The 115343-nt window shown below is 39.6% G+C and carries 109 protein-coding genes, 3 tRNA genes, 1 other RNA gene and 1 riboswitch (2 of these 114 running past the window's edge); of the genes, 95 read left to right on the top strand and 18 right to left on the bottom strand.

Features of this window, described 5'->3' with window-relative positions:
* The 14 genes from prmA to Q5O24_10790 all read left to right on the top strand — a co-directional run.
* Positions 1 to 92 carry the final stretch of a 50S ribosomal protein L11 methyltransferase gene (prmA, locus tag Q5O24_10855; protein ID WKY46851.1) on the top strand. Its footprint begins 847 nt before the window's first position, so the window shows 92 of its 939 coding nt (coding positions 848–939); its start codon lies beyond the left edge, outside the window; it ends in the stop codon at positions 90 to 92.
* Positions 93 to 94: 2 nt separating this feature from the next.
* Positions 95 to 838 (top strand): 16S rRNA (uracil(1498)-N(3))-methyltransferase, encoded by a 744-nt coding sequence (locus Q5O24_10850; GenBank protein WKY46850.1) that lies wholly within the window; start codon positions 95 to 97, stop codon positions 836 to 838.
* A gap of 34 nt (positions 839 to 872) precedes the next feature.
* Complete coding sequence (mtaB, locus tag Q5O24_10845) at positions 873 to 2153, top strand: tRNA (N(6)-L-threonylcarbamoyladenosine(37)-C(2))-methylthiotransferase MtaB (GenBank protein ID WKY49249.1); 1281 nt, start codon at positions 873 to 875, stop codon at positions 2151 to 2153.
* Positions 2154 to 2164: 11 nt separating this feature from the next.
* On the top strand, positions 2165 to 2509 hold the full coding sequence (locus Q5O24_10840) for a histidine triad nucleotide-binding protein (protein ID WKY46849.1): 345 nt from the start codon (positions 2165 to 2167) through the stop codon (positions 2507 to 2509).
* Positions 2510 to 2614: 105 nt separating this feature from the next.
* Positions 2615 to 2797: a 30S ribosomal protein S21 gene (rpsU, locus tag Q5O24_10835; GenBank protein WKY46848.1), complete on the top strand. Its 183-nt coding sequence runs from the start codon at positions 2615 to 2617 to the stop codon at positions 2795 to 2797.
* Positions 2798 to 2808: 11 nt separating this feature from the next.
* Complete coding sequence (locus tag Q5O24_10830) at positions 2809 to 3252, top strand: GatB/YqeY domain-containing protein (GenBank protein ID WKY46847.1); 444 nt, start codon at positions 2809 to 2811, stop codon at positions 3250 to 3252.
* A 203-nt stretch (positions 3253 to 3455) separates the two neighbouring features.
* Positions 3456 to 5834, top strand: coding sequence for an HAD-IC family P-type ATPase (locus Q5O24_10825; GenBank protein WKY46846.1), 2379 nt, complete (start codon positions 3456 to 3458; stop codon positions 5832 to 5834).
* A 155-nt stretch (positions 5835 to 5989) separates the two neighbouring features.
* Positions 5990 to 6066, top strand: a tRNA-Pro gene (locus tag Q5O24_10820).
* A gap of 21 nt (positions 6067 to 6087) precedes the next feature.
* Positions 6088 to 6164 (top strand) — tRNA-Ile (locus Q5O24_10815).
* Between the two features lie 6 nt (positions 6165 to 6170).
* Positions 6171 to 6246 (top strand) — tRNA-Phe (locus Q5O24_10810).
* Positions 6247 to 6358: 112 nt separating this feature from the next.
* A complete protein-coding gene (locus Q5O24_10805) occupies positions 6359 to 6796 on the top strand; it encodes a hypothetical protein (GenBank protein WKY46845.1) in 438 nt (145 codons plus the stop codon).
* A gap of 75 nt (positions 6797 to 6871) precedes the next feature.
* Positions 6872 to 8206, top strand: coding sequence for an amidase domain-containing protein (locus Q5O24_10800; protein WKY46844.1), 1335 nt, complete (start codon positions 6872 to 6874; stop codon positions 8204 to 8206).
* Positions 8207 to 8289: 83 nt separating this feature from the next.
* Complete coding sequence (locus Q5O24_10795) at positions 8290 to 8838, top strand: hypothetical protein (GenBank protein WKY46843.1); 549 nt, start codon at positions 8290 to 8292, stop codon at positions 8836 to 8838.
* 33 nt (positions 8839 to 8871) lie between these two features.
* Positions 8872 to 9504 carry a RecX family transcriptional regulator gene (locus Q5O24_10790; protein ID WKY46842.1) on the top strand — a complete coding sequence of 211 codons (633 nt, stop codon included), beginning with the start codon at positions 8872 to 8874 and terminating at the stop codon, positions 9502 to 9504.
* 161 nt (positions 9505 to 9665) lie between these two features.
* Here Q5O24_10790 and Q5O24_10785 read toward each other — a convergent pair whose 3' ends face one another.
* Positions 9666 to 10517 (bottom strand): pyridoxamine kinase, encoded by an 852-nt coding sequence (locus Q5O24_10785; protein WKY46841.1) that lies wholly within the window; start codon positions 10515 to 10517, stop codon positions 9666 to 9668.
* 125 nt (positions 10518 to 10642) lie between these two features.
* Here Q5O24_10785 and Q5O24_10780 point away from each other — a divergent pair, with 125 nt between their 5' ends.
* The 19 genes from Q5O24_10780 (at position 10643) to scfB (ending at position 31749) form a co-directional block, all read left to right on the top strand.
* A complete protein-coding gene (locus Q5O24_10780; GenBank protein ID WKY46840.1) occupies positions 10643 to 12037 on the top strand; it encodes a PLP-dependent aminotransferase family protein in 1395 nt (464 codons plus the stop codon).
* A gap of 58 nt (positions 12038 to 12095) precedes the next feature.
* Positions 12096 to 14531 (top strand): DUF3656 domain-containing protein, encoded by a 2436-nt coding sequence (locus tag Q5O24_10775; GenBank protein ID WKY46839.1) that lies wholly within the window; start codon positions 12096 to 12098, stop codon positions 14529 to 14531.
* A 1-nt stretch (position 14532) separates the two neighbouring features.
* Positions 14533 to 16902 (top strand): endonuclease MutS2, encoded by a 2370-nt coding sequence (locus tag Q5O24_10770; protein WKY46838.1) that lies wholly within the window; start codon positions 14533 to 14535, stop codon positions 16900 to 16902.
* A 54-nt stretch (positions 16903 to 16956) separates the two neighbouring features.
* Positions 16957 to 17499 carry a dCTP deaminase gene (gene dcd, locus Q5O24_10765; protein WKY46837.1) on the top strand — a complete coding sequence of 181 codons (543 nt, stop codon included), beginning with the start codon at positions 16957 to 16959 and terminating at the stop codon, positions 17497 to 17499.
* Positions 17496 to 18671, top strand: a complete 1176-nt coding sequence (locus Q5O24_10760; protein ID WKY46836.1) for a cysteine desulfurase family protein — start codon at positions 17496 to 17498, stop codon at positions 18669 to 18671. Before dcd ends, Q5O24_10760 begins: the two co-directional genes overlap by 4 nt.
* Positions 18672 to 18686: 15 nt before the next feature.
* Positions 18687 to 19847, top strand: coding sequence for a tRNA uracil 4-sulfurtransferase ThiI (gene thiI, locus Q5O24_10755; GenBank protein WKY46835.1), 1161 nt, complete (start codon positions 18687 to 18689; stop codon positions 19845 to 19847).
* Positions 19844 to 21634 (top strand): GTPase HflX, encoded by a 1791-nt coding sequence (gene hflX, locus Q5O24_10750; GenBank protein WKY46834.1) that lies wholly within the window; start codon positions 19844 to 19846, stop codon positions 21632 to 21634. Before thiI ends, hflX begins: the two co-directional genes overlap by 4 nt.
* A 3-nt stretch (positions 21635 to 21637) precedes the next feature.
* Positions 21638 to 22276 (top strand): YigZ family protein, encoded by a 639-nt coding sequence (locus Q5O24_10745; GenBank protein ID WKY46833.1) that lies wholly within the window; start codon positions 21638 to 21640, stop codon positions 22274 to 22276.
* 222 nt (positions 22277 to 22498) lie between these two features.
* On the top strand, positions 22499 to 23548 hold the full coding sequence (locus tag Q5O24_10740; protein ID WKY46832.1) for a PTS sugar transporter subunit IIC: 1050 nt from the start codon (positions 22499 to 22501) through the stop codon (positions 23546 to 23548).
* Between the two features lie 104 nt (positions 23549 to 23652).
* The gene (locus Q5O24_10735) at positions 23653 to 24141 is read left to right on the top strand and encodes a VanZ family protein (GenBank protein ID WKY46831.1); all 489 of its coding nucleotides are present in this window, start codon (positions 23653 to 23655) and stop codon (positions 24139 to 24141) included.
* A gap of 9 nt (positions 24142 to 24150) precedes the next feature.
* The gene (gene radA / locus Q5O24_10730) at positions 24151 to 25512 is read left to right on the top strand and encodes a DNA repair protein RadA (GenBank protein ID WKY46830.1); all 1362 of its coding nucleotides are present in this window, start codon (positions 24151 to 24153) and stop codon (positions 25510 to 25512) included.
* Between the two features lie 62 nt (positions 25513 to 25574).
* Positions 25575 to 25756: non-coding RNA, 6S RNA (gene ssrS, locus Q5O24_10725), on the top strand.
* 159 nt (positions 25757 to 25915) lie between these two features.
* The gene (gene ruvA / locus Q5O24_10720; GenBank protein WKY46829.1) at positions 25916 to 26518 is read left to right on the top strand and encodes a Holliday junction branch migration protein RuvA; all 603 of its coding nucleotides are present in this window, start codon (positions 25916 to 25918) and stop codon (positions 26516 to 26518) included.
* Positions 26519 to 26521: 3 nt separating this feature from the next.
* Positions 26522 to 27580 carry a Holliday junction branch migration DNA helicase RuvB gene (gene ruvB / locus Q5O24_10715; GenBank protein ID WKY46828.1) on the top strand — a complete coding sequence of 353 codons (1059 nt, stop codon included), beginning with the start codon at positions 26522 to 26524 and terminating at the stop codon, positions 27578 to 27580.
* On the top strand, positions 27573 to 28649 hold the full coding sequence (queA, locus tag Q5O24_10710) for a tRNA preQ1(34) S-adenosylmethionine ribosyltransferase-isomerase QueA (GenBank protein ID WKY46827.1): 1077 nt from the start codon (positions 27573 to 27575) through the stop codon (positions 28647 to 28649). The genes ruvB and queA overlap by 8 nt, the downstream gene beginning before the upstream one ends.
* A 7-nt stretch (positions 28650 to 28656) precedes the next feature.
* Positions 28657 to 29778, top strand: coding sequence for a tRNA guanosine(34) transglycosylase Tgt (gene tgt, locus Q5O24_10705; protein WKY46826.1), 1122 nt, complete (start codon positions 28657 to 28659; stop codon positions 29776 to 29778).
* A gap of 19 nt (positions 29779 to 29797) precedes the next feature.
* Entirely contained in the window at positions 29798 to 30175 is a 378-nt protein-coding gene (gene yajC, locus Q5O24_10700) for a preprotein translocase subunit YajC (GenBank protein ID WKY46825.1), read from the top strand.
* A 10-nt stretch (positions 30176 to 30185) separates the two neighbouring features.
* The gene (gene scfA / locus Q5O24_10695; protein WKY46824.1) at positions 30186 to 30326 is read left to right on the top strand and encodes a six-cysteine ranthipeptide SCIFF; all 141 of its coding nucleotides are present in this window, start codon (positions 30186 to 30188) and stop codon (positions 30324 to 30326) included.
* Between the two features lie 73 nt (positions 30327 to 30399).
* Positions 30400 to 31749, top strand: a complete 1350-nt coding sequence (gene scfB, locus Q5O24_10690) for a thioether cross-link-forming SCIFF peptide maturase (GenBank protein ID WKY46823.1) — start codon at positions 30400 to 30402, stop codon at positions 31747 to 31749.
* 141 nt (positions 31750 to 31890) lie between these two features.
* Here the strand turns inward: scfB and Q5O24_10685 are convergent, their stop codons facing one another.
* On the bottom strand, positions 31891 to 32094 hold the full coding sequence (locus tag Q5O24_10685; protein WKY46822.1) for a hypothetical protein: 204 nt from the start codon (positions 32092 to 32094) through the stop codon (positions 31891 to 31893).
* Between the two features lie 207 nt (positions 32095 to 32301).
* Between Q5O24_10685 and Q5O24_10680 the strand changes: the two genes are divergently transcribed.
* Positions 32302 to 33753, top strand: coding sequence for a transposase (locus Q5O24_10680; protein WKY49248.1), 1452 nt, complete (start codon positions 32302 to 32304; stop codon positions 33751 to 33753).
* Positions 33754 to 34003: 250 nt separating this feature from the next.
* Here the strand turns inward: Q5O24_10680 and Q5O24_10675 are convergent, their stop codons facing one another.
* Positions 34004 to 36517: a cation-translocating P-type ATPase gene (locus Q5O24_10675; protein ID WKY46821.1), complete on the bottom strand. Its 2514-nt coding sequence runs from the start codon at positions 36515 to 36517 to the stop codon at positions 34004 to 34006.
* Between the two features lie 53 nt (positions 36518 to 36570).
* Positions 36571 to 36668, bottom strand: a riboswitch (NiCo riboswitch).
* A gap of 217 nt (positions 36669 to 36885) precedes the next feature.
* Here Q5O24_10675 and rho point away from each other — a divergent pair.
* The 18 genes from rho to Q5O24_10585 all read left to right on the top strand — a co-directional run bounded on the left by rho (position 36886) and on the right by Q5O24_10585 (position 52077).
* Positions 36886 to 38541 (top strand): transcription termination factor Rho, encoded by a 1656-nt coding sequence (rho, locus tag Q5O24_10670; GenBank protein WKY46820.1) that lies wholly within the window; start codon positions 36886 to 36888, stop codon positions 38539 to 38541.
* 87 nt (positions 38542 to 38628) lie between these two features.
* On the top strand, positions 38629 to 38844 hold the full coding sequence (gene rpmE, locus Q5O24_10665; protein ID WKY46819.1) for a 50S ribosomal protein L31: 216 nt from the start codon (positions 38629 to 38631) through the stop codon (positions 38842 to 38844).
* 62 nt (positions 38845 to 38906) lie between these two features.
* Positions 38907 to 39767, top strand: a complete 861-nt coding sequence (gene prmC / locus Q5O24_10660) for a peptide chain release factor N(5)-glutamine methyltransferase (GenBank protein ID WKY46818.1) — start codon at positions 38907 to 38909, stop codon at positions 39765 to 39767.
* A gap of 90 nt (positions 39768 to 39857) precedes the next feature.
* Positions 39858 to 40415 carry an elongation factor P gene (gene efp, locus Q5O24_10655; protein ID WKY46817.1) on the top strand — a complete coding sequence of 186 codons (558 nt, stop codon included), beginning with the start codon at positions 39858 to 39860 and terminating at the stop codon, positions 40413 to 40415.
* A 1-nt stretch (position 40416) separates the two neighbouring features.
* Positions 40417 to 40851: a transcriptional regulator gene (locus Q5O24_10650; protein WKY46816.1), complete on the top strand. Its 435-nt coding sequence runs from the start codon at positions 40417 to 40419 to the stop codon at positions 40849 to 40851.
* A gap of 15 nt (positions 40852 to 40866) precedes the next feature.
* Entirely contained in the window at positions 40867 to 41199 is a 333-nt protein-coding gene (locus Q5O24_10645) for an Asp23/Gls24 family envelope stress response protein (protein WKY46815.1), read from the top strand.
* Positions 41200 to 41250: 51 nt separating this feature from the next.
* Complete coding sequence (nusB, locus tag Q5O24_10640) at positions 41251 to 41679, top strand: transcription antitermination factor NusB (GenBank protein ID WKY46814.1); 429 nt, start codon at positions 41251 to 41253, stop codon at positions 41677 to 41679.
* On the top strand, positions 41654 to 42613 hold the full coding sequence (locus tag Q5O24_10635) for a peptidase M22 (GenBank protein WKY46813.1): 960 nt from the start codon (positions 41654 to 41656) through the stop codon (positions 42611 to 42613). The genes nusB and Q5O24_10635 overlap by 26 nt, the downstream gene beginning before the upstream one ends.
* A gap of 13 nt (positions 42614 to 42626) precedes the next feature.
* Positions 42627 to 43850 (top strand): exodeoxyribonuclease VII large subunit, encoded by a 1224-nt coding sequence (gene xseA, locus Q5O24_10630; GenBank protein ID WKY46812.1) that lies wholly within the window; start codon positions 42627 to 42629, stop codon positions 43848 to 43850.
* Positions 43831 to 44052: an exodeoxyribonuclease VII small subunit gene (xseB, locus tag Q5O24_10625; GenBank protein ID WKY46811.1), complete on the top strand. Its 222-nt coding sequence runs from the start codon at positions 43831 to 43833 to the stop codon at positions 44050 to 44052. Before xseA ends, xseB begins: the two co-directional genes overlap by 20 nt.
* Positions 44042 to 44935, top strand: coding sequence for a polyprenyl synthetase family protein (locus Q5O24_10620; protein ID WKY46810.1), 894 nt, complete (start codon positions 44042 to 44044; stop codon positions 44933 to 44935). The genes xseB and Q5O24_10620 overlap by 11 nt, the downstream gene beginning before the upstream one ends.
* A 64-nt stretch (positions 44936 to 44999) precedes the next feature.
* Positions 45000 to 45818: a TlyA family RNA methyltransferase gene (locus tag Q5O24_10615; protein ID WKY46809.1), complete on the top strand. Its 819-nt coding sequence runs from the start codon at positions 45000 to 45002 to the stop codon at positions 45816 to 45818.
* 14 nt (positions 45819 to 45832) lie between these two features.
* Positions 45833 to 46696 (top strand): NAD(+)/NADH kinase, encoded by an 864-nt coding sequence (locus Q5O24_10610; GenBank protein WKY46808.1) that lies wholly within the window; start codon positions 45833 to 45835, stop codon positions 46694 to 46696.
* A 21-nt stretch (positions 46697 to 46717) separates the two neighbouring features.
* On the top strand, positions 46718 to 47167 hold the full coding sequence (locus tag Q5O24_10605) for an arginine repressor (protein WKY46807.1): 450 nt from the start codon (positions 46718 to 46720) through the stop codon (positions 47165 to 47167).
* A gap of 9 nt (positions 47168 to 47176) precedes the next feature.
* Positions 47177 to 48901 carry a DNA repair protein RecN gene (gene recN / locus Q5O24_10600; GenBank protein WKY46806.1) on the top strand — a complete coding sequence of 575 codons (1725 nt, stop codon included), beginning with the start codon at positions 47177 to 47179 and terminating at the stop codon, positions 48899 to 48901.
* A 68-nt stretch (positions 48902 to 48969) separates the two neighbouring features.
* Complete coding sequence (locus Q5O24_10595; protein ID WKY46805.1) at positions 48970 to 49539, top strand: phosphate propanoyltransferase; 570 nt, start codon at positions 48970 to 48972, stop codon at positions 49537 to 49539.
* A 2-nt stretch (positions 49540 to 49541) separates the two neighbouring features.
* On the top strand, positions 49542 to 50306 hold the full coding sequence (gene lgt, locus Q5O24_10590; protein WKY49247.1) for a prolipoprotein diacylglyceryl transferase: 765 nt from the start codon (positions 49542 to 49544) through the stop codon (positions 50304 to 50306).
* Between the two features lie 343 nt (positions 50307 to 50649).
* A complete protein-coding gene (locus Q5O24_10585) occupies positions 50650 to 52077 on the top strand; it encodes an MATE family efflux transporter (protein WKY46804.1) in 1428 nt (475 codons plus the stop codon).
* A gap of 495 nt (positions 52078 to 52572) precedes the next feature.
* On the opposite strand, the gene Q5O24_10580 is transcribed toward Q5O24_10585, so the two are convergent.
* From Q5O24_10580 to Q5O24_10565, 4 genes are all read right to left on the bottom strand, one after another.
* Positions 52573 to 53376: a methyltetrahydrofolate cobalamin methyltransferase gene (locus Q5O24_10580; protein WKY46803.1), complete on the bottom strand. Its 804-nt coding sequence runs from the start codon at positions 53374 to 53376 to the stop codon at positions 52573 to 52575.
* Positions 53377 to 53386: 10 nt separating this feature from the next.
* The gene (locus tag Q5O24_10575; protein WKY46802.1) at positions 53387 to 54016 is read right to left on the bottom strand and encodes a cobalamin-dependent protein; all 630 of its coding nucleotides are present in this window, start codon (positions 54014 to 54016) and stop codon (positions 53387 to 53389) included.
* Between the two features lie 66 nt (positions 54017 to 54082).
* The gene (locus Q5O24_10570) at positions 54083 to 54235 is read right to left on the bottom strand and encodes a hypothetical protein (protein ID WKY46801.1); all 153 of its coding nucleotides are present in this window, start codon (positions 54233 to 54235) and stop codon (positions 54083 to 54085) included.
* Between the two features lie 11 nt (positions 54236 to 54246).
* Positions 54247 to 55437, bottom strand: a complete 1191-nt coding sequence (locus Q5O24_10565) for a uroporphyrinogen decarboxylase family protein (protein ID WKY46800.1) — start codon at positions 55435 to 55437, stop codon at positions 54247 to 54249.
* Positions 55438 to 55697: 260 nt separating this feature from the next.
* Here Q5O24_10565 and Q5O24_10560 point away from each other — a divergent pair, with 260 nt between their 5' ends.
* Entirely contained in the window at positions 55698 to 56129 is a 432-nt protein-coding gene (locus Q5O24_10560; GenBank protein WKY46799.1) for a MarR family transcriptional regulator, read from the top strand.
* A gap of 67 nt (positions 56130 to 56196) precedes the next feature.
* Here Q5O24_10560 and Q5O24_10555 read toward each other — a convergent pair whose 3' ends face one another.
* The 3 genes from Q5O24_10555 to Q5O24_10545 are packed head-to-tail and all read right to left on the bottom strand — an operon-like array spanning position 56197 to position 58085.
* Positions 56197 to 56760 carry a hypothetical protein gene (locus tag Q5O24_10555; GenBank protein WKY46798.1) on the bottom strand — a complete coding sequence of 188 codons (564 nt, stop codon included), beginning with the start codon at positions 56758 to 56760 and terminating at the stop codon, positions 56197 to 56199.
* Between the two features lie 26 nt (positions 56761 to 56786).
* Positions 56787 to 56909 carry a hypothetical protein gene (locus tag Q5O24_10550; protein ID WKY46797.1) on the bottom strand — a complete coding sequence of 41 codons (123 nt, stop codon included), beginning with the start codon at positions 56907 to 56909 and terminating at the stop codon, positions 56787 to 56789.
* Positions 56910 to 56921: 12 nt separating this feature from the next.
* Entirely contained in the window at positions 56922 to 58085 is a 1164-nt protein-coding gene (locus tag Q5O24_10545; protein ID WKY46796.1) for a uroporphyrinogen decarboxylase family protein, read from the bottom strand.
* Positions 58086 to 58286: 201 nt separating this feature from the next.
* Between Q5O24_10545 and Q5O24_10540 the strand changes: the two genes are divergently transcribed.
* A complete protein-coding gene (locus tag Q5O24_10540) occupies positions 58287 to 58922 on the top strand; it encodes a TetR/AcrR family transcriptional regulator (protein ID WKY46795.1) in 636 nt (211 codons plus the stop codon).
* A 38-nt stretch (positions 58923 to 58960) separates the two neighbouring features.
* Here the strand turns inward: Q5O24_10540 and Q5O24_10535 are convergent, their stop codons facing one another.
* Positions 58961 to 60004: an amidohydrolase family protein gene (locus tag Q5O24_10535; protein WKY46794.1), complete on the bottom strand. Its 1044-nt coding sequence runs from the start codon at positions 60002 to 60004 to the stop codon at positions 58961 to 58963.
* A 320-nt stretch (positions 60005 to 60324) separates the two neighbouring features.
* On the opposite strand from Q5O24_10535, the gene Q5O24_10530 reads away from it, so the two are divergent.
* The 4 genes from Q5O24_10530 to Q5O24_10515 all read left to right on the top strand — a co-directional run bounded on the left by Q5O24_10530 (position 60325) and on the right by Q5O24_10515 (position 64316).
* A complete protein-coding gene (locus tag Q5O24_10530; GenBank protein WKY46793.1) occupies positions 60325 to 60567 on the top strand; it encodes a TIGR04076 family protein in 243 nt (80 codons plus the stop codon).
* A 335-nt stretch (positions 60568 to 60902) separates the two neighbouring features.
* A complete protein-coding gene (locus Q5O24_10525) occupies positions 60903 to 62162 on the top strand; it encodes a Glu/Leu/Phe/Val dehydrogenase (GenBank protein ID WKY46792.1) in 1260 nt (419 codons plus the stop codon).
* Between the two features lie 278 nt (positions 62163 to 62440).
* A complete protein-coding gene (locus tag Q5O24_10520; protein ID WKY46791.1) occupies positions 62441 to 62905 on the top strand; it encodes a MarR family transcriptional regulator in 465 nt (154 codons plus the stop codon).
* Positions 62892 to 64316 (top strand): MATE family efflux transporter, encoded by a 1425-nt coding sequence (locus tag Q5O24_10515; GenBank protein ID WKY46790.1) that lies wholly within the window; start codon positions 62892 to 62894, stop codon positions 64314 to 64316. The genes Q5O24_10520 and Q5O24_10515 overlap by 14 nt, the downstream gene beginning before the upstream one ends.
* Before the next feature lie 167 nt (positions 64317 to 64483).
* Here Q5O24_10515 and Q5O24_10510 read toward each other — a convergent pair whose 3' ends face one another.
* Positions 64484 to 65980: a helix-turn-helix domain-containing protein gene (locus Q5O24_10510; protein ID WKY46789.1), complete on the bottom strand. Its 1497-nt coding sequence runs from the start codon at positions 65978 to 65980 to the stop codon at positions 64484 to 64486.
* Between the two features lie 219 nt (positions 65981 to 66199).
* Here Q5O24_10510 and Q5O24_10505 point away from each other — a divergent pair, with 219 nt between their 5' ends.
* Positions 66200 to 67210, top strand: a complete 1011-nt coding sequence (locus tag Q5O24_10505) for a uroporphyrinogen decarboxylase family protein (protein ID WKY46788.1) — start codon at positions 66200 to 66202, stop codon at positions 67208 to 67210.
* 6 nt (positions 67211 to 67216) lie between these two features.
* On the opposite strand, the gene Q5O24_10500 is transcribed toward Q5O24_10505, so the two are convergent.
* Positions 67217 to 67888: a TetR family transcriptional regulator gene (locus tag Q5O24_10500; protein ID WKY46787.1), complete on the bottom strand. Its 672-nt coding sequence runs from the start codon at positions 67886 to 67888 to the stop codon at positions 67217 to 67219.
* A gap of 297 nt (positions 67889 to 68185) precedes the next feature.
* Between Q5O24_10500 and Q5O24_10495 the strand changes: the two genes are divergently transcribed.
* From Q5O24_10495 to Q5O24_10435, 13 genes are all read left to right on the top strand, one after another.
* Positions 68186 to 69166, top strand: coding sequence for a uroporphyrinogen decarboxylase family protein (locus Q5O24_10495; GenBank protein ID WKY46786.1), 981 nt, complete (start codon positions 68186 to 68188; stop codon positions 69164 to 69166).
* Positions 69167 to 69205: 39 nt separating this feature from the next.
* Entirely contained in the window at positions 69206 to 70003 is a 798-nt protein-coding gene (locus tag Q5O24_10490) for a methyltetrahydrofolate cobalamin methyltransferase (protein ID WKY46785.1), read from the top strand.
* A gap of 71 nt (positions 70004 to 70074) precedes the next feature.
* Entirely contained in the window at positions 70075 to 70698 is a 624-nt protein-coding gene (locus Q5O24_10485) for a corrinoid protein (protein WKY46784.1), read from the top strand.
* 124 nt (positions 70699 to 70822) lie between these two features.
* A complete protein-coding gene (locus tag Q5O24_10480) occupies positions 70823 to 72199 on the top strand; it encodes an MFS transporter (protein WKY46783.1) in 1377 nt (458 codons plus the stop codon).
* Between the two features lie 141 nt (positions 72200 to 72340).
* The gene (locus Q5O24_10475; protein ID WKY46782.1) at positions 72341 to 74614 is read left to right on the top strand and encodes a methyl-accepting chemotaxis protein; all 2274 of its coding nucleotides are present in this window, start codon (positions 72341 to 72343) and stop codon (positions 74612 to 74614) included.
* A 43-nt stretch (positions 74615 to 74657) separates the two neighbouring features.
* Positions 74658 to 76043, top strand: coding sequence for an SLC13 family permease (locus Q5O24_10470; GenBank protein ID WKY46781.1), 1386 nt, complete (start codon positions 74658 to 74660; stop codon positions 76041 to 76043).
* Positions 76044 to 76471: 428 nt separating this feature from the next.
* On the top strand, positions 76472 to 78223 hold the full coding sequence (locus tag Q5O24_10465) for an ABC transporter ATP-binding protein (GenBank protein WKY46780.1): 1752 nt from the start codon (positions 76472 to 76474) through the stop codon (positions 78221 to 78223).
* Complete coding sequence (locus Q5O24_10460; GenBank protein WKY46779.1) at positions 78208 to 79968, top strand: ABC transporter ATP-binding protein; 1761 nt, start codon at positions 78208 to 78210, stop codon at positions 79966 to 79968. Before Q5O24_10465 ends, Q5O24_10460 begins: the two co-directional genes overlap by 16 nt.
* Before the next feature lie 216 nt (positions 79969 to 80184).
* The gene (locus tag Q5O24_10455; protein ID WKY46778.1) at positions 80185 to 80982 is read left to right on the top strand and encodes a DeoR/GlpR family DNA-binding transcription regulator; all 798 of its coding nucleotides are present in this window, start codon (positions 80185 to 80187) and stop codon (positions 80980 to 80982) included.
* 328 nt (positions 80983 to 81310) lie between these two features.
* Positions 81311 to 82462 (top strand): uroporphyrinogen decarboxylase family protein, encoded by a 1152-nt coding sequence (locus tag Q5O24_10450; GenBank protein ID WKY46777.1) that lies wholly within the window; start codon positions 81311 to 81313, stop codon positions 82460 to 82462.
* Between the two features lie 21 nt (positions 82463 to 82483).
* On the top strand, positions 82484 to 83119 hold the full coding sequence (locus Q5O24_10445; protein WKY46776.1) for a corrinoid protein: 636 nt from the start codon (positions 82484 to 82486) through the stop codon (positions 83117 to 83119).
* 84 nt (positions 83120 to 83203) lie between these two features.
* Positions 83204 to 84010 carry a methyltetrahydrofolate cobalamin methyltransferase gene (locus tag Q5O24_10440; protein WKY46775.1) on the top strand — a complete coding sequence of 269 codons (807 nt, stop codon included), beginning with the start codon at positions 83204 to 83206 and terminating at the stop codon, positions 84008 to 84010.
* A 237-nt stretch (positions 84011 to 84247) separates the two neighbouring features.
* A complete protein-coding gene (locus Q5O24_10435) occupies positions 84248 to 85735 on the top strand; it encodes a glycerol kinase (GenBank protein ID WKY46774.1) in 1488 nt (495 codons plus the stop codon).
* Positions 85736 to 85931: 196 nt separating this feature from the next.
* Here the strand turns inward: Q5O24_10435 and Q5O24_10430 are convergent, their stop codons facing one another.
* A complete protein-coding gene (locus tag Q5O24_10430) occupies positions 85932 to 87461 on the bottom strand; it encodes a YifB family Mg chelatase-like AAA ATPase (protein WKY46773.1) in 1530 nt (509 codons plus the stop codon).
* A 90-nt stretch (positions 87462 to 87551) separates the two neighbouring features.
* Between Q5O24_10430 and Q5O24_10425 the strand changes: the two genes are divergently transcribed.
* Positions 87552 to 88400: an EamA family transporter gene (locus Q5O24_10425; GenBank protein ID WKY46772.1), complete on the top strand. Its 849-nt coding sequence runs from the start codon at positions 87552 to 87554 to the stop codon at positions 88398 to 88400.
* A 49-nt stretch (positions 88401 to 88449) separates the two neighbouring features.
* On the opposite strand, the gene Q5O24_10420 is transcribed toward Q5O24_10425, so the two are convergent.
* From Q5O24_10420 to Q5O24_10410, 3 genes are all read right to left on the bottom strand, one after another.
* Positions 88450 to 89112, bottom strand: coding sequence for a TetR family transcriptional regulator (locus Q5O24_10420; protein ID WKY46771.1), 663 nt, complete (start codon positions 89110 to 89112; stop codon positions 88450 to 88452).
* A 191-nt stretch (positions 89113 to 89303) separates the two neighbouring features.
* Positions 89304 to 90695: an argininosuccinate lyase gene (gene argH, locus Q5O24_10415; protein ID WKY46770.1), complete on the bottom strand. Its 1392-nt coding sequence runs from the start codon at positions 90693 to 90695 to the stop codon at positions 89304 to 89306.
* Positions 90696 to 90698: 3 nt separating this feature from the next.
* On the bottom strand, positions 90699 to 91916 hold the full coding sequence (locus Q5O24_10410) for an argininosuccinate synthase (protein ID WKY46769.1): 1218 nt from the start codon (positions 91914 to 91916) through the stop codon (positions 90699 to 90701).
* A 366-nt stretch (positions 91917 to 92282) separates the two neighbouring features.
* On the opposite strand from Q5O24_10410, the gene argC reads away from it, so the two are divergent.
* The 21 genes from argC (at position 92283) to ppdK (ending at position 113777) form a co-directional block, all read left to right on the top strand.
* Entirely contained in the window at positions 92283 to 93323 is a 1041-nt protein-coding gene (gene argC / locus Q5O24_10405) for an N-acetyl-gamma-glutamyl-phosphate reductase (GenBank protein WKY46768.1), read from the top strand.
* A 15-nt stretch (positions 93324 to 93338) separates the two neighbouring features.
* On the top strand, positions 93339 to 94553 hold the full coding sequence (gene argJ, locus Q5O24_10400) for a bifunctional glutamate N-acetyltransferase/amino-acid acetyltransferase ArgJ (GenBank protein WKY46767.1): 1215 nt from the start codon (positions 93339 to 93341) through the stop codon (positions 94551 to 94553).
* A gap of 41 nt (positions 94554 to 94594) precedes the next feature.
* Positions 94595 to 95464: an acetylglutamate kinase gene (gene argB, locus Q5O24_10395; protein WKY46766.1), complete on the top strand. Its 870-nt coding sequence runs from the start codon at positions 94595 to 94597 to the stop codon at positions 95462 to 95464.
* Positions 95465 to 95473: 9 nt separating this feature from the next.
* Entirely contained in the window at positions 95474 to 96640 is a 1167-nt protein-coding gene (locus Q5O24_10390; protein WKY46765.1) for an acetylornithine transaminase, read from the top strand.
* Between the two features lie 88 nt (positions 96641 to 96728).
* The gene (locus Q5O24_10385) at positions 96729 to 97397 is read left to right on the top strand and encodes a response regulator transcription factor (protein WKY46764.1); all 669 of its coding nucleotides are present in this window, start codon (positions 96729 to 96731) and stop codon (positions 97395 to 97397) included.
* A gap of 14 nt (positions 97398 to 97411) precedes the next feature.
* On the top strand, positions 97412 to 98725 hold the full coding sequence (locus tag Q5O24_10380) for an ATP-binding protein (GenBank protein WKY46763.1): 1314 nt from the start codon (positions 97412 to 97414) through the stop codon (positions 98723 to 98725).
* Between the two features lie 122 nt (positions 98726 to 98847).
* The gene (locus tag Q5O24_10375) at positions 98848 to 99312 is read left to right on the top strand and encodes a tRNA (cytidine(34)-2'-O)-methyltransferase (protein ID WKY46762.1); all 465 of its coding nucleotides are present in this window, start codon (positions 98848 to 98850) and stop codon (positions 99310 to 99312) included.
* Positions 99313 to 99429: 117 nt separating this feature from the next.
* Positions 99430 to 100272 carry a fumarate hydratase gene (locus Q5O24_10370; protein WKY46761.1) on the top strand — a complete coding sequence of 281 codons (843 nt, stop codon included), beginning with the start codon at positions 99430 to 99432 and terminating at the stop codon, positions 100270 to 100272.
* On the top strand, positions 100272 to 100823 hold the full coding sequence (locus Q5O24_10365) for a Fe-S-containing hydro-lyase (GenBank protein WKY46760.1): 552 nt from the start codon (positions 100272 to 100274) through the stop codon (positions 100821 to 100823). The genes Q5O24_10370 and Q5O24_10365 overlap by 1 nt, the downstream gene beginning before the upstream one ends.
* A 27-nt stretch (positions 100824 to 100850) precedes the next feature.
* On the top strand, positions 100851 to 102116 hold the full coding sequence (locus Q5O24_10360) for an aminotransferase class I/II-fold pyridoxal phosphate-dependent enzyme (GenBank protein WKY46759.1): 1266 nt from the start codon (positions 100851 to 100853) through the stop codon (positions 102114 to 102116).
* 34 nt (positions 102117 to 102150) lie between these two features.
* Positions 102151 to 103158 (top strand): LacI family DNA-binding transcriptional regulator, encoded by a 1008-nt coding sequence (locus Q5O24_10355; GenBank protein WKY46758.1) that lies wholly within the window; start codon positions 102151 to 102153, stop codon positions 103156 to 103158.
* Between the two features lie 9 nt (positions 103159 to 103167).
* A complete protein-coding gene (locus Q5O24_10350) occupies positions 103168 to 104154 on the top strand; it encodes a lipoate--protein ligase (GenBank protein WKY46757.1) in 987 nt (328 codons plus the stop codon).
* Positions 104155 to 104172: 18 nt separating this feature from the next.
* Positions 104173 to 105348, top strand: coding sequence for a TraB/GumN family protein (locus Q5O24_10345; protein WKY46756.1), 1176 nt, complete (start codon positions 104173 to 104175; stop codon positions 105346 to 105348).
* A 130-nt stretch (positions 105349 to 105478) separates the two neighbouring features.
* Positions 105479 to 106318 (top strand): ABC transporter substrate-binding protein, encoded by an 840-nt coding sequence (locus Q5O24_10340; protein ID WKY46755.1) that lies wholly within the window; start codon positions 105479 to 105481, stop codon positions 106316 to 106318.
* Positions 106319 to 106397: 79 nt separating this feature from the next.
* Positions 106398 to 107063: an amino acid ABC transporter permease gene (locus Q5O24_10335; GenBank protein WKY46754.1), complete on the top strand. Its 666-nt coding sequence runs from the start codon at positions 106398 to 106400 to the stop codon at positions 107061 to 107063.
* A gap of 9 nt (positions 107064 to 107072) precedes the next feature.
* Positions 107073 to 107831: an amino acid ABC transporter ATP-binding protein gene (locus tag Q5O24_10330; GenBank protein WKY46753.1), complete on the top strand. Its 759-nt coding sequence runs from the start codon at positions 107073 to 107075 to the stop codon at positions 107829 to 107831.
* Positions 107832 to 108156: 325 nt separating this feature from the next.
* Positions 108157 to 109008 carry a histidinol-phosphatase HisJ gene (gene hisJ, locus Q5O24_10325; protein WKY46752.1) on the top strand — a complete coding sequence of 284 codons (852 nt, stop codon included), beginning with the start codon at positions 108157 to 108159 and terminating at the stop codon, positions 109006 to 109008.
* A gap of 1 nt (position 109009) precedes the next feature.
* Entirely contained in the window at positions 109010 to 109573 is a 564-nt protein-coding gene (locus Q5O24_10320; GenBank protein ID WKY46751.1) for a helix-hairpin-helix domain-containing protein, read from the top strand.
* Between the two features lie 123 nt (positions 109574 to 109696).
* Positions 109697 to 110335 (top strand): helix-turn-helix transcriptional regulator, encoded by a 639-nt coding sequence (locus Q5O24_10315; GenBank protein ID WKY46750.1) that lies wholly within the window; start codon positions 109697 to 109699, stop codon positions 110333 to 110335.
* 12 nt (positions 110336 to 110347) lie between these two features.
* The gene (locus tag Q5O24_10310; GenBank protein ID WKY46749.1) at positions 110348 to 111163 is read left to right on the top strand and encodes a pyruvate, water dikinase regulatory protein; all 816 of its coding nucleotides are present in this window, start codon (positions 110348 to 110350) and stop codon (positions 111161 to 111163) included.
* Complete coding sequence (ppdK, locus tag Q5O24_10305) at positions 111156 to 113777, top strand: pyruvate, phosphate dikinase (GenBank protein WKY46748.1); 2622 nt, start codon at positions 111156 to 111158, stop codon at positions 113775 to 113777. Before Q5O24_10310 ends, ppdK begins: the two co-directional genes overlap by 8 nt.
* 81 nt (positions 113778 to 113858) lie before the next feature.
* On the opposite strand, the gene Q5O24_10300 is transcribed toward ppdK, so the two are convergent.
* Positions 113859 to 114116 carry a hypothetical protein gene (locus Q5O24_10300; GenBank protein ID WKY46747.1) on the bottom strand — a complete coding sequence of 86 codons (258 nt, stop codon included), beginning with the start codon at positions 114114 to 114116 and terminating at the stop codon, positions 113859 to 113861.
* 180 nt (positions 114117 to 114296) lie between these two features.
* Here Q5O24_10300 and dnaG point away from each other — a divergent pair, with 180 nt between their 5' ends.
* Positions 114297 to 115343: the 5' portion of a DNA primase gene (gene dnaG / locus Q5O24_10295; GenBank protein ID WKY46746.1), read on the top strand. 702 nt of this gene lie beyond the right edge of the window; the window shows 1047 of its 1749 coding nt (coding positions 1–1047); the start codon lies at positions 114297 to 114299; its stop codon lies off the right edge, out of view.

Below are 115343 nucleotides of genomic sequence, written 5' to 3'. Positions count from 1 at the left end.
TTTTAAATGCGCTGGAATCCGAAAATTTTAAAATCTTATATATTCAGCAGATGGGCGAATGGGTTGGTGTGGTAGCCCAGAAAATTGGGTAATTATGCATCGGTTTTTTGTGGCAAAAGAGCAGATTGAACATGATACAGTAAGTATTGATGGTGAAGATTTTAAACATCTGACAAGAGTTCTGCGAATAAAAATAGATGATGAGATCGAAGTTTGTGATGGTCAGGGTTTTGATTACCGAGTTAGGGTTGATTCAATTACTGAAAAAGAACTGAGCGGAAAAATTCTTGATCGATATATTTCACTGGGAGAAAATAAAGATTTTACAATCACGCTTTTTCAGGGGATCCCCAAAGGAACTAAAATGGAAACCATTGTTCAAAAGACAGTGGAGCTTGGAGTTTCTGCAATTGTTCCATTTGCTTCCAAACGTGCAGTCGCCGAGATTTCCAAAAAAGAAGGAAAAAAACTTGAGCGCTGGCAGCGAATTGCCTATGAGGCAGCTAAACAGTCAAAGCGGGGCATAGTCCCGGAGCTTCGACCAATGCTAACGGTTAAAGGCTTATGTGAATGCCTGACAGATTTTAATCTGATTCTATTGGCTTATGAAGCGGAGCAGGAAAACAGTTTAAAAAAAGTGCTGTCAGGAATTGAAGGAATAACAGAGGATAAAATGAAAATCGCCGTGATTGTTGGACCGGAAGGCGGCTTTGACCCGGAAGAAGTTAATCTTCTGACAGCTGCAGGAGCGATTAGTGTTTCGCTTGGTAAGCGGATTTTACGGACAGAAACAGCTGGGATGCTGGTGATTGGACAAGTGAATTTTTGGAAGGAATAAGAATAATTTTGTGAACAGAAAAAAAGTTGGATTTATGACGCTGGGATGCAAAGTGAACAGCTATGACAGTGAAGCCTTAATGGAAATTTTTGAAAAGGACAATTATGAGATAGTTGATTTTTCTCAAGTTGCTGATGTTTATGTGGTCAATACCTGCACCGTTACACATTTGGGAGATCGAAAATCTCGAAATGCCCTGAGAAAAGCCAGACGTTTAAATAATGATGCAGTGATATGTGCAGTTGGCTGCTATGTTCAGGTAGCGCCCGAAGAGGTCAGCAAGATTGAAGAAGTGGATCTGATGATTGGTACAAAAAATCGTTCTCAGATCATCGAATATATTAAAGCTTATCAACTGAATAGAAGTCAACGGGACTTTGTTACTGATATTATGAGCGAGAAAGTGTTTGAACCCCTTAAAATATCCGAAACCAAAGGTAAAACTCGGGCTTTTATAAAAATTCAGGAAGGGTGTAACCGCTTTTGCACCTATTGCATTATTCCCTATGCCAGAGGGCCCGTTCGCAGCAGAGAACTTTCTGCTGTAATTGATGAGGTGAAACGGGTTGTCTTGTCGGGACATCAGGAAGTGGTGTTGACGGGAATTCATATAGCTTCTTACGGGATTGAGAAAAAGGATGTGGATCTGCTAGACCTGTTAGAAGCGGTTGATCAAATTGAGGGGCTTGAAAGAATTCGTTTGGGATCTCTGGAACCGGCATTTTTAACCGAAGATCGAATCAAACGTTTAAGAGAACTTAAACACTTTTGTCCTCATTTTCACCTTTCATTGCAAAGTGGATCGGATGGAGTACTTAAAAGGATGAAGCGGCGTTACGATACAAAAGCTTTTCAAGAAACTGTAGAATTGATTAGAAGTACTTTTCCAGATGCTGCTTTAACGACAGATGTAATGGTGGGCTTTCCAGGGGAAACCAAACAGGAATTTGACGAAACCCTCTTATTTGTGAAAAAAATTGGCTTTTATCAGATGCATATTTTCAAGTATTCCAAACGCCAGGGAACACCAGCTGCCGATTATCCCGGTCAGGTTAATGAGAATGTGAAAAATGAGCGAGCCATGGCATTAAGCGAATGCGGAACTGCTATGGAACAGGCTTTTTTAAAGAAAAATGATCGAAGAAAACTGAATGTACTTGTGGAACAAAGTCAAAATCAAGACGAATATGAAGGTCATACTGATAATTATATTCCCGTTAAGATTCAATCAAATCAAAAAATTAATGGTAAAATCATTGAAGTTACGGTATTATATGATGAGCATTTGAATTATTTGACCGGTACCATTTTTTAAGGAGGACTTTTATGTCGCAGGATTGTATATTTTGTAAAATAGTAAAAGATGAACTGCCGTCGGAAAAGGTGTACGAAGATGATCTGGTGTTGGCCTTTAATGATATTGCGCCGCAAGCACCTGTTCATGTTGTGATAATACCAAAAACGCATTACGAATCGATTCTGTCAGTTTCAGCTGGAGATGAGATTATTGGACATATTCACAGTGTAGCGAACCGGATTGCATTAAAATTAGGGATTGCCGAGACTGGTTTTAGACTGGTAAATAATTGTGGCCAGGATGGTAACCAGACGGTCCCGCATTTGCATTATCATTTATTGGGAGGTCGACCCATGTTATGGCCGCCAGGCTGATTTATTGTTTGACAGTGCTGCAAAAATTCGATATAATATAGTTTGACTCATACTAAGAATGCATTGTTCCGGAAATTATCATCGGATTAGAGGGGGGGGTTGAAAATGTCTGAGGTTAGAATTAAAGAAAATGAAACATTAGAAAGCGCGTTAAGACGCTTTAAGCGTAAAACAGCCATGGCAGGAGTTATGTCTGAAATTCGAAAAAGAGAGCATTACGAAAAACCAAGCGTAAAGCGTAAAAGAAAATCAGAAGCTGCTAGAAAAAGAAAGATGAAAAAAAGATAGGATGTGACTAATTGGCATTAAAGGATCAATTACAGGCTGACTTAAAAACGGCAATGAAGGAAAAAGATAAGGTTCGCAAGTCGACCGTGACAATGATTCGAGCTGCAATTTTGCAGGTGGAAAAGGATCAGAAAACGGAATTGACTGAAGAACAGGTCATTGAAATCATTGCAAAACAGTTAAAACAGCGCCGGGATGGGCTGGCAGAGTTTGAGAAAGCTCAAAGAGATGATTTAATCCAACAGGCTCAGGCTGAAATTGCCATTATTGAGAGCTACCTTCCTACACAGTTAACCCTTGATGAAATCAAGGTGATTGTCGATGAGACGATTCAGGAAACTGGAGCAAGAGATATAAAAGATATGGGTAAAGTGATGGGGGCCCTGATGCCGAAGGTCAAAGGCCGGGCAGATGGAAAACTTGTCAATCAGGCAGTTAAAGAAAAACTGGCATAAATTTTAACCCGCACCAATTAAGATTATTAATTGGTGCGGGTTTTTTCTGTGTAAGCTCAGGCATAGATCCGGTTTTTATTACTTATGGATAGGAGCATAGCCGGATTTAAAAAAGGTTTAGGATCAATGATTGGCGCTGTTGCTAGGATTATTTAAGACTCAAATGTTATAATGCAGCAATTATTTTTGGCAGGAGGCATGTATTGATAAATAAAATCAATCCTGAAACTGGTCTTACTGGAAAACAGGTTGAAGAAAGAATCCGGGAAGGAAAAGTTAATCAACAACCCGAATCGAAAACCAGAACCGTTGGTCGGATTATACGTGAAAATACGCTAAGCTTATTTAATCTTTTAAATCTGATCCTGGCTCTAATGGTTTTTTCTGTCGGCTCATATAAAAATCTGCTGTTTATCAATATTGTTGTGATTAATACGATTATCGGCATTGTTCAGGAAGTCAAAGCCAAGCAAACGGTAGATCGACTGACATTGATGACTCAGCCGCTTGCGTCTGTTTTGCGCGATGGAAAAATAATCGAGTTAGGTTTTGAAGATATTGTTCTTGATGAAATAATTCTATTAAAAGCAGGAAACCAGATCCCCACTGATTCTATTGTTTTAGAGGGAGAACTGGAAGTTAATGAGGCGTTACTTACAGGTGAATCGGATACCATTTCCAAGCTTAAGGGTGAATCGCTGTTATCAGGCAGTTTTGTTGTTTCAGGGCAGGCTTATGTTTGTGCAACAGCTGTAGGATCCCAGAATTATGCTTCTCAGCTGATTGATCAGGTTAAGGCTGTAAAAGTATCTGATTCTGAAATCATGAGATTGCTGAGGCTGATTGTTCGGGTAGTTGGGGCTTTAATTGTACCGATTGGACTGCTTCTTTTTTACAAGCAAATTTTTGTACAGGATCTTCCCCTGGAAACGGCGGTAGTTTCTGTTGTTGCGGCCATAATTGGAATGATTCCCCAGGGTTTGGTACTGCTAACCAGTGTGGCGCTGGCAGTGGGGGTGATTCGATTGGGACGTCATCAAATACTGGTATCAGAACTTTATGCGATTGAGACTCTGGCCCGGGTGGATGTCTTGTGTTTGGATAAAACCGGTACTATCACGGAAGGAAATATGGAGGTTTTATCGGTTGAGACCCTTTTGGCTGAAAAAAATCCAGTTAAAGCCTTACGCGCCCTTGTTGCTAATGTCAAAGATGAAAACCCGACAGCAAAAGCTTTGCGGGAATCTTTTCAGGGTGAAGTCCAAAATTGGGACTGTGACGAGGTAATTCACTTTTCCTCAGAGCGTAAATATAGTGGTGCGCATTTTAAGGGGATTGGAAGTTATGTGATCGGTGCACCCGAATTTGTGCTGAAAAACCGATATGACGAGATTCGTGATAAAGTGGAAGGCTATGCCCGTGAAGGTCAGCGTGTTTTATGTCTTTGTCATTCGGACGAACCATTCGGCGAAAAGGCTGAATTGCCAGAAAATCTGAATATTGTTGCCCTGATTTTATTAGGGGATAAAATTAGAAAAGAAGCCAAAAGAACGCTGGAATATTTTGCTAATCAGGGTGTATCAATTAAGGTGATTTCCGGAGACAATCCCCTGACTGTTGCTCAAGTTGCCAGAAGGGCAGGTCTTTTGCGTTGGAATTCATATATTGATTGTAAAATCTTAGAAACCGACGATGCGGTTGTCCAGGCAGCACTTAAGTACAGCGTTTTTGGTCGGGTAAGTCCAAATCAGAAACAACTAATTATAAAAACTCTTAAAGAAAAGGGACATACTGTTGCAATGACCGGTGATGGGGTCAATGATATACTGGCACTTCGAGAAGCTGATTGCAGTATTGCAATGGCTAAAGGAAGCGACGCTGTGCGTCAGGTTTCCCAGGTTGTGCTTTTAGATTCTGATTTTTCCGGTTTTACCCGTGTCCTGATGGAAGGACGCCGGGTAATAAATAATATCAGTCGCGCGGCGTCCTTGTTCTTAGTCAAAACCTTATTCTCGTTAATGTTGGCTATTATTCTTTTGGTAGCCAATCAGGCTTATCCCTTCGTTCCAATTCAGTTGACCCTGGTTGGTGCTTTAACAACGGGAATTCCTTCGGTATATTTGGCCCTTGAGCCTAATCGTAATCGGGTTAGTGGTAATTTTCTGGAAACAGTCATTCGAAAAGCTTTACCAGGTGCACTGGCGATTGTTATTAATGTACTAGTGATTATGTTTGTTGGAGACTATTTGGGTTTATCCTATCAGGAAAAATCAACTTTATCGGTGATTGCTGCGGGAATTACCGGTTTGGCTATTCTATTTAGAGTTAGTCGGCCTCTTACTAACAAAAGATTACTAATGTTTCTGGCTATGACTTTTTTATTCTTAGTGGCAGTCTTTGTTTTCGATCCCTTTTTTTACCTGGTTTCGCCGGGAGCGTTTACGCTGCCGATGGCGCTAATAACAGCGATAAACATGATTTTAATTTATCCGGTTATGCATACATCAATCTGGCTGATCGACCGAACGGAGGCGATTTTCTTAAAGAGGCAGAAACAAAAGAAAAAAGATATTCGTGAATAAAAAAAATATAAAAAAATGAAAAAAAAGTATTGCAATGGGTAATGTTATTGTGCTAAAATAAGCAAGTCGTCAAGTGATTCGGATGATTTTCTGAAAAGAAAATAAAAAAGTGCTTGACACTAACAAAGCAATTTGTTATAATAACAACGTTGTATCGAGGTGTAGCGCAGTTTGGTAGCGCACATGGTTTGGGACCATGGGGCCGGAGGTTCGAATCCTCTCACCTCGACCATTTTTTTATGAACATTTGTGGGGGCCTTTAGCTCAGTTGGTTAGAGCAACCGGCTCATAACCGGTAGGTCCGGGGTTCGAGCCCCTGAAGGCCCACCATTTTATGCCCAGATAGCTCAGTCGGTAGAGCAGAGGACTGAAAATCCTCGTGTCGGTGGTTCGATTCCGCCTCTGGGCACCACCAAAGCTGTATTTAATCATATAATATAACCGTGAACAAAGTTAAATGACTTTTTTCACGGTTTTCTTTTTGTCTGAATTTAGGTACAATAATATAAACGAGGTGAATTAATATGACTAGTGGCAATATTGTGCAAATAACAAGAAGTATCAGTAAAGGGGTAACCGAAGATCTTTACAAACCAGTTAGGTTGATTAAAGATTTTGGCATACAAAATGATTTTCATGGAAAAAAAGGCAGCAGACAATTAAGTCTGATGACAAAAAGTGTAGCCGGTTCTTTAGGAGAAGTAAGAGAACAGGGGTTATGTACAAAACGTTTTATTGCCAACATTCTGATTTCAGATGTTGATAAAAGAGATTTGCAGGTGGGAGCAATAATTTGTTTTGAACAGGCCGAGATCGAAATAACGGAGAGCGGAAAACAGTGTTTTGGGTGTGCGTTATCTGAAACGGGACAGTATTGTCCACTTGTTGATGATGTAATTTTTGCAGAAGTTAAGAAAGAAGGTTTAATTAAGCAAGGCGATTATTTTGAGATAAAGATTTAAAATCTCATGATTTGTCACAAAACCTTCACATGGAAGTTGTACAATTGTTACAAATGCTTTACGAAAGGATAACAAATGAAAAAAATCAGCCCCCAAAAAAGAAGAATCATCAGACAAAAACGTCGTAAAAAACGAATAACCATCGGGATGAGTCTGCTTATTATGGTGGTGCTGGGAGTTGTTTGTGTCAATGCCTTCGCTGATCAGGAAGTGGTAGTTGAGGAGACGGTAGCTAAAGAGCAGCGTAATACTACGCCTTCTGAGATACAAGAAACAAAATCTTCTGAAATAATAGTTCGTGATGGTGATGTCGAAGTTGATGATGAAATTCTAATGCCAATTGAAAATTTTTTCAGAGTAAATTTTGACGATTTGTCTAGTCTAACTTCCACTGATATTACAACACTTTTCTATGAGCCCGAGGCTGAAAATGCGAAGTTGAATCAGGCGGCTCTTCAGTATATGATTGAGCTTCGCAGTGGTCAAAGCAATGACCTGACAATGTCTTCTTATTTATGTGGTTTGACCTTTACTGATGTATCAGAAAGCTATGGCGAAATTGAAGTATCGGTTCTAGAGGATCATACCGTCAATTTTTCTTTTCTGGCGAATACTGACTCCTCAAGCAGCGGAATCGAACATTATTTTACACTGGTAGAAACGGCAGCAGGTTATATGATCAGTGAACATTACAAAGAAGAAGACAGTTTTTTGATGATCGAGGCGGCAGTGGATGAAGGCCTTGAGCCTTATCAAGCTGAGCAGGAGCTTTTAAACAGCGCTTTTGATGCTGTTGCAGATAACGAAGCTCAGAAACTTGGTTTTAATAATGGAATGAGTCAGGAAAGGATTACCGAGGCTGAAAATGACTATGATCGCGAGGCAGCTGTAAAATACGCCTTGAAATGGGTTGACCCCATTGAGGTCGTGCGAAACGATAGCATTTATGGTGTTTATGACACATATGGCGGAAATTGTAATAATTATATTTCGCAGTGTTTGTTTGCCGGTGGGATCCCGATGGATACAGATGGGGACCTGTATGAGCAGTGGAAATGGTATGGAGAAAATGTTGATGCTTACCAGGAAGATTACGGTAGAAGTCCCAGTTTTACGGGAGTCAATGAATTTTATTCCTATGCTTCATATAATTCAGGTTATGGTCTGGTGGCAGTTGTAGATGATAATCTGTTTTCCGGGCAGGAAGGCGATATCCTGCAATACGGATACGAAGATAACTGGATGCACTCTGTGATTGTGACTAATGTTGTTGAAGACGATAGCGGCGATATCGTTGACTACCTGATTAATTCCAATACCACTGATCGAATTAATTATCCAGCCTCTGCTTATGGCTATCCACAGATGCGGATTATAAAAATTGTTGGTTGGAATGATGAAGAATTGTAAATGATTTAGATAAAAGTGTTGAAATGACGTACAAATAATGCTAAAATGTAAACAAGAAGTAACAATTATTTGACGGGGTGACTATGGAAATTTCAGCAGAACGCGAGATAAGAAGAAAAGAACGAAAATTAAAGAAACGAAGACAGACAATTATTACCTTAACGATTATTGTCATTTTGATATCTGTGGGTGTTGTTAGCGCCCAGACGCAAGGATACGAGATTTTTTATCAGGGTGAGAGCCTTGGATATATCCAATCAGCAGGGATTTATGAGGATGCAATCGGTCAGATTGAAGCCCGGTATCAGGATTATTACGGGAACGATGATATTTTTATTGACCAGGAAGTTGAGTTGAAATCTTGCCGAGTTGAAGATAGCCTTAACGTTGAAACCTGCATGACGGTATTACTTGAAGCAGGACTTAAAATTAATACCAATGGCGTCCTGGTGCTGTGTGATGACCAGGTTGTGGGGATGATGGCATCGCTGGATGAAGCCGAACGATTATCAGATGCTTATTCGCGAATTTATCCGAATGGTGATCCCCTTGTGCTGATTCGTCAGACGGCAACCTTAGCTGAAACGTCTGATTTCCAGACTGTCCTGAATCAGATTAAAGCAATAAAATAAACACCGCAAGGTGTTTTTTTAATGGAGGGGAATATGGAGAAATGCATGGAAGCAGCAGTCAGGTTTTTGTCCTACCGAAGTCGTACTGAGAATGAAGTGCTTGAACATTTAAGAAAAAAAGGCTTCTCTGAGGAAGTGATTGTCAAAGTTATGGAGCGACTCCGGGAATACCACTATGTGGATGACCAACAGTATTTGAATAGCTATTTGTCTAATAATGAAGCAGTAAAAAAATATGGACGAAAGAGAATTTATTATGATTTGGAAAAAAGAGGTTTAGCTGATCATTTACTGCAAAAATTAGATGACTATTTTTCGCTGGAAAAAGAAAAAAAGCTATGTGTAACACTTGCGGTCAAGTATGAATCTACGGTTAAAGGAAAGTCTGTTCGCGAACGTCAGAAAAAGCTCTATGAAAAACTGATGCGTTTAGGTTATAATCATCAGATGGTTTTGGAGGCTGTTAATAATCTTGAATGGCTGGAGGATCAGCAGGATAAAGAAGAACGCTTTAAGCGCCTTGAAAAAGATTTTCAGAAGGCAGCTGAGAAATTAAAGAAAAAAGGTTACGAGGGATATGAGCTGAAGCAGCGCCTTATTAATAATCTGGCCCTGCGGGGGTATGACTATGAAAGTATTCAAAGACTGTTGGATAATGAACGGTAAAAGAATTTATCGGGACAATAATAGATTGTAAATGAAAAGCCGGTGTAAATATGGAATTGGATTTTCTTACAAAGTTTTTCAAAGATGTTTAATGAGTTGAAATGCCTGGCAGAATATAATAATTCGGCCAGGCATTTCTAGTATTTTATGCTTTAAAAGATTTATTCAGAAAGATTCAAACGTTTGATGAGATAGGGGATTGCTTTTTCAAAACAGACACCGTAACGACGTTCCTGATCGTATAAAAGCGTTTTAATGATCGTTTCACGAGTATAATCAACGGCTATCTGTGTCGCGTCAGTGAGCTCAAAACCGTTTAAAAGGGCGGCCAGCAGAGTGCTGCCAAAAACATCACCAGTACCGTGGAAGTGATCAGAAATACGTTCATTGTGAACATATGAATAGAGGCCTGTTTCAGAATCATAAGTTGCTGCTCCCAGTTTAGTTTCATCGTAAGAGATGCCGGTTAAGACGATTTTTTTAGCCCCAAGATCAGCCAAACGCCTCAGTAGGTCTATCACATAGTCTTCATCGTAGTCTTCCCCTCGATATGGCTGATCCAGCATAAAGGCTGCTTCTGTCAGATTGGGGACGATGATATCTGCTTTAGCACAGAGTCGAGCCATCCCTTTGGCCATTTCTGGAGAATAAACAGAATAAAACTCGCCATTATCAGCCATGACCGGATCGACCATAATAAGCGTACTATTTTCTCTAAATGTATCAAAAAAGTTTGAGACCAGGTCAATCTGTTCATATGAGCCCAGAAAACCGCTGTATAAGGCATCGAATTTCAGATCAAGTGACTTCCAGTGGTTGGCGATAGGGGTTAAGTCCTGGGTTAGATCGCGGTAGGTGAAATTCTCAAAACCCCCAGTATGAGTAGACAAAACAGCGGTCGGCAAAACACCGGTATCGATTCCGGCAGCCGAAAGTATGGGTAGGGCGACCGTTAGTGAACATCGGCCAACGCAGGATATATCGTGAATAGCGGCAATGCGTTTTTGTTTCATAAGTCCTCCTGAAAATGTAAAAGCGCAAATACTTTGCGTTTTAGATTGATTTAATTATTATAAGTTATTATTGAACCTATTAAAAGAATCAGATTTAATAAAATTAACAGTATCAAAGAGGGGCTATGCTGACAATAACATTTAAAAACCAGGAAAAACATTTATACGAAGAAATATATGAGCAGATTAAGGCGCAAATTATTGGAAATCATTTGAAAAGTGGGGAAAAACTGCCTTCAAAACGCAAACTTTCTTTACAGTTGGCAGTAAGTGTCAATACGGTAGATGCCGCTTACAGTCAGCTGGTGGCAGAAGGTTATCTTGAAGCCGTTCCCAAATCAGGTTTTTATGTTTGTGAGATAGAACCCTACTTTAAGGGGAATGAAGAAAATATCAATAGTTCAGTTCAAAAAAGAGGTGAAGAAATTGCGATAGATATCGATTTTTCACCGAATGCAGTAGATGAACAACTTTTCCCCTATGAGGCATTTAGAAAAGAGTTTAAGAATATCTTTTGTGAGAGTGATGATGATCTTTTAAAACTTCCTGATCCCCAGGGCAGTAGTGAACTTCGTCGAGCTTTGGTTGAGCTTCTCTATCGGAGTCGGGGCGTCAAATGCACGGAAGATCAGATTATTGTTGGGACTGGAACGGACAGAATGCTCCAAACACTGGGTTTAATCTGGGGAAAGGAAAAGCCTGTTATTCTTGAGAACCCTGTATATTTAAAGGCTTATCATATTTTTAAGCAAATTGGTAATTCTGTTGATTCAATTGATATTGATCATAAAGGAATTCAAATTGAGCCCTTAAAAAATTATCGCGATGCTGCCATTTATGTCACGCCCTCTCATCAGTTTCCGTTGGGGATCAGTATGCCCATTGACCGCCGGATGAAACTTCTTAACTTGGCTAATCATCAGGAAGCAATGTATATTATCGAAGATGACTATGACAGTGAGTTTCGTTATAATGAACGTCCGCTGCCGTCCTTAAAAAGTATTGATGAAAACGGTAGGGTGATTTATATGGGGACTTTTTCAAAATCGGTAGCCCCCTCTTTTAGAATTTCTTATATGGTTCTGCCGGAGGATTTGATGATCGGCTATCATAATCTTTATGATGACATTGGGTCATCCGTCTCAACTCTTGAACAGAAAATGCTGGCCCGTTTTATCAGCAGTGGTCAATATGAAAAACATTTGAACCGGATGCGCAAAGTTTATCGGGAAAAACATGATTTTTTGAATGAAGCCTTACAAATATTTGAGGGGAAAATAAAGATCAGTGGTGAAAAAGCAGGACATCATTTATTGGTGAGTTTAAAAGATGGCCCTGATGAATCGACAATGGTGAGAACAGCCCTAGAGCAGGGGGTGAAGGTCTATCCCTGTTCAAGTTATTTTTTAAAGGCAGTCCCGAAAAAATATCAGTCAACGGTTTTGCTGGGTTTTGGCGCCCTTAGTAAAGCCCAGATCAGGTCTGGAATTAAAAGATTAAAAATTGCCTGGGATTTATAGAGGGATTCTTTAAATCTGTGTTATAATAAAAAACCAGAAACAATATGAAGAGGTACGAATGAAGAAAAAACCCGAGCTGTTGGCTCCAGCTGGAAATATGGAGTCAGTTATTGCGGCCATTAATGGTGGTGCGGATGCCATTTATCTTGGTGGAAAAAAATTTAATGCCAGGCAGAATGCCGGGAATTTAAGTGACGAACAACTGACTGAGGTAGTTCATTTAGTCAAAAGCTTAGGCAAAAAAATTTACATTGTTTTGAATACACTGATAAAAGATTCGGAATGGGAGATTGTGACGGAAGTAGTCAGCTTTTATAACGCACTTCAGATTGATGGACTGATTGTTCAAGATTTGGGGTTAATTGACTGGATTCAAGAAGCCTATCCCCAGTTGGAACTTCAAACCAGCACCCAAGTTTCGATTTATGGTCTGGAAGGGGTGCGTTTTTTTGAGAATCTTGGAATTAAACGGGTCGTTCTTCCTCGGGAAATGCCTATTTCAGAAGTCAAACAAATTAAAGATGAGAGCACTGTGGAATTGAAGATTTTTGTCCATGGGTCCCTTTGTTATGCCTATTCCGGCCAATGTCTGATAAGTAGCCAGATCGGAGGAAGAAGTGGTAATAGAGGACTTTGCGCCCAGCCCTGTCGAAAAATATACCGGCTTCTTGACGAACAAGGTCAAGAGTTGAACAAAGGATATCTCTTGAGTCCTAAGGATTTAAGTACGCTAAATAGCCTTGAGTCCATTGTGGCATCGGGAGTTGATGCCTTGAAAATTGAAGGGCGGATGAAGACCCCTGAGTATGTTTATGCAGTGACGAGAGCTTATAGAAACCGGCTGGACCAGATTGAAAATGGCGAAAAAGGTGATATTGATGACCAGGAAGTGATGCAGGTTTTTAATCGGGATTTCACTGGTGGTCATTTAATCGGAGATTCACAAATTCTTAATCCTCTAGTGGCAAAAAATCGCGGTATTCGAATTGGCGTCGTGGGAAAAGTAAAGACTAAAAAGCAGGCAAAAGGTTACTATAACCTGCCCTTAGAACTTGATCCGCAGATAGTTCTTTCTATCGGGGACGGACTGTCCTTTGGTGAATCCGGTGAAAAAGGAAGCCGGGTTGACCGGATTTTTTTGCCTACTGGTGAATCCCTTGAAAAAAACACAGGCTATCAGGATGTTTTGATCCCTGTTAAAGGAGAATTTGATGAAGGGATGCCGGTCTATCGAAATTTTGATGCTGATTTAATGAAACGCTTAAAAAAAGAGGCTCTGGCAGAGATAAAGATCTCAGATCAGGAAATTATCATGTCAATCAGAATTTTGGCAGATAAACTGCCTGTGATAGAGATTTCAGACGGTATCAAATCCCTGATCTATACAGGCTGCGAAATTCCTCAGAAAGCCCAGAAAAACCCGCTGACCGAAGAGTTGATTAAGAACCAGATGAGTCGGCTGGGTGGTACGGGTTTAAAACTTTCTGACTGCCATGTGGTCTGCGAAAATGGCTTGTTTTTGTCTAAAAGCCAGCTCAATAATCTTCGAAATGAAAGTGTATTAGCTTATAAACAGTCCAAAGAAGGCATGGAAAGAAGTGGAAAAACTGAGAACATTAATCAGGTCGAGCGGCCGAATGTAAAAAATAATTTTGTTCCTGAAATTATTTCGCTGCAGTTTGAAGTTCTGCCAGATGATGATTATTTGGATGAGCTTCTGGATGAGAATAAGTCATATCAAGGAGTGCTGGAGCTTGTTTTGCCATTAAATCTTGACCAGGCAGAACAGTTTGTTTTGGAAAAAACTGCAAGACTTAGAAGCAAAGGCTATAAAGTGTTTTTCTCCCTGCCCCAGGTAATCAATCAGAGTCAAAGCCAAAAGTTAATTAAATATCGGGATTTAGATAAAATAAAAGATTTTTGTGATGGCCTGATAGTTGCAAACTTCGAATCGCTGCAAATTCTAAAGGACCGAGGCTTAAACCTTCAGACCGATGTTTCTTTTAATGTATTTAATTCGAAAACGGCCTGGGCGCTTAAAAAATGGGGTGTCTCTGAACTGGCTCTATCGCTTGAACTCAGTAAGGAAGAAATAATAGGGTTAAAAAGTCCCTTGCCTCTGGTGCTTAACGTCTATGGGCAGCAGAAGCTGATGGTTAGTCGAAAATGCCCCTTTTCCTGCAAAGTTTGTTCTTCGGACTGTAAGAAAATAAAATTAGGTACACTTTCCGATGAACGGGGTTTTACATTTCCAGTACGACGGGATAGACAGGGGCTGATTCATATTTATAATGGTGATTGTCTCTTTCTTGAACATGAAATTCAAGAACTTAGCGGTATAAAAACCTGGCGGATACGGGTATTGGATGAGGATGTCCAAACAGTGAGGGAGATCATTGATTACTATAATGGTATATTAGAAAATCAGTCAGGCAGAGAACCTGGACTGACAAAGAAAGTTACTAGAGGAAGTTTTAAACGAGGAGTGAAATAGCTTGGATCAACAAAGTCTTAATGTTTTGGAATTTAATAAAATCATCAGCCAGCTCAGCGGAAATTGTGTGACCGAGGGAGGGAAAGAAGCAGCCCTAACCCTTAAGCCGCATACCAGCTTAGCGGCTGTTAATCATGCCCTCAATCTGACCCATGAAGCAATGGGAATGATTTTAAGAAACGGGCGGCCACCCCTGGCACCAGTTAAGGATGTCAGAGACTATTTGAAGCGGAGTGCCATCGGATCGATGCTGTCGATGGGTGAGCTTTTATCAATTGCATCTTTGCTTCGGGTTATTAGGGACCTTAAAAATTATTATGAAGCCGATACTCAAATGGAAACCCTGCTTCTTTTAAAAGATAGTTTTGAAGTGATGGATGACTGTCAGGTTTTAGAGAAGGAAATCAGCCGAAAAATTCTCGGTCCAGAGGAAATGGCTGACACTGCCTCGCGGGAACTGGCAAGGATTCGTCGGGAGATGCAGTTTAAAAATAATCGAATTAATGACAAACTTAACAGCATGGTCAATTCTTCTTCATATGATAAAATTCTGCAGGAAAAAATTATAACAATCAGAAACAGCCGTTATGTGGTGCCGGTTAAACAGGAATACAGAAATCAGGTGCCGGGAATCGTCCTTGATAAATCAGCTAGTGGTGCTACCCTGTTTATTGAACCTTTAGCAGTGGTTGAGTTAAATAACGATATAAAAATTCTGGTGGCTGAAGAAGAACAGGAAATGATCCGGATTTTAAAGGAGCTGACAGCCAGAGTTTCAGAATACCGGGAGACGATTGCTCCTGACTATGAGCTGCTGGTAGATCTGGACTTTGTCTTTGGAAAAGCCAAGTTTGCCCTTGCTACCGGCGGTGAAAAAGTTAATGTTAAAGAGACTGGAGCCATTTCATTTTTGCGGGCCAGGCATCCGCTGATTCCTGTTGAACAGGTGGTTGCTTCCGACATTATATTTGAGCCGGGAATTGATACGATGGTGATTACCGGTCCCAATACCGGTGGAAAAACGGTCACCTTAAAAACCGTTGGTTTACTGAGCCTGATGACCCAGTCCGGTTTGTTTGTACCTGTGCGTGAAGGCAGCGAAACCCGATTGTTTAAAAACGTTTTTGCCGATATCGGTGATGAACAGAGTATTGAGCAAAGTCTATCGACTTTCTCTTCTCATATGACCAATATCGTTAAAATTTTAAATGAAGCCGATGAAAGCTCTCTGGTTTTATTCGATGAACTGGGTGCCGGAACGGATCCTACAGAAGGGGCGGCCCTGGCTATTTCGATTCTAGATGGCTTACATAAACGAGGGGTCACCAGTCTTTCAACCACTCATTATAGTGAACTAAAAGAATACGCCCTGGTCACACCGGGCATTGTAAATGCCAGTGTTGAATTTGATGTTAAAACCTTAAGACCGACTTATCGTTTATTGATAGGCGTTCCGGGAAAATCCAATGCGTTTTCCATCGCAGCTCGACTGGGTCTGGCCGAAGCAATTATCGAAAATGCCAAAGACTTGATCAATACAGAAGCGATTCGCTTTGAAGAAACCCTGATTAAGATTGATGAAAAGCGAAGAAAAACTGAGGCTGAACATGATGCGGTCATTCGCCTGAAACAGGAAGCGGATGAGCTGAAAGAAAAAATGGCAAAGGAGTATAATCAGTCATTGCTTGAACAGAAAGCTCTAATTGAAAAAGCGCAATTGGAGGCCATGGAGATTGTTAAAAAAACCCGCGAAGAAACTGAGGATATCTATAGAGAAATCAGGTCAATTCAGGAATCTACTGCCAATTCGGTTAAAGATAATAAGCAGCTGGAAGCGATCCGTAAGCGGATTAAAGAAAAGGAAAAAAATATTTATGAATTTGGCGGTGACCCTCGTGACTTGATGCAGGATCACTTCGAGTTTGAAGATTTATCAGTGGGAATGAAGGTATATGTCAACAGCCTGAGACGAGAAGGAGAAATCGTAAAGCTTTTGCCCAATGATCAGAAAGTAATGGTTCAGGTCGAGGTAATGAAACTGAAACTTGATATAGCGGATCTTTCACCATCAAGGGCTGTGGGAAAAACCAAGGAGAAACAGGTAACCTATAAGAAAACTGACCGTCATGCCATGGAAACAAAACTTGATTTGCGCGGAAAAAATGGCGAAGAGGCCTTGATGCTGGTGGAAAAAATGCTGGATGATGCAGTCCTGTCTGGCAGTAAACAGCTGATGATTGTTCACGGCAAAGGAACCGGACGGCTGCGTCAAATCATTCATGAATATCTGAAGGAATCAAAACTGATTGAAGATTTCAGATTAGGGGCTATGAATGAAGGCGGTTCGGGTGTTACGGTGGTTAACCTGTAGGAGGCAAAACATATTTGCTGACTTGCAGATAGAATTATAAGACTTGGAGGAATTATGATATTATCGGATAAGACGATCTATAAATATCTTGAATCGGGGGACCTGGTGATTGACCCGCTGGAAAAAAATCAGGTCCAGCCCGCATCGGTAGATATTCGGTTAGGAACATCATTTCTAAAACTGGATGAAAACAGTTTTGAGGCTATGTCCTTAACAGATGAAATAAAATATATTTCCCTGGAGGCTGATGAGATTATTATCCCGTCTAACTCCTTTTTGCTGGCTACGACCATGGAGTATATTAAGCTTCCCTGTGACTTGACAGCTTTTGTAGAGGGCCGCAGCTCGATCGGACGAATGGGCCTGTTTATTCAAAATGCCGGCTGGGTTGATCCGGGTTTTGAAGGTGAAATCACGCTTGAGCTTTATAATGCCAATCGTCTGCCAATCAAATTAGAAAAAGGTCGACGGATTTGTCAGCTGGTTTTTGCCCAAATGGACGATGTAGCCTTAAATCCCTATCAGGGGAAATATCAGGGGCAGCGAAAAGCCATGGGCAGCCGGATTTTTATGGATGAAGAGTGCGAAGATAAATGAGAAAAGAAATCTATTTAGACTATGCAGCAACTACCCCCATGGATGAATCAGTGATCGAAAAGGTCAGTCAGGCATCAAAATTATACTATGGGAATCCGTCTTCGCTCTATCGGCTGGGAATGGATGCAGAACAGGCTGTAACAGGTGTTAGACAGAAAATTGCCAAAACTTTAAATTGTCAGGAAAATGAAGTTATTTTTACTTCTGGCGGAACCGAAGGCAATAATATGGTGATTCGGGGAATCGTTGAAAAAAGCCGCAGAGACAATATGCGGATTATCACTACAGCTATTGAACACCCATCTGTTTTGGATGTTTTTTCCTTTTATCAGTCACATGGGATTGATGTAGTTTTTCTTGAAGTTGATGAACAGGGGTTGATCTCTCTTGACGATTTGCAGGCAGCTTTAAACGAGAATACGGTTCTGGTCAGCATTATGGGTGTCAATAATGAACTGGGCACCATCCAGAACCTTCAAGCTGCTGGTCAGCTGATCAAGGAGCGTTTTCCCAGATGTGTTTTTCACAGTGATTTTGTCCAGGGCTATTTAAAAATTCCAATTGATGTAAAAGCTCTAAGGTTAGATGCTGCTACCATCTGTGCCCATAAAATTTTTGGGCCCAAAGGTGTAGGGGCGATTTATCTAAAAAAAGGCCTATCTCCCAAACCTTTATTGTTAGGCGGCGGCCAGGAGCAGGGGCTTCGATCAGGTACTGAAAATGTGCCGGGAATTCTGGGTTTTGGACAAGCCATCGATATTCGGGAAAATTCTTATCAAGAGGATTTAAAAAAGTTGCGGCAAATCAGAACAAAACTGATTGAAAAGCTGGAAAATAGGATTGATGAGATAAAAATAAATGGGCATGAAACTGGCAGTCCATACATTTTAAATATATCCTTTAATCATATTCGGGGTGAAGTTCTTTTGCATAGTCTGGAGGCAGCAGGAATTTTTGTCTCAACCGGATCCGCCTGTTCATCCCATAAAAAAGAAAAGCAGTATGTTTTAAAAGCTATAGGTCTGCCAGAAGATTTAAAAGAAGGAACGATTAGGATTAGTTTTTGTAAAGATATAACAGAAACAGATCTTGATTATACGGCAGAACAGATCGAAAAAGCGGTGAACAGTTTAAGAAAGCTGATTAAACCCAAGGGGCAGAAAAAAAGATAAATGCAGGAGATAAATATGGAACATGTAATACTTGTGCGCTATGGTGAAATTGCGCTAAAAGGCCTTAATCGGCGTTATTTTATAGATTTACTGGTTAAAAATATAAAAAATACCCTAAAACAATTTGAATCGGCAAAAGTCAAAAAAATTCAGGGACGGATTATTGTATCAATTAATGAAGAAGAATTGTCAGAAGCGCTTTTGCGGGTGCAAAAAGTTTTTGGCATTGTTTCCATCAGTCCAGCAGTTGTAATTGAGTCAAAGATGGAGGTCATTGAGGCCCAGGCTGTCGTAATGATGGCAGAAGTCAGTGATGTTAAAAGTTTTAAAGTAACTGCCAGACGAGGCGACAAGCGTTTTCCCATTCAGTCCCCGGAAATCGGTGCAAGACTGGGAGGGGTAATCCTAAGTGCCAATGAAAATTTGAGTGTGGACCTTTATGAGCCGGATTTTAATCTTTGGGTTGAAGTGCGGGAACAAACTTATATGTATCACCAGTTTATTCCTGGAAATGGCGGACTGCCCGTTGGCTGCAGTGGCAAAGGAGCGCTTTTATTATCCGGCGGAATCGATTCGCCGATTGCTGGTTATCAGATGGCTAAAAGAGGCGTAGATCTGACCTGCGTATATTTTCACAGTTTTCCCTACACCAGTGACCGGGCCAAACAGAAAGTTGTAGATCTGGCCAAAATAATGAGTCAGTACTGTGGTAAGATCAAACTTTATGTGGTGCCTTTTACTGAGATTCAAACAAAAATTGTTGAGATGTGTCCACCTCGACAGACCACGATCATTATGCGCCGGTATATGATGCGGATCGCTCAGATGATTGCAGAAAATGAAGGAGCAAAATCATTGATCACCGGTGAGAGCCTTGGTCAGGTGGCCAGTCAGACGATGGAGGGCTTGGGGGCCACTAATGCGGTTGCTGAAATTCCGGTTTTCAGACCGCTGATTGGTTTTGATAAAACTGAAATTGTCGAGATTGCCCAACGGATTGGAACTTTCGAAACATCAATTTTACCGTATGAGGACTGTTGTACAATTTTTGTACCTAAACATCCGGAAACCAGACCAAAGGTTTCGGCAATTGAAAACTCGGAAGAAAATATCAAAGAGATGATGATCGAAATGATGGAAACAGCTGTTTCGGAGTCAGAAATAATTCAGTTATGAGTAAAATCAAAAGTGACCTGAAAAAATCGGTCAAAATGCGTTTGGATGATCTGGTCGGGATTGAGATGGAGAACCTACTTGATGAAGCGGTTCTCAATGAGCTTCGCGACTTAACTTTGGAGACAGGACGGGAAATTCTTATCGGTACCAGTGATAAAAACCGGATTCTCTGGGTTAATATTGGAGACGCTGCTAATGTCTCGGTGGGTGATTCTCAGATGGAATCCTACGTTAAATCGCTTAATCGTTATCGGGTGATACATACTCATCCCGGCGGAAATCCCCGGCTTTCAGCAGAGGATTTTTCAGCTGCAAAAGCCCAGTGGCTGCAGTGTATTGTAGCAGTTGGGGTAGATGAAAAAACACCTTCTCTATTTGGAATGGGAATACCGATGGTGGCAGAAGATAAAATTATTTACCGCCAGGGTTATTTCAATTCTTTAAAAAAACTCAATGCTTTTCCCCTGGAACAGTTTATTTTAAAAGCCAATCGTTTTATAAAAAATGATCCCAACCGGATTTATGAGTCGGAAAATGAGGAGGAGCGGGTACTTCTTTTAGGTCTGTCAACTGCGTCTCAAAAAGGGATGGATATTGATGAATCCATGTCAGAGTTGGCTCAATTGGTTTTAACAGCAGGGGGAACGGTTTTAGAAACGGTGACTCAAAACCGCAGCCAGATTGATCCTACCTTTTATTTAGGACGGGGAAAGATTCAGGAAATTACTAAAATCATTCAGAACAATGATATTAATATGATTGTCACTAATGATGAACTTAATGCCCGGCAAATCCACAATATTGAAGCTTTAACATCTACAAAAACTATCGATCGGACAACCGTTATTCTGGATATCTTTGCCAAACATGCCAGTACCAGAGAAGGAAAGCTTCAGGTTGAACTGGCCCAGCAGAAATATCGAATGAGTCATTTAAAAGGGCTGGGAATAGTGATGTCAAGAACCGGTGGCGGGATTGGAACCCGAGGTCCGGGTGAAAAGAAACTGGAAACCGATCGCCGTCATATTAGAAAGCAAATTGAAGAGCTGGAAGCAAAAAAAAAAAAAATTGAAAAAAGCAATGAACTCAATGCTGTTCAGCGGCAGAAAAACCTCGTCAAGACGGTGAGTCTGATCGGTTATACCAACTCTGGAAAAAGTACTCTTTTTAACAGATTAACTGCCAGTCAGGCAGTCATGCAGGATGGTCTTTTTATTACCCTGGATTCAACCATGAGGAAAGTCAGCCATGACAAGCACGAGTATTTAATCTCCGATACGGTTGGTTTTATTGACAAGCTCCCCCATGATCTGGTCAATGCTTTTAAAACGACACTAAAAGAAGTGGAGATGGCAGATCTTTTATTACACGTGGTGGATGTTTCCAACCCGCATTTTAAGGAGCAAATTGAGGTTGTTAATGGTGTCTTGAAAGAGTTAAATGTGGTAGACCGCCCGATTCTGCTGGTCTATAATAAAATTGATCAGCTGACCGTTGAAATGCGTCAAACTCTGGCCCCGGAGGAAGAAGAAGTATTTATTTCTGCTAAGGAAGGAATTGGTATCGATGTTCTTTTTGAAAAAGTTGATGATCAGCTTTTAGGAATGCGCAGGGAAGAGACCCTCTTGATTCCTTACGAGGATACAAAAACCATGGCTTTTCTGCATGAGAAAAAGGTGGTCCTGGAGCTTAGTTATGAAGAGGCTGGAAGTTTGGTACAGATTGAAGTGACAGATGATTTTCCTCTTCACCGTGTGGAAAAGTATTTAATTGTGAAAGAGAGCTAAGCGGTGGAAGATTATACAACCATTCTTGAATCGACTGAAACAGAAATAGAGATAAAAAAATCGCGTTTTCTAAACTTTGTCTTTCATGTAGAAAATGAAGCAGAGGTAGAAGCGGTCTTATCAGAACTTCGTAAAAAGCATTATAAGGCCACCCATATCTGCTGGGCATATGTATTAAACACGATACCCTTAAGGCAGAAGGCGACTGATGATGGTGAACCGGCTGGAACCGCCGGTAAACCGATTCTGGAAGTGATCAATCATAAAGAACTGAAAGATGTTTTAGTTGTTGTGATTCGATATTTTGGAGGAATTAAGCTGGGTACTGGCGGTCTGGTCAGAGCTTATGGCGGCGGAGCCAGTGATGTGATTAAGGCCGCTCAGGTGATTAAGAAACAATTTTCCAGCCAAATCTATATAGAAATTGCTTATCCTTTATATGGAGGGTTGATTAATCAGTTGACTGAAAAGAAATGGTTGCCGGTCGAGGAAGATTTTGCCGATAAGGTCACCTTGTTTTTCCAGATTCCAGCGGCAGAAGCGAAAGAATTTCTGGCCTGGATAACGGAAGAAACAAATGGTCAGTTTGAACATACTGAAGATGAGCCGGAGTATGTTAATGTCAGGTTAAAAGATTGTTAGATAATTAACTTAGTGCAATTTACTTTACAAACAATGCAACTTCCTGTATAATCATAGGAAATAATAAGCGTTTTAAATTAGTGTGGATACAATAATGTATTTTAGTTTAAAACAGAAGAATAAAAATATCGGAGGAGATCTTTCGGTATTTTTTCTTTTGCTACAGTAAAACGGGTGCGTTCCGTTTTACTTTTACATAACTAAAATGATGGGAGAGCATTAATGGAAAAAGAAAAGAAATATTCCGGTTTTAAAGATTTTCTTGCCAAAAAGAATATCGAATTCACAGTGGAACGCTATCTTCTGGATGCCCTGAAATTTATGGCTTTTGGCTTATTTGGAACCCTTTTAATGGGGTCTATTCTGAACCAGGTCGGGATCCTTTTTAATATCCCCTTTTTATCAGAAACAGTTTGGCCGGTAGCTCAGTCGATGACCGGTCCAGCCATAGCCGTGGCCGTAGCTTACAGTTTAAAGGCCCCGCCCCTGGTGATGTTTTCAATCACGATTGGTGGAGCCTTGGGAAATAGCCTTGGTGGTCCTGCCGGTGCTTTTATCGCTGCAGTAGTGGGAACCGAGTTTGGTAAGGCTGTTGCTGGAGAAACAAAGGTGGATATTTTGGTCACGCCTTTTGTTACAATGATAATAGGTGCTTTAACGGCATCAGTTGTTGGCCCGCCGATCGGATCATTAATGACATGGTTAGGGGATGTCATAATGTGGGCGACTATTCAGCAGCCGATAATTATGGGAGCGGTTATTGCTGTTGTGGTCGGGATTGTTTTAACCCTACCCATTTCCAGTGCGGCGCTTTGTATTATGCTTGGTCTTTCAGGTTTAGCTGCTGGAGCAGCTACTGTGGGGTGTTGTTGTCAAATGGTCGGTTTTGCCGTCCAAAGTTTTAAAGATAATGGTGTCGGTGGACTGGCTGCACAGGGAATTGGAACATCCATGATTCAGATGCCTAATATTATTAAAAATTATAGAATCTGGATTCCCCCAACCTTGGCATCACTGATTTTAGGCCCCCTGGCAACCACTGTTTTTCAGATGAAGAATACTTCCGTAGCGGCAGGAATGGGGACTTGCGGATTTGTTGGCCAGATCGGAACGGTAATGGCCATGACAGAAGCCGGAGATTCGATGACCAATATTGTTATGGGCATCGCTTTGTTACAATTCATTTTTCCGGCACTGCTGACATATCTGTTTTATCGCCTTCTATATGCTAAAAAATGGATAAAAGATGGGGATATGAAACTGGACTTATAAAGTAATAACATTTACAATTTCTTTACAACCTTTAAATTCCTGTGGAATTTTAAAGGTTTTTTTTATATAATAGATGAGCTTAAAAAAAACGAGGGGAAATTTGGATGATAAAAAATAATCGGGCCAGGTTTATGATCAAACTTGTCTTCTTTGCCTATCTGATTGGTCTGTTTATGATGACACTCCTGCCGGACAGCAGCAATATTACTTATGAAACAACTTATAATCTGGTGCCTATCACCAGTATTGACAATTTTTTCTATGATATCGTAGAAAATGGGATTATCAACTGGGATTATCTGGCAACTAATCCTACTGATATAAAAGAAATTATTATGAATGTTTTCACATCTTCTTTTATTAATCTATTTGGAAACATTCTGCTTTTTGTTCCCCTGGGACTCTTATATCCTCTTAGTCGCAAGAAAAAGGTGGGCTTTCTGGAAATTTTTCTGGTATGTCTGGGAACAACAGCTTTAATTGAGGTAATCCAATTCCTGTTTTTGACCAGCAGGCGGGCTGATATTGATGATATCATTCTCAATCTGATCGGTGGTCTAATCGGTTATCTGATATATAAATGGATGGAATAAGGAGGAGACATGGCTAAAAAAAAGACAGTTTTTGTATGCCAGTCCTGTGGCTATAATGCGGCAAAATGGATGGGAAAGTGTCCGGAATGCGGTGAGTGGAACTCTCTGGTGGAAGAGACGGATTATTCCGCAGCCACAAAAGCTCCAACCACCCGAGAACGGGGTGTTTATTCCAAACCCAAATCTTTAAATGAGATCTCCTATTCTGGGGAGAATCGAATTAAAACGCTCAATCAGGAATTGGATCGGGTGCTAGGCGGCGGGATCGTCCCGGGAGGAATGATCCTTTTGGGGGGAGATCCGGGAATTGGTAAATCGACTTTGCTTTTACAGGCCACTGAAAGTTTAGGAGCCCAAGGACAAAAGGTTCTGTATATCTCCGGCGAGGAATCCGAGCAGCAGCTGAAAATGCGTGGCGAGCGGATGCAGGTAAAATCAGAAAATATTCTTTTTCTATCGGAAATTAATATTCCCTATATCCTTGAAACTATTGAAAAAGCCAGCCCGGCAATTGTGATCATCGATTCTATTCAGACTATGTACAGTCCTGAAATTACTTCTGCTCCTGGGAGTGTGAGCCAGATCAGAGAGAATACCGGTGCCTTGATGCAGGTTGCAAAAAAAGACAACATTGCTATGGTACTGGTAGGTCATGTTACCAAGGAAGGCAACATTGCTGGCCCCAGAGTGTTAGAACATATGGTTGATACGGTCCTTTATTTTGAGGGCGAAAAATATCATACTTACCGGATTTTGCGGGGGGTTAAAAATCGTTTTGGTTCAACCAATGAGATTGGCATTTTTGAAATGACACAAAAAGGTTTGCAGACCGTATCTAATCCCTCAGAGATGATGCTCGACAGCCGACCGGAAAACACCTGCGGCTCAGTAGTAATTCCCTGTATGGAGGGAAGTCGGCCGCTGCTGGTCGAGTTGCAGGGACTGGTTTCTTCCTCCGGTTTTGGGAATCCACGGCGGATGGCAACAGGAATGGATCATAACCGGATGGTTTTATTAATGGCAATTCTAGAAAAACGATTAGGAATTGATCTATCTTCCTTTGATGCTTATATCAATGTAGTCGGTGGAATCAGAATTGATGAACCGGCGCTGGATCTGGCAGTGATATCTGTGCTTTATTCCAGCCTTAGAGAGTTCGAAATACCTGAAGATCTGATGATTCTTGGAGAGGTGGGCTTGACCGGTGAAGTCAGAAGTATCTCACAGATGGAAAAGCGTCTGGTAGAAGGTGTTAAATTGGGCTTTAAACGCTGTATCATTCCTAAAAGCAACAAGAAAGGTTTAAGCGTTAAAGGAATTGAAGTTTTAGCGGTTGACAATGTTCGGTCTGCACTTGAGCTGATCTACTAGAAGCTGTTTCCTGCAGGTGAAAATTTCTTCTTTTAATTTGAAGAAAAACAAGGTATAATATGGATATCCCAAGGTGATTGTCGCCTACTTTATTTTTGAACCTACATCATTTTATAGGGAGTCTGACTGTTCGCTGGCAGATGTCGGGCCTCATTTTTATCAGTGGAAGGCAGAAACCAGAGACAAGACACCCACCTGGCAAGCGCTAGGGCGTCAAAAATGAAGGACATCTCTTGGGACACTTGAAAAAGCTGCCAAAGGAAATATTGTTTCCTTTGGCAGCTTTTTCTTTACGGAGTCTAAAGAAAACTAAAATATTAGTGGCTACGGTTGAAAAAATTGTGTGATCTGATAAAATAGTCAGAGTTAAATTATCAGGGACAGTAGTGTTTAAGGAGGCGTGATGTACGAATATATTATTGGCGCATTAAAAGAGCAATACAGTGACTCGATCGTGGTGGAATGTCAGAAAATCGGTTATCTGTTAAAAACCTCCAACACGACTTTACAGGAATTACCGGCAATGAACGCAGAGGTGAAGTTGTATCTGCATCAGGTTATTAAGGAAGATGAACACGCCCTTTACGGATTTATGACGACTGACGAACGGGAAATGTTTCGCACCATGATTGGGATCTCGGGTATTGGCCCTAAGGCAGCCATGGGTTTATTATCCCAGTTTTCCAGAGGTGAGCTGATTATGCATATCCTTAACAATGATCCCAAAGCGATTGCCAAGGCGCCGGGAATTGGTTTAAAAACGGCAAGCCGGATTATTCTAGAACTAAAGGATCGTTTTAAAGACGTGAAACTGGATACTTCAGATGTGATAGTTGGGATTAAAACTGGTGGCCTTGCCCAGGAAGCTACCGAAGCACTATTAGGACTTGGATTTTTGGAACAGGAAGCATCACAGATGGTAAAGAGCATTTATTCAGAGGAGCTGTCACTGGAAGAGTTGATTGCCGGAGCTCTTAGAGGGGCTAATCCGCTGAAGGGAAGGTAGATAATGAAAGATCGCATCATCACGACAGATTTTACTGAACAGGATCTGGATATTGAAAGAAATCTACGTCCCCAGGGTTTAAGTGAATATGTCGGCCAGGAACGGGTTAAAAAACAGATGGATATTTTTATCAAGGCGGCGAAAAAAAGAAGTGAAAGCCTTGATCATGTACTCTTGTATGGGCCGCCGGGTTTGGGAAAAACTACCCTGGCAAATATTATAGCCAATGAAATGGGCGTGGGGATTAAAACCACATCCGGACCGGCAATTGAGAAGGCTGGAGATCTGGCTGCCATTTTAACCGCTTTAAAAGAAGGCGATATTTTATTTATCGATGAGATTCACAGACTTCAGCGTTCAGTTGAAGAGGTTTTGTATCCGGCAATGGAAGATTTTGCACTGGATATTGTTATCGGCAAAGGGCCAGGTGCCAGATCGATTCGTCTGGAGCTCCCGCCTTTCACCTTAATTGGTGCGACAACCAGGGTGGGTTTACTGACTTCACCGCTGAGAGATCGCTTTGGAGTGATTCAGCGGCTGGAACTATACAATGCCGAGGAACTGACAAAAATAATCAGCCGTTCTTCAGGAATTCTGGAAGTGGAAATCGATGAAGATGGGGCAAAAGAACTGGCTATCCGGTCCCGGGGAACACCTAGAATCGCCAATCGTCTGCTAAAAAGAGTGCGCGACTACTGTGAAATTGAAGGACGAGGTGTGATTGACCTGCAATCCACCAGAGAAGCGCTTGATCTCTTTGAAGTGGATGCAGTCGGGCTTGATCAGATTGACCGAATTATGCTGTTGGCAATTATCGAAAAATTTTCTGGTGGACCGGTAGGATTAGACACTTTAGCAGCTGCAATTGGTGAAGAAAAAAACACCATTGAAGAAGTTTATGAACCCTACCTGATTCAATTGGGATTTCTCGTTAAAACTCCTCGTGGCAGGATGATAACACCTCATGGTTATCGTCATCTGGGATTAATGGCACCGGAAGAGGATGCAAATCAGCAAATAAGTATGTCGTTTAATAATGATAAGGAAGAAGTGAATGAATAAATCAGATTTTTATTATGATCTGCCGGAGGAGCAGATCGCCCAGTCACCGTTGGAAAAAAGGGATGATTCCCGATTGATGGTGATTAACCGGGAGACTGGGGAGATAAAGGACCAGCATTTTTATGATCTGCTGTCTTATTTAAAAGCGGGAGATCTTTTGGTGATGAACAATACCAAAGTTTTGCCGGCTAGATTGTTTGGTAAAAAAGAAGGTTCGGGCGGCCAGGTAGAAATTTTACTTTTAAGACATTTAGCCAGTCATGAATGGGAAATTATGGTTAAGCCGGGAAAACGGGCAAAAATCGGGTCGAAAATTCGTTTTAGTCCGGAATTGACCGGTGAAATTGTCGGGACCACCGAAGGTGGACTGCGAATCATCCATTTCTATTATGAAGGAATATTCGAGGAGATTATAGATAAAATTGGTTTGATGCCGATTCCGCCTTATATCCATGAAACCTTAAAAGATAAAACCCGCTATCAGACAGTTTATGCTAAAATTGAAGGCTCGGCGGCAGCCCCTACAGCAGGTCTTCATTTTACACCTGACTTGATTGAAGAAATCGAAAAAAAGGGTGTTAATGTGACTGAAGTAACCCTCCATGTGGGGATTGGGACCTTTAGACCAGTGAAAACTGATGATATCGAAGCCCATCATATGCATGAAGAATACTTTGAGGTTTCTGAAGAGACCGCCCATCTAATCCAGGAAACCAGAAAAAATGGGGGACGGGTGATTGCCGTGGGAACAACTTCAGTGAGAACGCTGGAGAGTAATGCCAACATCCATGAAGGTCAAGTATGCGCTTATGCCGGTTCGACTGATATTTTTATTTATCCGGGTTATGAGTGGCGGGTTGTGGATGCTCTGATTACCAATTTTCATCTGCCGGAGTCAACGCTGCTGATGCTGGTATCAGCCTTTTATGATCATCAGTCAGTCATGGAAGCTTATCGGCAGGCGGTAGAAAGAAAATACCGCTTTTTCAGTTTTGGCGATGCCATGTTTATCTATGGTAATAAAAAGGAAAAAGTCCTGTTGACTGATTGTACAAAAAGGAGTAATTAAGAGAGTAATGAGTGAGTTTCGATATGAACTGATGAAGGAGTGTAAAGATACTGGGGCAAGAGTGGGAAAAATCCATACCCCGCATGGTGTTATCAATACTCCGATTTTTATGCCAGTAGGAACCCAGGCGACGGTTAAATCAATGACTTCCGAAGATCTGGTGGAAATGGATGCAAATATTATTTTAGGAAATACTTATCATCTGTATTTAAGGCCTGGTCAGGATATTATGGATAAGGCCGGCGGACTGCATAATTTCATGAACTGGGATCGTCCAATCTTAACTGATAGCGGTGGATTTCAGGTTTTTTCTTTAAATGACTTAAGAAAAATCACCGAAGAAGGAGTTGAATTTGTTTCCCATCTTGATGGTTCCCGCCATTTCATGACCCCGGAAAAATCAATTGATATGCAAAATTCGATTGGTGCTGACATCATTATGTGCTTTGATGAATGTGCGCCTGCTGATGCTGACTACGAGTATACGAAAAAATCCATGGAAATGACCACCCGCTGGGCCAGAAGATGTAAAGAAGCTCATAAACGGCCTGATGTTCAGGCATTATTTGGAATTGTTCAAGGGGGAATGTATGAAGATCTTCGGGCACAAAGTGTTAAAGAGCTGCTGGAAATCGATTTTCCCGGTTATTCAATTGGCGGCTTAAGCGTTGGAGAAGCGAAGGACGTCATGTATCGGATACTTGATGCGACGACGCCTTTATTGCCAAAGGATAAACCCCGATATTTGATGGGAGTTGGATCTCTAGATGCACTCTTTGAAGGGGTAGTACGTGGAATTGATATGTTTGATTGCGTACTCCAGACACGAATAGCCAGAAATGGCACCGCGTTTACCAGCCAGGGGAAAGTGGTCGTTCGTAATGCCACCTATAAAGAGGATTTTTCACCCTTGGATCCGGAATGTGATTGTTTCGTTTGCCGAAACTATAACCGTGCTTATTTACGTCATCTGATTAAGACCGGGGAAATTTTGGGGGCCAGGTTATTGACATATCATAACTTATACTTTACACTTGTAACGATGAGAAAAATTCGTGAAGCGATAATGGATGATCGTCTATTAGCTTACAAACGTGAGTTTTTTGAAAAATTCGGAATAACCGAATAATAAAATAAGGAGTGTTAATATGGGATTGGATTTAACAATGATTCTTCCTTTGGTGCTTGTTCTGGTTTTCTTCTATTTCTTTGTGATTCGACCACAGAATAAACAGCGAAAAGAAGTTGAGAGCATGCGCTCAAACATGAAACCAGGAGATGAGATTCTGACCATCGGCGGTTTTTATGGCATTATTTATGCAATTGGAAACGAAAATGTTACCATTGAATTATTGCCGGATTATCATAAGGCGTTAATTACTAAATCGGCTATCGCTAAAGTGGTTAATTCAGCAGATACTGAAGATCTTGAGGAAGAAGCAGCAGAAACTCAGGATGACGCAGAACTGGAAGAACCAAGAGTGGTAGATGCAGAATACGAAGAAATTGACGAAACTAAGGAATAGAGGTGAAAAAATGAAGCATATTAAACTTGTGAAAAAAGGTCGTTTAACTGATGTGAAAAATAAGGGTTGTGGCGAATGTCAGACATCTTGTCAGTCAGCTTGTAAAACCTCTTGTACTGTTGGTAATCAAAAGTGTAAACAATCAAAATAAGCGAAACATTAAAGCTGTCTCGTAGAGATAGCTTTTTTTTCGTTTTAAAAATCCCAAAATTCTAGGAGAAAAAATGATACATCAATACCAGTTAAATGGATTAAATATAGTATTAGACGTGGATACCAGCTCAGTACTGACAGTCGATGAGCTTTCTTATGAGATTCTTGAACGTTATGAAAAAAATGACAAAGAAGCAATTACTCAGTCCTTAAGCCCTAAATACGATAAAGAAGAGATTTTAGAAGCTTATCGTGAGATAGAAAGCCTGATTAAGGAAGGGGTTTTATTTAGTAAACACGACTATAATCCTGCTGAGTATGGCAACACTGATTTAATCAAGGCGCTTTGCCTTCATGTTGCCCATGATTGTAACCTGAAATGTGAATACTGTTTTGCCGCCCAGGGCGACTTTGAAGGTGAAAAATGCCTGATGCCCTTGGAAGTTGGGAAGAAAGCCATCGATTTTCTGGTTAGACAATCCCGTAATCGAAAAAATCTGGAGATTGACTTTTTTGGCGGTGAACCTTTGATGAATCTGGAGGTCGTCAAGCAACTGGTCATCTATGGAAATGAAGTTGCAAAAGCGAATGATAAAAATTTTAAATATACCATGACCACCAATGGTGTTTTACTTGATGAGAAGACCAGAGAATATCTTAATGATACTATGGATAATGTGGTATTAAGTCTGGATGGTCGTAAAGAAGTCAATGATCAGATGAGAAAAACTATCAATGATCAGGGCTCTTATGATGTGATTATCGAGAATATCAAAAAAATGGCGGACTTAAGAGGGTATAAAGATCACTATATTAGAGGGACATTTACCCACCACAATCTTGATTTTTCAGAAGACGTCAGATTCATGGCTGAACAAGGATTTAAAAGTATTTCAGTTGAGCCAGTTGTAGCAGAACCCAAACATGATTATGCGATTCGTGATGAAGATCTGGAAATTTTAAAAAAAGAGTACGATAAACTGGCCCTTGACTACTTGAATCAGGAAGAAGAAGGTCTTGACTATAATTTTTTCCATTTTAATGTTGAACTTGATCAGGGTCCCTGTGCCTACAAAAGACTTTCAGGTTGCGGAGCTGGGAGAGACTATGTAGCCGTAACGCCGCAGGGAGATATTTACCCCTGTCATCAGTTTGTTGGCGATGAAAGCTTTAAAATAGGGGATGTCGAGTCTGGGATTATTAATCACGATATAAAGGACCACTTTGATGCCGGTAATCTTTTAAAAAAGGAAAGCTGCCAGAGCTGCTGGGCCAAGTATTTTTGTGGTGGTGGCTGTCATGCCAATGCCTACAATTTCAACGGGACAATTATGAAACCCCATGAAATAAGTTGCGAACTTGAAAAAAGACGGGTAGAAAACGCGATTATGATCGAGGTTATTAAAGAAGAACAGAACTGATGCTCCTGAGTGTCGTAATTAAACAGCTTAAAAAATTAAATAGACGAAACACAAAAAGATGTTGGTTGTTAGCGAGATTTTAAAAATCAGAGCAATACAACGAACATCTTTTTGATTACGCGTCATTAGTGAGTAGTGAATTTACCATCTGCCACCGTGGTGTTGTCCTGTTTCTAACGGCATATTATCACAAACACCATCGCCATCTTCATCGATGAAAGTACCATCACAGTCTTCATTAAGGTGTTGAACGACACCGTCGTTTCCTATCCCTAAGCCGGTTCCGTCACAGTCACCATTTCCTGATCTTCCGACTGCCATAGCGGTTCCTGCGGTTGCTAACATAAGCACCAGTGATAAAATGAGAATCAGTTTCTTTTTCACGATTATAACCTCCTTATTATTTGAACCTGATAGGCATTTGCGAAATGCCATAACCCGCATAATAGCGGGATATTTTTAACATAAAAAAATATAACTCCTCACCAGATTATGATAAAATTGAGTTACAACCACAACAATCCATCATCCTGAAAGGAGTTATATATGGATATTTTACCACAAAAACAGCTTTCGTTTGCTGAAATTTATGCTGATTGCACTCATTTTTTTGAACAGGACAAACATCACTTTCTTTCACTGCTGGAAGAAAAACTTGACCTTCATGCTCTGGTTCCACATTCTTTTTACAGTCATTACTATGCTTGTAATGGGCGACACCGTGATTTTGAGCTTTGTTCCATTCTTTGGGCATTCATTCTGCAGCGAATTTTTTCCATTCCCACTGACACCCTGCTGATCACTTTTCTCAAGTTTTCCAGCGAATTAAGGGATTTCTGCGGTTTCAGCAGAGTTCCCCACGCATCCCAGCTGACTCGCTTCAAGCAAGATTATCTTCCGGACTTACAATCGTTTTTTCATCAACTTGTTGATGTAACTGAACCAATCTGCCAAAAGATCGATGCTCATAAGGCCATGATGACCATCTTTGATACTTCGGGAATTGAAGCCTATGTTACTGAAAATAATCCCAAATTTGCCAATAAAATCATCAAACAGCTCAAAGCTTTCAAGAAAACCCATCAGCTGAATGATTCCTATGATCCCTACAAGGCCGCCTATGGCGCCATGCCCACCCACGCTAAAGCCAATTCTTCTATTAAACAGCTTTATATCAACGGTCATTTCTGTTATGTCTATAAATTCGGCATGATCACCAACGGCCTTGGCATTGTCCGGGATATCTCTTTTTATGATGCCAACTTTCTGGTTGATCATCCTGATATTGCTGTTGAGAAAAAGTCTGATTCTCCCGACGAGGACAAGTCGCTCCATGATACCAAAGCACTTATTCCTGTTCTTTCCGACTTTTTTAAAAAGCATCCGCTGATTGTTCCCAAACTTTTTATTGGTGATGCCGCTTTTGACAGCTCAGTCATTTATCACTCGCTGCTGACTGATTTAAAGTTTGAAAAAGCCTTCATTCCCCTCAATTCGCGGGGCTCCCTTTCTTATTCCGATTGCCCGGTTAATGAGCATGGTATCCCCTGTTGTCCGGACAACCCTTCACTTCCCATGAAACCGGAAGGTAAAACCAGGCGTAAAAATGGTCTCGTCCGCTTTAAATTTACCTGTCCCAAAACCCGATGGGTCAGGCAGCAATCCGGTAAATCCAAACGTCAGTGTTTCTGCGAAAAACCCTGCACACCTTCTTCCTGTGGCCGGATGTTCTATGTTTACCCTGAAAAAAACCTTAGAGCTTACCCAGGTACGCTTCGGGGTACTGACGAGTGGCAGCAAATCTATAAAATTCGCGGTGTTGTTGAACAGTCACTCAATCATTTCAAAGATTCTTTCTGTGTTGCCGGTCGCAAAACAAGAAATGCTCGGACGCTTCGCGCGGATCTGCTCCTGGCTGGCATTACCCAGCTGATTACTGTCATTCTTGCTGACAACATTCATCAGCTTCAATACATCCGCAGTCTTAAAAAACTGATTGCCTAACTGCTAAAATAAAGTTTTTTTCAGGCTTTTCTCAGGCTTTTATTTTTGCGCCTTTTTTTTGCAACGCTTCCTGCTTTTTTTGTCATACTTTTTTAATCAGCTCTCTTCATGCTCTACTTTCTCATTTTTTTCATTTTTGTTTTCATTTCGCAATTACCTAATTTGAACCTGATTATTCCGACCACTTATCTTTACTATAGTATAAGGAAGTTTTGTGTCAATTTGATGTCAAAACAAAGAATTCATAAATTTAGCTTAATTTTCTAAGGATATATTTGACGGGTTCAATCCATAATACGGATAATGCAGAAAGTCCTAACGCGGTCAATAGCTGAATATAAGATAATGGCGCCAGTTTTAAAAAGGCGGAAAGCGGCGTGTAGAAGATCGTTAGAATAAATAAAATCATTAGGATATTTGCGCCCCACATAACACGATCTCTGGCCAGTCTTTTTATTGAAGTGAAAATTGAATCATAACTGGAACTGTTGACCTGAACCAGAAAAAGATTAGATAACATAATAATACTGAGTCCCATTGAACGGGCTAAAAGTACATTTTGTGGCTCATTGCTAAGGGTATAAAAATAAGCACCGAATGAGGCGGCAAAGATAAACAAGCCCTGGAAAGCAGATTTCAATAACAGTGACCTGTCCAATATGCTGGCACCAGTTTTACGGGGTGGACGTGTCATAACATTTGATTCGGCCGGTTGTCGTTCTAATACAATCGAACAGGTTGGATCGATCAGCAGTTCCAGCAAAACAATATGAACCGGCAGCAGTAAAACGCTGGCAGGTTTGATACCGAGTAACGGTGCTAACAGGGAAGCAAAGGCAATGGGGACATGAATGGTTAAAACATAACCGATAGCTTTTTTAATATTATCATAAAGTCTGCGACCATCTTTTACGGTTTCAACGATGGTCGTAAAATTGTCATCCAATAGAATCATATCGGCAGCTTCCCTGGAGACTTCACTGCCTCTTTTACCCATAGCAATACCAATATCAGCTTTTTTGAGAGCGGGCGCGTCATTAACACCATCACCTGTCATTGCGACGATTTCACCATTTGATTTAAAAGCATCAACAATCCGCATTTTATGTTCAGGAATAACTCTTGAAAAGATACTGATGTTTTTAACTTTCTCTTTGAGTATTTCATCAGACATTTCATCAATCATCGCGCCGGTAAGGTGACTGTCACACTTTTCCATCCCGATTTTTTTGGCAATCGAAGCAGCGGTTATACCATTATCACCGGTTATCATGACCACTCGAATTCCAGCTTTATTACAAAGGGCAATATCTTCACTGATCCCTTCCCGGGGCGGGTCTAACAAACCGACCAGGCCACTGAATAAGAACTGGCAATCAGTGATTTGAGATGGAATCTCTTCCTCACTTGCTATAAGCTGGGTTGCAACAGCGATAACACGCAGACCTTCTTTAGCCATCATAGATACTTTTTCATCAATTGTCTGACGGTCGAGTGCAGTGAGATTACACAGCTGGATGATTCGTTCCGGTGAGCCCTTGGCAGTGATAATTATTTGTTCGTCTTTTTCCCAAACATGGCCCATCATTTTAAGATCATTGGTAAATGAGTATTCTGTAATAAGTCGACCGCTAAAAAGTTCCTTTCTGGTGATACCTGATTGCTCGCAAAACAATAACATAGCCTTTTCCATGGGATCATAAGCATCAGTCTCACAGGCCATCCCCATATGATGGAGTAAGGCGCTCTCAGTATTTACCGGTGACCAGGTTTGCTGGAGGGTCATTTGGTTCATGGTTATGGTTCCGGTTTTATCAACACACAAAACAGACACGGCCCCTAAAGTTTCCACTGAAGGCAGCTTGCGAATTAGGGCATTTTTTTTGGCCAGTCTCCAGGCGCCCAGAGATAGAAAGACGGTTAAGATAACAGGAAATTCTTCAGGAATCATTGCCATTGCCAGCGTGATCCCCGATAAAATGCTTTCAATGATCCGTTCTGTTAATGGCAGATCAGCAATATTGATAAAGGTAAAGACTCCCACCATAACAAGCAATACACCCGCTATGGATGCGAATATTCTGACCAGGCGGCTGGTCTGCTTTTGAAGCGGGGTTTCCTTTTCTTCAGTTGTAGCGATATGCATTCCTATTTTTCCGTACTCGGTTGATGGACCGGTTTTTAATACTTCAACAGTTGCAATTCCCTGAGTGACAAGAGTTCCGGCATAACACCAGTTTATTTTCCAGTAATCCTGGGAATCATTGGAAGTTTCATCAGTTTTCCAGACGCCTTCTGCTTCCCCGGTCAGTAAAGATTCATCAACACAAAGATCACTGCAGTGAATAATGACGCCATCGGCAGGTATCTTTACCCCTTCATACAGAAGCATCAGATCACCAGGAACCAGATTGCGGCTCTCGATGGTAATTTCCTGACCATCGCGAATGACAGTGATACGCGGAGCGGATAAGTCTTTTAAAGCATTAATGGTTTTATCAGTTTTTAACTCCTGAATGACATCTATGCTGATCATACCGATGACAAAAATTAGCATCACCCCGCCGTCACCAGGTTCACCTAATATAAAGTATATGACAGCCGCTACCATCAGCAGTAAAAACATCGGTTCGGAAATAATATGTAACAATTTTTGAGGCAGGTTTTCTTTTTTTAGAGGAGTCAGTTCATTTTTTCCAAATTGAGCCAGACGTTTATTAGCTTCGGCCGTTGATAATCCTGAAAGAATTTTTTTCTCAACCATTACAAATCCTCACTTTCCATGCTGAAAAATAAAAGCACATCTGTAGAACATAATCCTGTCCCACAAATGTGCCAAGTCGCACATTGCTGCTTTCATCTGAAAGCCCGGCTCCATGATCCGTAAGGATTCATCGCCTGTTCAGTTTAATTATTAATAGCTGGATATAAATCTATTTATATTTTGAATATAGCACAGGCCACTTAAATCTGTCAATATTTAAAATAGAACTGAAAATTGGAGTCTTTTCAGGTTTGTCAATTCGATTTTGACATTTATAGGAGTTTATGGTACATTTAGGCATCTACAATTTATAATTCTACACGATTCAAGTGGATCATTTTCTCAAAATCTATTCTCGGAGGCCTCAATTGGATATAAAACCATTGGAAGAACTGACCCTGGTCGAGTTGCGTAAAGAAGCAGAAGCGCTGGGCATCGAAAAAATCAGCCGTTTAAAGAAAAACGAATTATTAAGTCTGATTCAGGAAAAGAAGAAACAGCAATCGATCAAAAAAGAAGAAACCAAAAAGGTTTCTGAAGTTAAACGACAAACAAAGAAAACTGAAATTGGACGTTCTCCTTACTATAAAATAAAGGATGATATGGACAATGTAGTTGTCGTGGAAGGGGTCTTGGAAATCGTTCCTGAAGGCTACGGATTTATTAAAACACCGGAAATGAAGTCTCAGGAAGAACACGTTTATATTTCCGGTTCACAGATTCAGAAATTCAAGCTGGAAACCGGTGACATTTTGAGTGGAAAAGTCAGACCGCCCAAGTCCGGTGAAAAATATTCAGCGATGCTTTTTCTGGAAAATGTTAACGGTCAGAAAACGGCAGATATTATTAAGAAAATCAATCGTCTCTTATATGTGGATGATAAAAAAGATATGGAACGGTTTAAGAATTCCCAGGAAGGGATTCTCGACGTCAGTTCTGAAGGGTATGGTTTCTTGAGAACCAACCATTATGTTTCAGGTGACCAGGATATTTATGTGCCGGCCAATCAGATCCGACGTTTTAATCTGCGTACCGGTGATAAAATTGTCGGGAAAATCAGGATGTCGGGCGAGAATGAAAAATATGATGCCTTGCTTTATGTAGAAACCGTCAATGGTGATATTCCTGAAAAAATTGCCCAGCGACCGAAGTTTGAACAATTAACGCCAATCTTTCCCAATCAGAAAATCACGCTTGAAACAGACCAGGATATCCTGTCAACCCGGATGATGGATGTTTTTTCGCCGGTGGGAAAGGGTCAGCGTGGTTTGATCGTAGCACCGCCAAAAGCTGGAAAAACTATTCTTTTAAAAGAAATAGCTAATGGGATCACAACCAATCACAAAGAAATCGAGTTAATTATCTTATTGGTTGACGAGCGCCCTGAAGAAGTCACGGATATTTCGCGGTCGGTCGATGCCGATATTGTCTATTCAACTTTTGATCAGCCGCCGGAAAACCATATCAGGGTAGCAGAAATTGTATTAGAACGTGGTAAACGCCTGGTTGAGCAGGGAAAAGATGTGGTGATACTGGTCGACAGTATCACCAGAATGACCAGAGCAAATAACCTGGTGGTTTCGCCTTCAGGTCGGACTCTTTCTGGAGGGATTGATCCCGAATCCTTGTATTTCCCCAAAAAATTCTTCGGTTCGGCTCGTAAAATAGAAGAAGGGGGCAGCCTGACAATCCTGGCAACTGCTCTTCTGGACACCGGAAGTCGAATGGACGATGTAATCTATGAGGAGTTTAAAGGAACCGGAAACATGGAACTGCATCTGGAAAGAGAACTGGCAGAAAGACGAATTTATCCAGCTATTAATTTAAGTCGTTCTGGAACTCGGAGAGAAGAACTGATTCTTACTGAAGACGAATTGAAAGTCAGTTTTGATATCCGGAGACTTTATAAAGGGTCTACGGTTTATGATTTGACTGATAAAATCATCACTATACTGGAACGAACCAAAAATAATGAAGAGTTTCTGAACAAATTTCTTGAAAAATATAATGCACAAAACATTTGAAATTTTAAGAAAGATCTGATATACTGTTACGGTTGATAAAATAATAATGGAAAATTATTAATAAAATAAAGAAATGAGGTGAATTCGATGAAAGAAGGCATTCATCCAAATTATGGAAAATCTGTAGTGAAATGTGCATGCGGAAACACATTTGAAACTGGATCAGTTAATCCGGAATTAAAAGTTGAAATCTGTTCAGCATGCCATCCGTTTTTTACTGGTAAACAGAAACTTGTTGATACTGGTGGTCGTGTTGATCGATTTAATAAACGATACGGCATTAAAAACGAATCAGCAGAATAATGTGATAAAGAGTCGGTTTCTCAACCGGCTTTTTTATTGTTGATTTTAAATAGGAGTAATGAATGACAGTCGGGGAAATATTGAAAGAAGCGCGCCAGATTTTAATGAAGGCAGGAATTGAAAACTGTGGTTTTGAGGCTGAAGTGCTGGCTTCACAAGTATTTAAAAAGGATCGTGTTTTTTTCTATACCCACAATGATGCTCAGGTTACTGAAGAAGAAAAAGTGGCCTACTTATCATTGACAAAAAGGCGTGCGGCCCATGAGCCAGTTGCCTACATTCTAAAAAATAAAGAATTTATGGGGCTAAACTTTTATGTGGATAAAAATGTTTTAATCCCCAGACCAGATACGGAGCCCATGGTAGAAGCCCTAATAAACTGGTTGAAAGAAAAAGAAACTGACAATATTAAAGTTCTGGATCTTTGCACTGGTAGTGGAGCGATTGGTATTTGTCTTAAATCTTTTTGTCCACAAATTGAAATCGCGCTAAGCGATTATTCAGAGGTGGCACTCGAAGTTGCCGGGAAGAATGCAAAAGATCTGGTTGCTGGCAATGTCAAACTATATTGGTCCGATCTCTTTGAAAATATTCCAGCAGAAGAGGAATTTGATCTAATTGTTTCTAATCCACCTTATATTCCGACTGGGGATATTAAAAAGCTGTCTCAGGATATTACAGAATATGAACCGGGAATGGCTTTAGACGGCGGTGAAAGCGGACTTGTTTTTTACAGACGTATTACAGATGAAGCAGATAAATTTTTAAAACCAGGTGGCTTGCTGGCCCTGGAAATTGGCGATCATCAGGAAGAAGACGTCACTGAATTACTTAAAGGCAAGGGGTTTTGTGAGATTGAGAGTATCTGTGATCTTACCGGATTAGTACGGGCGATTACGGCGAAAAACCCCGGTTCTTCCTAAAGAAATGTAGATGACGTCGGTGTTGATATATGTTAGAATAATGGTGTTAAGAAAAAATGGGAATAAGCATACTCATAATGGAGGTAAAATATGGTTTCAGCGGGTGATTTTAAAAAAGGCGTAACTTTTGAAATGGATGGTCATGTCTTTACAATTATTGAGTTTCAGCATGTAAAACCGGGAAAAGGTGCAGCCTTTGTACGAACAAAAATTAAGAATGTTATTACCGGAGCAGTAGTCGAAAAATCGTTCAGTCCTACTGAGCGTTATCCTAAAGCGCAAGTAGAAACGCGGGAAATGCAATATCTGTATGAAGACGGTGGTTTGTATTATTTTATGGACGGAGAAACTTATGAGCAGATTCCATTGAATTATGCACAGGTGGAAGAAGCCATGAAATATTTAAAGGAAAATGATAATGCGACTGTTAAATCATTAAAAGGCGTGGCCTTTTCGGTCTCTGCACCTAATTTTGTTGAGCTTGAAGTTACTCAGACAGATCCTGGATTCAAGGGAGACACTGCAACTGGTGCTAACAAACCGGCTACAGTTGAAACTGGCGCAACTATCAATGTACCTTTATTCGTTGAAACTGGTGATGTAATACGAATTGATACACGTACTGGCGAGTACATGGAAAGGGTCTAAAATGAAATTTATTAATGAAAAAGTAGCTTACACCAAGGGTTTGATGGACGGTCTTGAGATTGATGGAACCACAAGCGAAGGTAAAGTTTTATTTCAGGTAATGGATATTCTGGAAGATGTTGTGGACGCCCTGGATGGTTTAACTGAAGCCCAGGAAGACCTGGAATCCTATGTTGAAATGGTTGATGATGATTTGTCGGATCTGGAAGAGTTTATACTTGACGAAGATTTTGACGATGAAGATGACTATGATGAACTGGATGATGATTTCTATGAGGTGATTTGTCCGGAATGCGGCAATGTTTTTATTACGGAGTTTGAAGCATTCGAGGATGATTCAGTAGTTTGCCCGGAATGTGGAGAGCCATTTATTCTCGATGAATCTGTATCCTCTTGCTGTGGAGAAGATGGTTGTGATTGCCATCAGGAAGTTTAATCACAGGTGTCTGAAATGAAGAACAATCCGGTTTTTGATGTAACAGATGAAATGATCAGCTCCATAGTCAGTCTTTCGGCGACTGGCGTAAACGGTGTTGAGCGGATTTCCCTGCGCATTACTGATGAAATTATGGATAAGCTGTCCATCACCAATACATTAAAAGGGATAAAAATCAGTCGCGAAAATGAAGGCCTCACGATCTGGGTATACCTGATTACTGAACCTGGTGTCGAGATTGTTAAAGTTTCAAAAGAGGTTCAGAAAAAGGTGAAGCTGGCTGTTGAGTCAATGGCTGGTATTGCTGTTATTGCTGTAAATGTACGTATTGAAGGATCTGGAATGTAGGGATCTTGAAGAAGGACACCGGCTGGTGTCCTTCATTTTAAAGGAGAAAGAATGAGCCGTAAAAAAGAACGGGAATACGCGTTTAAAGGTATTTTCCAATTGGATTTTCATCCAGAATCCCAGGATTTTTCTGATAGCGTGGATTCGTTTCTGGAGAATGAAGCGATGAATCTTGATTATGGAAAAAATGTGATCGAAACCACTAAATCTCATTTGCAAGAGATCGATGGAATTCTGGATGAGTATCTAAAAGAAACGTGGCAACTGGACCGAATTCCAAAGATTGAAAAATCAATTTTGCGTATGGCGATTTGCGAATTAGTTTATATAGAAGAGAAAGTTCCCTATCAGGTAATCATTAATGAAGCTATCGAACTGACTAAAAAATACGGAGATGAAAATGGCCGTAAATATGTAAATGGAATATTAAATCAACTGGTAAAGGATGGTCGGTATGTGTGCCCTGAGTCTTGGGATTGATACCAGCAACTATACGACATCGGTGGCATTGGTAGACGATCAACTTAATCTAGTATATCAACAGGGGATCCTGCTGACGGTCAAACAGGGAGAAAGAGGTTTGCGTCAGTCGGATGCTCTTTTTCAGCATATAGGCAATCTTCCCGGGGTATTAAAAGGTCTGCGGCTGGAAGATGAGATTGCGATAATCTGTTGTTCTACAAGGCCACGACCAGTAACGGATTCCTATATGCCGGTTTTTAAAGCCGGAGAAAGTATGGCTGAGAGTCTATCGATTCTATTAAACAAACCGTTAATAAAGACCAGTCATCAGGAAAACCATATTAGGGCTGCTATATATGGCAGTGGTGGGCAGTTAATGGAGGATTCCTTTGTTGCTGTTCATTTTTCAGGTGGTACTTCAGAAATTTTATGGGTAGAAAAGAAACAATCAGGTTATAATTGTGAAATTATTGCAAAGACCCTGGATTTGAATGCGGGACAATTAATTGACCGAGTTGGAGTTCTTCTGGGTTTGTCTTTCCCGGCGGGCAGAGAGATGGAAAAATTGGCGCTATCAGCGGATGATAACGCTGAGAAACTATTTTCATCGGCGATTTCAGATGGCAATTTTCATTTTTCGGGACAGGAGAATCAGGCCAAAATTGCGATAGAAAAGGGATTTGATTCCAGGATTATAGCCCTGAGATTATTTGAAAATATTGCAACAACGCTGGTTAAGTCGATAAAAGCTCTGAAAAAAAAGAAGGCGATCTCGTCCGTGCTTTTTTCAGGCGGGGTGATGTCAAATTCGATCATTAGACAGCAAATCGAGAGCCAATTGAGTGGAATAAAACTATACTTTGCACCGGGTGAGTTTTCCCGGGATAATGCCATAGGCAATGCTCTACTGGGGATGGATGAATTTCTGAAAACTGGTCAGAAACAGCTTTAAGAAGGAGGCTTTTTTGAATACAAAGGCATTAAGTGTTTCAGATGTTAATCAGTATATAAAAACGCTGCTGGAAACCAACAGTCTGCTCAAAAACCTTTTAATTCAAGGCGAATTATCCAATGTGCGAAAATCGGCAGCAGGCCATCTATATTTTTCTCTAAAGGATCAGAAAAGCAAACTGGATTGCGTAATGTTCAAGAATGCGGCAGGAAAACTTAAGTTTCTACCGAAGGAAGGCCAGCAGGTCAGTCTTCGAGGAGCGATTGGACTCTATTTGCCAAGCGGTCAGTATCAGATTACCGTAAGAACCATGGAACCAAAAGGCCAGGGGGATTTATATCAGGCATATCTGATGCTTAAAGACGAACTGGAAGCAAAAGGCTTTTTTTCTCAGGCTGCAAAGAAAGAATTGCCGGAAGCCATTGGCCGGGTCGGGATAGTGACATCTCCTACCGGAGCGGCGCTTCAGGATATGATTACAATTATCAAAAGACGCAATCCCTTAATGGATATTGTTGTTTATCCCAGTTTGGTCCAGGGTCCGGAAGCCTATAAAACCATTATTTCCGGAATCAGAGCCTTTAACACGATTCAAAATGTGGATGTTATTGTACTGGCCAGAGGAGGCGGATCGATTGAAGATTTGTGGGCATTTAATCATGAAGAGCTGGCAGAGGCTATTTATGAATCACAGCTTCCAGTTATATCGGCAGTAGGGCATGAAATCGACTTCACGATTGCTGATTTTGTGGCCGACTTGCGAGCACCCACTCCATCAGGGGCGGCGGAACTGGTGGCAGAAGACCAGCATACTCTGATACAGCGGATGATTGAATTAAAAAACAGGATGACTACAAGTATGGTTCGACAATTGGAGGCTCACTCTTTAGCGGTAGGTGAAATGAATAAACGCATAAATCGCTATAAACCGATTAACAGGATTGAAGACCTGAGATTGCGAATTGACGTAACTGAAAAACAGATTCGTTCTTTAGTGAACCGTCATCTGTCGCAGGAACGGATTCTTCTTGACCAGTACAGACTGCGAATTGAGGCTATGAATCCGGAAAATATCCTTAAAAAAGGTTATATTTTAGTTGAAGATGAAAATCGGAAGATTGTTTCTTCCGTTAAACAAATAAAGCCCGGTCAGAAACTTAAAATGAGGTTATCTGATGGTCGGTCGTCAGTGGAAGTTTTAGAAGTGGAGAATAAAAATGGCAGTAAAAAAAATTAAAACCAGAATGAATCGTCTGGAGGCGATTGCTGAATCACTGGAATCGGAAGAACAGGAAATAGAAAGCTCCATTAAATTATATGAAGAAGGAATGAAATTGATTAAAGCATTAAATGTTGACCTTGATCAGTTGGAAGGACGGGTTTTACAAATGAATGATGAAGGCGAAGAAAGTGTTGGAGGTTCGGATAATGAACTTTAAGGAGACGCTGAAAAGCCTTGAATCCGAGATAAATGAACATTTGAGACAACAGTTTGATCAGCACTTTGACTGTCCGGAGGTCATTCTTGACGCTATGCATTACAGTCTCTTTGCTGGCGGAAAGCGGTTGCGTCCGATTCTGATGCTGGAAACCTGTCGTTGTATGGAAGGGGATGAAGCTCTTATCTGGCCGCTGGTAATGGGAATGGAGATGATCCATACCTATTCACTGATTCATGATGATCTGCCCGCTATGGATGATGATGATTATCGTCGGGGAAAGCTGACGAATCATAAGGTTTATGGCGATGCAATGGCGATTTTGGCCGGCGACGCCCTTCTTAATTATGCGGTTGAAACCATGCTTGAAGGGAGCAAGAATTTAACTGGTGATACTCTGGTCAGATATATCCGGGCGGTTCGGATTATTATGGGAGCTTCAGGTATTTTAGGGATGATTGGTGGTCAGGTAGCAGATCTTCAAAGTGAGAACATGGTGATCGGGATTGACGAGCTCGATTATATCCATCTGCACAAAACTGCAGCTCTTTTGGAGGCCAGTGTTCAGGCTGCCTGTATTATTGCCGATGCAGAACCAGCTACCCAAGGCAGATTAATCAGTTACAGTCACCGGATTGGTCTGGCTTTTCAGATTGTTGATGACATCCTTGACGTTGAAGGTGATGAGAAAATATTAGGCAAACCAATCGGGAGCGATGAAAAGAATCATAAATCAACTTTTGTCAGTCTTTATGGTCTGGAAGCTTCAAAATTAAAAGTGAGTGAACTGGAAAAAGAAGCGATAGAGATGGTCAAACCCATCGGTGAGCGGACAGAATTTTTGAGGAAGCTGGCGCATTATATTTGCAGTCGAAATCAGTAAAACGATTGGACATTTTGAAGTTTATATGGCATCATAAGTTAAAAAACAGATTAAGGAAGAATAAGTGAAAGAACGTCTGGATAAATTACTGGTAACGGGTGGATACTTTGATACCAGAGAAAAAGCAAAAAAAGCAATCATGGCTGGAACTGTTTTTGTCAATGGCCAGCTAAAAGATAAAGCGGGTGATCAGGTTGACGAGAACGCTGAAATATTGGTTAAAGGTGCTGAATTCCCCTATGTGAGTCGTGGCGGACTAAAACTTGAAAAGGGGCTGGCTGTTTTTATGATGCCGGTTGAAGGTAAAGTTTTTGTGGATGTAGGTGCTTCAACTGGCGGTTTTACTGATTGCCTTCTAATTAATGGCGCTGACAAAGTTTACGCTGTTGATGTTGGTTACGGACAATTGGACTGGAAACTTAGAAATGATCACCGGGTTATCTCAATGGAGCGCACTAATTTCAGACACCTGACAGAAGAAGCCATTCCGGAAAAAGCCGATGGGACCGTAATGGATGTTTCATTTATTTCGATCACTAAACTTTTACCAGCGCTAAAAATGGTCATGAAACCCGATGGTTTAGGAATCTGGTTAATTAAACCTCAATTCGAGGCAGGCCGGGATAAAGTTGGGAAAAAAGGCGTGATCAGAGATAAAAAAATTCATGAAGAAGTTGTTAACCATGTCCTATCAGCCATTGAGGCGGCAGGGATAACCGTTTTAAATCTCGATTATTCGCCGATCCAAGGGGCCAAAGGAAATATTGAGTTTTTAGTATATATAAAAAATTGCGAGAATAGCGAACTTCCTGATTGGGGTAGTAAAGTCAGAGAGATCGTGGAAGCAGCACATAAACAATACCGGGATCCGGAAAATAATTAGATTGAAGGAATGAAATGGCAGATCAGATTAAACAAATAGGCATATATATAAATCTACAAAAACCGGAAAGTCGAAATTTGGCAGAGGATTGCATAAAAACACTTCAGGAATTCGGGTTTTCAGTCTGTTTACTCAAAGGGCAAATCGGCTGTGAGGATCAGAAAGTGATTATTTATGATAAAGATCAGTTTTTCAAGAAGCCGGATTGTATTCTGGTTTTAGGTGGAGATGGGACACTTCTTTATGTCGCAAGACAAACCTGTTTTAATAAAATTCCAATTTTTGGGATTAATCTTGGTAAATTGGGCTTTTTAACAGAAAGTGAAGCAAGTTCTTATAAAAATGCGTTAAATCAGTTAAATAATGGGAATTACTATATTGAAGAACGAATGATGCTAGGGTGTATGGTGCGAAGTAATGGCATCCTATCGAAGAAGTATGTGGCTTTAAATGATGTGCTGGTAAAAAGTCGAGGGTTTAGGATGATGGATATTCAAGCTTATGCCAGTGGTTCGAAAATTGACGCATTTAGAGCCGATGGGCTGGTGATTTCAACGCCAACTGGTTCAACTGGTTATTCTCTGGCCGCGGGGGGACCTGTTGTTTCCCCGCGAGCGGGTGTAATGGTTTTGAATCCAATCTGTCCACACCGTTTGCATGACAGGTCATATGTGCTGTCGGAAGATGAGAAAATTACCCTCAAATTTGGCAACCGCGAAAATGACATCATGTTGACATTAGATGGGCAGACCACCCTTTCTCTAATTCCAGAGGATGAAGTGGAAGTATTTAAATCCGTTCATACGACAAGATTAATCCGTTTGAATCAGATTGGTTATTTTGACCGTTTACGCATCAAACTCAGTAGTGGAAATTAACTGCAAATAGGAGGAATAAAAATGAAAGTTGCAAGACAACTAAAGATCATCGAAATTATTGAAAATAATTTCATTGAAACCCAGGAAGAATTGGCCCAAGCTCTTAAAGATTCAGGTTTTACTGTTACTCAAGCAACGATTTCCAGAGACATTAAAGAACTGAAACTGATCAAAGTCATGAATTACGAAGGTAAGCAGCACTATGCACCGCTAAAAGATATTGGATCGATTTATAATGAGCGCGTTAGTGCGGTCTTCAGAGAATCAGTTTTAACCATTGATTATGTCGAAAATATGATTGTCATCAGGACTTTACCGGCTATGGCCCAGGCGGCAGCGCTAGCCATTGACTCTATGGACTGGAGTGAGGTAGTGGGGACTATTGCAGGCGATGATACGATCTTTGTATTGGTTAGAAATCGCGACCTAATTGAAGAAATTGTCGGTAAATTTAAAAAGTTGATGAAATAGGAGAACTGCATGCTTAGAAATCTTGTTGTCCGAGATTATACCTTAATTGATCATTTGGTGATTGACTTTGATAAAGGACTAAATGTAATTACCGGAGAAACTGGAGCAGGGAAATCCATCGTGATCGATGCACTGACCCTGGTTCTGGGAAATCGGGGCAATAAGGGGAATATCCGAAATGGTAAGAAAAAAATTGTGGTTCAGGGGCTGTTCGATATTGTCGGACGGGAACACCTGCTTGCTCTTTGCGAAGAGTTTGGAATCCCAGTTGAAGATGGACAGCTGATTTTGACCCGTGAACTGGATCTGCGCGGTCGCAATATCTGTCGGGCAAACGGGATGATGATTACAGTGACGCAGCTTAAGGCCCTTGGGGATGAACTCATCGATATCCACGGTCAGCATGAACATCAGTCTTTATTTAAAAAAGAAAATCATCGTAGCCTTTTAGATGCTTTTGGCGGTGAAGATAGCGCGGGTCTGCTTAATGTGACAGCAGATTTAGCAAGCCAGCTGAAAAATTTAAAGAACCAAATAAAAACACTGGAAATTAACGAACGCGAACTGGAAAGGGAAAAAGAAACCCTTTCCTTTGAAATGCGCGAAATTGAATCGGCTAATCTTTCTCTTCACGAAGATCAAAAATTGGAGGAGGAAAGGGCTATTCTTTCGAATCAGGAAACTCTTTTTGATAACGCGCGCCAGGCTTATGGCATTCTTCAGGGGAATAATTCTGTTTTGTCCCAGTTGGGGATGCTGCAGGACTATGTACGGGAGATTGCAAAAATAGATAAGCGATTTGAAAAAGATGGTGGGATGATAGAGGGGTTTTTCAGTGAATTGGAATCATTCTCTTTTAATTTAAGAAATTATTTGGATGAGCTGGAGTATAATAAAGGAGATCTTGACCAAATTGAAGAACGATTGGCTACAATTGAGACTTTAAAACGCAAATATGGTTTTGAGATTGAAGAGATTTTTGCCTATCTTGAATCAATTTCCACTCGCTTAAAAAGTTTGGGTAACCGAGATGAAAATTTAAAAAAATATCACGAAGAGATGCGTAGTCTGATTAAAAAATATGATGAAATCGGAAATAAACTTTACGAAAAACGCCTAAGCGATGCACTTATTTTAAAAGCTGCACTTGAAAAAGAATTGTCAGATCTGGCAATGGAGCAGGCACAGGTTGAAATTCAGATTGACCATGATAAACGGCGCTTATCTCCGAGAGGCCAGGACCAGGTCGAAATTTTGATATCAGTTAATCCCGGACTTTCCCCTAAACCCCTGGGGAAAGTAGCATCTGGGGGAGAGATTTCCCGTATTATGTTAAGTCTTAAAAGCATTTTTGGCCGATTAGACGGGATTGAAACCATGGTTTTTGATGAAATTGATACTGGTATCAGTGGCCGGACAGCCCAGATTGTTGCGGAAAAAATTCAGAACCTTTCATCGGTCAACTTTGGCCGACAAATAATCTGTATTACCCATTTGCCGCAGATCGCAGCTATGGCTGATGCCCATTTTCGGGTTGAAAAAACGAATCTTGAGGATTATACTGAAGTTTCTTTCGTATCGCTTGATGATCAGGGTAAAAAAGAAGAACTATCCAGAATGCTGGGTGGTGCTCAGGTAACCAATAAAACTATGGAGCATGCCTCTGAGATGCTAGAACTTAGCCGTAAACTGAAATGTGAGCAAAAAAGTAAAGAGGACAAAATATTGCATTAACATTTTGGCTGATCTTGGTTAGAATAAAGAAAGATTGTTAAACATTTAATTAAGTAAGGAGAAAGCTATTGGAAAGAAAAGTGCCCATTGGGCTATCTAACAAACACATTCATGTATCACAGGCAGATTTGGAAACATTATTCGGTAAAGGTTATGAGCTGACACCGATGAAAGATCTATCTCAGCCTGGTCAGTATGCCTCAGAAGAAAAATTGGATATTGTTGGACCGAAAAGTACGATTAAAGGTGTTCGTATTTTAGGTCCCGTTCGACCAGAAACACAGGTGGAATTATCAATTGGTGATGGTTTCGCATTAGGAATAAAAGCACCGCTTAGAAATTCAGGTGATACTGCCGGATCTCCCGGTCTTAAACTGATTGGACCAGCTGGTGAAGTGGAACTTGATCATGGAGCTATTGTAGCTGCCCGACACATTCATATGAGTCCTGAAGAAGGGGACGCTTTTGGTCTGAAAGATAAGGACGTTGTGTCTGTTAAACTTGATGGACCACGAGGTCTTATTTTTGATAATGTTTTAGTTCGTGTAAACCCTGAATATCGTCTGGATATGCATCTGGATGTTGAAGAAGGTAATGCTGCAGGCGCTAAGAACGGCCAGATGGCAACAATTCTTTAATGATGAATGCACCTGATCCGATAGCTTTTACATTATTTGGTCTGGAAATCCGCTGGTATGGGATATTTATCGCAACAGCGCTGGTACTGGCACTTTATATTGCCGTTAAAAGAGCACCTAAATTAGGACTGACAGCGGATCATGTGCTTGATTTTTTCCTGTTTATGATTCCGGCAATTATTGTTGGTGCACGACTCTACTATGTGATTTTTTCCTTTGATTATTATAAAAACCATCCAGCTGAAATTTTTGCAATTAGAAATGGTGGTTTGGCAATTCATGGAGGGATAATTGCTGGTATTATTGTTGCATTAATTTTATGCCGCGTTAAAAATATAAACTTTTTCACCCTGGCTGATGTCGTGATTCCTGGCCTTCCATTAGGTCAGGCAATTGGTCGTTGGGGAAATTTTTTTAACCAGGAAGCCTATGGGGGGCAAACCGATCTGCCTTGGGCGATTACCGTGAATGATCCGGTATATGGCCTAATCTCAGTTCATCCAACCTTTTTATACGAATCGATCTGGAATATTGGAGTGTTTGGTTTCTTATTATTTTATGAAAAACGCTTCAAGAAGAAAGATGGCGAACTTTTGTTCGTCTATATGATTGGTTACTCCATTGGTCGGTTTTTCATCGAAGGTTTAAGAACTGACAGCCTGATGTTTTTTGGTTTGAGAATTGCTCAGATAATCAGTTTGGTCGCAATAATTGTTGGTTTGGCTGGTATCTATTGGCTGAGAAAGCAAAAGACTTTGAAAGTATAAAATATAATCTAAAATTCAGTTATAAAAATAAAAGCATTGTCGACGGATTTAAGCAAGATGAATTCGTATGGCAATGTTTTTAAGTTATATGATGAGTTTTATTATTGTGAGTTTTTGATTTTAATCTCTTTTAGCCGAGAAAATATAAATTGAGCCGTTACTTCAAATTGAAATAAATTAGTTGCATTTAAAAAGTTGTTGACTTTTAGAAAAAATTTGATTTATAATTTACTTATCAATGTGTAGCAAAAGCGTAAGTCCGATTGAGACTTGCGCTTTATTTTTTTGCGCAGGTCAAAATAGATCTGCGCTTTTTTGTTGAAATTAAAAGATGAGGTGAATTATGGAAAAAAATGTTACACAAAACAAGATGGGAGTCATACCAATTAACAAACTTATGTTTTCAATGGGCTTACCAATGATTCTATCAATGGTCGTACAGGCTTTCTACAATATTGTAGACAGTTATTTTGTCAGTAGTATTCAGGATGGATCAGGAATTCAAAACCTAGGGGACTATGCGATCAATGCGCTGACGCTTTCTTTTCCGATCCAAATTCTCATTATTGCAATTGGGGTTGGGACTGGTGTGGGAATAAATGCTTTATTATCTAGAAGTCTTGGAGAAAACAATCGCAAAAAAGCAAGTATTATAGCTGGAAATGGGATATTTCTAGGGATCTGTACTTACATTGTGTTTTTGATTTTTGGGATTATTGGTGTGGAAGCTTTCTTTAAAACACAAACAAGCGATCCGCTCATCATCCAAATGGGTATTGATTACCTGACAATCTGTTCGGTTTTTTCTTTTGGTGCAATTGGATTTATGATTTTCGAAAAACTTTTACAGAGTACAGGGAGAACAATGGCTTCAACAGTAGCCCAATTAGCAGGAGCTGTGATCAATATTATCTTGGATCCTATTCTAATATTTGGATTTCTAGGGTTTCCGGCAATGGGTGTTACAGGAGCAGCAATTGCAACGGTTACTGGACAGATTTGTTCATTGGCGCTTGGTATGTTTTTTCACTATCGGCATAATCTTGAAATTGATGGTAATTTTCATTATTTAAAACCAGTACCGGAAACAATTAAAGCAATCTATAAAATTGGCGCACCAGCAATTTTAATGCTGGCATTAATGTCCGTTATGGCTTATGGGATCAATATTATATCTGGAATGATTTCAGCGTCTGCTGTTACTGCATTTGGTATTTATTATAAAATTCAGCAATTCGTTTTCTTTGCAGCGATTGGCATTAATAACGCTTTAATTCCAATAGTAGCCTATAATTACGGAAGGCAAGATGAAAAAAGGGTGAAAGAAGGCATAAAATATGGTCTAATTTATACCTTAATTTTAATGCTTATTGGGACTGTTCTTTTACAAGCATTCGCCGCGCAAATTTGTAGTGTGTTTTCATTATCCCAGGAGGTCCTGGATCTTTGCATTCAGGCAATACGGATTGTATCGTTAGGATTTTTATTTGCCGGTGCCAACATTGTTTTCCAGGGAACATTTCAGGCATTGGGGAATGGCATGAACTCATTGTGGTTATCATTGATCCGCCTGATCATCGTAACCTTGCCACTAGCCTATTATTTCAGTCTGCTATCCAATGCCTCAAATCTTGTCTGGTTATGTTTTCCTATTGCCGAAGGATGCGGGTTTTTGATTGGGCTATTTATCCTGCGACATGAATTAGTGAATAAAATATCAAAACTTTCAGCTCCAAAAGTTGCGGATAGTTTCAAAGAAGTACTAAATTAAAAAAGATATGATAGCTTTTTTCTAAAAATTTACTCATGAACTAGAATTAACTTTAATGATAATATATAAGAAAGTAGTTCAATCATCACTCAAATTCGGCCCAAGTGGATCAGAGTCTCTATTTACCATCTGTTCGATTAAGGCTGAAAATCGATCTGCTTTTTTAGAGATTATGTGGGTAGCAAGATAGATTATGATCGAAAGCAATATTGTTAAAAAGATTAGTATCAAATCTCTTATGTTCTGGACCGTTGAAAATTTTCGAAACATGTATAAGAAATAGATCCACAAGCCGGATATCATGTAGAACAACATAATAACAGGAAGTTCAATCATAACAATTGTTTTCCAGAACAATTTATATTTTTCGATCATATTTATCCTTCTTTCTAGTTTTAAAAAGCTATGATTCAGGAAGTACTGAAAATAGTCAATAATATGCAGTGCATGGATTGACTATTTTCAGTTACTGATTTTAAACAAAAATTGATTCAGTTATTTTTGGGGACCGATCTGACCTGCTCGAAAAGCTTTACTGTATTTACGACAATGTCTATCTTGTCCCATCAATGCGTAGGTGGCAGAAATAGTACCCATCATTTCTCTGTTGAGAGGATCCATAACAGCAGAATCCATACCGGCTTCCATGGCAAATGCCATACAGGTTTTATTAAGTAGAGCCCTTACTGGTAAGCCAAAAGAAATATTGCTGATCGCTCCGGTTACGTGGATAGTAGGATACATTTCTTTAATCGATTTAATCTCATGTACAAAATTCAGCATTGACTTATTTTCGGTTGATAAAGCCATGACACACGGATCAATATGAATTCGATCAGGTGTGATACCATAGGTAGCAGCTTTTTCAACCATGCTTCTTGTTATTGCAAGTTTTGTCTCAAGATCGTTGGGAATCCCATTGTTATCGCAGGTCAAGCCAACAACCTCCCAGCTATTACCAGATAAAAGCGGTAATAACACTTCGCATTTATCGCCTTCTTCTGAAATTGAATTAATTAGCCCAGGTTTTCTAGCGTATTTAAAGACTGCTTCAATGGCTCGTGGATTAGGACTATCAATGCAAATTGGTGTGTCTGTTGCATCCTGAACTACTTCCATTAACCATTTTAGGGTTTCAATTTCATATTCTGGGGCGGTACTGGCGCAAACATCGATAAACGATGCACCGGCCTCAGCCTGTTTAATCGCCCGATCGGCAATAAATGCAGCATCTCGAGCTTCAATTGCTTCTTTAACCACGGGAATGGTACCGTTGATTTTTTCACCAATAATAATCATATTGTAACTCCTAAGCCCAGGCCTGGCAGATTTTTACACCTTCTGCCGCATTTGTTGTAAATGCGTCGGCGCCAACAAAGTCACAGGCTTCTTTCGTGACTGGATTTCCGCCTATAATATATTTGGCGTTCACACCTGCGTCTTTTAATCCTGTTATTGTATCTTTCATCGAGTCAATCGCTAAGGTTAAAACACCGCTCATTCCAATGATTTTAGGATTGACTGCTTTTGCTTTTTCTACAAAAGTATCAATTTCGACATCAATTCCGATATCGATGACTTCAAAACCGGCAGCTTCAGACATGCTCTTGAAAATATTTTTTCCGATATCATGGAGGTCTCCGTGTACTGTTCCGAGAAGAATTGTTCCCAGACTGGAGGCATCAGCGCTACCTAATGCTGGTTTTACGACATTGATTGCTTCGGTTAATAATTCACCGGCAAAAATTAGATCGCCTACAAAATAATCTCCATTTTCAAACAGATCCCCAACTGTTGCCATGCCTTCCTGACAGGCGCTTACAGCTTCCAGTGCCTGTTCTTCAGTAGGATTTGTTTCCATAAAGTCTTTTAACATATCCAATGCCTGATCTTCTTCCAAATCTCCCATAAGTTGTGTTAATTTTTTTAAATCGATCATTTTCTTTCACCTTTCATTATTGATTAAAATTTTGATTTTTTTATATTATAATTTTCAAAACTAATATTAGTAAAACAGTCGGCAAACAAAATTTAACATTAAATCTTCATATTCTTCAATTGTACAAACTTCTTCAATATCAGAAACGACTGGATGTTTTTCTTTATAATCTTCCCAGTCTGTATAGTATTTTGAAACAATCTTTACTTCTTCTTTCATCAATTACCCCCTTAATATTTTCCATAATCCTGAACTGTTCTTAAGACCGCTTGAAGGTTTTCCATTGTACTGCCGCTAAAGGAAAGTACGGGTTTATCAAAGTTGAAAATATAGTTACCGTTGACACCCATCACATCAATAATCTCTTTTGCATAGTCAACACATTCTTGTTTAGTTGCTGTTTGCAACATAGTTACCGGATAAATTCCGGAAATGATATGTTTTGTGTTAGTGCGAGTTACAACCTCTTTCATATCACCAGTTTCATGTCGGATTTCCTGTCTGCCGGGAAGTTCGTTTAAGTATTCGATATATCGCATCATGTCACCTTGTAGAAGCAGCCAGCAGTTGGAACCACTCTCATAGATGTAATCAACCAATTTATAAAAAGATGGCCACCAGAATTTTTCAAATTGTTTAGTATTCATAAAGGCTGGCATATGGATCGGAATCATTGTTCTTCCATAATTTGATGACATTTTAGAAATAGCACACTTTTTCATATAGGGAAGAATAGCTTCACAAGCCTCAGAAATTTTTTCCGGGCATCTTCTAATATCCATTGATATACCAGAAAAGGATCGCAGGAGGTCAGCAACAAAATCGTATGGTGCTTCAGTTACACCGGCAGTTGGAAAATTTGCGAAGCCATACTGACCACTCAATTTTCCCATTGTCATTAACTGACTTTTTTTATAATCTTCAAAAGAAGCGAAGGCTTTTGTTAGATTTAATGAAGCTTGATGGGGATTGCCATCAAGACCTTTATAAATCCTGGGTAGCGCTTTTTCGACGAGAAAAGCATAGGGATCAGCTATAAATTCATCATATTCATCCTGTTCCATTGAATGGATTTCTGGATGTTGCAAGACGCCGCTGGAACTCATTACAAAAGATTTCGCTTCTAAAATCTGGTAAGTTGCAGCAATTCTGACATTCATGCTTACAGGAAAGGTATCTGCATCACTTAATTCCTGACAAATCGGTTCCAGATAAGATAAATAGGCACTAGAATCCCACTGGGTTTTCTTTAAATCAAGCTGACAATATTCTATTGCCGCTTCATGACCTACCTGAATATGAATAGGTATTCTAGCAGGTTTTTTCCCGTCATAAATATCTTTCAAATTTTGTTCTTTTTCTGTTTTTCTATTTTGTGACTCAATCATACATACTCCAATTTCTATAAGTTTTACTTTCATAACCAAAATAATAAAGAACAATTGTGCTGTAGTTAATAATTACCCCAGCCATACAGCTGCGAACGCAACTTATTGTGACATTGTTTTTTAAATTACAACTATAATTTATAAAGTATAAATACTAAATAGTATGCATTTTAATAAAAATATTATTTACTAATTAGTGAATTTGTGCGTATAATAACCTAAGTTACCTTTAATGTTTAATGTGTAACGGATACAAATAATCTAAATGTGCTTCAGCTGAAAGGATAGAACAAATGCATAGAGAACGAATTGGTAAAAACATTTCAATTATTCATCGATACAGTCAGGTCTTTCTAAATCCGATCCTAAAAAATTATAATCTTGGAAGTGGACAATACACTTTTTTAATGACTTTATATGATAACAATGGCATCAATCAGGAAAAGTTGACTGATCTTGTTAAAATAGATAAAGCAAACACCGCCCGAGCCATCAATAAACTTGTTGCTGAAGGTTATGTCACCAAAACTGTCAGCGAAGAAGATAAGAGGGCATACAAGCTTTACACCACACAAAAAGCTGAAGCAATTAAAAATGAGCTAAATGAAGTTCTTGATAACTGGAATAATATTCTTCTGAATGGATTAACTCAGGATGAAGAAAATTGTCTAGCTACACTACTTGATAAAATAGATTTAAATATTACAGAACATTTCCAGCAATAATTTTATGTTGCTAAGTTTCATAGGAAATCCTTTAAGTGAAAGAAACTCAAAGGATTTCCAAGATATTTTAATGGTGGCTATAATCTGGAATTGGAGCTTTCAAAATACCACGAGCCATTTTTTCAGCAGGGTCAGCTATAAGAATTGCCAAAATCCATGCTACCGGAAAGAAAAGATACAAATATTTAAGTCCACCTATGATTGCTTGTCCGATAGTCGCCTGATATTCTCCAGCTGATGGATCGACCAGGATAACAGTAGTAAGAATGCTCATTAGTACTGATAAAATAACAACCATGAAGACTGCAACAACGAAACAAAGAATTGTTTTGAACAAAAGCGTCCCATGTTTTGCATTCAACTTTAATGCCAAATTAATGCCCCAATTTATGACGGGTAGAAAATAAACAATCATGAATCCGATGATTGCCCCGATAATAGCTGGAATCCAAAACTTGATAGCACTAAACGATAATTCGGCAAATGAAGGTGCATAGGTAACACCGATGCTGCTGAGATAGTGCGCTTTTTCAAGCATTCCGACATATTGCCCTAATAAAGTAAAGACTAGTCCGAATACGATGGACTGTAAAACGGTGTTTAAAATTTTAACTTTTTTTTCTGTATCCATTTATTAAGTTTCCTCTCTCCTGATGATTATGATTGCATCATTCGCAAAATAATAAAAACACTGAAGGCATCAATAGCCTCATCGTTAGGTAAAAATTTCGAAAATATATGTTTTTTAGCCATATTCATTAAGATTTCCATTTCACTCATGTTGGTTTCCTCCTAATAGTTGGAATTATTTTTGATGTAGTCAGTGACTGCTTTGTAATTTTCAGGTTTTGCGTCTGTAGGTGATAAGAGCGACTTATCTGTCGTCAATACAAAACCGCCTCCAGGTGCTACTTCGTCAATTACTCTTTTGACATTATCAATACATTCTTCAGGACTTTTGAAATATAAATCATTCGTTTTAATTCCACCACCGATGCAGATGGTATCGCCAATTGCATTTTTTGCTTTAACAAGATCATCTTCTTCAAAAAGACCTAAAATACAATTCTTTGGAAGTTCTTGCAAATATTCGTAAAGATGCATCCAATTTTTTTCAAACATAATTAAAAATTTATAACCTCTTGAAGCAAAAAACTCTATGTAGGCTTTAAATGAAGGCCAGTAAATTTTTTCGAATTCTTTTGGTCTTAAAAATTGCGGGAGATGCAAAAATAACGACAGATAACTTTCATCCGATGGTGTCGGGCTCATTGCCAGTGTGCTTTTAATGCAAGGTTCTACCATTGCCATACAGGCTTCAGCAAGTTTATCTGGATTTCTCTTTACATCGGTCATTGTGCCCTTGAAATCTCGCAGGTAATCGAGAAAATAATCGCCTGGCATCAAAGATGCAGTACCATATAAAGCCGGAAAACCATATTCTGTTTTTAGGCGATGTTTAAACATTCCCGCCTGTTTACCGTAGTTTCCCATTTCACCGATAGCATTGCCCATTTTTCCGAATTTTTCTTCGATAGTTCCACTTTTAAAGATTTCAATTTTTCTGGGAAGGATTACATTTGTGATAAACTGCATTGGATCCTTTATAAAATCATCATATTCTTCGGCCTTCATAAGTTCAGACTGACTGGTATGCACCTGCATAGTCCCAGTTTCGATGTTCATAATAGAACCGCCCAGAGCATTATTGAATTTTATCGGAGAGCTAAGACCAATTCCTAAAGCAGCATCCGTTTCAAATTCGCTAAAAACCTTTGCATATGATTCGTATTCAAGCTCTGGATTATCCAATACTTGAGGAATTGTTACATTGTTGTAAGACAATGCCCAGGTTTCCATCAGATTTAGCATTGGAACGCGATCATTTTCTTTATGTTCAACAGCATTTGACATCCGGGTTATTCGTTGATCAAATAAATTATTTAGATCTTCCATATTACATCCCTTTATCTTTCATTGAATTTAGTAAATTTACTAATTTGACCATGGTTTATTAGATTATATCGACCTAGGTCAAATTAGTCAAGCAAAATATTTGAAATAATTTTAATGAAAAAATTTAAATAGATTGAATTTTGATGAAAATATCTGTATTTATGTTATAATAATACAAGTTTATGGAAAGAGAGTACCTTGATGGATACAAAAAGCCTAATTTTAAAGGTTGCGAAGAAGAAATTTTATAATGATGGTTTCCATGCGACGACTGCTCGTTCAATTGCTAAAGAATGCGGTATAGTTCATTCAAATCTTTTTTATCATTATAATTCTATGAACGAGATTGCATTGATTATAATGCAGGAGTTTGTTGAAAAAAGTCGTACTACAGTTCTTAAGCATGGTGAAGATTTAAGTCCAACTGAGCTTTATATTGCCTATACAATTGTAGGTATTTATTATTTGTATTATGACCAGAAGTTTGCAGAGTTGTGTTTTGAAATACCGGATATTTTTAGTGACGCAATCTACACGAATGCCGTTAAAGAAATTTTTATCGATCTGAACTTAAGTTCTGAATGTAAAGATAAACATGAAATTTACGCTTATCTTGATCTTCAAGCGGTTATCAATACTCAAATCAGAACGACATATCTGGTTAAGAAAAGGAATTTGAATTTAAATATTGATCAGGTGGTTAATTATGTTCTTGAACTCAAAAAAAGAATCTGGAACATAGATGAGAAAACCTTTAAACAGGCTGTTACCAGATCAAAAAGCATTGTAAGAAAAATTAATTATGAAGAACTGAATATTTTTACAAATAAAAAATAGCGAAATTCGCTATTTTTTATTTGTAAGTATTTTAATACCTATACATCAAGATTAAACAGTTTAATGGCATTGCCGCTGTTTATCATAGTTCTTTCTTCTTCAGTTATATCAAGGGTTTTCATAAATTCAACACCTTGGGACATCCAACCATAGAATACAGGGAAAGAAGATCCGAAAAGGATATGATCAGCGCCACAAACCTTAATAGCGCATTCAACCTGTTCTTTTCCCCAGGAAGCGGGATGAGTCATATCATAGTAAATATTGTTTTTTAAATATTTTTTGATTTTGTCACCTTCACTTAAATCCAAGCGATCCATAGCCTCATCTTTATTAGTCTTATGAGGAGTCATTAGATTGTAATTAGCAAACCAGTTGCCCCCAAACATGGTATGAATGAATTTAAGATCAGGAAATTCTTCGAACATATGACTGAACAATTCACGACCGACAGCTGTTCCTTGATCAATAACTCGACCAAATTCCCGTCGCAGGTTGGTATACTCGTAGATAGATTCATATCTTACAGGGAGTGGCGTATGATGAACCGCTACTGGCACCTTTGCTTCATTCAGTACTTTCAGGTAGGGTTTAAATGCTTCATCATCCAAATATAATTGTCCATAATGGCAAGCTAATTGTACTCCAACCATGCCTAATTCTTTTAGACAGCGTTCCAATTCATATAAATTTTCTTTTCCTCCCCAGGGTGGAAGAACGGCATTTGCAAATAATCGTCCACCTGATCGCTTACATAAATCGGCGGCATTATCATTTACAGCTTTACAGGTATCCAAACGTAACCATTCCTGCCAAACTGGAACACGCAGGATCGCCTTGTCTACGCCAGCATCGTCCATTGCTTTAAGTTTGGCTTCGAGATTATAATCGCCGTCAACATAATTTAAATTTTGGAATCCCTTAGGTTTTTCTAATGTCAGGGTTTTTTTCCCACTTTCTAAAGTCCCAACACTTGCAATTTCTCCGAATGATCGGGGAGCCGTACTGATAAAACCATCCAGAGTTTTTTCGTTTGTAAATAAATCTTCTGGAAGGTGGTGCATATTAATGTCAATAATCATTTATAATATCTCCTTAATAATAAATGGTATCGTAACAATATTGTTCTGTACAACCATATTATACACAATTAAAGTTGCTGACGCAACTATAATTTTAGAAAATTCAGATCTTTAAAATATAATATAGCGCTTAAAAAAATTAAACAATTATTAGAATTAAGTAAAGAAATAAAGTGAAAGTACAAAAAATAATTAGGTAACAACGTTGTAAACTTAAAGATTGACAAGTGATTCACGGTAAGATTATAATTCCATCTAGCAAATGAAATAAAAAATCAAACGCTGAAATATAGATCAAGCGTTATAAAAAGAGGTGCAGGATGGAACAAAAAGTAAAATTAGTAGTACAGACATCGGGATGTCCTTTTTACAGAGTTGGTGATGAAATTGTGTTTAACGGACCGATTATTGACAAAGAAAAGAGCGGAAATTTTTGTATGATGGCAATGAATGCAGTGTTCCCATATGTTTATGCGGCAAGAAAAGGCGTTGACAATAAGCAGCTTCTGCAATGTCCAGATTGTGATGATCGGGTTTATTTTGAAATTAAAAAAGCTAAATAAAATAATGTGAATTTAGAAAATTCTAAGTATTTAAAAAGCAACTGATAATGAAAAGTTGCTTTTTTATATCCAAATAATTTTATTTTTGATGATTTTAGAAAAGAAAAATGCAAATAAATTTGAATTCTTATCAGAAAAAACGAATAATTGGATATTTTATGAGTTGGAAAATCAACTTAATATAATTAAGAGAAAAGTAGTAAATATTTACTTAATCAAGTTGAAATGCTTAAAATAGTTTGGCTTCAAGGTTGTTAACTTAATGATTGACAAGTCGATTGTGCAGGATTATCATTGGCGTTAGTTAAAAAAGATTAATGTCACAGGAGAAGAGTATGAGTAAAGTATATGATCCCTATTTAAATGTTATCAATGTAATGTCACAGGCTATGGAGATTGGACAGATGGATAAGTATATGTTTGAGATCATTAAGAACCCACAACGTGAAACAAAAGTCTATCTGCCGGTTGAAATGGATAGTGGGGAAGTAAAAGTTTTTGAAGGCTATCGGGTTCAGCATTCTAACATTCGTGGTCCCTTCAAAGGAGGGATTCGATATCACCAGGATTGTGATTTGAATGAGGTAAAAGCACTGGCTACCTGGATGTCTTTAAAGTGCGCGGTGGTCAATATTCCCTATGGTGGCGCAAAGGGTGGTGTCCGAGTAGATCCCAACGAATTATCCCACCGGGAACTCCGGCGTTTAACCAGACGATATGCCTTTGCCATTGAACCTTTAATTGGAGCCGATACTGATATTCCGGCGCCGGATGTAAATACTAATGCCCAGACTATGGCCTGGATTCTTGACACCTACAGTATGCTGAAAGGCAAGCCTTGTCCCGGAGTGGTAACCGGTAAACCTGTGGAGCTGGGAGGCTCAAAAGGTCGAAATTCGGCAACTGGTCGTGGCGTTGCCATCAGTACCAAACTGATTTTAGCCCAAGATAATAAAACGTATGATGATGTCACTTTTGCCATTACCGGAATGGGTAATGTTGGCGGAAATGCAGCGAGAATTCTCTTTCACCGCAATGCTACAATCGTTGCTCTGAGCGATGTTTCCGGAGGTATTTACTGTAAACGAGGATTGGATGTCGATGAGATTTCCCGCTTTCTGGAGACTAAGGGAAATCAGTTAAAAGACTATCAGGCGGAGGGTGTTTCTCATATTTCCCATGACGAAGTTCTTACTTGTAATTGTGACGTGCTGATTCCGGCCGCTCTGGAAAATCAGATTAATGAAGATAATGCAGGAGAGCTAAAATGCTCTTACATTGTTGAAGGCGCTAATGGGCCGACAACCGTTGAAGCGGATATGATTCTTGAAGAACGGGGAATCACAATTGTCCCAGATATATTTGCCAACAGCGGCGGAGTCATTGTTTCCTATTTTGAGTGGGTTCAGAATATTCAGTCCCTGACCTGGGGACGGGATGAAGTCAAAGAAATGCTTGAGAAAATTATGACTGATGCTTTTTTTGAACTGTTGGAGGAAACTAAAAAATGCGGGTGTACTCTGCGAATGGCAGCTTATATTGTGGCGCTTAAGCGACTGATCTATGCCGAAGAGATTAAAGGGATTTTCCCGTAACAGAAGATGCTAGAAATTAGAGTTTGACATAGAAGAACCAGCCGCAGCAAATATTGTTGCGGCTTATTTGGTGAAAAAATTAAAAGTTACTTAAAGCGTTATTTATGAAGTATTTGAAAGAAAACTTATCTTATATATAAGAATAGCGTTATAAGGTGATGTAATTGAATGCAATGAAAGAAAGCTACTTCAGCTGTTCGAAAATATGTAAAGTGAATACTTGCATATACATATATCGACTGCTAATATATGTATATGCATATAAATTGGAGGATGTTTTGGAAAATCTTACTTATGGAAAACTTGTAGCAATTATTAATCAAAAGGGTTTAATTTACTATGAACGTCAATTGTCTCAGTATGGAATTGGATGGGGTCAGTACTTTGTTTTATTAGTTATTAGTCAAAATCCGGGGATAACAATTCTGGAACTTGCAAAAAAAACTTATCTTGATCAAAGTACTGTTACCCGCTCCCTTAAAAAACTGTCTGAAGAAGAATATATTTCGGTTGAAATAAGTGAATCAGATCGCCGGGTTCGAGAAATCTATTCGACCGAAAAGGCAAAGCCGGTTATTGAAGCAATTCTAATTGAACAAAAGAACTGGAATGAACAGCTGGTGACTGGAATGAATCAGGAAGAAACCCAAATTGCTTATGAACTACTTAAAAAAATTGCTGATAACTCCATATCGGCAGTTAAAAATCTATGTGAAGAAGGAAAAATCAATGACAAAAACTAATAAGGCAGAAAATAAAGAAAATAAACTGGGAGTTTTACCAGTTGGAAAGCTGTTATATATTTTTTCGTTGCCAGCTATCGTACAACTGCTGATTAATTCCATTTATAATATTGTCGATCAGATTTTTATCGGCCAGGGTGTTGGTTATCTGGGAAATGCCGCAACAACAGTGGTATTTCCGCTAATGATTATGATTATGGCGTTTGCATTAATGATTGGTTCAGGAGCGGCGGCTTACTCAGCGATTAAATTGGGAGAGAAAAATGAAGCAGAAGCTCAAAAAACTCTGATTAGTCAGTTTTGGTTGGCTTTAGTGGCAGGAATCAGCCTGTCGGTATTAGGAATAGTGTTTTTATCGCCTTTACTTCACCTGTTTGGTGTTACAGAAGCGGTTTATCCTTATGCATATGAGTATGGATTCATTATTTTATTGGGAGCACCCTTTAGTGTGATGGGGATTGCTTTATCGAATATGGCCAGAGCGGATGGTTCGCCGAAGATGTCCATGTACGGGGTGATCATCGGAGCACTGCTTAACTGTGTGCTGGATCCCTTCTATATGTTCGTATTGGGATGGGGTGTCAAAGGAGCAGCCATTGCCACGATTACTTCGCAGCTAATTACCCTGATAGTTATGCTGGTATACTTTTTTAAATTCAGCAAATCCATGCATTTGCGTTCAGTTCTGACAAAACCCGATCTGGTCATCTGGAAAGCTATTTTAGGACTGGGTTTCTCCGCTGCTGTTACCCAGATCGGAGCTTTAATCATGCAGACAGTAATGAATAATGTCCTCGTCTATTATGGTAATATGACCCCAGAAATTGGTGGTGACGCAGCATTGTCGGCCATGGGCATTGTGATGAAAATTATCATGGTCATGGGTGGCCTGGCCTTTGGTGTGGGCTTAGGCGCTCAGCCTATTTTTGGCTATAATTTGGGTGCTGAAAAACCGGAGCGGATTAAAAAGACATACCTTCTGGCGATTGGCACTGCGACTGCTCTGGTTCTGTTTTTCTGGTCTGTTTGTCAGATTTTTTCGGGGCAAATCATTCAACTGTTTGGCGGTGGAGACGAAGGGTTTATTACTTTCTTCACAAAAGCCTTGAGGATATACACCTTCGGTGTATTAACCGCTGGCTTCCAAATGGTTTCTTCGCAATATTTCCAGGCGACAGGTCAGCCTGTCAAGGCGGCGATTCTTTCATCGCTGCGGCAATTGGTTTTACTGGTCCCTTTAATCCTGATTTTCCCATTATTCTGGGGGCTTAATGGGGTTCTTTATGCAGGTCCGACAGCGGAATTTCTATCTACACTGATTGTTCTAGGTTTTATGGTAAGAGAGATGAAGAAACTTAATCAATGGATTGAGGTTGGGCATCTAAAGAGAACCCAACTCCAATATGATTGATGAAATCGGAGCTGTTAAGTTATGGTGAGATAAAACTGGATTGTCTATTTGTTATTAATAAACTGAACTAAGAAAAATAAAGAGGTAGATGTTACAGGCATCTGCCTCTTTTCTGGTTTAGAGTGGCAGAATTAAATTTTCTAAAAAGTACTGGTCTGTTTTACGGTTTAAGACTTAAACGCAGCTTTCTCCAGAAAATAATAAATATTAAGTGTCATCAGGATGCGTTCCCGCTCTTTATGGTCATCTAGGTTAAAAGGATAAAGGTCATTTAGCTTTTCAAGTCGATAAGAAAGCGTGTTGCGGTGTATGTGAAGAGCTGAGGCAGTCATTTGACTGTGTCGTTCATTTCTCAGAAAAGTTTCAAGTGTTTGAACAAAGTTTGTTTGTTGCAGTTCATCGTGGTGCTTGAGTTTCTGCACACCTGGATGACACAATGACTCTAATTCAGGCTTTGTGCTAAATGTTAGAAAAGGGTGAATCACCGCATAAACCGGATAACATAATATTTTTTTAGTTGGATCTATCTGATTGCCCAGCAGAATGGCAGTGGTAGCCTGAGTATAAAGCAGGTGGATATGAATAAATCCTTGAATTGTGTCACTTACACCAATAAATCCATCAAGATTTTCAGAAAAAAGCTGTAATGATTCCAGGAGTATTGTATGTGATTGGGAGTGTGAAGGGAACAATGTTATAATAGTATTATTGTATTGAACAGGCTTACTGCTATTAAAACTCTCCATGTGACGTGCGATTTGCTCATTAAAAAGTTCGTCAGGGGTGTTGGGTTTAATAACAACAACGGTATAAAAACCGTCTAAATCCAGGTGCAGTGCGTTTAACTGATTTTTTATATGTTGTAGATCCATTGATTTACCGTTGATCATATCAATAATAAAGTGTTCATAGTATCGCCCCCTGGTTTCCTGAAAGCTTGAATCTAAACGGAGAGCATTAAGAATATAAGGAGCAGCCATATTAGTCAGTTCAATATCACCTGGTGTAATTGTTTTGAACATTCCAACTACAAAGAAATGGCCCTGCAGTTTTCCCTTATATCGGATATTGTAATTAATAAAGGGGGTATAAAAATATTTCGAAACAATTAGATCGGCGCAATATCCTGATTCCATTGTCTGTAGTTCATTGCTTTCAATCAAATTCATTACTACATTATAGGGAATATAACCGTCTTTTAACAAGTGGCGCCAGGTGGCGCTCATTTCTGACATAATTTCCGGTCCGTAAATTCCCAATACTTTAAAAGATGAATCAACCAGGTAAACAGGATTGCCACAGATAACAGATAGAATTTCAACGATTTGTTGAAGTTCTTTTTTTTGTAGAATTGCCTTGGTTAAATCAGCAAATTGTGATCGCAATTCGGCGATTAGATATAAAATTTTATTAAATAAATCTATAAGGGTAATGTTTGCAGTAATATAAAGTGTATCACAATCGAATTGAATAGAAGTGTTTATAAGACATAAGCCGCTGCCTGGTTCAATGATGAAGCTGCAGTCATCAATATTTTCGCCGATATAAAGATAATTTGATTCAAGGCAATTCTGATTGATATCTAACAGGCGTACATCAGAAAAAGTCGACTGATATGGAGATGATAGGCTTATTTCATGCTCCTTGAGATTTAGTTTTTCCATAATAAGCTGTAAAGAAATTTCCATAGAGCGCCTTTCTATTGTGCAATTTGCACATAAAAATAAATTAAAAACAGTCATTTTGTCCGATGAATTAATTAGTAAAAAACATGATAATATCAATAAGAACGATTACAGAAAAGAGATTATAAACTAATTATAGGTTGTTTAACTCAATTCTGTCAATAAATTATAGTAAAACATAAAACAAGGAGAATTAAAATGACTGAACGTGAAAATATGGAACTAATATTTGCCCATAAAGAGCCAGATTGGATTCCTCACTTAGGGCATGATGCCTATGGTATTCGAGATTACATTGTAGAACGACCTATTAGAACAACAGGTCATGATGCATTCGGTTGTCACTGGATCAGCTGCCCCACTGCATTGGGTTTAACCCATCCTGATACCAGCGATATTAAATTTGAAGATATTGAGGACTGGAAAGAAAAACTGCAGATTCCTGATTTGGATAAAATTGATTTCGCAGAAATGATCGATGAAGCCAAGACTTTTACTGACCGCGATAAAAAAATGCTGCAGTATGTTTCGCTAAACGGAATCTTTGAACGTTCACATATTTTAATGGGTTTTGAAAATGCTTTAGTTGCCTGTATGGAAGAGCCGGAAGAGTTTGGCGAGATGTTAAAAGCCCTAACCGATCATAAGATACGCTTATATCAAAAAGTGTATGATATCTGTCAGCCCGATATCCTGGTTTACCATGATGATATGGCCACCCAGCAGTCACAGTTTTTGGCCACCGATTTCTATAAAGAATATTTGTTCCCGCAATATAAGCGAATTGTTGAAGAAGCCAGAAAGATGGGCTACAAATATGTGGTTCACCATAGTTGCGGGAAAATTGAAAAGTTAATTCCTGACTGGCTCTCTTGCGGATTTGATGGTTGGGATTCTGTTATGGCCTGCAATGACCTGGTGGCTATTAAAAAAGAATTTGGAGATCAGATAGTATTTATGCCAGGGTTGGATACTCAGGGCGTGTTAGGTAATAGTGATTCAACGCGTCAGGAAATAGAGGCTATGGTAGTAGAGTGGATGAATATTTTGGCCAGTGATGGCAGAGGTCTTATTATTGACGCGACCCCAGCCTATAGCCTAAATCCTAAAAATGAGGAAATTTGTCTGGAATTTATACTTAAGCATGGAAAGCTCTTTATGGAGGCGAAAAAAGCTGGGAAAGAATATGTTCCAGAACTTGAAAAATAATTTTGACTACTCATGATAGGCAATCCGGATAGAAGATAAGTCTGTCAATGCATACTGTACATGCGAGGCATAAGTTTTTGCTTCTGAAATAATTTTCTCCTGTTTGATCGGATCTATTCCGAGAAGCTTGAGATGGAGGATGTTACACATATCAATGATTTCTTCATTGGTTGCTGTAATATCCTTTTCTTTTTTTGCCTTGATTAGCTCAATAATTGAAGCAGTGAAGATATGAGCATACATCCGCAATGTCGTCGTATCTAAATCGAGTTTTAAAAAAGCAGCCTGTTCTGTGAAATGGCGATAATCGGATTCGATAAGAGCTTCGCTTAAAATATTGGCACAGGCCAGCTCATAATAAAAATCCATGGTTTGATTGTGAGACAGAAAAATGCGGATCCAAGTCCGGATATGGACCGTATCGCGGATTATTTTTTCATCTTTGATGGGTAAGCGGCTGAATAATTCTTCGTTAAAATTTTTTAAAAACTCTTTACAGATCTCCCCGGCAAGAGCAGCTTTGCTATTGAAATGATAGTTTAAGCGACTGAGTGAAAGATCTGCTGCGCTTGCTATATCTCGAACAGTTGTAGCATTATAGCCTTTTTCGTAAAAAAGAGATGATGCGGTCTGAATAATTTTATCTTGTGTTTCAATACTTTTCTTATAAGTTGCCATATTTCTCCTAAATTTTTGCATTATTCCAGTGATTATACAAATAACCTGAATAAAGTATAGCATAATCATTAAATCATTTCAAAAAAATAAAAAAAGAACATGTTACTAAATCGTTGACAAAATCTGAAAATCATGTTATTTTAAGAATGAGAACGCGTTCGCAAATATATTATGTCAAAAACATCATGCGACTCATAAGGCCAAAAGCTTAAAAGAGCGTTGAGATGTGAATTATAATGGGCAATTATGTTTATTATGATAAGGATTAATCAAATTTAATTTCTTGGGAGGAAAAAAGTGTTAACAATTAAAGAGAATTTACATGAAGTTATGACTGGTGGAAATCCGGATCGATTTGTAAAACAGTATGAGTTTTTGAAATTTATTATGACTGTTCCTTTTATTCGAATGAAACCGCCAATTGGTGGGGAGATTGTCAATGAATGGGGAGTAACAATCAGATGGCCGGAAGGACAGTTGGGATCTTTTCCAGTTCATGATGATGAGCATATAGTACTAAAAGAAATTACTGAGTGGCGAGACTATGTCAAGGCTCCGAATGTTGTATTCCCTGAATCGGCATGGGAGCAGGCAATTGCTGATGCAAACGCTGTTGACAGCGACAATCAGTATGTAACCGCCTTCATCGTACCAGGTCTGTTTGAACACACCCATTATCTGATGGGCATGGAAAATGCTTTAATGAGCTTTTATGAAGAGCCGGAAGCAATGCATGAATTGATTGATTACCTGACTGAATATGAACTGGCTTATGCAAAGGAACTGGTGACTCATTTAAAACCAAATGCTGTTTTCCATCATGATGACTGGGGCAGCCAGATTTCTACCTTCCTGTCACCAGCTATGTTTGAAGAATTCTTCTTACCGGCCTACAAGAAAATTTATGGTTTCTATAAAGAAAATGGTGTAGAACTGATTGTTCATCATAGTGATTCTTATGCTGCTACACTGGTTCCATATATGATTGAAATGGGTATGGATATTTGGCAGGGACCAATGCGAACCAACGATATTCCTGCGCTTATTAAAGAATTTGGCGGAAAGATTACCTTTATGGGTGGGCTTCACAGTGGTGAAATCGATCATCCAGACTGGTCTCAGGAAGAAATCGATAAGGCAGTTGAAAAGGTCTGTGAAGAATTCGGTAAACTGTCCTTTATTCCATGTTCCAGCCAGGGAGTAAATAAAAGCTCTTTTGAAGGTGTATATGAAGCAATCGATGAAGCGATTGATAAAATGAGTGAAAAAATGTTTTAATTCGTTTTTCGAATTAAACTTAATATAGGAGAAAAGACTTTGATAATTATTGGAGAAAAAATTAACGGCGCAATTCCTTCAACAGCTAAAGCAATCGCAGCAAAAGACGCTGAGTTCATCAGAAACCTTGCTATCAAGCAGGCTGAAGCAGGCGCTGATTACATTGATGTTTGTGCATCAGTAGATGATGATATCGAAATGGAAACCATGAAATGGTTGATTGACATCGTTCAGGATGCAGTAGATACCCCTATTGCTGTAGACAGCCCTAATGTTTTCACTTGCATTGAATCCATGAAACTATGTAATAAGCCTGGCTTATTTAATTCCGTTTCCATGGAAGGGGATAAAATCGACGCGGCATTTAAAGCACTGGCTGATACAAAGTGGGAATGTGTTGCTCTTTTAAACAGTGACAAGGGAATTCCTAAAACAGCCAAAGACCGTCTGGATGTATTCCACGACATTATGGCTAAATGTAAAGAATACGGCATTGATCCTTCCCGTATGCACATCGATCCATTGATTGAAATGCTTTGTACCTCTGAAGACGGAATTAATATGGTAACAGAAGTGATCCGAGAAATCAAAAAAGCTTATCCAACTATTCATGTTACTGGTGCGGTTTCGAATATCTCTTTCAACCTGCCGGCCCGACGAATTGCCAATCAGGCCTTTGCGGTTTTAGCTATGAATGCCGGAATGGATAGCTTTATCCTCGATCCACTAAACAAAGATATGATGGGGATGCTGTTTGCAACTGAAGCCATGATGGGCGAAGATGAGTACTGTATGGAATATATTGGAGCTTTCCGAGAAGGAATCTTTGTAAAATAATTGGTTGAACACGCTTTTGATCTTGCACAGGATCAAGAACGTTTTTGATAATATATGAAAAGGAGAAAAAAATGTCTATTCAAGATGTAAAAACTTTAGTAGAAACTGGAAAATCGAAAAAAATTGGTGAAGCTGTACAGGCTGCTTTGGATGCAGGTGATTCAGCACAGACAATTTTGGATGCAATGATTGCATCAATGGGTGTTGTTGGTGAGAAATTCTCAGCTGGAGAAATCTTCGTACCTGAAATGCTGATTGCTGCTAAGGCAATGTCTAAAGGTGTGGATGTCTTAAAACCGATTATGGCTGGTGAAAACTCGACTTCATTAGGAACCTGTATTATGGGAACCGTTGCTGGAGACCTACATGATATTGGAAAAAATCTGGTTATCATGATGCTTGAAAGCTCAGGATTCGATATGGTGGATCTGGGTGTTGACGTGCCAGCTGACAAATTTGTTGAAGCAGTAAAAGAAAACAGCAATGTTGTTCTGGTTGCCTGTTCAGGGCTTTTAACAACTACTATGCCAGCACTCAAAGAGGCGGTACAAACTATTAAAGCAGCTTACCCTGATATGAAGGTTATCGTGGGTGGAGCACCTGTAACCTCTGAATACGCTGAGGAAATTGGGGCAGACGGATATGCTCAGGATGCCGGTTCGGCTGCAGTTAAAGCCAAAGAAATGGTAATGTAATAATTTCTATTATCTTTAATTTATACCCAACGGTCTCGAAGTGCGCTTCGAGAACCGGTTGGGATCGAAATCAATGGCCAAAATTAAGTAAACGTTTTATAAGTTCAAAAGGGGGATCTTTATTATGATCAGAATGAATGACAAAATTAAAAACTTTTATGGCGTCGGTGATATGTTTTTCTCTTTTATGGTATGTCTAGAAATCTATTTTATGATGGTTTTCTTGACCGATGTCTTAAAATTGGATGTCGCCATAGCAGGGACGGTCGTTTCCATTACAGCAATGGGTGACCTGATAACTTCTTTTATTGCTGGAGGGATTGTTGATAAATCCAGCATGAAGTGGGGGAAATACCGTTCATGGTTATTGTTTGCTCCAGCATTAGCATCAATTTTCTTTGTTCTACAGTTTTCAGGAATTGGTTCTGCTTCTACAGCCGCTGTACTATTTACTATCAGCTATCTTATTTCACATACCTTATGGAATGTTTTTTATACTGCCAGTCGTGCTTTAGCAGGAGCTGTTACAGATGATCCTACAGAGCGAGCCCATATCTCCGGTCGAATTTCAGCCTGGATGAATGTTGGTCGAATTGGAGGATCAAAACTGATTATCGTAATGGTCGGTTTCTTTGCAGCCAGCTTTGGCTCTAGTGACAGCCAACTGATTGGTTATACCATTACTGCCCTGGTTACAAGTATATTAATGTGTATTGGTTACTTAATTCATTTTAAAATAACTGATGGATATGATCTGCCGCAGGATAAAAGTGATGTTGAAAAAGCAAAAAAAGAAAAAGTTACAATTATCGATATGTTTAAAGGTGTAGGTAAAAATCCACCATTAATTGCTGTTCTTTTCTGCGAATTTATTCGACTAAGCGGATATTACATGATGATGGCTCTTGTCGCTTATTACTGTAAACTGGTGTTAAATAACCCGGCAGCGATTGGTAACCTCCTGATGGTAATGAATATTACCTGTCTGATTGGGGCCCTGTTATCAAAGACTTTTGTAGCAAAACTGGGAACAAAAATGACAACTGTGGTTGGTTTGGCTGGTGCTGCAGCGATGATGGTTGTAGCTATGTTTGTGTCGCCAAACCTGATGGCGGTAACTGTTTGTTTGGGAATCAGTCAACTTTTCTATGGCGTATCATTTGGTCTGACAACCAGTCTGTATGCCAACTCTGCAACTTATGCCGAATACTCTACTGGTAAAAACACCACTGGTTTTATCATGGGTCTTTTATCTTTCTCGATCAAAGGAGCTATCTTTATTCGTGGTCTGATTATCACAGGGGTTCTTGCTTTTATCGGTTACAGCTTCGAAATGGAAGTAACCGAACAGGTTATCAGCAATATGTCTAAAGGATTCTTTTTAATCCCGGCTGCCCTAATTGCCATTGCTATCATTCCAATGATGATGATGAAATTAAATGACAGTGACATCGGCGAGATGCGAAAGGCGATTGAAGAACGTAAAAAAGCAAATGCTTAAACAATAAATTAAAAAAACAGGTTCTGTTCAATCGGTATTTTTGACTGAACGGAACCTTTTTTAATTATTTAAATGTGAGAATAATCCGGCCATAATGCAGGATCTCATCATTCAGCAATAATGTGTATTTAGGAGTTTTAAATGGAAGAATTTGAAAGAACATTTAAGAAACTGTTTTTTTTGCAGGGAATCCCAGTCATTTTGACGGCAACTATGGTAGTTGGAATGATTATAGGCTTTCAATTGATAACACACAGTTTGGCATTAATAGTCGGTTTAGCTGCAATTATAACAGTTATCATTTTTATAATAAATCAATTTAAGATAGGTCAAAAAATTATAGAAGCTGAAAGGGTTGTTCATGAACAGTTAGCTGATTTGGGGATTGATCAAATTAAAAGCGACTTCCAATGGAGTCTCCAATTTTTTAAAAAAGAAGTGGAAGCACTTTGCGAATATCTTAGAAACATATCTCAAACCGAAGAAATGTTTAGTGAAGGTATTTTCGATATCGAAGCAGGGACGAAAAAAATACAGATAAAAGATTATAACTTACAAAAATTGAGTAAACAGTTGAAGCTTTTGGAAGAGGGGAGTCTTTCAATCGCACAGAATTATATTGACAATAATGATTTCGAGGACCAATTGATGGGTAGTTTTCGGCTAATTGACAAAAATTATCGTGAGCAGTACAAAAGGATTGCAGAAGAAAGAGATTTTCTGGGGTCTATCCTTGATGCATTACCATACTCATTACTGGTTTCCGATGAGAATTTTAAATATAAGTATATTAATAAGAATATGGCTAGTTTTTTAAAAAACAAGGGAATAGCCAAAAGTCGGGAAGTGGCTATTGGGATGGATTGCGAAGTTTCTGGTTCGAATATGTGTGGGAACGAAAACTGTGCCCGTCATCAACTGATTAATAATGGTACCACGGTTACGAAATTCTCCTCACATGGCAATTATTATAAGGAAGATATAGCCTATCTTTTGGATAAAGATGGAAATCCTACATCAGACATTTTGGAATTTACCCTCAATCAGACGGATGTAGTCAGTATAAATGTCTATAATCGGCAGGAAATTAAAAGGCTACATGAAAACCTTGAGCGTTTATCGAATGGAGATTTAAACTTTGATACGGAACTGGGTGAAGCAGGTGAATATACTAAAGAAGTATATGAACAGTTTGATTTGATTCGAACAATGATGAAAAAGGTTGGAGAAAATATTGGCCGGATGATTGATAATACCAGCTGGATGACTGAAGAAATCATCTGTGGGAATCTAAATGCTTCTGTAAAGACAGATGGTTATCAGGGTGCCTGGGCGACGATGATTAGCGGACTCAATGAGATTGTCAGAAAAACCAGAGAACCCCTTGATGAAGTTATATCTGTTATGAGTGCGATTTCACAAGGTGATTTAAACAATTCAATTAAAGGGGATTATCAGGGAGACTTTGAACGTTTAAAGCAAGCAGTAAATAATACAAATATTTCTTTAAGTCAGATCATTGGGAAGATAAAAGGTTTCACCAGAGAGATCAGTTGTAAAAACTTATCAATGCCTGAAATGAGCCAGTTTGAAGGTGATTTTTATGAGATCTCAGATTCACTGAACCATATTACTGAGATTTTAAATGAATTACTCAGAGAAATATTGAACACCGCCAGTCAGGTTTCCTCAGGTACCAGTCAGGTATCTAGTGGTAGTCAGTCGCTGGCCCAGGGATCAACGGAACAGGCAAGTTCGGTTGAAGAATTGACGGCCTCAATCAATGAGCTTACCGGTCAAACCAGAAATAATGCCAGTGCTTCGGAACAGGCTAAAGGTTTGTCACAAAAAGTACACTTTGGTGCGGAAGAGGGTAATCGTCAAATGTCTTCGATGCAGGATGCGATGAAAGAGATCAACCAGTCGTCAGTGGATATTTCAAAAATTATTAAGGTAATTGATGATATTGCCTTCCAGACCAATATTCTGGCCTTAAATGCGGCTGTTGAAGCCGCTCGGGCAGGAGAACACGGTAAGGGTTTTGCAGTCGTGGCTGAAGAAGTAAGAACACTTGCCGCTCGAAGTGCTGATGCGGCCAGAGAGACAACTGCTCTAATTGAAGGTACGATTGGCAAGGTCAAGGTGGGTACCCAAATCGCTGACGATACGGCAGAATCACTTCAAAGTATGGTAACGGGAATTGAAGAGATCGCCGCGATTAATCAATCTATTGCAGCCGCTTCCAGTGAACAGGCAACAGAGATTTTTCAGATTAGTCAGGGAATTGAACAGGTGGCACAGGTTGTTCACCAGAATTCAGCAACTGCTGAAGAAAGTGCTGCAGCCAGTGAGGAGTTATCAGCCCAGGCCGAGCTGCTTAAAGAAAAGTTGCAGATGTTTAAATTAAGAACATAAATATTCAAACCAGCTTTTGCTAAAAAATTGATGAGGTGATGAGATGAGTAAAAAACAGATCTTGGGAATGGCTCTTGGAATTATTGTATTGATCGCGTTTTATTTGTTGCCGGTTCCGGAAGGTTTAACCAGCAATGGAATGATTACCGTAGGTCTTCTGCTTTTCTTCCTAATTATGCTGATAACTGAAGCCCTACCAGTTGGCGTCACCTGTTTTCTCTGTTTGGCCTTGCTGCCGACTTTAGGGATTACAAAGAATCTGGGTTCAGCCTTAAGCGGATTTACCAATACAATTTTGTTTTTTGTTTTGGCTTCCTTCGGTCTGGCGGAAGCGGTTACTTCAACCCCGATTGTTAATAGGGTACTTCACGCACTGCTTAAAAAATTTGGCAAAAATGTCAAAACATGTGTACTGGCTATAATGATTGCGGCCGCTGTAGTCTCGTCAATCATCACCGATGTTCCCAGCGTCGTGGTATTTATGGGAATCGGCGAAGGTTTTCTGCAATTGTTTAAAAATGAAGAAGACCGGAAGCAGACTGCCAAGTCATTGATGATGGGGATTCCCATTGCCGTAATGCTGGGTGGTTTGATGACGTTGGCTGGCAGCGGAATCAATATCTTAACAGTCGGTCTATTACAGAGTATTGCAGGAATCCAAGTAACATTTCTTCAGTGGATGGTTTGTTCCATTCCAATCGCTATTATTATGGTGCCCCTATCCTGGTTTGTCCTGACAAAAGTTTTTCCGCCTGCGGAAATAGATGTGTCAGAAATTAGTGAGTTTATGGAACAGATTGAAGTAAAAGAAAACGTCAGCAGTCGTGAATGGAAGGTAATCACCATTGCAACGGCAATGATGTTTTTCTGGGTAATCAGCTCATTTTTCCCATTTATCGAAGTGGCGGTCGTTTCATTATTTGGTTGCGTTCTCTTCTTTATGCCAGGAATCGAGGTTATTTCCTGGAAACAGTATATGAAAGCGGTCAGTTGGACTTCCTATATTTTAATCGGGTCTGTTTTATGTATAGCTAATACAATTGTCGCCAACGGCGTCAGTGAGTGGTTTGTAACCTATGTGCTACCCAGTTCGCTATCGTTGTCGCTAAGGGGAGGTGTTTTCTTTGTAGCCTCGATGATTTTTCTGATTATGTTGATTGTACCTGTAGCACCTGCACTTATTGGGGTTTTAACACCGGTAATTATAGTCTTGGCGGAAACTATGGGCATCAACCCGGAGTTTCTAATTGTCACGCTAGGACTATGTGCTGGTAACTGTTATCTGTTTCCCATTGATACGATTCCGTTAATTACCTATACTGCGGGTTATTATAAAATGACAGAGATGCCAAAAGCGACGATTTGGCTACAAGTGGCGTTTGTATTATTGGCTACAATTTGGTTACCAGTAGCCGGATTGATGTTTTAGAAATAGATGCTATAGTTGTGAGAATCTGATGCTTAGCAGAATTAGTTTTATAAATTATACATAGTAATTCAAATAATGAAAAATTGCACCACCTAAACGAAAGAAAAAAGTTAAAGGCATATACAACCAGGTTAATGATTTCCTGTTGTGTGTGTCTTTTTATGTGCATAAAAAGTTAACTTAAAGAGGTAATGACATTGTTTTTTCAGGCAGGTAAAAAAAGAATAAGTTGACGTGCAATCTGAAAAGTCTGAATAAATTGTTTTTTCAGTATAAAAAAGAAAACAAAAAAATTAACTGGATCGTTATTGCTCAATCAGTATTTTGATATGAAACTTAATTCCCAATGAATAAAAAATTATCGGCATAGTAGATCATTTGCGGTATAATGTTAAAACAAAGATAAGTTTATTCTGAAACAAAACAGGATGGACATACAAGAGGAGTTGATGGTTTTGAAACAAATTCTTGCGACCTATTTAAAACCCAATATGGGGAAGATGAGTGTCGGAATATTTTTTAAATTTACCGGATCGCTGATGGATTTGCTGATCCCTTACATCCTGGCCCATATTATTGACCAGGTGATACCATTAAAGGATCAATCATTGATTTTTATCTGGGGCGGATTGATGATCCTTTGTTCGATAGCCGGATTTTTGTTTAACGTCATTGCCAACCGGGTAGCGGCAGAGGTGGGGCGTGAAACAACAAGAGGATTGAGACATGATCTGTTTAAGAAAATTTTGTTTTTATCCAGTCATCAACTGGATCAAATCAGTCGGGCATCAGTGATTTCGCGATTGACCAGCGATACCTATAATATTCATATTATGATCACAAGAATCCAGCGCTTAGGGATAAGGGCTCCGATTATGATTATCGGAGGGATTATTATTACCATGATGATGGATCCGATGCTGGCTTCCATTTTAGTGGCAACCATGCCCGTCATGCTTTTTTTTATGTTTATTGTTACCAGAAAAAGTATCCCATTGTTTGCACAATTGCAAAAAACTACTGATCATTTTGTCCGGATTGTCAGGGAAGACATTTCAGGCATTCGGGTTATAAAGGCACTGTCAAAAACGAGTCACGAAAAAAAGCGGTTTGATGAAATCAATAAAAACCTGAACAGTCAGGAAAATAAAGCCAGACGTAATGTTGCGGCGCTTAAGCCACTTTTAAACATTTCACTGAATTTGGGCTTGGTGGCGGTCATTGTTGTCGGTGCATATCTGGTCAATGCCGGCCAGTCGGAAGTAGGGAAAATTCTGGCTTTTATGACTTATTTTACCATTATATTAAATACCTTTATGGCTATTACAAGGCTCTTTGAGATTATTACCAAAGCGACGTCCTCAGCTAATCGTATCACAGCTGTTTTAAACTTTACCGAGGAACTAGCGGTAAAGCAGCTGCCTGAAGGGAATACTGAAGCCTATATTGAATTCGAAAATGTTTCATTTTCCTATAATAAAAAGGATGACAATCTGAAAAACATCTCATTTTCCCTTAAGAAAGGAGAAACCCTGGGGATTATTGGGGAGACAGGTGCAGGAAAGACAACTTTAATTAATTTATTATTGCGTTTTTATGATGTTGATAGCGGTCGAGTATTAATTGAAGGCCAGGATATCAGAGCGATCGATAAAAAAGACCTTTACCAGAAATTTGGCGTGGTTTTTCAGAACGATATGATTTTTGAAGACAGCATTTTTGCTAATGTTCAGTTTGGCCGAGAAATTAGTCAAGAAGTGTTTAATCAGGCCATTGATCATGCCGGGGCACGGGAATTTGTTGACAAAAAAGAACATGAGGGTCTTGATAAACTAAAAATAAGAGGTGCCAATCTTAGTGGTGGTCAGAAACAAAGAATCCTGATTGCCAGGGCTTTGGCCGGAAATCCGGAGATTCTAATTCTTGACGATGCCTCAAGTGCCCTGGATTATCAGACGGATGCTGATTTTAGAAAAGCACTGCAAGAGGATTACCGACAGACAACCAGGGTTATTGTCGCCCAGCGAATCAGTTCCATTATGTCGGCAGATCATATTCTTGTTTTGGAAGACGGACATAAAATTGCCTGGGGAAGCCATGATGAGTTGATGGCGTCCTGTGCAATTTATCGCGAAATTGCAGCGTCTCAAATGGGGGTGGACTTATGCGTCAATCAGTAAAAACGGATAAACCTAAAGATCGAAAACAGGCTCTTAAACGGCTTGTAGATTATCTTCTGCCCTTTAAATGGCCGCTGGTACTAGCCTTTATTCTGATGTTGGCTTCAAATATTTTAGTCCTGGTTGGGCCGATGCTGGCTGGTTATGCCATTGACGCGATTAAACCCGGGGCAGTCGATTTTCCAGAGGTATTTTTCTACGCTGGTCTGATGGTGGTTTTTTACCTGTTTTCAGCAATATTGATTTATCTGCTGGAGCTATTGATGATATATATCAGTCGTAAAGTATCTTATCTTATGCGGCAGAAGGTTTTTAACCAGATGATGGATTTGCCGGTAGGATATTTTGATTCCCATGCGACGGGAGACGTTATCAGTCGCATTTCATACGACATCGATACGGTGAATTCGTCATTGGCCAGTGATCTTGTCTCAATGGGATCAGCATTTATTATTGTTGTTGGTTCCCTGGCCATGATGATGTCAATTTCTCTAAAATTGATCGGAATTTTTGTTATAACAGTACCCATTTCACTCTTGGTATCCCGGAGATTGGTAAAGAGGAACCGTCCGCTATTTTCAAAGCGTTCAAAAAAGCTGGGTCTCTTAAATGCCTATGGTGAAGAAATGATATCTGGAATTCATGCTCTTAGAGTTTACGGTCAGGAAAACAGGACGATCAGCAATTATGATTCGAAAAATAAAGAAGCAGTGGATGCCTACTATCAGGCCGAATATCATGGTTCTATGGTTTTTCCAGCGGTCAATCTGATCAATAATATTTCCTTGTCACTGATAGCGGTATTGGGAGCGGTGTTCTTTCTTAATGGCAGCATGACAATTGGGATGATTTCTTCATTCATTTTGTATTCCCGAAAGTTTTCCGGACCGATTAATGAGATGGCGAATTTAAGCAATGATATTCAATCGGCTTTGGCTGCCGCAGAAAGGGTTTTTAACCTGCTTGATGAATTGCCGGAAAAGGAAGACGGCCAAACCGCCATTGAGCTGACCGATGTTTCAGGAAGTGTGAAGTTTACAAATCTTCAGTTTGGATATGAACCGGAACAGGTTATTATTCAGGATTTAAGCTTAAAAATAAAACCCGGCCATCTGGTGGCCATTGTTGGTCCTACCGGAGCAGGAAAAACGACGATTATTAATCTTCTGATGCGGTTTTATGATGCCGATGATGGATTTATTTATATTGATGGACAGGAAGTAAGGGAGTTAAAAAGGGACAGTCTGCGAAGTGCCTTTGCCATGGTCCTTCAGGATACCTGGCTGTTTAATGGAAGCATTTATGAAAATCTCGTATATGGAAATGATCAGGTTACGAAAGACCAGGTGATTGAAGCAGCAAAAGCAGCCCGGATTCATTCTTTCATCGAACATTTGCCAAATGGTTACGACACAATTTTAAGTGAAGAGGGAACTAATATCTCTAAAGGGCAGAAACAGCTCTTAACTATAGCCCGGGCCATGCTTCTGGATGCTCGGATGCTGATTCTTGATGAAGCGACTTCCAACGTGGATACCCGGACTGAGAAAAAAATTCAGGCCGCCATGCGCGACCTGATGAAAGACAAGACCTGTTTTGTCATTGCTCACCGCCTATCGACGATCGAAAATGCCGATCTTATTCTTGTCGTTGACGAAGGAAAAATTGTTGAAGAAGGCAGACACCAGGAACTTCTTGACAAACAGGGGATGTACTGGCGGCTTTATCAGGCCCAGTATCAGTAATTTATTCTCCCTGGAGGTAATAATATAAATATCTAGGTAACTGACTAAATGGTTAGTGGTAATCGACTGTATAGAATTTTTTAGGGATCAATTTGCTCGATCATAAAAGCAGATAAGCCACTGGAGAATTTTGCTCAATGTTAATATGATTTCTGAGGTTTTTATTACTTTATTGACAATATAGTCATAAAGTAGGTACAATCTAGATAAGAATAAATGCGTGAATACTATTTAAAAGGTGAACGAATGTTATATATCGATCGAAGAAAAGAAATATTTAATACAATATTAGAAAAGGGTTCTGTAAAAGTGTCAAACCTTGCTCAAAAATATGAGGTCGGCGAAGCAACGATTCGTCGTGATTTGAAATATCTTGCCGATGAATATGGCATCACCCTGTCTTATGGTGGTGCTTATCGACGAGAAAATATTAATTCTCATACAACGATTGAACTGGATATCTTTAAAAAAAGGACCCAGAACATCGAAGAAAAACAGTTTATAGCTCAAAAGGCCGCTAAATTAATTGAAACTGGTGACACGATTGCTTTAAATGCCGGCAGTACAGTTGAACTGATCTTAGATTATCTGGAAGATGTAAAAGATATTAATCTGATCACACTTTCTTTGAATGTGGCTTTAAAAGCCTCAACAATACCAGGCATCACCGTCTATATGCCTGGTGGAAAACTTAGGAGTTTTTCAGGTGCTTTCTATGGAAAAGAGGCGAATGAGTTTTTAAGAAGCTTTAATATTGATAAAGCGTTTATGGGCGTTATGGCAGTATCCATTAATAAAGGGGTTACTCATGGTGCCTTCGAAGAAGTGGAAATCAATCAAATTATTTACGAAGTCAGCAGTAAATGCTATCTGCTGGCTGATTACACAAAATTTGATCAAGTCTCTTTGACGAAAATTGTTGATTTAACTGAATTTGATGGTTTTATACTGGATGATAAAACGCCAGAGATTTACCGGGAATACTGCAGAACTAATGATATCGAAATAATTTAAAAAATTTTTTTACAGCGCTTCTTTGTTTGAAGCGTTTTTTTTATGTAATTAAAATCAATATCATTTTAGTATATTACATTATTATACGATTTTACAACTCTGAGGTATCGTGGAATTTATTCATAAATACATCTTACTATCAAATATCGAACACAAAGTTGCCATAATATTATCATAAAGTAGATATAAAGTTGCTATTCGACTGTTGACATTACGATAATATGATGGTATATTGTAGTTGTAATCAGTAGTAAATACTTTATATTTACGAAATAACTCGTGGCCACGGGTAATTCAGATGTTTTATTGTTCAGAAAGCGAGGATAAAATGAATTCACGAGAAAGAGTGATGGCAGCAGCCAATCATCAGGAACCTGATCGAGTACCAGTCGATATGGTACTTACCATTGATGTATACCGCGATATGAAAAAAGTATTAAATATGGATTATTTACCGGACAGTCCGAGAATGGGACGATGGACCGAGGTCCAGATGCCGATTGAAATGATCAAAAAGCTGGAACTGGATATGTATTATATTTCGCCACGTTCCGGGGTCTCAGTACATACAAAAAAATTTGACGATGGAAGTTTCACCGACGAATGGGGATGTTACTGGAAAAAAACAGCTATTGATGGCGGCCATTTCTACTTTGAGCTGGTTAATCCGCCGCTGGCAAATGCTACAATTGAAGATCTGGAAACGTATCAATGGCCTGATCCGGAAGACCCTTTAAGGTATGCCGGATTGAATGAAGAAATGAAAGAAGTTCGGGAAACCACCGACCTGGCTATATTGGCAAAATTTGCCGGCGCTGTATTTGAATTGGCAACCTATATGCGCGGTCATGAACAGTGGTATAGAGATATTATTAATAACCAGGAATTCGCCCATGCGCTGATGGACAAAATATGTCAGATCCAAAAAAGGACGAATGAAGTCATTATGGCCGAAGTTGGGAAATATGTCGACATTTTGAGACTCAGTGGTGAAGATCTGGGCATGCAGGATCGTCCTTTAATGTCTCCTAGAACTTTCAAAAAAGTTGTCAAACCGCATTTAAAGGAACATTTTGAACATGCCAAGAAAACCCTGCATCAATATAATCCGGAAGCGAAAATCATGTTGCATTCCTGTGGAGCTATTAAGCCTTTTATTGCTGACCTGGTTGAATGTGGAGTAGATGTACTCGATCCTGTTCAGCCTGCTGCTGCCAATATGAATCGATATGAATTAAAGAAAGAGTTTGGCGATGATATTGTATTTCATGGCAATATTGATATTCAAAATATCTTGCCTTTCGGAACGAAAGAAGAAATTACCTACGAAGTGCATGAAGCGATTAAGGCATTGGCACCTGGCGGCGGATATTTACTATCACCAGCGCATAATGTCCAGGGGGATGTCAGCGCCGAGAACCTGATTCACATGATAGATTGTGCCCATAAATTCGGAAAGTATCCCATTAATTTGGATTGAAATTTAGAAACGGAGAACAAAATGGAAATCTTAAAAAAGATATCAGACACCCTTTATGATGGGGATGAATTTGCAATGCCTGCCTTAGTCCAAGAAGCCATAGATGCTGGATGCAGCGCTCAGGAAGTGCTGGATGCCATGATGGAAGGGATGGCTGTCGTCGGCGAAGAATTCAGTCGCGATGAGTTATATATTCCTGAAGTACTTTGCTCCTGTCATGCCATGATGGAAGGTTCAAAGGTTTTAAAACCATTGTTAACAGACCAAGATTCAAAATCACTGGGAACCGTTATCCTTGGCAGTGTTCAGGGTGATATGCATGACATCGGTAAAAACCTGGTTGGCATGATGCTTGAAGGTCGCGGACTCAAAGTTATCGATATCGGTATCGATGTACCGGCTGAGAAATTTGTTGAAGCAGCCATTAAACATGATGCAGATATCGTCGCCTGTTCAATCCTGCTGACTACGACCATGCCGGAAACGCCAAAAGTTGTTAAAGCTTTTATTGATGCCGGAATTCGTGATAATGTAAAAATTATGATCGGTGGCGCACCAATTACTCAGGATTTTTGCGACAAAACCGGCTGCGATGCATTTGCAAAAGATGCTGGCGGGGCGGCAGCACTGGCTGTCAAAATATGTGAAAATAAATAAGCTGCTTGGATATAATATTATTACGGTTGTTGTGGAATTTATTGTAAACGATGAAGTCTTGCAGCATCCTTCTAAGGAGTAGGCATGATAATAATTGGAGAAAAAATCAATGGTACGATTCCAGTTGTCAAAGAAGCCATTGAAAAAAGAGATGAAGAATTTATTGCCAAAAGGGCAATCATGCAAGCTGAAGCGGGCGCTGATTATATTGATGTTTGTGCCAGCACATCACCGGAACTTGAGATCGACGCTTTAAAATGGCTGATGAATGTGGTGCAGGATGTTACAGACACACCGCTTTGTATTGACAGTCCTAACCCCAGAGTCATAGAAGCCGTTTTTAAAGATGCTAGACGTCCTGGTTTGCTCAATTCAATTTCAGGGGAAGGGGATAAATGCGAAGTACTTTTGCCCTTACTGTCAGGAAATACCTGGGAGGTTGTGGGGTTGACCTGTGATGATAATGGAATCCCGCGAGACGTTGACACAAAGATAAGAATAACCAAACAAATGGTTGAAAAAGCATCGAAATATGGGGTGACTACAGAGCGAATTCATATCGATCCATGTTTACTTGCTTTGGCAACGAAAAATGATTCATTTACAAATTTCACAAATGAAATTGAACAAATCAGGGCATTGTACCCAGACATCCACATTACTTCAGGATTAAGCAATATTTCATTTGGATTGCCTGGACGAGCGCTGGTCAACAAGACCTTTATGGCGCTTGCGATACAAGCTGGAATGGACTCTGCCGTTATGGATCCGACCAACAAAGATATGATGGGAACCATTTATGCGACCTATGCTTTACTCGGTAAAGACCGAAATTGCCGAAAATACAGCAAGGCTTTTCGAGCCGGGATCATTGGCACCAAAAAGAAATAGTTTCCTCAATAAAAATAATTGTCAGTCTCTGAAGTTGTCTTGGAGTAATTTAAAAGTGAGCAACACGGTAACTTCCACAGATAAATTGTATACCCTATTTTGCAGTTTTGAGATTCAGTTTTTATTCTAAGGCAACTGCAGGGACTGATTTAAAATCGAATCCACATTTTTCACAAAGAATGTAAACGTTATATTGAATATTTGATTAAAAGAATTTATAATTTAAAGGAGTAAAAAATGGGAAAATATGTACTTGTTATTGATGAAGGAACAACTGGAACCAGGGCTTTGATTTTCAATCAGAAATTACAAATCGTAGCTCAAAGTTATGAAGAATTCACACAATATACGCCAAGTGAAGATAAGGTCGAGCATGATGCCGTTGAAATTTATGATAAAAGTATTAAGATGTGTAAAAAAGCGATTGGTGAGGCAATGATTTCTCCGGAAGAAATTGCCTGCTTAGGAATTACCAACCAGCGCGCAACCTGTTTGTTGTGGGATAAATCAACTGGCGAGCCGCTTTATAATGCGATTGTCTGGCAGGATAACCGAACGGCTGATTTCTGCCAGGAATTAAATGCCGGTGAATGGGGTGAAAAGGCGAGAAAAACGACAGGCTGGACAGTGGCTCCTGTTTATTCGTCTTTAATGCTTAATTGGTATCTTGAAAATGTTCCGGGGATCAAAGAAAAAATCGAAAAGGACGAAGTCCTCTTTGGGACGATTGATACATGGCTGATCTGGAAATTAACCGGTGGCCAGAAACATGCGGTCAGCTATTCAAATGCTTCTGTAATGGGAAGTCTTGATTTAAAAACTGGAAAATGGTATGAAGAATTCTTAACCTTCTTGGGAATTGATACCAAAATTTATCCGGAGATTCTTGCTGACTCCGGCGATTACGGTAAAACGACAAAAGACATTTTTGGAGCAGAAATTCCTATTACTGGAGACATTGCAGATCAGCATGCGGCTTTATATGCACAGGGATGCCGTACTTCCGGAACCGGTAAAATCACCAATGGGACAGGATCTTTTCTGGATATTAATGTCGGAAAAGAATGTGTTATTTCAGATGAAGGACTGAATACTGTGATTGCCTGGAAAATTGGAGATGAGATGTATTATGCGCTTGAAGGCTATGAAGCGGTTACCGGATCATCAATCCAGTGGTTAAGGGATGGACTTGGAATCATTGCCGCCTCCAGCGAGACAGAAGCTCTAGCCCGGTCTGTTGAAGATACCAACGGGGTATATTTTGTTCCTGCGTTGGCTGGACTGAGCGCCCCTTATCATGATCCTTACGCCAGAGGTACTATTTTAGGAATAACCCGGGGAGCTACAAAAGCGCATCTGGTCAGAGCAACATTGGAGGGGATTGCATTCAGACTAAAAGATATTATGGATGTTGTCAGTAATGAAGCGGGCATCACAATGAAAACTGTGCGAATCGATGGTGGTGCATCAAAAAACAATTTACTGGCGCAGATTATGGCAGATATGATGAATGTCCAGGTGGATCGGCCTTTCTCGGTTGAAGCAACCAGTTTGGGAGCAGCTGAAATGGCGGGTTTATTTATTGGTCTTTGGAAGGAAGAAGATTTTGATACAGCCTTGACAATTGATGCCAGCTTTCAACCGGAAATATCAGAAGAAAAAAGAACCAGAGCCTATAGTGGCTGGAAAGAAGCGATTAAGCGCTCGATGAATTGGAATGTATAAGTAATGTTTAAACATTCATGCTACTTAAAGATGCATGGAACTACATTATAAATATACGGAAGAGAGCAAACCAAGCGAAAATTCCCATCATTCTTTTTTAGTCAATACTAAAACCCGATTACAGATTTTCTGTTCTGTAATCGGGTTTGTCTGTGCGCTGAAACCAAGGAGCAGACTTTTTTTGTGAATGAAACAATCAAGGCGTAAATATCTGCATATCCCGGTACTGAATAGCTTCTGCCAGGTGAGTAGTGGTAATATGATCTGAATTAGAAAGATCAGCAATAGTTCGAGAAAGTTTTAAAATACGATGATAGCCCCTTGCGCTTAGTTTCATTTTCTGATAACATTTCTCCATCATGCTCTGCTCCATTTTTCCCAATGCACAGTGCTTCTCAAGCAGCTTTGGGGTCAATTGTGAATTAAAGAAAATTCCGGAGTTCTGGTAGCGATTATTCTGTATCATTCGAGCCTGGTCAACGCGTTCTTTAATGGTTTTAGAGCTTTCACCTTTGGGGCGGGTCTGAATTTCTTCATAGGTTGAGGAAGGGATATGGATAAAAATATCCATCCGATCCATCAAAGGCCCGGAAATTTTACCCTGATAGGACCTGACCTGGGCCGGTGTGCAGGTGCACTGGTGATGGGGATCAGTAAGATAACCGCAAGGACAGGGATTGAGCGAGGCAATCAGCGTAAATTTAGCCGGGAAGGTCAACGAGGCATGAACCCGGGAAATCGAAACGGATTCATCTTCGATGGGTTGTCTTAATACTTCTAAAGCAGACTTTTTAAATTCCGGCAATTCGTCTAGAAATAAAACCCCCAAATGGGCCAGTGAAACTTCGCCTGGTTTGGGGATCCGTCCGCCGCCAACCAGCGATGACGTGGAAATGGTATGGTGGGGAGCACGAAAAGGGCGCTTGCAGATCAGGGCCTGACTATTTAAAAGACCGGAAATGCTATGGATTTTTGTGATTTCCAGAGCTTCATCCAGGGTCAGATCGGGAAGAATCCCGGGAAAGGCTTTGGCCAGCATAGTTTTTCCAGCTCCAGGAGCCCCTGACATCATGACGTTATGGGAACCGGCAGCAGCAATTTCAAGGGCTCGCTTGGCCTGTTCCTGACCGCGGATATCACAAAAATCAGTACTATAATCGCCATTTTGCTGATTGAGAAGGGTCTGAACATTTAAAGAGAAGGAATCTGGCAGCAGTTCGCCTTTTAGAAAATCGACGCAGTCACAAAGATTTGGCATCGGATAAACATCAATGTCATGGACAACAGCTGCTTCATAGCGGTTTTTTTCTGGGACCAAAACGCTTTTAAAACCATTTTTTTTGGCAGCCAAAATCATTGGCAGAACTCCGTTGACCTGGTGAATTTCACCGCTTAGAGAAAGTTCACCAATAATCATACAATCGTTAAGCAAATCAGTTTCCAGTTGACCGGAGGCACAAAGAATCCCTAGGGCGATAGGCAAATCATAGGCAGAACCTTCTTTTTTTAGGTCTGCGGGCGCCAGGTTAATGGTGATACGCTCCATGGGATATTGGAAGCCGGAATTTTTTATCGCCGAAAAAACCCTATCCTTGGCTTCGCGAATTCCGGCATCGGGCAAACCGACAAGTGAAAAACCGGGGAGTCCCCGTGAGATATCGATTTCAACGGTGACGGGGAACCCGTCAATGCCCATAAGTCCACAGCTGAATATTTTTGATAACATGATGCCCTCCCAGATTTATAAGTATAATTATTAAAATTATATGCTAAAAGTTCTGTTTGGAACAGAGAAAATTTTTATTTGGAGAAATAGATGAAAGAAGAAAAAGGAATTTTTCTGGTAGCACTGGCTATGATACTCTTTTCTACTGGTGGTTTTTTTATTAAACTCATTGATACCAGTGCAACGACCATTACCTTTGTTCGAGCGATTATTGCCTGTTTGATGTTTATGCCCTTTATGCAGTGGAAAAAATTAAAAATAAGTAGTAATGCCATCATCCTGGCCCTGGCATATTCTTTTTTAAGTATTGTATTTGTCCTGACAACCAAAATGACTACAGCGGCAAACGCGATTATATTTCAATGCACAGCCCCTTTATGGTTGTATGCCTACTATGTTTTGCGGGGGAAGAAAATTGAAGGCCGGGAACTAATGCCCAGAATTTTAATTCTAATTGGGATTGTGACTATTTTTTCTGATTCCACCGGCGGGAATATGGTCGGGGATCTGCTGGCTTTAAGTAATGGGATTGCTTACGCTTTTGTCCAATATTATATGGATAAAGAATATTCCTATTCGGATGTAACGGTAACAGGCTTAAATAATCTGGTTTTGGCTTTTGTCTGTATTGTGCTTTTTAATCGGCAGTTTACCTTTAATACGATTAATATCCCTGGCTGGATTGCTCTTCTCTATCTGGGCGTTTTCCAGATTGGGGTAGCCTATCTGGTGTTTTTAAAAGGTGTAAAACGGGTTTCGGCGCTTAAATCTTCAATGATAGCCCTTTTGGAGCCGATTCTAAATCCGATTTTTGTGATGATTTTTGTTGGAGAAGTCCCATCGGCCCTTTCGTTTCTGGGATTTGCTTTGATTCTGTCAGGAATTGTCTGGGCGATGGTTCCAGTTAACTTACGTTCAGCTCTGCCACAAAAAAAATAACCGGACAATTGTCCGGTTTTTTTAGCTTAAGAAATATTAGTTTCTACATTTATTCAACTTTGAAATTTTTGACGATTTGTACGTTGATGATTTTTGAGATTTCCAGAGATTCTTCAACCGTCTGATCAATCAGCTTAGCATCCAGGTGCATATTGGATAAACACATCCGAATGTTCATGTTTACAAATTCACTGGGGGAACAGTCGATCAGGCCGGCATCGTAAGCAAGGCTGACACCCTGGGTGGATCCCATATTGGCATAGGTTATATATTCGATTTCATATGGTTCCAGATCAAGGGAACAGCTCTTAACCAGATTATCATAGAAATCAAGCATGATACTTTGCTGTTTATAAATCACATTTTCTTCCAGTAAATTAAAATAAAAGCGGGCATAGTTTTTATTCTGACGCAGTGCCTGGTTTAAAAAACGCATTTCAACTGTGGTCTGCAAAAGGAGCGTCGTTTCGATGCCTGCCTGATTAAGCTTGGTTAGAATAGCTTCTTTGAAATCACGCATCAGCTGATTGTTGACTTCTATTCCCAAACCGCTTTTAGCACCAAAATAATAATTAATCAGACCGACATTGCTGCTTGAACTCTTAGCAATTTGGGCACAGGTCGTATTGGTATAACCTTTCTCATAAAAAAGACTTTTTGAGGTTTCAAAAATTTTTTCTTTTGTTTCAATCCCGACTTTATATTTCCCCATACTTCACTTCCTTCTATATTTGCTGTCAGGGAAATTATCCCTTAATTTCTTGTCGTTTAAGTTTTATTTCAGCTTATCACAATTTAGTATAAAATTCAAGATACATAATTGTACTGAATTTAAAAATAATGCGTTAATTAGGCATTAACGCATTATTGATAAGGACATAAGACTTACAGTTACTAAAGGACTTATTGGCAGCAGTACTGTGCCAGCCAACTGCGATTAAGAGATATCGCTTTTTTCACTTGTTCTTCAGCTGGACCCCCAGTGAGATTACGTTGATTGACGCAAGTGCTTAAATCAATTGCAGAAAAAATAGTTTCGTTAAATACTGGTGAAATCTGCTGATATTCTAAAAGTGTCAGATCATCCAGGCTTTTGTTGTTTTCAAGTGCATAGAAAACCAGTTTCCCGATAATCTCATGAGCATCACGAAAAGCAACACCCTGTTTAACCAGCCAATCTGCGGCGTCAGTTGCATTTGTAAAACCGCCGGCAGCCGCCTTTTTCATTGATTCGTGATTGACCTTGATGGTAGCGATCATTTTAGTAAAGGTAATGACACAAATTTTAATGGTATCCCAGGCATCAAAGACCGGTTCCTTGTCTTCCTGCATATCTTTGTTATATGCCAGGGGGATGCCTTTCATGGTAGTTAAAAGTCCCATCAGATCACCATAAACGCGACCGGTTTTACCGCGAACCAGTTCAGCAATATCGGGGTTTTTCTTTTGCGGCATAATGCTGGAACCGGTGCTGAAGGCGTCATCCAGGGTAATGAAACCAAATTCACTGCTGCACCAGAGAATAATTTCTTCAGAGAAACGGCTTAAATGCATCATCAGAACTGAAGCGGCTTCCAGAAAATCAATGCAGAAATCCCGATCGGCCACTGCATCCAGACTGTTTAAACTGATAGCCGAGAAATCCAGTGTCTTTGCAACCATTTCGCGATCAAGCGGATAAGTGGTGGTTGCCATTGCTGCTGAACCCAGGGGGAGAACATCAGCCATTTCTATGACTTGTTTAAACCGGATAATATCACGTTTGAACATTTCTGTATAAGCCATCAGGTGGTGGGCAAAAGTAATGGGTTGAGCCCTTTGTAGATGGGTATATCCTGGCATGATCGTTTGAGTATGGGTTTCAGACAGATTTAAAAGCGTCTGAATCAGATCTCTGACCAGAGTTGCTGATTCACCGGCGATTTCTTTGACAAAAAGGCGCATATCGGTTGCGACCTGGTCGTTTCGGCTACGACCGGTATGAAGTTTTTTTCCGATATCACCGATTCGTTCGGTCAAAATCGACTCAATATTCATATGAATATCTTCCATAGCAATTGAGAATTCAATTTGCCCGGCTTCAATGTCAGACAGAATGTCTTTTAAAGTTTTTACGATGATCTCAGCCTCGTCGGCAGGGATAATTCCCTGCTGTCCAAGCATTTGAGCGTGAGCGATGCTGCCCTGAATATCCTGTTTATATAACCGCTGATCGAATGAAATAGACGAATTAAAGTCGTCTGTTAAAAGGTCGGTGCTTTTAGAAAACCGACCTCCCCACATTTTTTTAGACATTTTCTATTTTTCCTGTTCTTCCTGACTCATACGCATAAGTGCTCGGACTTTAAGAGGCAGTCCAAACAAATGGATGAATCCTTCAGCATCTTTATGGTCGTAAAGATCACCAGTTGTAAAGCTGGCAATTTCTGCATTATATAATGAATAGGGTGAAGAAACACCGGTCAAAATGATATTTCCTTTGTAGAGTTTTAACTCAACACTTCCAGTGACTGTTTTCTGAGTTTCATCAACAAAAGCGGTTAAAGCCTCGCGAAGCGGAGTAAACCATTCGCCATTGTAGGCAAGTTCAGCAAACTTAACTGCCGCCTGCTGTTTAAAACCAAAAGTCTGGCGATCCAGACACATATGTTCCAGTTCTTCGTGGGCTTTATATAAAATTGAACCACCTGGTGTTTCATAAATACCACGGGATTTCATACCGACGACGCGGTTTTCAATCAAATCAACGATACCAACGCCATGACGTCCACCGATGGTATTGAGTTCAGATAGAAGTTCACGACCACTCATTTCCTTGCCGTTTAATTTGACTGGAATTCCCTGTTCAAAATCGATTTTGACAACTTCGGCTTCATCAGGTGCATCTTCGACGGGAGTAGTCATCTGTAACAGTTTTTTATATTGTGGTTCCAGAGTGGGATCTTCAAGCTCCAGGCCTTCGTGGCTCATATGTAAGATGTTTTTATCACGGCTGTAGCTGTTGCTGATTGTCATGGGAACTTTAATATCATGCATGATACAATAGTTCATGGCATCTTCACGAGATTTGATATCCCAGATTCGCCAGGGAGCAATAATTTTAAGCTGTGGAGCCAGGGCACCAATTGTTAATTCAAATCGGACCTGATCGTTTCCTTTACCGGTAGCGCCATGACAGATTGCTTCGGCGCCTTCTAAAAGCGCATATTTGACCAGAACTTTAGCAATCAAAGGTCGGGCCAGTGAAGTACCTAAAAGATATTTTTTCTCGTAGACGGCGTCAGCTTTAAGCGCAGGCCAGACGTAGTCTTCAACAAATTCATCGGTAACATCTTCAATATATAGTTTGCTGGCACCAGATGAAAGAGCACGTTCCTCAAGGCCCTCAAGTTCAGTACCCTGTCCCACATCGACGCAGACAGCGATGACTTCATAATCATAGGTGTTTTTCAGCCAAGGTATAATCGTGGTTGTATCCAATCCGCCTGAATAGGCAAGAATTACTTTTTTATTCATAATATCTATCCTCCTGTTTTGAACAGTTTATTTTACATGAATGATTATACATGGGTTTGAATAAAAGAGCAAGCAAAAAATGAAAAAAGTTTAAAAAAATAAATAAATATTCAGCAATGCGCTTGATTATTCAGTGAGAAAGGATTATAATACGGTAATAATCAAAAAACAAACAAAACCAGGACAGAAAAAGACATATTTGATAGAATAAAATAGAGAAAGTATGTAAATATGTCACAAAAGATGAGCTATCTGATACTTATTGTATTAGTATAACCGTTGGTATCAGAATAATGAAAATTCAGTCAGTTAAAATCTTAAGGAAAATTAAGATTAATGAAGGAAACAGGGAAAGAGAGAATTAAAATGATTAAAGCATCAGTAATCGGCGCAACAGGATACGCAGGACAGGAACTGGTCAGGTTGTTAATGAGACATCCTGAAGTTGAACTGGTATCTTTAGGTTCTAGAAGTTATTCGGGTCAGAAGTATTCGGAGATCTACAATAATTTCAGAGATTTAACCAATCTAATATGCGAAGCCGGAGACATGGAGGTTCTTGCAGAACAGTCTGATGTAGTTTTTCTGGCTATGCCACACGGAATTGCATCCAAAATGGTCTCGCCGGAGATTTTAGAAAAGACAGTGGTTATTGATCTTGGCGCAGATTATCGGCTTAATGATATTAATATATATAATGAATGGTATAAAACTGAACATGGCAGTCAGGAGCTTCTGTCGCAGGCTGTTTATGGTTTGTGTGAACTGCATCGGGAGGAGATAAAAAGGGCCAGGTTGATTGCCAATCCCGGTTGTTATACTACCTGCAGTATTTTAAGTCTGGCTCCGTTAATTCAGGAAGGTCTGATCGATGAGCATTCTATTATAATAGATGCTAAATCAGGAGTATCGGGTGCAGGTAGAAGTGTTTTACAGGATTCCATGTTTGCCGAGGTCAATGAGTCCATTAAGGCCTATAAAATTGGTGATCACCGGCACACACCGGAAATTGAACAGGAACTGCAGGCACTTAACAAAAAGAAATTTAACGTCCTGTTCACACCGCATTTGGTACCCATGAACCGGGGAATTTTAGCAGTATCCTACGCCAGCTTGAAGCCAGGAGTCACAGAGCTTGAGATTAAAGATGCCTACGAGAAAATGTATCAGAAGGAATACTTTATTCGCCTCACAGGCGAAAAAATGCCGGAAACCCGATGGGCCCGTGGTACAAACTTTGTGGATATTGGCTTTAAAATGAATCCCAGAACCAATCGAGTTGTGGCAGTTGGTGCCATTGACAATTTGATTAAGGGGGCAGCGGGACAGGCTGTGCAGAACATGAATATTGTATTTGATATTGAGGAAAAAGCCGGGATTGATATGATTGCCGATTTTCCGATTTAATAACAGGAGAAGAAAATGAAAATTATAAATGATGGAAATGCCGGATTGGCTCAAGGTTTTAAACTGGGCGGATTGCATTGCGGCATCAAGAAAGATAAACTCGATTTAGCTGTCTTAGTGTCGGAAAAACCGGCAACAGCTGCAGTAAAAACCACTACCAATTGCGTTAAAGCAGCACCAATACTTTGGTGTAACGAGGTTATGAAAAGTTCAAAAAAACAGGTGATAGTAGTCAACAGTGGCAATGCCAATGCCTGTACTGGAACTCAAGGTTCTCAAGCGGTTTTAAAGACGGCAGAAAAAGCAGCGGCTATTTTTGATGTTGATAAAGAAGCAGTCCTTATTGCCTCGACTGGTGTAATCGGCGTTCCGTTGCCAGTTAAAAAAATCCTGACAGGACTCGAACAGATCAGCCTGAATGATTCCCCTGAAGCGGGTGTGGAAGCAGCAGAAGCGATTTTGACGACGGACACCGGAATTAAAACAGTCGGAGTTGAAATTGAAATAAAAGGAAAAACTGTAAAAATTGGTGGAATGGCTAAGGGTTCGGGAATGATTCATCCCAATATGGCAACCATGCTGTCTTTTGTGACCACCGATATCTGTATTGATGAAAAATTACTGGATTCATTACTGACCGAGGTAACTCAGGAAACCTACAATATGATTTCAGTGGATGGTGATACTTCTACCAATGATATGGTGACTGTACTGGCAAATGGAATGGCTGGCAATGATTGTCTTTGCGAAAATGATCCGGATCTGGAGACTTTTAAGGAAGCCTTTTTATATGTACATAAAACCTTAGCAAAGAAAATCGTCCGTGATGGAGAAGGGGCTACAAAATTTGTGGAGGTTGAGGTGCGTGGCGCAAAGACTAAAGCAGACGCTCGGACTTTGGCAAAATCAGTAATCACCTCGAATCTTTTCAAAGCGGCAATGTTCGGTGAAGATGCCAACTGGGGACGGGCACTTTGTGCTTTAGGATATTCGGGAGTAAAATTTGATCCATTAAAAGTATCTTTGGTCTTTTCCAGCTCTGCTGGGATGGTAACGCTTTTAAACGATGGGATGCCAATCGCTTTTGATGAAGAAGAAGCATTGGCGGTCCTCAAGGAAACGGATTTGCATATCGATGTAGAACTGGAAGAAGGTTCGGAAAAGGCTATTGCCTGGGGATGTGATTTATCCTATGAGTATGTTAAAATTAATGGTGACTATCGTAGTTAAAGTTGTCACCGAACGGTTTAAAAAAAAGAAAGCGTGGTAAAATGGAAAAGTATATTGAAAAGGCTAAGATTTTAATTGAAGCACTACCCTATATTCAACAGTTTAAAAAGAAAATAATGGTCATTAAATATGGTGGAAGCTTCATGTACGACGAGCAGATTAAACAGTCGGTGATGGATGATATTTCACTGATGTGTCTGGTCGGTATTCGTCCCATCATCGTTCATGGTGGTGGTAAAGATATTTCCGGTCTGCTCAATGATCTGGATATCCAGACTGAGTTTGTCGAAGGTTTGCGTGTCACCAATGAAAAAGTAGTGGAAGTGGCCGAAATGGTTTTATCAGGTAAAATAAACAAGGAGTTGGTGCAGCTGCTGCAAGACCGTGAGATATCAGCAGTGGGTCTTTCGGGAAAAGACGGCGGTATGATCAAGGTTAAGAAAAAATTCGTCAACGATCTTGATATCGGATATGTGGGGGAAATTTTCCATATTGATGATAAAATCCTGAAAGCTGTATTAAAGGAAGATTTTCTGCCAGTTATTGCTCCGATTGGGACCGATAAAACGGGACAGAGTTACAATATCAATGCTGATCATGTGGCTTGCGCAATTGCTGCCCATTTGAAAGCTGAAAAACTGATTTACTTAACTGATACAGATGGGGTGTATATGGATCCGGAAAATCAGGATTCTATTATTCATCGTCTGTTTACCGATAATGTGCCAAAACTGATTGAAGAGGGGATTATCTCGGGTGGTATGATACCTAAAGTTGAAAGCAGTGTTGAGGCTTTAAATGCAGGGGTTAATTCAGTACATATCTTGGATGGAAAAGTGGAACACTCGCTGCTTTTAGAATTGTTTACAGCCGCCGGTGTCGGCACAATGATTCGAGAATCGATTGTCTAGGAGGATTTTATGGTTGAACGAGGAAATAAAGTTATTATGGAAACCTATAAACGATTTCCAATTGAATTTGTCAGTGGATCTGGTTGTACACTGACCGACAGCGAAGGAAAAAAATATTTGGATTTTGTGGCTGGAATTGCCGTAAACTCTTTGGGACATTGCCATCCTGGCTTTAGCAAAGTAGTTAAAGAGCAACTTGACAGCCTGATTCATGTATCAAACCTGTATTGGACTGAACCGGCTATAGCACTTGCAGAGGCGCTGGTAAAATATAGTGGACTGGATAAGGTTTTTTACTGTAACAGTGGGGCTGAAGCCTGCGAAGCTGCTTTAAAGCTTTGTCGGGTTTACGGCAAGCTTAATAAAAGTGAAGATGCTGTTGAAATTATTTCAATGGACCAGTCTTTTCATGGCCGTACCTATGCAGCTATCACCGCTACCGGTCAAAAGAAATATCAGAAAAATCTGGAACCGCTGATGCCTGAGATTTATCATGTTCCCTTTAACGATATCGAGGCTTTGAAAAAGCAGATTTCTCCAAAAACCTGTGGGATTATTCTGGAAGCAATTCAGGGCGAAGGCGGAATCAATCCAGCGGATGCAGAATATTTAAAAGAAGTGCGAGAGATTTGTGATCGTGAAAATATTGTCCTGATATTTGATGAGGTACAAACTGGGATTGGCCGAACGGGTGAGCTGTTTGCCTATCAGAAATATGGTGTTACACCGGATGTGGTGACGATGGCTAAAGGTCTTGGCGGCGGTCTGCCAATCGGCGGAATTATTGCCAAGGATAAGATGGCATCGGTCTTTACACCAGGTACTCATGCTTCCACTTTTGGTGGCAATCCTTTAGTTTGTGCAGGTGGACTTTTCGTGATAGAAACCCTGATGGCTGATGGCTTTTTAGCAGAGGTCCAGGATAAGGGGGATTATCTTAAGGGAAAATTATTGGCGCTAAAAGAAAAATATGATTGTATTAAAGATGTGCGTGGAATGGGACTGATGATCGGGGTAGAAGTTGATAAAGCACCAGGTGAAATTGTTGCCAAAGCAATGGAAGACGGACTGCTTTTAGTCGGGGCTGGTGATTCAGCAATTCGTTTTGTGCCGCCACTGGTAGTAACAAAAGCCGAAATCGATCAGGCTGTTGAAATTTTTGAGAAAGCGCTATAAAGCGCTTTTTTCATGCAGGTTTAAGGATTCTTAAATATAATAAAAAGCTAAGGAATAAATTGGATATTAATCTGGAAGGAGTTATTTAATGCGTATACTGTTTGTAGAAGACGAAAAAAAGATAACCGATGCACTTCAGGAGTTGTGCAGGATACAGAATATCGATTGTGATATCGCTAATGATGGCGAGGAAGGACTTTTATTTGCTTTAAATCCTATTTACGATGTGATCGTTCTGGATATTATGCTGCCTTTAAAAAGTGGAACAGAAATTCTTCAGCAAATTCGTGATCAGGGCATTTCTACCCCGGTTTTAATGTTAACCGCCAAGGGGACCATTGATGATAAGGTGAAGGGCTTGGATATGGGGGCTGATGATTATCTTGTCAAGCCATTTTCAGCTAAGGAGCTCTTTGCCAGAATTCGTGCATTGGGACGTCGTCCGGATCATGGCATAAAGGGAGAAACAATCGTTTTTGAAGATGTAAGCTTTAATACTAAGAAAAACGTTTTGCAGACAGAAGAGCAGGAATTCAAACTTTCGGTGAAGGAAGCTAAAATTCTTGAAATGCTCTTGAAAAGACCAAACCAGGTGTTTACCAGAGAACAAATACTGGATCGGGTTTGGGGATTTGACAAGGAAGTTAACGAAAATAATATTGAAATTTATGTACATAATCTACGCAAGAAAATTGCCAATACTCAGGTTAAAATTGATACCATTCGCGGAGTGGGGTATACGCTTGGTAAAAAATAAAACAGGTGAACTGAATGTTTGCTGAAATCAAACGAAAAATCACAGTGTTTAATACGCTGATTTTAATTATCTTTATGTTTATGTTTATTTTCCTTCTGGCTTTTCTGGTAAAATGGAGTCTGAACCTATCGGGAGAAATGTATCTGACCGATGTGGCCAAGGAAATTATTAAGGAAGAAGGCGGAAGCGTTACTGAATCCGTGGAATCATTAGATTCCGTACATGAGAAATTTGGCTATCAGTATATCCTCTGGAATTCCAGTAATACAGTGAAAAATATGAAACTTGAAGATCGTAATCTGATTACTAAAGGGTATGAGATTATTCTGGAAAACTCTGAATTTCCCAGGTTTAATACTTTTGCTACAGAAGCCCTGGAATACAGGGGATATACTATAAAATATTCCAACAATTCCGGAGATTACATCTTGCAGGTTTTTCAACAGGTCAGTACGGAGCGATCCATTGTTACTTATGTTATTTCGTTTTTATTTCTAATTGGTGTGGGTTCAGTGGCAGTCTTGATACCAATCTCTTATTTTCTGGCTGGTAAATCTTTGCAACCGATCAAGGAGACCTTTGAGGATCAGAAAAAATTCATTGCCAATGCATCACATGAATTGAGAACACCATTAACCGTTATCCAGACTAATATTGAAGTACTGAAGTTAAAAGAAGAAGATACAATTTGTAATAATGCCAAGTGGCTTGATAATATTGCCAGTGAAAGCGAGACGATGGCTCAACTGATTTCTGAACTTCTATTGCTTGCTCAGGCTGAAAATCAGAGCCTGGAAATGGATGTGGACAACTTTGATTTGTCAGCCATGTGTCATCAGTTAGTGGATCTAATGGAAACCCTGGCACATGATAAGTTGATTACACTGACGGATTCAGTGGATGATGAAATTTATTTTAAAGGCGATGAACAACGGCTGAAACAGGCTGTACGCATACTTCTTGATAATGCTATCAAGTATACGAAAGAAGAAGGTCAAGTTGAACTGTGCCTGAGTCAGGAAAAAAGACATGTTGTGATTGCCGTAAGAGATACTGGAATAGGTTTGACTGAGGAAGAAAAAGCTAAAGTATTCAGCCGTTTCTACCGAGTTGATGATGGCCGAAACCGGGCGACTGGCGGTGTTGGGCTTGGCCTCAATATTGCTGATTACATCGTTAAAAGTCATGGTGGGAAAATTAAAATTGATTCAACTCCCAATGTGGGTAGCGTTTTTTCAATTGTTCTGCCAAAGAACAGCAGTAAACCGGAAACAAGAAAAAACGGTCAAAAAATTGAACAGGCATCTGACGACTTCACAATTGAATAATCCAAAAGAGTTTAAAACTTACAGTGAAGTAAGCTTTAAACTTTTTTTGGTTAAGAAAGTATTCGACAATCAGGGCTGAAACAGGTATTATGAAAGCTATATTTAATTGAAAAGAGGAAAAAATGAACATCGTACTATATCAGCCGGAGATTCCCCAAAACACTGGAAATATTGCCAGAACCTGTGCATTAACCAATACTTGCCTGCATTTGATTAAGCCCTTGGGCTTTTCTCTTTCAGAAAAACACTTAAAACGGGCAGGACTTGATTATTGGGATCTGGTGCCGCTTACAATCCATGATGATCTGGCTGCCTTTGAAAAATTTCTGGACGGCAGACATTTGTGTATTGCGACGACTAAAGCAACAAAATACTACCATCAAATAGAATTTGATGAGGATGCATTTATTATGTTTGGAAAAGAAACGGCTGGTGTTCCAGATAACGTCCATGAACGTTATCAAGAGGGCCGTTTTCGTATCCCCATGCGTAATCATGAAAAGGCGCGTTCTCTTAATCTTTCCAATTCCGTTAATATCGTATTGTATGAGGCTTTGAGACAACATGATTTCGTTGACTTAATCTAAACAAAATGCCTGAAAACACTATGAAAAACAATGAAAATTTTGTGATATTGTTTTCAGTCTGTGTTATAATGAGGGATAATTAGGGAACAAGTTATTGATTTGAGAAAGGGAACAGATTTGAGAGTAATTCATACCGATACAATCATCCAGGCGGTCTCTGAAATGTGTATTGAAGCCAATATACATTTGGGAGCAGACATGGAAGCAGCACTGGATAATGCTATGCAGCAGGAGATTTCTGAAAATGGAATCGAAATTCTTAATACAATGAAAAAAAATCTGGAAGTGGCAGCCGAAAAAAACATACCAATTTGTCAGGATACTGGGATGGTGGTAATGTTTGTAAGCCTGGGACAAAACTTATCGATTGAAGGGGAAACCCTTGAAAACGCCTTGCAAAAAGGTGTGGAAAAAGGCTATAAAGAAGGCTTTTTAAGAAAATCAGTCGTTTCTGATCCACTTTTAAGAAAAAATACACAGACGAATACGCCGGCGATTATTCATTATAAGGTAGTAGCCGGCGACGGTCTGATGATTAAATTACTGCCAAAAGGATTTGGCAGTGAAAATACAAGTGCACTGAAAATGCTTAAGCCAGCTGAGGGAATTTCAGGTGTCAGAAATTTTATTCTTGAAACCATTGAAAATGGGAGTCCCAATGCCTGCGCACCAGTTGTTGTAGGGGTTGGAATTGGCGGAACTATGGACAAAGCCGCATTAATGGCCAAAGAAGCGTTGGCTCGATCAGTTGGGAGTCATCATCCTGAAGAACATATCAGGGCTTTAGAAGAATATCTTCTGGAAGCCGCTAATAAACTTGGAATAGGTCCCATGGGTCTGGGTGGTGTGAATACGGTTCTGGGTATTAATATATTAACCTATCCGACCCATATTGCCGGACTTCCGGTTGCTGTAAATATGGGATGTTATGTCAACCGCCACGTTGAGAGGGAGCTTTAATGGGAATTATTCAGATAAAAACGCCAATCACACAGGAAGTTAGAAATAAATTGAAAGCCGGAGATCATGTGCGAATTTCCGGTGTTATTTATACAGCTAGAGATGCAGCCCATAAAAGAATGATTGAAAACCTTGAAAAGGGGATTTCCCTGCCCGTTGATTTGAAAGATCAGCTGATTTATTATGTTGGACCTTGTCCGGCAAAACCGGGTGAAATCATCGGTTCTGCCGGTCCGACAACGAGTGGACGAATGGATTTGTTCACCCCAGAACTTCTTGAACATGGTCTGGGAGTAATGATGGGAAAAGGCAATCGCAGCGAACGCGTCATTAATGCAATGATTAGTCATCATGCGGTCTATCTTGGCTGCGTTGGTGGTGCTGGAGCCTTGTTTCAGAGTCTGATCAAGTCATCTGAAGTCCTGGCATACGAAGATTTGGGAACCGAAGCGATCCGAAAACTGGTGGTTGAGGATTTTCCGGCTATTGTGGTAATTGATGCCCAGGGCAACAATTTATATGAAACAGAAAGAAAAAAATATTCAAGATAAATTAAGAAAAATTGAGGAGATTGAAAAATGAAACAAGCAGAAATGGTTATTGAGTCATCATTGCGGGAAGGTGGCACAGATCCTATTTTCCGAATTGCTGGTGAAGCAGCGAAGAAAACGAGCGAACTGGGTCCTGAAGCGGTTATTAATTCAACAATTGGGGCGTTGATGGATGATGAAGGAAAACTGATTACAATGAAGTCAGTATATGATACCTTGAAAAATCTGCCAAATGAATTGATAGCCGGTTATTCTGGCTTAGCTGGTCAACCGGATTATCTCGAGGATGTTGTGAATGCCTGCTTTAAAGATTACAAACCGGATGAAGGTTTCATCAAGGCAGTGGCAACACCAGGTGGTACAGGCGCAATTCGCCATGCTTTCGCTAATTACACGGAACCAGGGGATCAGATTCTCTTGACTGACTGGTACTGGGCTGCTTATCATACCATTGCTGACGAAAACAGACGCTCAATTGTCACATTCCCGCTTTATAATGAACAGGGCAGTTTTAATATGGAAGCCTATAAAGAAAGCATGAAAGCGCTTCTTAAAAAACAGAAAAGAGTGCTGTCAGTTCTTAATACACCGGCCCATAATCCCACCGGATATACTATAACTGACAGCGAATGGGACGAAATTATTGCTTTTGTGACAAAAGAAGCCAATGATAATCCGGAATTTAAAATCATTCTACTGGTAGATCTGGCCTATATTGATTTTTCGGGTGAAGGGGATGAAGCCAGAGCATTCATGAGAAAGCTTACTGGGATGCCTCATAATGTTTTAACGCTATATGCCTTTAGCTGTTCAAAAGGCTATACTATGTATGGACTCAGAAATGGCGCCATTATTTGTGTTGCCCCCACCTTGTCGATTGCAGAAGAGTTTGCCAATGCCTGTACATATTCAAACCGGGGAAGCTGGTCAAACGGAACCAGAGGTGCCATGGAGACAATCAGCAAAATATATTCGGAACCCGAACTTTATAACCAGATGATTGCTGAACAAAATCATTATAAGGGTATTTTAAGAGCACGGGCCAAGGCTTTTGTGGATGAGGCTGAAAAAGTAGGATTAAAAATTGTTACTTATTCAGATGGCTTTTTCATCAGTATTCCATGTGAACATTCCCGAGAAATCAGTGATCGTTTAATGGAAAAAAATGTCTTTGTTGTTGGGCTTGCCAAAGGCCTTCGCTTCGCCCCGTGTGCAGTCTCTGAAGAGAAATGTCGGCGCTCGCCAGCTTTAATCCTTGAAGCCATGAATGAAGTTCTTAGTGCTAAAGCGTAATAATATAATTTAAAGAAAAAGAAGAGGTAATCAAATGAAAGTAAAAATTGTGGATGTTGCACGTGAAGCTAATGTTTCCGTTGCCACAGTTTCCCGGGTCGTCAATAATATCCCTCTGGTTAATGAAGAAACACGTGAGCGGGTACTTGAAGCCATCAAGAAAACGGGATATAAGCCGAATGCCATTGCCAGAAGTTTGAAAATTCAGAAAACCCATACAATGGGGATTATGATTCCAGATATCACTAACCCCTATTATACTGAAATTGTTCGTGGTGCAGAGGATGTATGTGGTATATACAATTATAATATCATTTTAAGTAATACTGATTTTGATCCTGAAAAAGAAAAAAAATCACTGAACGTTCTGGTTGAAAAACAGTGCGATGGTATTATTTATGTTGGAAAAGATCTGAGTAAAGAAATGCAGGAAGAACTGATTTCTGCTCCAAGTGAAGTAGTCTTAGGTTGTGTACCGGATAACAGTGGAGAGATGAGTGGCGTTCTAATCAATAATGAAAAAGCGGCATATGAATTAGCTATGGAAATTATTGACAAAGGACATACCAAGTTTATGCTGTTTTTTGATGAGCTGGAAGAAGGCTTTATCTATCAGGAACGTAAAAAAGGATTCCTGCGGGCTTTTGAAGAAAAGAACATAGATTTTTCTGATGACCGTGTCTTAGAAGAAAAATTAAGTCTTTCTGGCGGTTATAATATGATGGAGAAAGCGATCAATTCCGGAATGGAATTTACCTGTGTGTTCTGTTTTAACGATCAGACAGCTTTGGGTGCGATTCGTTGTGCTGAGGAAATGGGTAAGAAAATCCCTGAAGATATAAGTATTTGTGGATTCAACAATTTCTGGATTGCAGAATGGACAAGACCTCAGATTACCACTGTCGCCCAGCCGATGTATGATATTGGTGCGATTGCGATGCGCATGCTGATTAAACTATGTGAAAAAGACGGAGATCGTAATGTCAGTAATGTCTATGTTCCACATGAAGTAATGATTAGGGATTCGGTAAAGGAAATTTAAGGGTCAACCATGAAATACATTGATTGGAAAGAAACCGATCCGGAAATTAATCTGGCGTTTGAAGAATACGTCTTTAACAATATGGATCAGAACGAAAGTTATTTTTTATTATGGCAGAATGATAATGCCATAATTGTCGGAAAACACCAGAACACGATCGAAGAAATTAATCAGGAATATGTTAAGGAAAATAATATTAAGGTGGTTAGAAGATTAACCGGTGGTGGGGCAGTCTATCACGATATGGGAAATCTCAATTTCACCTTTATTGTAAATGACAATAACACGGAAGACTTTGATTTTAAGAGTTTCACTAAACCGGTGGTTGATGCCCTAAATTCACTGGGCGTAAAGGCTGAATTTAACAGCCGTAACGATATCGCCATTGATGGCAAAAAATTCTCCGGTAATTCCCAATATGCTAGAAAGCCAAGAATTCTTCATCATGGAACCTTATTGTTTAATTCAAAACTTTCTACGATACAAGGGGCTTTGAATGTTAAAGCCGATAAGATAGAGTCTAAAGGGGTTAAATCGGTGAAAGCCCGTGTGACTAATATTTCTGAATATATGGATCCGGGTTATAGCCTCGAAGACTTTAAAAAAGCCCTGATTGAGCGAATGTTTTCCAATGGAGAGCTTGAAGAAATAGAATTGAGTGCGGAAGAGTTCGAAGCTGTAAAGAAACTGCGTGATGAAAAATATGGGACCTGGGAATGGAATTATGGACGTTCTCCACAATATAATATTAGAAAAGAACGAAAATATGACTTTGGACTGGTGACGATTCTGATGCAGGTTGAAAAAGGCCTGATTACCGATATTAACTTTTTCGGCGATTATTTTGGTAATGGCGACATCAAAGAACTGGAGACGGTTCTAACTGGAATTTCACCTGAAAAGCAGGCGCTAAATGAAGTATTAAAAAATATCGAGCCGGCAGCCTACATAAATGGCTTGGATCGTGAGACTCTCCTTGATATGATTCTTATGTAAATTGTGTCAAAGAAAGGAATGGCATTGGAATCTAACAATATAACTAGACTGGAATATGAAGGTAAGGAGCTCATACTGATTGGTACCGCTCATGTTTCAAAAAACAGTGCAATCGAGGTACGGCAGCTGATTGAGTCAGAAAAACCTGATACTGTCTGTATTGAACTGGATCAGCAGCGATATGATTCGATCTCCCAAAAAGAGAAATGGTCCAATACAGATATTGTTAAAGTCATTAAAAGTGGACGAGCTGGCTTTATGTTTATCAATATTCTGCTCTCCAATTATCAGCGAAAAATGGCTGATCAGTTTGGAATTGAGACTGGTCAGGAAATGCTGGAAGGGATAGCCTGTGCAAAAGAAATGGGCTCAAAACTGGTATTGGCGGACCGAAACATTCAGATTACCTTTAATCGTATCTGGAGAGGTTCAGGTTTTTGGGAGAAGCTAAAACTGATTTTTTCAATCGCAATAAGTGTTGTTGATAATGAAGAGATAACAGAAGAAGAACTGGAAAACCTTAAATCCGAAGATATGCTGAGTGCCGCACTGGCTGAGATGGGAACGGCATTCAAAGGGGTAAAAAGATACCTGGTCGATGAGCGAGACCAGTATCTGGCCTACAAGATTAAAAATGCGCCTGGAAAAAAAATTGTCGCTGTTCTGGGAGCTGCCCATGTTCCGGGAATTAAAGAAGAGGTTTATAAAGAGCAGGATATTAAAGAGCTGGAGACGATCCCTAAAAAATCTTCGGCATCAAAAGTTATCGGTTGGTCGATACCGGCGATTATTCTCTTAATCATCCTGGCTACTTTTTTTGTCAACCCTCAATCTGGCCTTGAGCAGGCTAAAAGCTGGATTATTTGGAATGGTTTGCTCTCTGCACTGGGGACCTTGATAGCTGGTGGACATATCCTATCTGTTTTGACCGCTTTGGTGATGGCGCCTATCACGTCTTTGAACCCCTTGCTGGCGGCGGGATGGTTTGCTGGAATCGTTGAAGCGCATTTCAGAAAGCCCAAGGTTGAGGATTTCGAATCGTTAGCTAGTGATCTTTCTTCGGTTAAAGGTTTGTGGCGAAATAAGGTCACTAAAGTTCTGATGGTCGTTGTTTTTGCCAACTTGGGCAGTGTCCTTGGTACTTGGATTAGCGGGTTCAATATACTTGGCATTTTTATGGATGTTTTTTCCTGAATCGTCATTTTGATTGTTTTGCTTAAGCTGGTTTTAAGAGCTGTGAATTTGGGCAGTTTGAAAAAAACTTGAGAATTAGGCAGAATTAATATATAATTAATCACATTAGGAAGATGAAAAGGAGAAGAAAATGAAGAAAAAATTGTTAGCTTTATTTGTTGTTGTGACAATGGTATTTGCAGTGGTTCTGACCGGTTGTTCATCAAGCTCAACTGATGATTCAGCAGCTGCTGATGATCCGTTGGCTGATGGCGTTTTAACGATTGGTGTGGATGATACCTATCTGCCAATGGAATTCCGTGATGATCAGAACGAATTAGTCGGTTTTGATATCGATTTTGCCAATGCTCTGGCTGAAGAACTGGGTGTTGAAGTAGAATTCAGTACAGTTGCCTGGGATGGTATCTTCAATGGATTAAATGCAAAACAGTATGATGTCATTATTTCCAGTACCAGTATTACTCCTGAACGACAGGAAAACTTTGGGATGACCGATCCTTACGTTGCTAATGGGATTGTTATTGTTTCCCGAACTGACGCTGAACCTGTTACTGAATTCTCTCAGTTAGAAGGAAAAGTTCTGGGAGCACAGATTGAAACAACCGCCGATATTGCAGCAGAAGCTCTTAAAGTACAGGAAGGCGTTAATGTGGATATCCAGAAATTTGATGGAATGTTGGACGCTTTTGCTGCCCTTCAGGGAATGCAGATTGATAATGTTATCACTGATATTGGCGTAGCTATGTATTATGTCTCTGAAGATCCTGATACATTTGTGATCAGCTCTGATGTACTGACAAATGAACCGATTGGAATTACCTGTCGAGCTGAAGATACTGCTTTGGTTGAAACGCTTAATACAGCAATTATGACTTTACAGGAAAATGGAACTCTGACAGAAATTTCTGATGTTTGGTTTGGTAAAGATATGACAACTGATATCAATACTGAACTGATTGTTATTGAGTAGTAAAAAGTTACTGGGACTTGTCCATTTTGGACAAGTCCTGTCCTTGTTTTAAATTATTGACGAAGGGAAAAATACTAACGTGTTAAATGAAACCCAATTATGGGCGATTTTTGATGGAACCGTTGTAACAATTGAAATTGCATTGGTATCGATTGTTTTTGGGGTTCTTTTTGGTGTGGTAGTTGCACTGGGGAGGATTTCCAATAATCGTATTGCAAACGCTATTTCCTGGTTTTATATCTGGTTTTTTCGGGGAACGCCGCTATTATTGCAATTATTTATGATTTATTATGCAATACCGATTATTTATCTGGATGTTACAGGTAATTCTCTGATTATTAATCAGATGCTGTGTGCTTTTATTGCTTTCTCACTGAACTCAACGGCTTATCTGGCAGAAATAATCCGCGCAGCCATAGAATCTATCGACGGTGGTCAAATGGAGGCTGCTAAAGCCTTGGGAATGAGTTATCGTCAAGCGATGACTAAAATCATTATTCCTCAGACCTACAAACGGATGGTAGCGCCGGTAGGAAACGAACTGATTATTTTATTAAAAGATACTTCTCTGGTTTCGACCATAGCCCTTTTTGATTTGCTTCGAACGACAAAAACCATGGCCAGTTCTACGGGAAGCTGGATTTATTATATTTATGCTGCCGCGATCTATCTATTTCTGACAACGGTTATTCAGGTTGCATTCGATAGGATGGAGAAGAAACTGGGAGTTTATGAAAAAAGATAGGGTGATGATATGAGTATGGTAAAATTAGTTGATATTAGAAAATCATTTGGTGATCTCGAGGTCTTAAAAGGGGTCAATCTTGAGATTGAACCAGGTGAAGTGGTTTGTATCTTAGGAGCCAGCGGTTCCGGAAAAAGTACTCTTTTGCGGTGTTTAAATCACCTTGAACGAATTTCCAGCGGTGAAATTTATATTGAAGGGGAGTTAACCGACAAACGTGAAAACAATAAAGATATGATGCGCATAGATCCACAAAAGGTACAGCAAATGTGTGCGGAGTTGGGGATGGTATTTCAGAACTTTAATTTATTTCCCCATTTAACGGTTCTTGAAAACATTACGATTTCACCGATTATTGTTAAGAAAGCCGATAAAAAAGAAATTCAAAAAAAAGCATTAGATCTTTTGGAAATGGTCGGTTTATCGGACAAAGCAGCGCAGTACCCTTCAAGACTTTCCGGTGGTCAGCAGCAGCGTGTTGCGATTGCCAGAGCATTAGCTATGGAACCTAAAATAATGATGTTTGATGAACCGACATCAGCTTTAGACCCTGAGCTGGTAGGAGAAGTACTGGCAACGATGCGTAAACTGGCGGAAGAAGGAATGACCATGATGGTAGTAACCCACGAGATTGGTTTTGCCCGCGAAGTAGCTGATCGGGTAATTTTTATGGATGGCGGTGTGATCTGCGAGCAGGGCACGCCAGAAGAAGTCATTTTAAATCCGAAAGAAGATCGGACAAAGAGCTTTTTAAACAAAATATTATAATGAAAAACATTGTTGGGCGGTCCTATGGACAAAAAATAAAGCCGCGCACAGAAAAAGAGCCAAAAGAAATTGCAAGTTTAGCTAAGCATTTTCTTTTGGCTCTTTTTCTGTAGAGATTGAACCAAATGGAGAACTTACCCAGTAATGATACAAAATGCAGGGCTTAATTTTAATGTTGCATAAGAGAAAATAGGTGAGCAAGAGGGAGTTTATCCATAAAATTCATTTATAGAAACGTTTGCAGGCCTTAAATTTTCATTTTTTTATTTACTTAAAGTACATAGCATGATACAATCAGCTCATGCAAAGTTTTGGAGGGAACAAATTGATACAGGCAAATTATCATATTCATTCGAATTTTTGTGATGGTAAGAATAGCTTAGAGGAAATGGTTTTAGCAGCTATAAAGGCTGGACTTAGAAGCATCGGTCTCACTGGACATATGCCACTACCTTTTGAAAATGACTGGACCATTCAAGAAGAAAATCTAACAGCTTATTTTGCTGAAGTTGAACGTCTGATTAACTTATATAAGGACCAGATAGAGATATATAAAAGTCTTGAAGTAGACTATTTTATGGACAGAAAGTCTATTAGCCAACAGGCGAAGGGTTTGTTAAAAGACCTGGATTATGTGATTATGTCAATCCATACGATTAAGACTGTCAATGCTGATGTAATCGGCTATATCGATGAAAGCCGGGAAAACTTTGCCAATGCAATTACCAACTTCTATGCAGGAGATTTTAAATCTTTCATACAGGAATACTATCAGGCTATCGGCGATATGGTTACGACCTACCAGCCGGAAATTCTTGGACACCTTGATTTGATAAAAAAATTCAATCAAAATCAGTGTTTTTTTGATGACCGTGATGATTGGTATCAAGATATTGTTAAAGTCTGTCTGGATCGAATTGCTAAAACAAAAACGATGATTGAAATTAATACCGGCGCAGATATGCGTGTTCCGGGTGTGGGAAGATATCCCTCTGATTGGATTATCCCGGAAATGAAAAATAGAAATATCCCAATAACGATTGGTGGAGATACCCATTTTGATAATGGGATTGTGTTTGGATTCGAAGCAGCAGAAAACTATCTTTTGAATTGCGGGTATACTGAATACTGGATGCTCAAAAAAGGCCGATGGGAAGCTCAACCCCTTGGAGTATAGTATGGAAAAATACCGAAATAAACTTCTATACGTTCTCGTCGTGCTTGTTTTTTTGGGCGTTTTTTGGATTTGGTACCTGAATCAGAATTCAAATGAAAGTGAAATAAAATTAACTGGAGAGGCAGAAGTTCAAGAGGAAGCTGATACTTCGGGAGAAATGATTATGGTTCATATAACGGGTGCCGTTAATAAGCCCGGTCTAGTGACCCTGCCCAATGGAGCTCGCTTGATGGATGCAGTTACAGAGGCCGGCGGATTTACGGAAACTGCCGATCCGGATGCTGTGAATCTGGCTCGAAAAGTTAATGATGAAGAGCAGCTTGTAATACCAATAATTGGTCAAGTCGAGCAAAATTCAGGAGTTCAAGCTGATGGTCGAATCAATATCAATACAGCAAGTCTTGAGGAATTAAAAAGTCTACCAGGAATTGGAGATGTGATTGCCCAGAGTATTATCGATTATCGGGAAGCCAATGGAAATTTTACACAGTTGGAAGAATTGATGAATGTTAATCGAATTGGTGAGAAAACATATGAGAATATATTTGAATCAATAACACTATAAAGAAGGTTATATACAAACTAAAATGATAATAAATTATTATCTGTTAAAAATATTTAACATTAATGTTTACAAATGAAATATATGTGTTATACTTAATATCAACTTAGAGCTTAGGAGTAAGATATGCAACTCACAGAAAGACAACAGGAAATTGTTGATATTGTTAAAGAAAAACAACCTATTAAGAGCAATGAAATTTCAGAGCTGTTAAATATAAACCGAGCAACCTTAAGGCCGGATCTGAAAGTGTTGACGATGCTGGGGATTCTTGAAGCTAAAAGAAAAGTCGGTTATTTTTATACGGGCCGTTCGCTTCTTCATATGTTAGGGTCTTATATCAAAACCATTAGCGTAATGGATATCCAGTCAGAACCGACTACGGTAGAAGAAAATACATCGATATATGATGGCATAATTACAATGTTCACCAAAAATGCTGGAACCCTTTATGTAGTTGATGGTAAGTATCTTTCAGGAATCGTTTCGCGGAAAGATTTTATCAAAGCGATGATTGGTCGAAAGGAAATGGATACCCTTCCTATACCTCTGATTATGACAAGGATGCCGAATATAATCTATCTGGAACCAGAAGAATCTGTTTATGATGCAGCCTTCAAAACGATGTATTATGAAGTTGAATCTCTTCCAATAGTCGTTAAGGAAAAAGACGAAAACGGTAAGGAACGACTGGTCCTCATAGGTAAAGTATCCCGGACCAACATATCCAGATATGTTGTGAACATGGGAAATAGTGCTGAGTGATTGGGGGAAGTCATGAAATCCATCATCATTTATGTAGTCTCTGATAAGCCTAATGACATTGGAGAAATGCTTGTTAGAGCCGGTATTAGCGTTTTTGAAAAATCGATCCGCGAAGTTCGGCTTCACCCCTTTGTCGATGATAAAATTGGTATTGATTCAATGCTAGAGCGGGCAGCAAGCAAAAACGGTCTGATTGTTTATCATTTTTTCTCAGAAGAGTTAAGAAACTATTTTGAACTGGAAGCTAAAAGAATCCAAATTCCCATCTATGATGCAAGAGGCTCCCTGGTTGAGACCTTAAGGGGGATTACTGGTGAGAAGCCGGTTGCCAATAATATCTCAGATATTTTATTGGATCCGGAATATGCAAAAAAAGTCGAAGCAATTGAATTTGCTATTCGATGTGATGATGGTAAAAATACAGAAGAACTAATCGATGCGGATATTATCTTGATTGGGGTTTCGAGAACATCAAAAACTCCGATTAGTATATATCTGGCAAATAAACAATATAAGGTGGCAAACATCCCATTAATGCCGGAGATTGAGCCTCCAAAAGAACTATTTATGATTCCAAGGGAAAAAATTTTTGGTTTAATCCTTGATCCGGACCGTTTGGTCAGTATTCGCTCTGAGCGAATCAGATCAATGGGCATAGAAGGGCAGTCTTTCTATGGCAGTCATGAACGGGTTATTACAGAGTTACAAAGAGCTCAGGAGCTTTTTGATAAAATTGGATGTACGGTCATAGATGTGACATCCAAAGCAATTGAGGAAATTGCGGCGATAATACTTGCTAATGTTACGAGGAGGGGTCTAAATGACTAAAAAATGGGTTTATCTGTTCAAAGAAGGTAATGCTTCAATGAAAGCATTACTGGGAGGAAAAGGTGCAAATCTTGCGGAAATGTCAAAAATTGGGTTGCCAGTTCCACAAGGGTTTACAGTAACAACGGAAGCATGTTCCGAGTATTATAATCAAAATAAAAAATTATCCCAGGAGATTTTGTCACAGATTGCAGTAAATTTAAAAATCATTGAAAGTCAGACAGGAAAGCAGTTAGGTTTAAGAGATAATCCGTTACTGGTTTCAGTTCGGTCTGGTGCTAAAATTTCAATGCCAGGAATGATGGATACAGTATTAAATCTTGGTCTCAATGATGATACTGTGCTGGGAATTGCCGAAAATACAGGCAATAAACGTTTTGCCTATGATTCTTACAGACGCTTCATCCAGATGTTTGGTGATGTGGTTCAGGAAATTGATAAAAATAAATTTGAAGAAGTTCTTGATCGCATTAAAGAAGAAAATGGCTATAAAGATGATACGCAATTATCCGCTGATGACTTAAAAAATGTAGTTGCCGAATACAAAGCGATAGTTAAAGCGGAAACAGGGAAAGATTTTCCGCAAGATCCTCAGGAACAGTTGATAATGGCTGTCGAAGCAGTTTTTAGATCATGGAACAACAATCGCGCTATTACTTACCGAAATCTCAATGATATTCCCCATGATATTGGTACAGCTGTTAATGTTCAGTCAATGGTTTATGGAAATATGGGTAATGACAGTGGGACAGGCGTTGCCTTTACCCGAAACCCTGCTACCGGTGAAAAGAAATTGTTTGGCGAATTTCTGATTAATGCTCAGGGAGAAGATGTAGTTGCTGGTATTAGAACACCAAAACATATTGACGAGCTGGAAGAGATTATGCCAGAAGTTTATAAGCAGTTTTTAGAAACCGCAGAGCGCCTGGAAAATCATTATAAAGATATGCAGGATATTGAGTTTACGATCGAAAAAGACAGACTTTATATGCTTCAGACCCGTACAGGTAAACGAACAGCAGCAGCAGCTTTAAGAGCTGCGGTCGAAATGGTTGAAGAAGGCTTAATCAGTAAAGAAGAGGCAATTTTACGACTAGATCCAGTCTCTCTGGACCAGCTTTTACACCCAACATTCGAAGCAGAAGCCTTGAGTACAGCGTCAGTATTAGCAACTGGCCTACCGGCATCACCAGGAGCAGCAACCGGGCGTGTATACTTTACAGCAGAAGCGGTTTGCCAGGCAGTTGCCAATGGTGAAGAAACAATTCTTGTCAGAAAAGAAACATCACCCGAAGATATTGAAGGGATGTATGCTGCTAATGGAATTATGACTGCCAGAGGCGGGATGACTTCTCATGCGGCAGTAGTTGCCAGAGGCATGGGTAAATGCTGCGTAGCTGGATGTGAAACCATCAAGGTAGAGGAACAAAATAAACAATTCATTGTAGACGGTCAAACCTTTAAAGAAGGCGATTATATATCCTTGGACGGCTCTACTGGAACTGTTTATGAAGGAAGTATTAAAACCGTTACACCTGAACTATCCGGACATTTTGGAACGATTATGGAATGGGCTGATAGTGTTAGAACCTTAAAGGTGAGAACAAATGCCGATACACCAAGAGATGCCGCCGCTGCAGTGGCTTTTGGGGCTGAAGGAATCGGGCTTTGCCGAACTGAGCATATGTTCTTTGATGAAGATAGAATTCCAAGTGTACGAAAGATGATTCTTTCAGAAACGAAAGAACAGCGAGAAGTTGCTCTTACTGAAATACTTCCGATGCAGAAGGAAGATTTCATCGGTATTTACAAAGCAATGGAAGGCCGACCAGTTACAGTCAGACTTTTAGATCCGCCACTGCATGAATTTTTACCAACTGAGGAAAAGGATATCAAAGCATTAGCAGAAGATATGAAAATCAGTTACGAAGATATGGTGGTTGTGATTAACAGCCTGGAAGAGTTCAATCCGATGCTCGGTCACCGTGGGTGTCGACTGGCTATTACCTATCCGGAAATTGCCGAAATGCAGACTCGGGCGATTATGGAAGCAGCGATTGAGGTTTCTACCGCAGAAAGCTTTGATATAGTTCCAGAAATCATGATTCCATTGGTTGGGATTAAAGAAGAGCTGATGTACCTGGAAAAAGTTGTCAGAAAAGTTGCTGAAGAGGTAAAGGCAGAGAGAGATTCAGATATCTCTTACCTGGTTGGAACAATGATGGAAATTCCAAGAGCCACTTTGATTGCCGATCAGATTGCTGAAAAAGCAGAATTCTTTTCTTTCGGTACGAACGACTTAACTCAGATGACTTTTGGATTCTCTCGTGATGATGCTGGTAAATTTATTGCTGATTACAAGGAAAAAGGCGTTATGACCAGTGATCCATTCCAGAGCATTGATGTAGAAGGTGTAGGACAATTGGTAAAAACAGGTGTTAACTTAGGTCGAAAAACTAAACCGGATTTAAAAATCGGTGTTTGTGGAGAGCATGGTGGAGATCCTAAATCGATTGCTTTCTTCCATCAGGCAGGCCTTGATTATGTATCTTGTTCACCATTTAGAGTGCCAATTGCCAGACTGGCAGCAGCTCAGGCCGCCCTTAAAAAATAAAAGATCTAGAATAGAAACTAAATGACTCAAAAAATAAAGCGTTGCATCAGCAGAATGACTGATGCAACGCTTTTAAACTTTTTACTGGCATTTTTGAGGAGAAGGATTTCGTTTGATAAACCCATCCAGATCATCATCCTGATTATAAACTTTTAATAACATAGCATCGACATCAAAATCAAATTCGAAAGGAGTTTCAGATTTCAAAACTTCAATCGCTCCGACAATTTGATCACTATCGCCCATGTCACCTACTGAGATGCTTGCAAGTCCGTTGTCATTAAAACCTGCTGAATCAATTTTTTCACGAATCATTTCAATTATTCTCATTTTTTCCATAAAAACACCTCTTTCTTATTATAATGATTATTAGATATATACCCTTCTTCTATAAATAATCACAGCTTTTAAAATAAAATCTGATTAAATTTTAAAAAAAAGCAAATAAAAAGAAGGAGAATGAACAAAAAAACAGAATATTAGTATATAAGGATAAATTAAAGGAAGATGGGGAATTGAATGGCAAATTATTATTCTGATGAAGTGATTCAATCAGTCATCGAAGCTAACGATATTGTAGATATTATTTCGGGCTATCTGACTTTAAAGCGAACGGGTAATTCTTATAAAGGGAAGTGCCCTTTTCACAATGAGAAAACCCCTTCATTTTCTGTTTCCCAGGAAAAGCAGCTTTATCACTGCTTTGGTTGTGGGGCTGGAGGGAATGCAATTACTTTCATTATGGAAATGGAAAAATTGCCTTTTATGGATGCTTTAAAGCTCCTGGCAGATCGTGGTAACGTTCGTTTGCCAGAAAAGACTGAAGCTGACAGTGATAGTTTTGAACAGAAGAAACGACTTTATGAATTGCACCGTTTAACTGGAAATTATTTTTATAAGCATTTAAAATCAGACCATACTGCTTTAGCTTATCTTTTTAATCGTGGTATTTCAGCGTCCACGGTGAAACAATTTGGGCTAGGCTACTCAAGAGATGAGTGGAATGACCTTGGTTCTTATCTCAAAGAGCAGGGGTTTACAGAAAACGAAATGATTGATTCAGGTCTTGTGATGCGATCTGAAAGTGGACGTACATATGATCGTTTTCGGGGAAGAATCATGTTTCCGATTATCAATCCTCGGGGTCAGATTGTCGGATTTGGTGGTCGTATTATAAGTAAAGCGGCTCAGGGGCCTAAATATCTTAATTCACCGGAAACACTTATTTTTTCAAAAAGTTATGAACTCTATAATTTGAATGATGCTAAAAGACATTTGGCGAATGGTCGAATTTATCTGGTCGAAGGCTATATGGATGTGGTTTCACTTTATGAAAAAGGCATTAAAAATGCTGTAGCCGCATTGGGAACAGCTTTTACAGCGTATCACGGAAAAATTCTTGAACGGTATGTTAAGGAAGTGATTCTTCTATTTGATGGAGATTCGGCAGGACAGTCAGCTACAGAAAAAGCAATGAATGTCTTGAAAAAATCAGATATTAATGTTAAAATTATAGTTCTCGCTGATGATGAAGATCCTGATTCTTTTATTCAAAAGAATGGACTG

The organism is Eubacteriaceae bacterium ES3, from assembly GCA_030586155.1.
GTDB lineage: Bacteria > Bacillota > Clostridia > Eubacteriales > Eubacteriaceae > Acetobacterium.
This window is presented reverse-complemented; position numbering and strand designations above follow the sequence as displayed.

Bases quoted from the DNA above. Each gene is read 5' to 3' on its own strand.
- Q5O24_10850 (WKY46850.1), top strand. From the start codon at position 95: ATGCATCGGTTTTTTGTGGCAAAAGAGCAGATTGAACATGATACAGTA.
- mtaB (WKY49249.1), top strand. From the start codon at position 873: ATGACGCTGGGATGCAAAGTGAACAGCTATGACAGTGAAGCCTTAATG.
- Q5O24_10840 (WKY46849.1), top strand. From the start codon at position 2,165: ATGTCGCAGGATTGTATATTTTGTAAAATAGTAAAAGATGAACTGCCG.
- rpsU (WKY46848.1), top strand. From the start codon at position 2,615: ATGTCTGAGGTTAGAATTAAAGAAAATGAAACATTAGAAAGCGCGTTA.
- Q5O24_10805 (WKY46845.1), top strand. From the start codon at position 6,359: ATGACTAGTGGCAATATTGTGCAAATAACAAGAAGTATCAGTAAAGGG.
- Q5O24_10800 (WKY46844.1), top strand. From the start codon at position 6,872: ATGAAAAAAATCAGCCCCCAAAAAAGAAGAATCATCAGACAAAAACGT.
- Q5O24_10795 (WKY46843.1), top strand. From the start codon at position 8,290: ATGGAAATTTCAGCAGAACGCGAGATAAGAAGAAAAGAACGAAAATTA.
- Q5O24_10790 (WKY46842.1), top strand. From the start codon at position 8,872: ATGGAGAAATGCATGGAAGCAGCAGTCAGGTTTTTGTCCTACCGAAGT.
- Q5O24_10785 (WKY46841.1), bottom strand. From the start codon at position 10,517: ATGAAACAAAAACGCATTGCCGCTATTCACGATATATCCTGCGTTGGC.
- Q5O24_10780 (WKY46840.1), top strand. From the start codon at position 10,643: ATGCTGACAATAACATTTAAAAACCAGGAAAAACATTTATACGAAGAA.
- Q5O24_10775 (WKY46839.1), top strand. From the start codon at position 12,096: ATGAAGAAAAAACCCGAGCTGTTGGCTCCAGCTGGAAATATGGAGTCA.
- dcd (WKY46837.1), top strand. From the start codon at position 16,957: ATGATATTATCGGATAAGACGATCTATAAATATCTTGAATCGGGGGAC.
- Q5O24_10760 (WKY46836.1), top strand. From the start codon at position 17,496: ATGAGAAAAGAAATCTATTTAGACTATGCAGCAACTACCCCCATGGAT.
- thiI (WKY46835.1), top strand. From the start codon at position 18,687: ATGGAACATGTAATACTTGTGCGCTATGGTGAAATTGCGCTAAAAGGC.
- hflX (WKY46834.1), top strand. From the start codon at position 19,844: ATGAGTAAAATCAAAAGTGACCTGAAAAAATCGGTCAAAATGCGTTTG.
- Q5O24_10740 (WKY46832.1), top strand. From the start codon at position 22,499: ATGGAAAAAGAAAAGAAATATTCCGGTTTTAAAGATTTTCTTGCCAAA.
- Q5O24_10735 (WKY46831.1), top strand. From the start codon at position 23,653: ATGATAAAAAATAATCGGGCCAGGTTTATGATCAAACTTGTCTTCTTT.
- radA (WKY46830.1), top strand. From the start codon at position 24,151: ATGGCTAAAAAAAAGACAGTTTTTGTATGCCAGTCCTGTGGCTATAAT.
- ruvA (WKY46829.1), top strand. From the start codon at position 25,916: ATGTACGAATATATTATTGGCGCATTAAAAGAGCAATACAGTGACTCG.
- ruvB (WKY46828.1), top strand. From the start codon at position 26,522: ATGAAAGATCGCATCATCACGACAGATTTTACTGAACAGGATCTGGAT.
- queA (WKY46827.1), top strand. From the start codon at position 27,573: ATGAATAAATCAGATTTTTATTATGATCTGCCGGAGGAGCAGATCGCC.
- tgt (WKY46826.1), top strand. From the start codon at position 28,657: ATGAGTGAGTTTCGATATGAACTGATGAAGGAGTGTAAAGATACTGGG.
- yajC (WKY46825.1), top strand. From the start codon at position 29,798: ATGGGATTGGATTTAACAATGATTCTTCCTTTGGTGCTTGTTCTGGTT.
- scfA (WKY46824.1), top strand. From the start codon at position 30,186: ATGAAGCATATTAAACTTGTGAAAAAAGGTCGTTTAACTGATGTGAAA.
- scfB (WKY46823.1), top strand. From the start codon at position 30,400: ATGATACATCAATACCAGTTAAATGGATTAAATATAGTATTAGACGTG.
- Q5O24_10685 (WKY46822.1), bottom strand. From the start codon at position 32,094: ATGTTAGCAACCGCAGGAACCGCTATGGCAGTCGGAAGATCAGGAAAT.
- Q5O24_10675 (WKY46821.1), bottom strand. From the start codon at position 36,517: ATGGTTGAGAAAAAAATTCTTTCAGGATTATCAACGGCCGAAGCTAAT.
- rpmE (WKY46819.1), top strand. From the start codon at position 38,629: ATGAAAGAAGGCATTCATCCAAATTATGGAAAATCTGTAGTGAAATGT.
- prmC (WKY46818.1), top strand. From the start codon at position 38,907: ATGACAGTCGGGGAAATATTGAAAGAAGCGCGCCAGATTTTAATGAAG.
- efp (WKY46817.1), top strand. From the start codon at position 39,858: ATGGTTTCAGCGGGTGATTTTAAAAAAGGCGTAACTTTTGAAATGGAT.
- Q5O24_10650 (WKY46816.1), top strand. From the start codon at position 40,417: ATGAAATTTATTAATGAAAAAGTAGCTTACACCAAGGGTTTGATGGAC.
- Q5O24_10645 (WKY46815.1), top strand. From the start codon at position 40,867: ATGAAGAACAATCCGGTTTTTGATGTAACAGATGAAATGATCAGCTCC.
- nusB (WKY46814.1), top strand. From the start codon at position 41,251: ATGAGCCGTAAAAAAGAACGGGAATACGCGTTTAAAGGTATTTTCCAA.
- Q5O24_10635 (WKY46813.1), top strand. From the start codon at position 41,654: ATGTGTGCCCTGAGTCTTGGGATTGATACCAGCAACTATACGACATCG.
- xseB (WKY46811.1), top strand. From the start codon at position 43,831: ATGGCAGTAAAAAAAATTAAAACCAGAATGAATCGTCTGGAGGCGATT.
- Q5O24_10620 (WKY46810.1), top strand. From the start codon at position 44,042: ATGAACTTTAAGGAGACGCTGAAAAGCCTTGAATCCGAGATAAATGAA.
- Q5O24_10610 (WKY46808.1), top strand. From the start codon at position 45,833: ATGGCAGATCAGATTAAACAAATAGGCATATATATAAATCTACAAAAA.
- Q5O24_10605 (WKY46807.1), top strand. From the start codon at position 46,718: ATGAAAGTTGCAAGACAACTAAAGATCATCGAAATTATTGAAAATAAT.
- recN (WKY46806.1), top strand. From the start codon at position 47,177: ATGCTTAGAAATCTTGTTGTCCGAGATTATACCTTAATTGATCATTTG.
- lgt (WKY49247.1), top strand. From the start codon at position 49,542: ATGAATGCACCTGATCCGATAGCTTTTACATTATTTGGTCTGGAAATC.
- Q5O24_10585 (WKY46804.1), top strand. From the start codon at position 50,650: ATGGAAAAAAATGTTACACAAAACAAGATGGGAGTCATACCAATTAAC.
- Q5O24_10580 (WKY46803.1), bottom strand. From the start codon at position 53,376: ATGATTATTATTGGTGAAAAAATCAACGGTACCATTCCCGTGGTTAAA.
- Q5O24_10575 (WKY46802.1), bottom strand. From the start codon at position 54,016: ATGATCGATTTAAAAAAATTAACACAACTTATGGGAGATTTGGAAGAA.
- Q5O24_10570 (WKY46801.1), bottom strand. From the start codon at position 54,235: ATGAAAGAAGAAGTAAAGATTGTTTCAAAATACTATACAGACTGGGAA.
- Q5O24_10565 (WKY46800.1), bottom strand. From the start codon at position 55,437: ATGAAAGTAAAACTTATAGAAATTGGAGTATGTATGATTGAGTCACAA.
- Q5O24_10560 (WKY46799.1), top strand. From the start codon at position 55,698: ATGCATAGAGAACGAATTGGTAAAAACATTTCAATTATTCATCGATAC.
- Q5O24_10555 (WKY46798.1), bottom strand. From the start codon at position 56,760: ATGGATACAGAAAAAAAAGTTAAAATTTTAAACACCGTTTTACAGTCC.
- Q5O24_10550 (WKY46797.1), bottom strand. From the start codon at position 56,909: ATGAGTGAAATGGAAATCTTAATGAATATGGCTAAAAAACATATATTT.
- Q5O24_10545 (WKY46796.1), bottom strand. From the start codon at position 58,085: ATGGAAGATCTAAATAATTTATTTGATCAACGAATAACCCGGATGTCA.
- Q5O24_10540 (WKY46795.1), top strand. From the start codon at position 58,287: ATGGATACAAAAAGCCTAATTTTAAAGGTTGCGAAGAAGAAATTTTAT.
- Q5O24_10535 (WKY46794.1), bottom strand. From the start codon at position 60,004: ATGATTATTGACATTAATATGCACCACCTTCCAGAAGATTTATTTACA.
- Q5O24_10530 (WKY46793.1), top strand. From the start codon at position 60,325: ATGGAACAAAAAGTAAAATTAGTAGTACAGACATCGGGATGTCCTTTT.
- Q5O24_10525 (WKY46792.1), top strand. From the start codon at position 60,903: ATGAGTAAAGTATATGATCCCTATTTAAATGTTATCAATGTAATGTCA.
- Q5O24_10515 (WKY46790.1), top strand. From the start codon at position 62,892: ATGACAAAAACTAATAAGGCAGAAAATAAAGAAAATAAACTGGGAGTT.
- Q5O24_10510 (WKY46789.1), bottom strand. From the start codon at position 65,980: ATGGAAAAACTAAATCTCAAGGAGCATGAAATAAGCCTATCATCTCCA.
- Q5O24_10505 (WKY46788.1), top strand. From the start codon at position 66,200: ATGACTGAACGTGAAAATATGGAACTAATATTTGCCCATAAAGAGCCA.
- Q5O24_10500 (WKY46787.1), bottom strand. From the start codon at position 67,888: ATGGCAACTTATAAGAAAAGTATTGAAACACAAGATAAAATTATTCAG.
- Q5O24_10485 (WKY46784.1), top strand. From the start codon at position 70,075: ATGTCTATTCAAGATGTAAAAACTTTAGTAGAAACTGGAAAATCGAAA.
- Q5O24_10480 (WKY46783.1), top strand. From the start codon at position 70,823: ATGATCAGAATGAATGACAAAATTAAAAACTTTTATGGCGTCGGTGAT.
- Q5O24_10475 (WKY46782.1), top strand. From the start codon at position 72,341: ATGGAAGAATTTGAAAGAACATTTAAGAAACTGTTTTTTTTGCAGGGA.
- Q5O24_10470 (WKY46781.1), top strand. From the start codon at position 74,658: ATGAGTAAAAAACAGATCTTGGGAATGGCTCTTGGAATTATTGTATTG.
- Q5O24_10465 (WKY46780.1), top strand. From the start codon at position 76,472: ATGGACATACAAGAGGAGTTGATGGTTTTGAAACAAATTCTTGCGACC.
- Q5O24_10460 (WKY46779.1), top strand. From the start codon at position 78,208: ATGCGTCAATCAGTAAAAACGGATAAACCTAAAGATCGAAAACAGGCT.
- Q5O24_10455 (WKY46778.1), top strand. From the start codon at position 80,185: ATGCGTGAATACTATTTAAAAGGTGAACGAATGTTATATATCGATCGA.
- Q5O24_10450 (WKY46777.1), top strand. From the start codon at position 81,311: ATGAATTCACGAGAAAGAGTGATGGCAGCAGCCAATCATCAGGAACCT.
- Q5O24_10445 (WKY46776.1), top strand. From the start codon at position 82,484: ATGGAAATCTTAAAAAAGATATCAGACACCCTTTATGATGGGGATGAA.
- Q5O24_10440 (WKY46775.1), top strand. From the start codon at position 83,204: ATGATAATAATTGGAGAAAAAATCAATGGTACGATTCCAGTTGTCAAA.
- Q5O24_10435 (WKY46774.1), top strand. From the start codon at position 84,248: ATGGGAAAATATGTACTTGTTATTGATGAAGGAACAACTGGAACCAGG.
- Q5O24_10430 (WKY46773.1), bottom strand. From the start codon at position 87,461: ATGTTATCAAAAATATTCAGCTGTGGACTTATGGGCATTGACGGGTTC.
- Q5O24_10425 (WKY46772.1), top strand. From the start codon at position 87,552: ATGAAAGAAGAAAAAGGAATTTTTCTGGTAGCACTGGCTATGATACTC.
- Q5O24_10420 (WKY46771.1), bottom strand. From the start codon at position 89,112: ATGGGGAAATATAAAGTCGGGATTGAAACAAAAGAAAAAATTTTTGAA.
- argH (WKY46770.1), bottom strand. From the start codon at position 90,695: ATGTCTAAAAAAATGTGGGGAGGTCGGTTTTCTAAAAGCACCGACCTT.
- Q5O24_10410 (WKY46769.1), bottom strand. From the start codon at position 91,916: ATGAATAAAAAAGTAATTCTTGCCTATTCAGGCGGATTGGATACAACC.
- argC (WKY46768.1), top strand. From the start codon at position 92,283: ATGATTAAAGCATCAGTAATCGGCGCAACAGGATACGCAGGACAGGAA.
- argJ (WKY46767.1), top strand. From the start codon at position 93,339: ATGAAAATTATAAATGATGGAAATGCCGGATTGGCTCAAGGTTTTAAA.
- argB (WKY46766.1), top strand. From the start codon at position 94,595: ATGGAAAAGTATATTGAAAAGGCTAAGATTTTAATTGAAGCACTACCC.
- Q5O24_10390 (WKY46765.1), top strand. From the start codon at position 95,474: ATGGTTGAACGAGGAAATAAAGTTATTATGGAAACCTATAAACGATTT.
- Q5O24_10385 (WKY46764.1), top strand. From the start codon at position 96,729: ATGCGTATACTGTTTGTAGAAGACGAAAAAAAGATAACCGATGCACTT.
- Q5O24_10380 (WKY46763.1), top strand. From the start codon at position 97,412: ATGTTTGCTGAAATCAAACGAAAAATCACAGTGTTTAATACGCTGATT.
- Q5O24_10375 (WKY46762.1), top strand. From the start codon at position 98,848: ATGAACATCGTACTATATCAGCCGGAGATTCCCCAAAACACTGGAAAT.
- Q5O24_10365 (WKY46760.1), top strand. From the start codon at position 100,272: ATGGGAATTATTCAGATAAAAACGCCAATCACACAGGAAGTTAGAAAT.
- Q5O24_10360 (WKY46759.1), top strand. From the start codon at position 100,851: ATGAAACAAGCAGAAATGGTTATTGAGTCATCATTGCGGGAAGGTGGC.
- Q5O24_10355 (WKY46758.1), top strand. From the start codon at position 102,151: ATGAAAGTAAAAATTGTGGATGTTGCACGTGAAGCTAATGTTTCCGTT.
- Q5O24_10350 (WKY46757.1), top strand. From the start codon at position 103,168: ATGAAATACATTGATTGGAAAGAAACCGATCCGGAAATTAATCTGGCG.
- Q5O24_10345 (WKY46756.1), top strand. From the start codon at position 104,173: ATGGCATTGGAATCTAACAATATAACTAGACTGGAATATGAAGGTAAG.
- Q5O24_10340 (WKY46755.1), top strand. From the start codon at position 105,479: ATGAAGAAAAAATTGTTAGCTTTATTTGTTGTTGTGACAATGGTATTT.
- Q5O24_10330 (WKY46753.1), top strand. From the start codon at position 107,073: ATGAGTATGGTAAAATTAGTTGATATTAGAAAATCATTTGGTGATCTC.
- Q5O24_10320 (WKY46751.1), top strand. From the start codon at position 109,010: ATGGAAAAATACCGAAATAAACTTCTATACGTTCTCGTCGTGCTTGTT.
- Q5O24_10315 (WKY46750.1), top strand. From the start codon at position 109,697: ATGCAACTCACAGAAAGACAACAGGAAATTGTTGATATTGTTAAAGAA.
- Q5O24_10310 (WKY46749.1), top strand. From the start codon at position 110,348: ATGAAATCCATCATCATTTATGTAGTCTCTGATAAGCCTAATGACATT.
- ppdK (WKY46748.1), top strand. From the start codon at position 111,156: ATGACTAAAAAATGGGTTTATCTGTTCAAAGAAGGTAATGCTTCAATG.
- Q5O24_10300 (WKY46747.1), bottom strand. From the start codon at position 114,116: ATGGAAAAAATGAGAATAATTGAAATGATTCGTGAAAAAATTGATTCA.